The sequence below is a fragment of the Paractinoplanes lichenicola genome (assembly GCF_016785085.1).
Lineage (GTDB): Bacteria > Actinomycetota > Actinomycetes > Mycobacteriales > Micromonosporaceae > Actinoplanes > Actinoplanes lichenicola.
In genome coordinates this window covers 451,221-560,629 of sequence record NZ_JAENHO010000004.1, presented here as the reverse complement: position 1 = coordinate 560,629, position 109,409 = coordinate 451,221, and the positions used below count along the sequence as shown (strand labels likewise).

120 protein-coding genes and 1 pseudogene (2 of these 121 cut by a window edge) are annotated in these 109,409 nt (G+C 71.1%); 55 read left to right on the top strand and 66 right to left on the bottom strand.

The features are described 5' to 3' along the window. On the top strand, positions 1–847 hold the 3' portion of the coding sequence (locus JKJ07_RS16105) for an ATP-binding protein (protein ID WP_202992329.1). Its footprint begins 2,639 nt before the window's first position; only the last 847 of its 3,486 coding nucleotides appear in the window; its start codon lies off the left edge, out of view; the stop codon is at positions 845–847. A 39-nt stretch (positions 848–886) separates the two neighbouring features. Here JKJ07_RS16105 and JKJ07_RS16100 read toward each other — a convergent pair whose 3' ends face one another. Together JKJ07_RS16100 and JKJ07_RS16095 are read right to left on the bottom strand one after the other, a co-directional pair. Continuing rightward, positions 887–2,284, bottom strand: coding sequence for an amino acid permease (locus tag JKJ07_RS16100; RefSeq protein ID WP_202992328.1), 1,398 nt, complete (start codon positions 2,282–2,284; stop codon positions 887–889). An 81-nt stretch (positions 2,285–2,365) separates the two neighbouring features. Then, positions 2,366–3,991, bottom strand: coding sequence for a methyl-accepting chemotaxis protein (locus JKJ07_RS16095; RefSeq protein ID WP_202992327.1), 1,626 nt, complete (start codon positions 3,989–3,991; stop codon positions 2,366–2,368). 315 nt (positions 3,992–4,306) lie between these two features. On the opposite strand from JKJ07_RS16095, the gene JKJ07_RS16090 reads away from it, so the two are divergent. Genes JKJ07_RS16090 through JKJ07_RS16080 form a run of 3 tightly spaced genes read left to right on the top strand, consistent with a single transcriptional unit; the run spans position 4,307 to position 6,067 of the window. Continuing rightward, entirely contained in the window at positions 4,307–4,714 is a 408-nt protein-coding gene (locus JKJ07_RS16090; RefSeq protein ID WP_202992326.1) for a DUF6924 domain-containing protein, read from the top strand. 4 nt (positions 4,715–4,718) lie between these two features. Further along, positions 4,719–5,219, top strand: coding sequence for an adenylate kinase family protein (locus JKJ07_RS16085; protein ID WP_202992325.1), 501 nt, complete (start codon positions 4,719–4,721; stop codon positions 5,217–5,219). Between the two features lie 47 nt (positions 5,220–5,266). Continuing rightward, positions 5,267–6,067 (top strand): alpha/beta fold hydrolase, encoded by an 801-nt coding sequence (locus JKJ07_RS16080; RefSeq protein WP_236028998.1) that lies wholly within the window; start codon positions 5,267–5,269, stop codon positions 6,065–6,067. Here the strand turns inward: JKJ07_RS16080 and JKJ07_RS16075 are convergent. Next, the gene (locus JKJ07_RS16075; RefSeq protein WP_202992324.1) at positions 6,045–6,224 is read right to left on the bottom strand and encodes a hypothetical protein; all 180 of its coding nucleotides are present in this window, start codon (positions 6,222–6,224) and stop codon (positions 6,045–6,047) included. The two genes, JKJ07_RS16080 and JKJ07_RS16075, sit on opposite strands and share 23 nt — an antisense overlap. A 199-nt stretch (positions 6,225–6,423) precedes the next feature. On the opposite strand from JKJ07_RS16075, the gene JKJ07_RS49855 reads away from it, so the two are divergent. The 3 genes from JKJ07_RS49855 to JKJ07_RS16065 are packed head-to-tail and all read left to right on the top strand — an operon-like array spanning position 6,424 to position 7,088. Next, positions 6,424–6,576 (top strand): hypothetical protein, encoded by a 153-nt coding sequence (locus tag JKJ07_RS49855; protein WP_236029281.1) that lies wholly within the window; start codon positions 6,424–6,426, stop codon positions 6,574–6,576. Between the two features lie 38 nt (positions 6,577–6,614). Then, positions 6,615–6,716: a zinc-binding dehydrogenase gene (locus tag JKJ07_RS49850; RefSeq protein WP_307834283.1), complete on the top strand. Its 102-nt coding sequence runs from the start codon at positions 6,615–6,617 to the stop codon at positions 6,714–6,716. 39 nt (positions 6,717–6,755) lie between these two features. Beyond that, positions 6,756–7,088, top strand: a complete 333-nt coding sequence (locus JKJ07_RS16065; protein WP_202992322.1) for a hypothetical protein — start codon at positions 6,756–6,758, stop codon at positions 7,086–7,088. Here the strand turns inward: JKJ07_RS16065 and JKJ07_RS16060 are convergent. Further along, the gene (locus tag JKJ07_RS16060; RefSeq protein ID WP_202992321.1) at positions 7,061–7,312 is read right to left on the bottom strand and encodes a hypothetical protein; all 252 of its coding nucleotides are present in this window, start codon (positions 7,310–7,312) and stop codon (positions 7,061–7,063) included. The genes JKJ07_RS16065 and JKJ07_RS16060 overlap by 28 nt on opposite strands. Before the next feature lie 257 nt (positions 7,313–7,569). Between JKJ07_RS16060 and JKJ07_RS16055 the strand changes: the two genes are divergently transcribed. Then, on the top strand, positions 7,570–8,190 hold the full coding sequence (locus JKJ07_RS16055; protein WP_202992320.1) for a DNA-3-methyladenine glycosylase family protein: 621 nt from the start codon (positions 7,570–7,572) through the stop codon (positions 8,188–8,190). Between the two features lie 138 nt (positions 8,191–8,328). Here the strand turns inward: JKJ07_RS16055 and JKJ07_RS16050 are convergent, their stop codons facing one another. Then, entirely contained in the window at positions 8,329–9,672 is a 1,344-nt protein-coding gene (locus tag JKJ07_RS16050; RefSeq protein ID WP_202992319.1) for a DUF6461 domain-containing protein, read from the bottom strand. 11 nt (positions 9,673–9,683) lie between these two features. Between JKJ07_RS16050 and JKJ07_RS16045 the strand changes: the two genes are divergently transcribed. Beyond that, positions 9,684–10,487, top strand: coding sequence for an SAM-dependent methyltransferase (locus tag JKJ07_RS16045; RefSeq protein WP_202992318.1), 804 nt, complete (start codon positions 9,684–9,686; stop codon positions 10,485–10,487). Between the two features lie 9 nt (positions 10,488–10,496). Next, positions 10,497–10,904: a PPOX class F420-dependent oxidoreductase gene (locus JKJ07_RS16040; RefSeq protein ID WP_202992317.1), complete on the top strand. Its 408-nt coding sequence runs from the start codon at positions 10,497–10,499 to the stop codon at positions 10,902–10,904. A gap of 9 nt (positions 10,905–10,913) precedes the next feature. Here JKJ07_RS16040 and JKJ07_RS16035 read toward each other — a convergent pair whose 3' ends face one another. Beyond that, positions 10,914–11,201 (bottom strand): hypothetical protein, encoded by a 288-nt coding sequence (locus JKJ07_RS16035; RefSeq protein WP_307834282.1) that lies wholly within the window; start codon positions 11,199–11,201, stop codon positions 10,914–10,916. 60 nt (positions 11,202–11,261) lie between these two features. On the opposite strand from JKJ07_RS16035, the gene JKJ07_RS16030 reads away from it, so the two are divergent. Further along, positions 11,262–11,600 carry a DUF952 domain-containing protein gene (locus JKJ07_RS16030; protein ID WP_202992316.1) on the top strand — a complete coding sequence of 113 codons (339 nt, stop codon included), beginning with the start codon at positions 11,262–11,264 and terminating at the stop codon, positions 11,598–11,600. 1 nt (position 11,601) lies between these two features. Here JKJ07_RS16030 and JKJ07_RS16025 read toward each other — a convergent pair whose 3' ends face one another. The 3 genes and pseudogenes from JKJ07_RS16025 to JKJ07_RS49845 all read right to left on the bottom strand — a co-directional run. Then, positions 11,602–12,798: a YndJ family transporter gene (locus JKJ07_RS16025; protein WP_202992315.1), complete on the bottom strand. Its 1,197-nt coding sequence runs from the start codon at positions 12,796–12,798 to the stop codon at positions 11,602–11,604. Positions 12,799–12,849: 51 nt separating this feature from the next. Continuing rightward, positions 12,850–13,020, bottom strand: coding sequence for a hypothetical protein (locus JKJ07_RS16020; protein WP_202992314.1), 171 nt, complete (start codon positions 13,018–13,020; stop codon positions 12,850–12,852). After that, positions 13,000–13,240, bottom strand: a pseudogene (locus tag JKJ07_RS49845) (ArsR/SmtB family transcription factor); the annotation flags it as partial. The gene JKJ07_RS16020 and the pseudogene JKJ07_RS49845, both read right to left, overlap by 21 nt. 51 nt (positions 13,241–13,291) lie before the next feature. Between JKJ07_RS49845 and paaI the strand changes: the two are divergent. Beyond that, complete coding sequence (gene paaI / locus JKJ07_RS16015; RefSeq protein ID WP_236028997.1) at positions 13,292–13,705, top strand: hydroxyphenylacetyl-CoA thioesterase PaaI; 414 nt, start codon at positions 13,292–13,294, stop codon at positions 13,703–13,705. Here the strand turns inward: paaI and pdxR are convergent. After that, on the bottom strand, positions 13,682–15,064 hold the full coding sequence (gene pdxR / locus JKJ07_RS16010; RefSeq protein ID WP_202992313.1) for a MocR-like pyridoxine biosynthesis transcription factor PdxR: 1,383 nt from the start codon (positions 15,062–15,064) through the stop codon (positions 13,682–13,684). The two genes, paaI and pdxR, sit on opposite strands and share 24 nt — an antisense overlap. A gap of 65 nt (positions 15,065–15,129) precedes the next feature. On the opposite strand from pdxR, the gene JKJ07_RS16005 reads away from it, so the two are divergent. Continuing rightward, complete coding sequence (locus tag JKJ07_RS16005) at positions 15,130–16,305, top strand: MFS transporter (RefSeq protein ID WP_202992312.1); 1,176 nt, start codon at positions 15,130–15,132, stop codon at positions 16,303–16,305. Positions 16,306–16,438: 133 nt separating this feature from the next. Here the strand turns inward: JKJ07_RS16005 and JKJ07_RS16000 are convergent, their stop codons facing one another. Then, entirely contained in the window at positions 16,439–17,110 is a 672-nt protein-coding gene (locus JKJ07_RS16000) for a TIGR03086 family metal-binding protein (RefSeq protein WP_202992311.1), read from the bottom strand. A 56-nt stretch (positions 17,111–17,166) separates the two neighbouring features. Between JKJ07_RS16000 and JKJ07_RS15995 the strand changes: the two genes are divergently transcribed. Continuing rightward, positions 17,167–17,580, top strand: coding sequence for a MarR family winged helix-turn-helix transcriptional regulator (locus tag JKJ07_RS15995; RefSeq protein WP_307834281.1), 414 nt, complete (start codon positions 17,167–17,169; stop codon positions 17,578–17,580). Positions 17,581–18,198: 618 nt separating this feature from the next. On the opposite strand, the gene recD is transcribed toward JKJ07_RS15995, so the two are convergent. Genes recD through recC form a run of 3 tightly spaced genes read right to left on the bottom strand, consistent with a single transcriptional unit; the run spans position 18,199 to position 26,419 of the window. Further along, the gene (gene recD / locus JKJ07_RS15990) at positions 18,199–19,950 is read right to left on the bottom strand and encodes an exodeoxyribonuclease V subunit alpha (RefSeq protein WP_202992309.1); all 1,752 of its coding nucleotides are present in this window, start codon (positions 19,948–19,950) and stop codon (positions 18,199–18,201) included. Further along, positions 19,947–23,183, bottom strand: coding sequence for a UvrD-helicase domain-containing protein (locus tag JKJ07_RS15985; protein WP_202992308.1), 3,237 nt, complete (start codon positions 23,181–23,183; stop codon positions 19,947–19,949). Before JKJ07_RS15985 ends, recD begins: the two co-directional genes overlap by 4 nt. Then, a complete protein-coding gene (recC, locus tag JKJ07_RS15980) occupies positions 23,183–26,419 on the bottom strand; it encodes an exodeoxyribonuclease V subunit gamma (RefSeq protein ID WP_202992307.1) in 3,237 nt (1,078 codons plus the stop codon). The genes JKJ07_RS15985 and recC overlap by 1 nt, the downstream gene beginning before the upstream one ends. A gap of 75 nt (positions 26,420–26,494) precedes the next feature. On the opposite strand from recC, the gene JKJ07_RS15975 reads away from it, so the two are divergent. The 4 genes from JKJ07_RS15975 to JKJ07_RS15960 all read left to right on the top strand — a co-directional run bounded on the left by JKJ07_RS15975 (position 26,495) and on the right by JKJ07_RS15960 (position 30,469). Then, entirely contained in the window at positions 26,495–26,998 is a 504-nt protein-coding gene (locus JKJ07_RS15975; protein WP_202992306.1) for an NUDIX domain-containing protein, read from the top strand. A gap of 217 nt (positions 26,999–27,215) precedes the next feature. Continuing rightward, the gene (locus tag JKJ07_RS15970) at positions 27,216–28,256 is read left to right on the top strand and encodes a hypothetical protein (protein ID WP_202992305.1); all 1,041 of its coding nucleotides are present in this window, start codon (positions 27,216–27,218) and stop codon (positions 28,254–28,256) included. Then, entirely contained in the window at positions 28,240–29,973 is a 1,734-nt protein-coding gene (locus JKJ07_RS15965; RefSeq protein WP_202992304.1) for a vWA domain-containing protein, read from the top strand. Before JKJ07_RS15970 ends, JKJ07_RS15965 begins: the two co-directional genes overlap by 17 nt. Continuing rightward, positions 29,960–30,469, top strand: a complete 510-nt coding sequence (locus tag JKJ07_RS15960; RefSeq protein WP_202992303.1) for a hypothetical protein — start codon at positions 29,960–29,962, stop codon at positions 30,467–30,469. The genes JKJ07_RS15965 and JKJ07_RS15960 overlap by 14 nt, the downstream gene beginning before the upstream one ends. Before the next feature lie 9 nt (positions 30,470–30,478). Here JKJ07_RS15960 and JKJ07_RS15955 read toward each other — a convergent pair whose 3' ends face one another. Both JKJ07_RS15955 and JKJ07_RS15950 read right to left on the bottom strand, forming a co-directional pair. Beyond that, complete coding sequence (locus JKJ07_RS15955) at positions 30,479–30,688, bottom strand: dodecin (RefSeq protein ID WP_202992302.1); 210 nt, start codon at positions 30,686–30,688, stop codon at positions 30,479–30,481. 29 nt (positions 30,689–30,717) lie between these two features. Further along, positions 30,718–31,734 (bottom strand): LacI family DNA-binding transcriptional regulator, encoded by a 1,017-nt coding sequence (locus JKJ07_RS15950; RefSeq protein WP_202992301.1) that lies wholly within the window; start codon positions 31,732–31,734, stop codon positions 30,718–30,720. Between the two features lie 56 nt (positions 31,735–31,790). On the opposite strand from JKJ07_RS15950, the gene JKJ07_RS15945 reads away from it, so the two are divergent. Beyond that, complete coding sequence (locus JKJ07_RS15945; RefSeq protein ID WP_236028996.1) at positions 31,791–32,600, top strand: phytanoyl-CoA dioxygenase family protein; 810 nt, start codon at positions 31,791–31,793, stop codon at positions 32,598–32,600. Positions 32,601–33,041: 441 nt separating this feature from the next. Here JKJ07_RS15945 and JKJ07_RS51740 read toward each other — a convergent pair whose 3' ends face one another. The 3 genes from JKJ07_RS51740 to JKJ07_RS15930 form a co-directional block, all read right to left on the bottom strand. Beyond that, positions 33,042–33,590, bottom strand: a complete 549-nt coding sequence (locus tag JKJ07_RS51740; protein ID WP_307834280.1) for a GNAT family N-acetyltransferase — start codon at positions 33,588–33,590, stop codon at positions 33,042–33,044. Between the two features lie 431 nt (positions 33,591–34,021). After that, positions 34,022–34,765, bottom strand: a complete 744-nt coding sequence (locus JKJ07_RS15935) for a phosphotransferase family protein (RefSeq protein WP_202992299.1) — start codon at positions 34,763–34,765, stop codon at positions 34,022–34,024. A 6-nt stretch (positions 34,766–34,771) separates the two neighbouring features. Continuing rightward, positions 34,772–36,754 (bottom strand): S9 family peptidase, encoded by a 1,983-nt coding sequence (locus tag JKJ07_RS15930; RefSeq protein WP_202992298.1) that lies wholly within the window; start codon positions 36,752–36,754, stop codon positions 34,772–34,774. Between the two features lie 97 nt (positions 36,755–36,851). Here JKJ07_RS15930 and JKJ07_RS15925 point away from each other — a divergent pair, with 97 nt between their 5' ends. The 6 genes from JKJ07_RS15925 (at position 36,852) to JKJ07_RS15900 (ending at position 43,016) form a co-directional block, all read left to right on the top strand. Continuing rightward, on the top strand, positions 36,852–37,976 hold the full coding sequence (locus tag JKJ07_RS15925) for an ROK family protein (RefSeq protein WP_202992297.1): 1,125 nt from the start codon (positions 36,852–36,854) through the stop codon (positions 37,974–37,976). A 94-nt stretch (positions 37,977–38,070) separates the two neighbouring features. Next, complete coding sequence (locus tag JKJ07_RS15920) at positions 38,071–39,126, top strand: ABC transporter substrate-binding protein (protein ID WP_202992296.1); 1,056 nt, start codon at positions 38,071–38,073, stop codon at positions 39,124–39,126. Beyond that, positions 39,123–39,956 carry an ABC transporter permease gene (locus JKJ07_RS15915; RefSeq protein ID WP_202992295.1) on the top strand — a complete coding sequence of 278 codons (834 nt, stop codon included), beginning with the start codon at positions 39,123–39,125 and terminating at the stop codon, positions 39,954–39,956. Before JKJ07_RS15920 ends, JKJ07_RS15915 begins: the two co-directional genes overlap by 4 nt. Then, positions 39,932–40,651, top strand: a complete 720-nt coding sequence (locus JKJ07_RS15910) for an ABC transporter ATP-binding protein (protein ID WP_202992294.1) — start codon at positions 39,932–39,934, stop codon at positions 40,649–40,651. Before JKJ07_RS15915 ends, JKJ07_RS15910 begins: the two co-directional genes overlap by 25 nt. After that, positions 40,648–41,970: an LLM class flavin-dependent oxidoreductase gene (locus tag JKJ07_RS15905; RefSeq protein ID WP_202992293.1), complete on the top strand. Its 1,323-nt coding sequence runs from the start codon at positions 40,648–40,650 to the stop codon at positions 41,968–41,970. Before JKJ07_RS15910 ends, JKJ07_RS15905 begins: the two co-directional genes overlap by 4 nt. Beyond that, complete coding sequence (locus tag JKJ07_RS15900; protein ID WP_202992292.1) at positions 41,967–43,016, top strand: LLM class flavin-dependent oxidoreductase; 1,050 nt, start codon at positions 41,967–41,969, stop codon at positions 43,014–43,016. Before JKJ07_RS15905 ends, JKJ07_RS15900 begins: the two co-directional genes overlap by 4 nt. Here the strand turns inward: JKJ07_RS15900 and JKJ07_RS15895 are convergent. Further along, a complete protein-coding gene (locus JKJ07_RS15895) occupies positions 42,899–43,735 on the bottom strand; it encodes a helix-turn-helix domain-containing protein (protein WP_202992291.1) in 837 nt (278 codons plus the stop codon). The genes JKJ07_RS15900 and JKJ07_RS15895 overlap by 118 nt on opposite strands. Positions 43,736–43,816: 81 nt before the next feature. On the opposite strand from JKJ07_RS15895, the gene JKJ07_RS15890 reads away from it, so the two are divergent. Further along, entirely contained in the window at positions 43,817–44,200 is a 384-nt protein-coding gene (locus tag JKJ07_RS15890) for a nuclear transport factor 2 family protein (protein WP_236028995.1), read from the top strand. Here JKJ07_RS15890 and JKJ07_RS15885 read toward each other — a convergent pair. Beyond that, on the bottom strand, positions 44,189–45,085 hold the full coding sequence (locus JKJ07_RS15885) for a TetR/AcrR family transcriptional regulator (protein ID WP_202992290.1): 897 nt from the start codon (positions 45,083–45,085) through the stop codon (positions 44,189–44,191). The genes JKJ07_RS15890 and JKJ07_RS15885 overlap by 12 nt on opposite strands. A 100-nt stretch (positions 45,086–45,185) precedes the next feature. Between JKJ07_RS15885 and JKJ07_RS15880 the strand changes: the two genes are divergently transcribed. Beyond that, positions 45,186–46,292, top strand: coding sequence for a DUF418 domain-containing protein (locus JKJ07_RS15880; RefSeq protein WP_202992289.1), 1,107 nt, complete (start codon positions 45,186–45,188; stop codon positions 46,290–46,292). A 59-nt stretch (positions 46,293–46,351) separates the two neighbouring features. Here the strand turns inward: JKJ07_RS15880 and JKJ07_RS15875 are convergent, their stop codons facing one another. Beyond that, positions 46,352–46,651, bottom strand: a complete 300-nt coding sequence (locus tag JKJ07_RS15875; protein WP_202992288.1) for a helix-turn-helix domain-containing protein — start codon at positions 46,649–46,651, stop codon at positions 46,352–46,354. A 556-nt stretch (positions 46,652–47,207) separates the two neighbouring features. On the opposite strand from JKJ07_RS15875, the gene JKJ07_RS15870 reads away from it, so the two are divergent. The 3 genes from JKJ07_RS15870 (at position 47,208) to JKJ07_RS15860 (ending at position 49,530) form a co-directional block, all read left to right on the top strand. Beyond that, positions 47,208–47,891 carry a calcium-binding protein gene (locus tag JKJ07_RS15870; protein ID WP_202992287.1) on the top strand — a complete coding sequence of 228 codons (684 nt, stop codon included), beginning with the start codon at positions 47,208–47,210 and terminating at the stop codon, positions 47,889–47,891. 61 nt (positions 47,892–47,952) lie between these two features. Continuing rightward, on the top strand, positions 47,953–48,621 hold the full coding sequence (locus JKJ07_RS15865) for a 4a-hydroxytetrahydrobiopterin dehydratase (RefSeq protein ID WP_202992286.1): 669 nt from the start codon (positions 47,953–47,955) through the stop codon (positions 48,619–48,621). Between the two features lie 39 nt (positions 48,622–48,660). After that, the gene (locus JKJ07_RS15860; protein ID WP_202992285.1) at positions 48,661–49,530 is read left to right on the top strand and encodes a hypothetical protein; all 870 of its coding nucleotides are present in this window, start codon (positions 48,661–48,663) and stop codon (positions 49,528–49,530) included. Between the two features lie 3 nt (positions 49,531–49,533). On the opposite strand, the gene JKJ07_RS15855 is transcribed toward JKJ07_RS15860, so the two are convergent. From JKJ07_RS15855 to JKJ07_RS15800, 12 genes are all read right to left on the bottom strand, one after another. Further along, a complete protein-coding gene (locus tag JKJ07_RS15855) occupies positions 49,534–50,892 on the bottom strand; it encodes a S28 family serine protease (protein ID WP_202992284.1) in 1,359 nt (452 codons plus the stop codon). Between the two features lie 20 nt (positions 50,893–50,912). Beyond that, positions 50,913–51,404 carry a Dps family protein gene (locus JKJ07_RS15850; RefSeq protein WP_202992283.1) on the bottom strand — a complete coding sequence of 164 codons (492 nt, stop codon included), beginning with the start codon at positions 51,402–51,404 and terminating at the stop codon, positions 50,913–50,915. A 94-nt stretch (positions 51,405–51,498) separates the two neighbouring features. Continuing rightward, the gene (locus JKJ07_RS15845) at positions 51,499–52,125 is read right to left on the bottom strand and encodes a hypothetical protein (protein WP_202992282.1); all 627 of its coding nucleotides are present in this window, start codon (positions 52,123–52,125) and stop codon (positions 51,499–51,501) included. A gap of 57 nt (positions 52,126–52,182) precedes the next feature. Beyond that, positions 52,183–52,713, bottom strand: a complete 531-nt coding sequence (locus JKJ07_RS15840) for a pentapeptide repeat-containing protein (protein WP_202992281.1) — start codon at positions 52,711–52,713, stop codon at positions 52,183–52,185. 322 nt (positions 52,714–53,035) lie between these two features. Beyond that, positions 53,036–54,049 carry a 4-hydroxy-2-oxovalerate aldolase gene (dmpG, locus tag JKJ07_RS15835; protein WP_202992280.1) on the bottom strand — a complete coding sequence of 338 codons (1,014 nt, stop codon included), beginning with the start codon at positions 54,047–54,049 and terminating at the stop codon, positions 53,036–53,038. Beyond that, complete coding sequence (locus JKJ07_RS15830) at positions 54,046–54,966, bottom strand: acetaldehyde dehydrogenase (acetylating) (RefSeq protein ID WP_202992279.1); 921 nt, start codon at positions 54,964–54,966, stop codon at positions 54,046–54,048. The genes dmpG and JKJ07_RS15830 overlap by 4 nt, the downstream gene beginning before the upstream one ends. Beyond that, positions 54,966–55,736 carry a 2-keto-4-pentenoate hydratase gene (locus JKJ07_RS15825; protein WP_202992278.1) on the bottom strand — a complete coding sequence of 257 codons (771 nt, stop codon included), beginning with the start codon at positions 55,734–55,736 and terminating at the stop codon, positions 54,966–54,968. Before JKJ07_RS15825 ends, JKJ07_RS15830 begins: the two co-directional genes overlap by 1 nt. 50 nt (positions 55,737–55,786) lie before the next feature. Continuing rightward, positions 55,787–56,521 carry an IclR family transcriptional regulator gene (locus JKJ07_RS15820; protein WP_202992277.1) on the bottom strand — a complete coding sequence of 245 codons (735 nt, stop codon included), beginning with the start codon at positions 56,519–56,521 and terminating at the stop codon, positions 55,787–55,789. A 24-nt stretch (positions 56,522–56,545) separates the two neighbouring features. Beyond that, entirely contained in the window at positions 56,546–57,364 is an 819-nt protein-coding gene (locus tag JKJ07_RS15815; RefSeq protein WP_202992276.1) for a hypothetical protein, read from the bottom strand. Beyond that, positions 57,364–57,924 (bottom strand): RNA polymerase sigma factor, encoded by a 561-nt coding sequence (locus JKJ07_RS15810; protein ID WP_202992275.1) that lies wholly within the window; start codon positions 57,922–57,924, stop codon positions 57,364–57,366. The genes JKJ07_RS15815 and JKJ07_RS15810 overlap by 1 nt, the downstream gene beginning before the upstream one ends. A 131-nt stretch (positions 57,925–58,055) precedes the next feature. After that, the gene (locus JKJ07_RS15805; RefSeq protein ID WP_202992274.1) at positions 58,056–60,290 is read right to left on the bottom strand and encodes a hypothetical protein; all 2,235 of its coding nucleotides are present in this window, start codon (positions 60,288–60,290) and stop codon (positions 58,056–58,058) included. Positions 60,291–60,513: 223 nt separating this feature from the next. Further along, entirely contained in the window at positions 60,514–61,350 is an 837-nt protein-coding gene (locus JKJ07_RS15800; protein WP_202992273.1) for a helix-turn-helix domain-containing protein, read from the bottom strand. A 70-nt stretch (positions 61,351–61,420) separates the two neighbouring features. On the opposite strand from JKJ07_RS15800, the gene JKJ07_RS15795 reads away from it, so the two are divergent. Further along, a complete protein-coding gene (locus tag JKJ07_RS15795; protein ID WP_202992272.1) occupies positions 61,421–61,849 on the top strand; it encodes an ester cyclase in 429 nt (142 codons plus the stop codon). On the opposite strand, the gene JKJ07_RS15790 is transcribed toward JKJ07_RS15795, so the two are convergent. After that, positions 61,839–62,708 carry an alpha/beta fold hydrolase gene (locus tag JKJ07_RS15790; protein ID WP_202992271.1) on the bottom strand — a complete coding sequence of 290 codons (870 nt, stop codon included), beginning with the start codon at positions 62,706–62,708 and terminating at the stop codon, positions 61,839–61,841. The genes JKJ07_RS15795 and JKJ07_RS15790 overlap by 11 nt on opposite strands. 38 nt (positions 62,709–62,746) lie before the next feature. Between JKJ07_RS15790 and JKJ07_RS15785 the strand changes: the two genes are divergently transcribed. Together JKJ07_RS15785 and JKJ07_RS15780 are read left to right on the top strand one after the other, a co-directional pair. Then, on the top strand, positions 62,747–63,349 hold the full coding sequence (locus JKJ07_RS15785) for a TetR/AcrR family transcriptional regulator (protein WP_202992270.1): 603 nt from the start codon (positions 62,747–62,749) through the stop codon (positions 63,347–63,349). A 9-nt stretch (positions 63,350–63,358) separates the two neighbouring features. Next, entirely contained in the window at positions 63,359–64,024 is a 666-nt protein-coding gene (locus JKJ07_RS15780; protein WP_202992269.1) for a GNAT family N-acetyltransferase, read from the top strand. On the opposite strand, the gene JKJ07_RS15775 is transcribed toward JKJ07_RS15780, so the two are convergent. From JKJ07_RS15775 to JKJ07_RS15760, 4 genes are all read right to left on the bottom strand, one after another. Continuing rightward, complete coding sequence (locus JKJ07_RS15775; protein WP_202992268.1) at positions 63,996–65,291, bottom strand: VanW family protein; 1,296 nt, start codon at positions 65,289–65,291, stop codon at positions 63,996–63,998. The genes JKJ07_RS15780 and JKJ07_RS15775 overlap by 29 nt on opposite strands. Positions 65,292–65,298: 7 nt before the next feature. Beyond that, entirely contained in the window at positions 65,299–65,466 is a 168-nt protein-coding gene (locus tag JKJ07_RS15770; RefSeq protein ID WP_202992267.1) for a hypothetical protein, read from the bottom strand. A gap of 137 nt (positions 65,467–65,603) precedes the next feature. Beyond that, a complete protein-coding gene (yidC, locus tag JKJ07_RS15765) occupies positions 65,604–66,350 on the bottom strand; it encodes a membrane protein insertase YidC (RefSeq protein WP_202992266.1) in 747 nt (248 codons plus the stop codon). A gap of 57 nt (positions 66,351–66,407) precedes the next feature. After that, positions 66,408–66,674, bottom strand: coding sequence for a DUF6412 domain-containing protein (locus JKJ07_RS15760; RefSeq protein ID WP_202992265.1), 267 nt, complete (start codon positions 66,672–66,674; stop codon positions 66,408–66,410). A 111-nt stretch (positions 66,675–66,785) separates the two neighbouring features. Here JKJ07_RS15760 and JKJ07_RS15755 point away from each other — a divergent pair, with 111 nt between their 5' ends. From JKJ07_RS15755 to JKJ07_RS49835, 3 genes are read left to right on the top strand one after another with little or no spacing between them, the layout of a single operon-like run. Then, positions 66,786–67,334, top strand: coding sequence for a hypothetical protein (locus JKJ07_RS15755; protein ID WP_202992264.1), 549 nt, complete (start codon positions 66,786–66,788; stop codon positions 67,332–67,334). A 52-nt stretch (positions 67,335–67,386) separates the two neighbouring features. Next, positions 67,387–68,049, top strand: a complete 663-nt coding sequence (locus JKJ07_RS15750) for a DUF1345 domain-containing protein (RefSeq protein WP_202992263.1) — start codon at positions 67,387–67,389, stop codon at positions 68,047–68,049. Beyond that, the gene (locus JKJ07_RS49835) at positions 68,046–68,798 is read left to right on the top strand and encodes a phosphotransferase family protein (protein WP_202992262.1); all 753 of its coding nucleotides are present in this window, start codon (positions 68,046–68,048) and stop codon (positions 68,796–68,798) included. Before JKJ07_RS15750 ends, JKJ07_RS49835 begins: the two co-directional genes overlap by 4 nt. Here the strand turns inward: JKJ07_RS49835 and JKJ07_RS15740 are convergent. After that, on the bottom strand, positions 68,795–69,745 hold the full coding sequence (locus tag JKJ07_RS15740) for an SDR family NAD(P)-dependent oxidoreductase (RefSeq protein WP_202992261.1): 951 nt from the start codon (positions 69,743–69,745) through the stop codon (positions 68,795–68,797). The two genes, JKJ07_RS49835 and JKJ07_RS15740, sit on opposite strands and share 4 nt — an antisense overlap. Positions 69,746–69,806: 61 nt before the next feature. Between JKJ07_RS15740 and JKJ07_RS15735 the strand changes: the two genes are divergently transcribed. Next, positions 69,807–70,364, top strand: coding sequence for a TetR/AcrR family transcriptional regulator (locus tag JKJ07_RS15735; protein WP_202992260.1), 558 nt, complete (start codon positions 69,807–69,809; stop codon positions 70,362–70,364). Here the strand turns inward: JKJ07_RS15735 and JKJ07_RS15730 are convergent. Genes JKJ07_RS15730 through JKJ07_RS15720 form a run of 3 tightly spaced genes read right to left on the bottom strand, consistent with a single transcriptional unit; the run spans position 70,343 to position 72,839 of the window. Beyond that, positions 70,343–70,816 carry a hypothetical protein gene (locus tag JKJ07_RS15730; RefSeq protein WP_202992259.1) on the bottom strand — a complete coding sequence of 158 codons (474 nt, stop codon included), beginning with the start codon at positions 70,814–70,816 and terminating at the stop codon, positions 70,343–70,345. The two genes, JKJ07_RS15735 and JKJ07_RS15730, sit on opposite strands and share 22 nt — an antisense overlap. Before the next feature lie 35 nt (positions 70,817–70,851). Further along, a complete protein-coding gene (locus tag JKJ07_RS15725) occupies positions 70,852–72,363 on the bottom strand; it encodes a beta-N-acetylhexosaminidase (protein ID WP_202992258.1) in 1,512 nt (503 codons plus the stop codon). A gap of 17 nt (positions 72,364–72,380) precedes the next feature. Continuing rightward, on the bottom strand, positions 72,381–72,839 hold the full coding sequence (locus JKJ07_RS15720) for a hypothetical protein (protein WP_202992257.1): 459 nt from the start codon (positions 72,837–72,839) through the stop codon (positions 72,381–72,383). 284 nt (positions 72,840–73,123) lie between these two features. On the opposite strand from JKJ07_RS15720, the gene JKJ07_RS15715 reads away from it, so the two are divergent. From JKJ07_RS15715 to JKJ07_RS15700, 4 genes are read left to right on the top strand one after another with little or no spacing between them, the layout of a single operon-like run. Continuing rightward, positions 73,124–73,318: a hypothetical protein gene (locus JKJ07_RS15715; protein WP_202992256.1), complete on the top strand. Its 195-nt coding sequence runs from the start codon at positions 73,124–73,126 to the stop codon at positions 73,316–73,318. Then, on the top strand, positions 73,315–74,247 hold the full coding sequence (locus JKJ07_RS15710; RefSeq protein WP_202992255.1) for a hypothetical protein: 933 nt from the start codon (positions 73,315–73,317) through the stop codon (positions 74,245–74,247). Before JKJ07_RS15715 ends, JKJ07_RS15710 begins: the two co-directional genes overlap by 4 nt. Beyond that, positions 74,231–74,752: an RNA polymerase sigma factor gene (locus tag JKJ07_RS15705; RefSeq protein ID WP_202992254.1), complete on the top strand. Its 522-nt coding sequence runs from the start codon at positions 74,231–74,233 to the stop codon at positions 74,750–74,752. Before JKJ07_RS15710 ends, JKJ07_RS15705 begins: the two co-directional genes overlap by 17 nt. Next, positions 74,752–74,952, top strand: coding sequence for a hypothetical protein (locus JKJ07_RS15700; RefSeq protein ID WP_202992253.1), 201 nt, complete (start codon positions 74,752–74,754; stop codon positions 74,950–74,952). The genes JKJ07_RS15705 and JKJ07_RS15700 overlap by 1 nt, the downstream gene beginning before the upstream one ends. 18 nt (positions 74,953–74,970) lie before the next feature. Here the strand turns inward: JKJ07_RS15700 and JKJ07_RS15695 are convergent, their stop codons facing one another. Beyond that, positions 74,971–76,767 carry an immune inhibitor A domain-containing protein gene (locus tag JKJ07_RS15695; protein ID WP_202992252.1) on the bottom strand — a complete coding sequence of 599 codons (1,797 nt, stop codon included), beginning with the start codon at positions 76,765–76,767 and terminating at the stop codon, positions 74,971–74,973. Positions 76,768–76,869: 102 nt separating this feature from the next. Between JKJ07_RS15695 and JKJ07_RS15690 the strand changes: the two genes are divergently transcribed. The 9 genes from JKJ07_RS15690 (at position 76,870) to JKJ07_RS15655 (ending at position 85,337) form a co-directional block, all read left to right on the top strand. Then, the gene (locus JKJ07_RS15690) at positions 76,870–77,526 is read left to right on the top strand and encodes a DUF3632 domain-containing protein (RefSeq protein WP_202992251.1); all 657 of its coding nucleotides are present in this window, start codon (positions 76,870–76,872) and stop codon (positions 77,524–77,526) included. A 28-nt stretch (positions 77,527–77,554) separates the two neighbouring features. Next, positions 77,555–79,687 carry a hypothetical protein gene (locus tag JKJ07_RS15685; protein ID WP_202992250.1) on the top strand — a complete coding sequence of 711 codons (2,133 nt, stop codon included), beginning with the start codon at positions 77,555–77,557 and terminating at the stop codon, positions 79,685–79,687. 66 nt (positions 79,688–79,753) lie between these two features. After that, positions 79,754–80,395, top strand: coding sequence for a hypothetical protein (locus tag JKJ07_RS15680; protein ID WP_202992249.1), 642 nt, complete (start codon positions 79,754–79,756; stop codon positions 80,393–80,395). A 1-nt stretch (position 80,396) separates the two neighbouring features. After that, positions 80,397–80,552, top strand: coding sequence for a DUF4241 domain-containing protein (locus JKJ07_RS52520; protein ID WP_498370753.1), 156 nt, complete (start codon positions 80,397–80,399; stop codon positions 80,550–80,552). A 46-nt stretch (positions 80,553–80,598) separates the two neighbouring features. Beyond that, positions 80,599–81,273 (top strand): 2-phosphosulfolactate phosphatase, encoded by a 675-nt coding sequence (locus JKJ07_RS15675; RefSeq protein WP_202992248.1) that lies wholly within the window; start codon positions 80,599–80,601, stop codon positions 81,271–81,273. 9 nt (positions 81,274–81,282) lie between these two features. Next, the gene (locus JKJ07_RS15670; RefSeq protein ID WP_202992247.1) at positions 81,283–81,741 is read left to right on the top strand and encodes a hypothetical protein; all 459 of its coding nucleotides are present in this window, start codon (positions 81,283–81,285) and stop codon (positions 81,739–81,741) included. Positions 81,742–81,765: 24 nt separating this feature from the next. Next, complete coding sequence (locus JKJ07_RS51735; protein ID WP_202992246.1) at positions 81,766–84,063, top strand: CHAT domain-containing protein; 2,298 nt, start codon at positions 81,766–81,768, stop codon at positions 84,061–84,063. A gap of 130 nt (positions 84,064–84,193) precedes the next feature. Further along, positions 84,194–84,544, top strand: a complete 351-nt coding sequence (locus JKJ07_RS15660; RefSeq protein WP_236028993.1) for a hypothetical protein — start codon at positions 84,194–84,196, stop codon at positions 84,542–84,544. Positions 84,545–84,581: 37 nt separating this feature from the next. After that, positions 84,582–85,337, top strand: coding sequence for an SAM-dependent methyltransferase (locus JKJ07_RS15655; protein WP_202992244.1), 756 nt, complete (start codon positions 84,582–84,584; stop codon positions 85,335–85,337). Here JKJ07_RS15655 and JKJ07_RS15650 read toward each other — a convergent pair. From JKJ07_RS15650 to JKJ07_RS15630, 6 genes are all read right to left on the bottom strand, one after another. Next, a complete protein-coding gene (locus JKJ07_RS15650; RefSeq protein ID WP_202992243.1) occupies positions 85,334–86,080 on the bottom strand; it encodes an ATP-binding cassette domain-containing protein in 747 nt (248 codons plus the stop codon). The genes JKJ07_RS15655 and JKJ07_RS15650 overlap by 4 nt on opposite strands. Then, positions 86,077–87,087, bottom strand: coding sequence for an ABC transporter permease (locus JKJ07_RS15645; RefSeq protein ID WP_202992242.1), 1,011 nt, complete (start codon positions 87,085–87,087; stop codon positions 86,077–86,079). The genes JKJ07_RS15650 and JKJ07_RS15645 overlap by 4 nt, the downstream gene beginning before the upstream one ends. Further along, complete coding sequence (locus JKJ07_RS15640; protein WP_202992241.1) at positions 87,080–88,204, bottom strand: sugar ABC transporter substrate-binding protein; 1,125 nt, start codon at positions 88,202–88,204, stop codon at positions 87,080–87,082. Before JKJ07_RS15640 ends, JKJ07_RS15645 begins: the two co-directional genes overlap by 8 nt. Positions 88,205–88,217: 13 nt before the next feature. After that, a complete protein-coding gene (locus JKJ07_RS49825; RefSeq protein WP_307834279.1) occupies positions 88,218–88,655 on the bottom strand; it encodes an aldose epimerase family protein in 438 nt (145 codons plus the stop codon). After that, positions 88,640–89,197 (bottom strand): aldose epimerase family protein, encoded by a 558-nt coding sequence (locus JKJ07_RS49820; RefSeq protein ID WP_236028992.1) that lies wholly within the window; start codon positions 89,195–89,197, stop codon positions 88,640–88,642. The genes JKJ07_RS49825 and JKJ07_RS49820 overlap by 16 nt, the downstream gene beginning before the upstream one ends. Positions 89,198–89,423: 226 nt before the next feature. Further along, positions 89,424–90,338 (bottom strand): DUF5996 family protein, encoded by a 915-nt coding sequence (locus JKJ07_RS15630; RefSeq protein WP_202992240.1) that lies wholly within the window; start codon positions 90,336–90,338, stop codon positions 89,424–89,426. A 22-nt stretch (positions 90,339–90,360) separates the two neighbouring features. Here JKJ07_RS15630 and JKJ07_RS15625 point away from each other — a divergent pair, with 22 nt between their 5' ends. Then, positions 90,361–91,170, top strand: coding sequence for a class I SAM-dependent methyltransferase (locus tag JKJ07_RS15625; RefSeq protein ID WP_202992239.1), 810 nt, complete (start codon positions 90,361–90,363; stop codon positions 91,168–91,170). On the opposite strand, the gene JKJ07_RS15620 is transcribed toward JKJ07_RS15625, so the two are convergent. The 8 genes from JKJ07_RS15620 to JKJ07_RS15585 all read right to left on the bottom strand — a co-directional run bounded on the left by JKJ07_RS15620 (position 91,151) and on the right by JKJ07_RS15585 (position 100,120). Then, complete coding sequence (locus JKJ07_RS15620; protein WP_202992238.1) at positions 91,151–93,496, bottom strand: MMPL family transporter; 2,346 nt, start codon at positions 93,494–93,496, stop codon at positions 91,151–91,153. The two genes, JKJ07_RS15625 and JKJ07_RS15620, sit on opposite strands and share 20 nt — an antisense overlap. Positions 93,497–93,523: 27 nt before the next feature. Next, the gene (locus tag JKJ07_RS15615) at positions 93,524–94,150 is read right to left on the bottom strand and encodes a TetR/AcrR family transcriptional regulator (protein WP_202992237.1); all 627 of its coding nucleotides are present in this window, start codon (positions 94,148–94,150) and stop codon (positions 93,524–93,526) included. Positions 94,151–94,198: 48 nt separating this feature from the next. Then, positions 94,199–95,773 carry an AAA family ATPase gene (locus JKJ07_RS15610; protein WP_202992236.1) on the bottom strand — a complete coding sequence of 525 codons (1,575 nt, stop codon included), beginning with the start codon at positions 95,771–95,773 and terminating at the stop codon, positions 94,199–94,201. A 276-nt stretch (positions 95,774–96,049) separates the two neighbouring features. Further along, positions 96,050–96,691 carry an alpha/beta hydrolase gene (locus JKJ07_RS15605; protein WP_202992235.1) on the bottom strand — a complete coding sequence of 214 codons (642 nt, stop codon included), beginning with the start codon at positions 96,689–96,691 and terminating at the stop codon, positions 96,050–96,052. Next, positions 96,658–97,167: a VOC family protein gene (locus tag JKJ07_RS15600; protein ID WP_236028991.1), complete on the bottom strand. Its 510-nt coding sequence runs from the start codon at positions 97,165–97,167 to the stop codon at positions 96,658–96,660. The genes JKJ07_RS15605 and JKJ07_RS15600 overlap by 34 nt, the downstream gene beginning before the upstream one ends. Positions 97,168–97,215: 48 nt before the next feature. After that, positions 97,216–97,950, bottom strand: a complete 735-nt coding sequence (locus tag JKJ07_RS15595; RefSeq protein WP_202992234.1) for an ATP-binding protein — start codon at positions 97,948–97,950, stop codon at positions 97,216–97,218. 163 nt (positions 97,951–98,113) lie between these two features. After that, positions 98,114–99,157, bottom strand: a complete 1,044-nt coding sequence (locus JKJ07_RS15590; RefSeq protein ID WP_202992233.1) for a zinc-dependent alcohol dehydrogenase family protein — start codon at positions 99,155–99,157, stop codon at positions 98,114–98,116. A 252-nt stretch (positions 99,158–99,409) separates the two neighbouring features. Beyond that, complete coding sequence (locus tag JKJ07_RS15585) at positions 99,410–100,120, bottom strand: SDR family oxidoreductase (RefSeq protein ID WP_202992232.1); 711 nt, start codon at positions 100,118–100,120, stop codon at positions 99,410–99,412. Between the two features lie 401 nt (positions 100,121–100,521). On the opposite strand from JKJ07_RS15585, the gene JKJ07_RS15580 reads away from it, so the two are divergent. After that, complete coding sequence (locus tag JKJ07_RS15580; protein WP_202992231.1) at positions 100,522–101,340, top strand: helix-turn-helix transcriptional regulator; 819 nt, start codon at positions 100,522–100,524, stop codon at positions 101,338–101,340. A 128-nt stretch (positions 101,341–101,468) separates the two neighbouring features. On the opposite strand, the gene JKJ07_RS15575 is transcribed toward JKJ07_RS15580, so the two are convergent. After that, entirely contained in the window at positions 101,469–102,041 is a 573-nt protein-coding gene (locus JKJ07_RS15575; RefSeq protein ID WP_202992230.1) for a hypothetical protein, read from the bottom strand. A gap of 67 nt (positions 102,042–102,108) precedes the next feature. On the opposite strand from JKJ07_RS15575, the gene JKJ07_RS15570 reads away from it, so the two are divergent. Continuing rightward, positions 102,109–102,960: a phosphatidylinositol-specific phospholipase C/glycerophosphodiester phosphodiesterase family protein gene (locus tag JKJ07_RS15570; protein ID WP_202992229.1), complete on the top strand. Its 852-nt coding sequence runs from the start codon at positions 102,109–102,111 to the stop codon at positions 102,958–102,960. Between the two features lie 332 nt (positions 102,961–103,292). On the opposite strand, the gene JKJ07_RS15565 is transcribed toward JKJ07_RS15570, so the two are convergent. The 6 genes from JKJ07_RS15565 to JKJ07_RS15540 form a co-directional block, all read right to left on the bottom strand. Further along, the gene (locus JKJ07_RS15565) at positions 103,293–103,952 is read right to left on the bottom strand and encodes a maleylpyruvate isomerase family mycothiol-dependent enzyme (protein ID WP_236028990.1); all 660 of its coding nucleotides are present in this window, start codon (positions 103,950–103,952) and stop codon (positions 103,293–103,295) included. A gap of 301 nt (positions 103,953–104,253) precedes the next feature. Beyond that, positions 104,254–104,511 (bottom strand): carboxypeptidase regulatory-like domain-containing protein, encoded by a 258-nt coding sequence (locus JKJ07_RS15560; RefSeq protein ID WP_202992228.1) that lies wholly within the window; start codon positions 104,509–104,511, stop codon positions 104,254–104,256. Further along, entirely contained in the window at positions 104,496–106,316 is a 1,821-nt protein-coding gene (locus tag JKJ07_RS15555; RefSeq protein ID WP_202992227.1) for a trypsin-like serine peptidase, read from the bottom strand. The genes JKJ07_RS15560 and JKJ07_RS15555 overlap by 16 nt, the downstream gene beginning before the upstream one ends. 86 nt (positions 106,317–106,402) lie before the next feature. Further along, entirely contained in the window at positions 106,403–106,576 is a 174-nt protein-coding gene (locus tag JKJ07_RS15550; protein ID WP_202992226.1) for an SDR family oxidoreductase, read from the bottom strand. Positions 106,577–106,649: 73 nt separating this feature from the next. Beyond that, positions 106,650–106,955, bottom strand: coding sequence for an SDR family NAD(P)-dependent oxidoreductase (locus JKJ07_RS15545; RefSeq protein ID WP_202992225.1), 306 nt, complete (start codon positions 106,953–106,955; stop codon positions 106,650–106,652). A 3-nt stretch (positions 106,956–106,958) separates the two neighbouring features. After that, positions 106,959–107,708, bottom strand: a complete 750-nt coding sequence (locus JKJ07_RS15540; RefSeq protein ID WP_202992224.1) for an SAM-dependent methyltransferase — start codon at positions 107,706–107,708, stop codon at positions 106,959–106,961. Positions 107,709–107,763: 55 nt separating this feature from the next. On the opposite strand from JKJ07_RS15540, the gene JKJ07_RS15535 reads away from it, so the two are divergent. Next, positions 107,764–108,576: an SAM-dependent methyltransferase gene (locus tag JKJ07_RS15535; RefSeq protein WP_307834278.1), complete on the top strand. Its 813-nt coding sequence runs from the start codon at positions 107,764–107,766 to the stop codon at positions 108,574–108,576. A gap of 3 nt (positions 108,577–108,579) precedes the next feature. Here the strand turns inward: JKJ07_RS15535 and JKJ07_RS15530 are convergent, their stop codons facing one another. Then, positions 108,580–109,302, bottom strand: coding sequence for an SDR family oxidoreductase (locus JKJ07_RS15530; protein ID WP_202992222.1), 723 nt, complete (start codon positions 109,300–109,302; stop codon positions 108,580–108,582). Between the two features lie 69 nt (positions 109,303–109,371). Between JKJ07_RS15530 and JKJ07_RS15525 the strand changes: the two genes are divergently transcribed. After that, a protein-coding gene (locus JKJ07_RS15525; RefSeq protein WP_202992221.1) for a LysR family transcriptional regulator crosses the window boundary here: on the top strand, positions 109,372–109,409 show its 5' end (the start). The gene runs 790 nt beyond the window's last position; only the first 38 of its 828 coding nucleotides appear in the window; it begins with the start codon at positions 109,372–109,374; its stop codon lies off the right edge, out of view.

Genomic DNA, 109,409 nt, shown 5'->3' with positions numbered 1-109,409 from the left:
CCGCGGCCTGCTGGCCCGCCGCATGCACGAACGCGGCCGCGACTCGGGCGACCCGGCGGCGCGGGCCTACGCCCGGCAGGCGTGGGGCCTGCACCAGTGGGACATCGGCAACATCGGCGAGGCGTACCGGTCGCTGACCGGACCGGACATCGTCCCGACGTCCCCGTCGGAGGAGCCGCCGATGTCGACGCCGTTGCGACGCGACGGCAGCATCCCGGGTGAAGGGCCGGGCTGGCGGGCCGTGATGACCGGGCTGCACGGCGATCCGGGCGCGGCGCTGGCTTTCGTCGACACCTGGGACGACCCCACCGACCCGTACGCGTTCTCGATCTGGGTCTACTACACGACCATGATCGCGTCGATGGCCGGTGACGCCGCCGTGGCCCGCGGGGCCGGCGAGCGCTGGGTCGTGACCGACCTCGACCACCTGCGTACCCAACTCGACGTCTACATCCGGCAGAACTGGTGCTGGGCCCGGGCGATGACCGGCGACGACCCGGCCGCCGCGGCCCGGGAGGCGGAAGTGGGGCTGGCCGCCGACCTGCTCGACCCGCCGCAGTGGGGGCTGGCCTACCACTACGCGCTGATCGCCGAGATGTGGCTGGCCGCGGACGATCCCGAGCGGGCCGGCGGCGCCCTCGACCGCGCCGAACGGGCCATCCGCGTGCACGGCCAGCGCTACGCCGAGGGGCTGATCCTGCTGCTGCGCGCGCGTCTGCTGCAGGCCCGGGGCGAGCCCGTCGCCGCCGTGCGCGCTGCCGCCGAGCGGGCCCGCGACCGGTCGGCCGACCGCGGCGCTCACTTGTTCGCCCGTCGCGCTCAGAAGTTGCTGGCCACGCTGATCTGAACCAGCTCGAACGCCGTACGGGGATGGCGTTGTGCCGGGTCAGCGCCGCGCTGGGGCGCCGTCGCGTCGTAGTCGGCGCGTCACCGCGTACGCGAGCAGGATCGCCACCAGGCAGGGGGCGCCGACCGTCCAGGCGATCCGGAACATGTCGACGAACAGCATGCTGATCAGCAGGCCCGCCATCGCGACCGCCGCCGCCGCGCTGGTCCGGGCGCCACCGGGCAGCCGCACCGGCGACCGGCGCACCTGTTCGGCCGTGCGACCGCGGCGGAAGGCCACGTGCGTCACGAAGATCAGCAGCCAGGTCGTCACCACGCCGAACATGACGAGCCCGACCAGCTTCGCGAAGGCCTCGTCGGGCGACACCACCGACAGCGTCACCGCGAAGGGCACGCCGATCGCCGACGCGAGGACCGCGCGCACCGGCACGCCCCGGCGGTCGACCCGCGTCGTCCAGGCCGGCGCCTGGCCGTCGACGCCGAGCGAGTGCAGCGTACGGGTGGCCACGTAGAAGACCGTGTTCAGCGCGGACAACGCGGCCGTGAGGACCACGAAGTTCATCACCGCGGCGGCGACCGGCAGCCCGGCCCAGTCGAAGATGCGGACGAACGGGCTCGCGGTCAGGCCGCCGTCGGGGGCCGCGCCGACCACGTGCGACACCGACACCACGACCACCATGCCGAGCAGGTAGAACAGGCAGATCCGCAGCAGCGTCCAGCGGGCCGCGCGGGGCAGGTCCCGCCCGGGGTCGCTCGACTCGGCGGCGGTCAGGGCCAGCGCCTCGGTGCCGCCGAAGCTGAAACTGGCCACGATCAGCGCGACGGCCAGCCCGGCCAGCCCGTGCGGCAGGTACGACGACGCGTCGGTGAACGCCGAGAGGCCGGCCGCGGGGCGATCGGGCAGCCCGACGGTCAGGAACACGCCGCCCAGCACCAGGAACACCACGATCGCGGAGACCTTGACGGCGGCGAACCAGTATTCGACCGCGCCGAACGCCCGTACGAGGAAGAGGTTGATCACGATGAACACGCTCGCCGAGAGCAGCACCGGAACCCACAACGGCACGTGCGGCCACCAGTAGCGGATGTAGATCGCCACGGCGACGGTCTCGGTGCCCGTGCTGATCGCGACGACACCCCAGTAGAGCCAGCGCTGGGTGAACCCGGCCAGCGGCCCGAGGTGGCGGAAGGCGAACGCGCCGAACCCGTGCAGCCCGGGCTCGGCCGCCGCCATCTCGACCGCGGCGTAGGTCAGCGCGGCCGCGAGCACCGCGCCGGCGAGGTAGGCGACGAGCACGGCCGGGCCCGCCATCGACACCGCGAGGCCCGAGCCGAGGAACAGCCCGGTGCCGATCACGCCGCCGATCGTCAGCATCCCGATCTGCGCCGAGGTGAGCCCCCGGTGCAGGGCCGTGCCCGCCTTCTGCGAGGTCGTCATGCCCGTACGGTAGGAAGCCGGACTTGACGCATACGGAACGAGGCGGCCCGGTGGGCCGCCTCGTCCGGTCAGAACCTGAGGTCAGACGCGGTAGACCGAAATCGTCTGGTTGAGCTCCTCGGCCATCCGGGCCAGCTCCTGCGCGGTCGTCTGGGTCTCGGTGGCGCCGGTGGCGGTGGCGTCGGCGGCCTGGGCCACCCCGCTGATGTTGCCGGCGATGTCGTTGGCGCTGGAGGCGGCCTCGGCGACGCTGCGCGCCATCTCGTTGGTGGTGGCGGTCTGCTCCTCGACCGCGGCCGCGATGGTGGCGGCGTGGTCGTTGATCCGGGCGGTGACCTCGGTGATCTCGCCGATCGCGACGACGGCCTGCTCGGTCTCGCTCTGGATGGCGCCGATCCGGCGGGAGATGTCGTCGGTGGCCCGGGCGGTCTCCTGGGCCAGATCCTTGACCTCGGAGGCGACCACGGCGAAGCCCTTGCCCATCTCGCCGGCGCGGGCCGCCTCGATGGTGGCGTTGAGGGCGAGCAGGTTGGTCTGCTCGGCGATGGCGGTGATGGTCTTGATGACGTTGCCGATCTCGGCCGACGACTCGCCCAGCTTGGCGACGATGCTGTTGGTCCGCTCGGCGGTCGCCGCGGCCTGGGCCGAGACGGAGGCGGCCTCGGTGGCGCTGGTCGCGATCTCCCGGATCGCCACGCCCATCTCGTCGGCCCCGGCCGCCACGGTCTGCACGTTCAGCGACACCGTGCCGGCGGCGTCGGACACCGTGCCGGCCTGGGCCGAGGTCTCCTCGGCGGCCGAGGACATCTGCACCGACACGGCGGACAGCTCCTCGGAGGCCGCGGCCACATGGTGGGCGTTGTCGGCGACCTGGCGCACCATCGAGGCCACCGAGTCGGTCGAGGCGTCGAGCGACTTGGCCAGCTCGGCGACCTCGTCCTTGCCGGTCAGGCCCGTACGGGCGGTCAGGTCGCCGTCCTTGATCCGGTTCAGCACCTCGACGCAGCGGGCCAGCGGCTTGGTGATCAGCCGGGCGATGCCGACCGCGGCGGCCACCCCGAGCAGCAGCCCGGCGATGATCAGGCCGATGACGAGGTTACGGGCGCTGGCGTACGCGGCCGCGGCCTCCGACTTCTCCTTCTCGGCGGCCGTGACGGTCTCCTTGGCCAGGGTGTCCATGGCGGCCCGCGAGGTGGCGATCAGCGGATCCATCTCGTTCTTGCGGACGGCGGCGACCTGGGCGCTCTTGTTGGCCCGGCTCAGCGGCAGCAGCTTGTCGTTGAGGATCGCGACGTACTGCGCCCACGCCTTGTCGAAGTCGGCCAGCGCCGCCGTGCGGGTCGCCCCGAGGTCGTACGTCTTGTAGGTCGCCTCCGCCTTGGCCAGCGCCTCGAGGTCGTCGGTGATCGCCTTCTCGGCCTCGGCCTGGGTGGCTTTGTCGGGGGCGAAGAAGTGGTTGAGCGAGTCGATGCGGACCCGGTTGAACGCGTTGCGCACCTCGGCCATCGTGTTCAACTGCTGGGTGCCGACATAAACCTCGTTCGTGCTGTTGTTGAGGCTGGTCATCTGCGTCACCGCGAACGAGGCCACCCCCGTACCGGTGGCCGCGACCACCATGACCGCCGACAGGATCTTCGTGCTCACCCGACGGTCCTGCACCCAGCCGATCACACCTCGCCGATGCACCGGCGCCTCAACCGAACTCATCCCACGCTCCCGCGAATGGGCAGCCCCGAAGATGGTGAGGCCGCGTCTGGAGCCTCATTTCGTCTCCCGGCGCCCGGATCGGAGGAATCGGCCGCCGCGCACCTGTTTGCAACCGCTTGGCATCCGGGCCACTCTCAGCGGCGTGGATGACGCGCGTTCGGTTGCGGTGACGGGGAGTTCGGGGCTGGTCGGGGAGGCCGTGGCCCGGGGGCTGGCCGGCGACGGGTGGCGGATTCGGGGCGGGGATCGGGCGGCGGGCGGTCCCGAGCTGGTGGCCGCGGCTGACCCCGTGGCGCGGCGGGGATACTTGAGGTCGTGAACGGATCGCTGCCGGAACCGGAAGACCTGACCTCGCTGGTCCTGCGAACCGACTTCGCCGACGACAGGGCCTGGGCCGCCTTGCGGGAGGCCGTGGGCGACGACGACGCGACGTTCGTCGACGATCGCCGCTATGAGGGCGTGACCGTCGCCGAACTGGTCGAGGCCGACCGCGCCGCGCCGGACGTCGAGAAGGTGGTGTACGTGTTCCTGGCCGACGGCACGACGATGACCGACGCCGAACGGCCGCTGCTGGCTGTAGATCTGCACGACGGCCGGACGTTGCGCTTGCCGCCCCGCTGGTTCGAGGACATGTCGGCCAACCTGTGCCTCGGCAACGTGGACTTCGACGAGTTCGCCGGCTCCGCCGACGAGAGCGGGACCTATCGGGGCGTGGGCGGGTGAGCGCGTGCGGGCTTTTCTGATCACCGGGAACCCCGGCTCGGGCAAGTCGACGCTGGCCGCCGAGCTGGTCCGGCGCGGTCACCGGGCGGTCGACGCCGACGACCTTGCGAGCTGGGCGGACAGCTCCGGGGCGGCTGTCGACGCCCCCGCGACCGTCGACGAGGCCTGGCAGCTCACCCACCGCTGGGTCTGGACCCGGGAGCGGCTCGAGGCGGCCCTGACCGACATGACTTTCGTCTGCGGCATCGCGGTCAACCAGGAAGAACTGCTGGATCTCTTCGAGCGGGTGTTCCTGCTGACCCTCGAGGCCGACGAGCAGGACGCCCGGCTCGCGCGGGCCACCTCCGCGGCGCGCACCGAAGGGGTCAAGCAGCAGATCCGCGACGGCCGCCCGGTCTTGCAGGCGCGGATGCTCGCGGCCGGGGCGATACCCCTGGATGCCACGGCGTCGCCGGCCGCGCTCGCCGACACGGTGCTGGCCCTGGTGCGCGCGGATCGGTCGTAAAGCGATCGTGCAGTCGCTGTTCAGCGGCCGTCTCTAGCGTCCGGGCCATGCAGATGTGGGGCAAGCTGACCGTGGCGCTGGCCGCGGTGTCGACATTGACCATGGTGACCATGACCTCGGCCGCGGCGCATTCGGGCGGCGGGCCGGCCAAGAAGAAGCCGACGATCGTGCTCGTGCACGGCGCGTTCGCGGACGGCAGCGGGTTCACCGACGTGGCCGGGCGGCTGCTCGACGACGGCTATCCGGTGATCGCGGCGGCCAACCCGCTGCGCGGGCTCACGTCGGACGCGGCGGCGGTGCGGGCCCTGCTGGCGAGCATCGACGGGCCGATCGTGCTGGTCGGGCACTCGTACGGGGGTCAGGTGATCTCGACGGCGGCCACCGGCAACGCCAACGTGAAGGCGCTGGTCTACCTGGCGGCGTTCGTGCCCGAGACCGGGGAGAGCGCCGAGGCGCTGAGCGGCAAGTTCCCGGGCAGCACGGTCGGCGAGTCGCTCAAGCCGGTGCCGCTGCCGGACGGCGGGGTCGACCTCTACATCAACCCGGCGCTGTTCCACCAGAATTTCGCCGGTGACCTCCCGGCGGAGCGAGCGGCCCTGTACGCGGTGACGCAGCGCCCGGCGGCCGGGGCGGCGCTGGGCGAGCCCGCGTCGACGCCGCAGGCATGGCACACCATCCCGAGCCACTACCTGATCGCGGGGGCCGACCGGATCATCCCGCCGGCCGCGCAGCGCTTCATGGCCGAACGCGCACATTCGCGCACTCAAGTCGTCCGCGGAGCGTCGCACATGGTGTTCGCTTCCCAACCCCGTACGACGGTGGAGTTCATCGAAAAGGCGGCGCGCTGAGCCCGCTCAAGATGACGCGGGCCGGCTTGCCGATCACCGTCGCGCTGGTCGCCGGGGGCAGCCGGCGCAGCGAGGCGATGGCGAGCAGGCCCGCGCGCACGTCGCCGGCGTCCACGTCCGCGCGCAAACGACCGGCCGCGTACGCACGAACGACCAACTCGTTCAGCGCCTCGGCGTGTTCCTGACGCTCCCGCGGGCGGCCGCCAGCGCGCGTTCCCGGTTGTCGCGGGCGTCGGCGCGCCGCATCTGAGTCATCGGCGGCCCGGACCTTCCCACTTCTCCGGCGTGCGCATCGGCGACGAGGTCTTCGGCCTGGTCGACGTGGCCCGGCTCGGGGCGCGAGCGCGGAGTTCGCGGTGCTGCAGATGTGGGCGCGCAAGCCGGCCGCGATGCCGTGGGCGCAGGCCAGGGCGGCGGGCTCCGGGGTCGAGACGGCCACCCGGGCCCTCGACCTGCTCGACCTGCGGCCAGGCATGACGTTGCTGGTGCACGGCGCGGGCACGGGCTGAGCACCGCCGCCGAGCTGGTCACCGCGGGCCGGTTCCGGGTGCCGATCGAGGCCGTTTTCCCCGTACGCGAGGCAGCCCGGGCGCACCAGGCCGTGACGAGCGGTTCCCGGCGCGGCAAGATCGTCCTCGACCTGGACTGATCCGGTTAAGTCCCGGCAGAAACGGGCAAGCATCAAATCATGTCTATCGATCGCCAGGATGTGATGACTTGCCCGGCCCGGGTCACCCTCGACGCGGCTCAGCTGACCTTCCTCGACGGGCTCCCCACCCAGGCGCCCAGCGTGCAGTCCGAGCTGGGCTGCGAGCTCGAACGCGGGCACGAGGGGTCGCATGCCGCGCTCGGGCAGCAGGTGGAGGAGACGATGTGGTGGGTGCAGTGGACGCTGAGCGCTTCCGAGATCAACCCCTACACGTGGTGCCCGGGATGCCCGCTCTTTGACGGCCATCCCGGGCACCACACTACAGTTAACCGGTTCAGCGATGATCAGCGCGGCGCGACGTCGAGCAGGTGATCCTCGCGGATCTGCGCCACCACGGCCAGGGCCATCTGCCGCCCCCAGTCCTCGGAGGCGTAATCGCGCAGCACGACGTGCACACCGACCCCGAGGCGCTCCGCGATGTCGGCCAGCCGTTCGCCCACTTCCGCCTCCACCGCCTGCCGATCGATCTCCACCCCGTTGCGGCGCAGGGTCGCCACAAAGCCGTCGACGAGATCGATGATGCTGGTTCCTGCCATCTTCGCCACCCCGTAGTCATGATCAGTGATCAGAGTGTGCGGCGCAGAACCCACATTCCCGCGACGACGCGTACCCAAGATCAGTTTCTCCGCCTCAGGGGGTCGCCCACCCGGCCACCCCACACTCCCCCAGACGGCCTGTCGCGCGGCTGCACCCGCGTTTCCGCCGTGCCCACCGCGGCTCCCCCGCGCGGTCGGACCAGCGTTTCCGCCATGCCCACCGCCGCACCCGCGCGCGGTCGTCCTAGCGTGTAGACATGCTGACCGAGGCTTCCCTGCACGCCGGCGTGGCTGAGCTCTCGCGGCGCGAACCGGTCTTCGCCGACGTGGTGCGCCGCCATGGGATGCCCGTGCTGTGGAATCGCGAGCCCGGCTTCCCGTCGCTGCTGCACATCATGCTCGAGCAGCAGGTGTCGCTCGCTTCCGCGCGAGCCGTCTTCGACCGATTGAGCGTGCTGGCCGACCCGCTGACGCCGGAGAGCCTGCTCGCCCTCGACGACCAGCAGCTGCGCACGGCCGGGTTCAGCCGCCAGAAGACCCGGTACGCACGGGCCGCCGCCACCGCCATCGTCGAAGGCACCCTCGACCTCGGCAAGCTGGCCGGCCTCGACGACGCCGAGGTCGACCGGGAATTGCAGGCCTTGCCGGGCATCGGGCCCTGGACATCGACGATCTATCGGCTCTCGGTGCTGGGCCGGCCCGACGCGTGGCCGGCGAGCGACCTGGCCGTCATCGCGGCCATCGCCCAACTGTGGGAGCTGCCGGCCCTCCCGTCCCCCGCCGAGGCCACCCTGCGCGCCGAACCGTGGCGGCCGTGGCGCGCGGTCGCCGCCCGCATCCTCTGGCAGCACTATCTGGGCCGCCTCAAACCCGCCTGACCACGGCGCCGAAATGAGCGCCGGCCGAACATGTTCGACCGGCGCATGATGAGCGCAACGAGCATCTTCGGCCAGCGCAGGATGAGCGCAACGAACACGTTCGGTCAGCGGATAATGAGCGCGGCCGACAGGGCCGGCTCACCCCAGGCTGAATGCGGCACGAAAGGCGGCCAGCACAGCAGCCGGTTCGTCGAGCATGAGCGCGGTGCGCAAGGGTTCGAGAGCGGCGACCAGCGGATTGTCATGACGCGCGGCCACCACCGCATGCAGCGCCAGCACGGTCGGCTCGATCTGTGGCGGCGAGCCGGGATCCGGGTTCAACGACATCGTGGTCGTGAAGACCAGGCTCTCCGCAGGCACGTCTCGCCACCGGGCATAGGCGGCCTCGAAGTCGGCGAACCACGCCGGCGGCGGATCCCCCTGTTCGAGCGCGGTCACCCCCGCCACGACCCAGTCCGCACCGATCAGCCCGGCGCGGGTGCAGCAGAACCGGGCACCCCAGGCGGCCATCGCACGCCACGACTCCGGCCCGGCCTGGACGATCCGATCGATCAGATCACGGTCGTACGGGACCAGCCCGACGGCGTACGTCTGCACCTCGGGATCAAGCAACCGTTCGTCGGCGGGAACCCGGCCACCCCACGACCGTTCCAGCTCCTCGCGACGCCGCTGCGCCTCTCGTCGCTCCCCGGCCTCCCGCATGCGGCGCTCGGGAGGCCGGGGCGCCGGCTCGCCATCACGGTCGTGCAGTGTCGTCCCGACCCGCCGACCAGCGACACCACGGCCCCGGCGCCGGAGGTTGTTGTCGAACCACTCGTCCCGATCGAGCGCGTAGGCCTCGAGCTCCTCCCGCACTTCGCCATACCAGGGCCGGGCCGCGGCACCTGCTCCGACTCCGGCGCAGTGGAACGTCGCGTTCTCGAGGAACTCCGCGTCCCAGTGCACGCCGGTGATCCGCTCCATCAGCGCGAGCGCCCGCGCCAGATACGCCCGGTCGTCCGCCGCCCCGAACTCGAGCCCCGCCAGCAGCCCGTCGAGGCGTACGGGGGCATCGCCGGAGCGGTGCGACGGATGTCCAGGATCGAAAGTGACGATGAAACGGCCGTCGATCGCCCACGAGAACTGGGGCGAAGTGTTCTCGTTGAAGTAGAGCGACACCATCTCGACGGACAACGCCCGCACGACCTCGTCACGGATGCACAGAGACCCGGTGGGCTCGATGACCATCGTCCAGTCGCCGGCCTGCGTCGCGGCCGCGTAATCCAGCCTGGTGTCGTGTTCCGCGCCTTCTTCGTCGACCCACTTCCGCACCGCTTCGCTTCCGCCCAGGGCCAGTCCGGCCGACGTCATCGGCACCGCGCCCGTTCCGCCAAGCTGCTCGATCACGTCGTCCGGTTCCAGCCCCCGTACGAAGGTCAGGCAGTAGTTCTGCCCCAGCGCGTACGTCTCGATCGCCCACGTGTAATCCCCCGCCACCGCCATCCGTTCAATCTATGCTTGTCCATGCTGGATCGCCGCCGGGAGGGTCGCTCGTGAACATCGACGTGCCGCACACGGCGAGGATCTGGAACTACTGGCTGGGCGGGACTGACAACTACGCCGCCGACCGGGCCGTGGGTGATCAGGTGCGGCAGTTCCTGCCCGACATCGTGGCCTCCGCCCGCGCCGATCGGGCGTTCCTGCAACGAGCCGTACGCTTCCTGGCCGCCGACGCCGGCATCCGCCAGTTCCTCGACATCGGGGCGGGGCTGCCCACCGTGAACAACACGCACCAGGTCGCGCGGTCGATCGCGCCGGAGAGCCGGGTCGTCTACGTGGACAACGACCCGCTTGTGCTCACTCATGCGCGCGCGTTGTTGCACGGTGACGCCGAATATGTCGACGCCGATGTGCGCGACACCGGCGGGATCCTGGAGACCGCGCGGCAAACGCTCAACTTCGAGCAGCCGATCGCCGTGCTCCTGCTCGGAGTGCTCAACTTCGTCGGGAGCGACCAGGAGACGTACGGGATCGTGGGTCGTCTCCTGGAGGCCGTGCCGCCCGGCAGCTATCTGGCCGTCGCGCACCCCACGCTCGAGGTGCGGCCCGAGGAGTCGGCGGCGGCCGCCAGGCAGTGGAACGCGACGGCCACCCCGCCGATCACGCTGCGGCGCAAGGAGCAGATGCTGCGCTGGTTCGAGGGGCTTGAACTGCTCGAACCCGGGGTAGTCACGTGCACGCAGTGGCGGCCCGAGCCCGGCGATCCCGCGGCCGGCACTGAGGTCTATCAGTTCGGCGGGGTCGCCCGGAAACCCTAGGCTTTGATCATGTCTACCGAACCTCTGCCCGACAACGTCGCCGCCATGCTGCGGCAGCCCAACCCGGCCGTGATGGCCACCCTGGCCAAGGACGGGCGTCCCGTCAGCGTGGCCACGTGGTATCTCTTCGAGGACGACGGGCGGGTGCTGCTCAACCTCGACGGCGGGCGGGCGCGGCTGAAGCACCTGCAGAACGACCCGCGGGTGTCACTGACCGTGCTCGACAAGGACAACTGGTACACCCACGTGAGCCTGCAGGGGCGGGTCGAGGAGCTAACCCACGACATCGGGCTGCAGGACATCGACGCGCTGTCCCGGCACTACGGCGGCAACCCTTATCCGAACCGGGAGCGGCCCCGGGTCAGCGGCCGGCTGGTGATCGAGCGCTGGCACGTGTGGGGCGATCTCGCCTCGTAAAAGCGCGCTTTAGGAGCCCATCCGGAGCAGGGCGTTGCCGCCCAGCAGCACCAGGTCGGCGCCGGCCACCAGGGCCATGCTCAGGTGCAGCCGGCGCGCGGCCTGCTCCGGGTCCTTCTCGACCAGACCCCGTACGAGGAAAACGGCCGCCGCGCCCACCAGCGGGATGCCGACGAGCAGCAGGTAACCCACCGACGACGGGGTGCGACCCGCGTTGACCAGCAGCGCGATCATCACCGTGGGCAGGATGCCGAAGATCACCAGGGCCAATCCGCCGTACCATCGCAGCGCTGTCACGGGCTGAATGGTAGCCGTTGCCGAGTTGGCGCCGATGGGGCCGTCTGCGAAGGTGGACGGGTGCTGATCTACAAGATCCTGTTGCCCGCGGAGTGGGCCGCGTTCGAGGCCGCGGGACGTTTCGACGGCTCCCCGTTCGACCACAGCAGCGGGTTCATCCATTGCTCCAGCCGCGAGCAGACCGGGGTGACCGCCGAGCTGTTCTTCGGGTCGGAGCCGGCGCTCGTGGTGCTGGCCATCGAGGCCGACGCCCTCGGCCCGGCGGTGCGGTGGGAGGAGGCACCCGACCGGGGCGAGCTGTTCCCGCACATTTACGGGTCGCTGCCGAGGTCGGCCGTGTCCGGGGTCTACGAGGCGGCCGGCGCGGCAGACGTGGAACGGGCCCTGCCCCCGGCTTGAGTCACGGCTGCCGCGCGGCGGCCCGCTGGTCGAATCCCGCCAGCGTACGGGCGCACCGGGCGATGAAGAGCCACTGCGCGACCGGCACGAGCGGCCCGGCCAGGCGGCTGATCAGGCGGGCCGGCTTGGCCGTGACGTGGACTTGGAAGAACACGGCGCCCGCCCCGTCGATGAGAACCGTGAAGCGCTCCTCGCCCTCGAAGGTGTGGCCCGGCAGCGCGAGGTAGTGCAGCGAGGTCCGGTCGTCCTCCCGTACGACCTCGAGCACCTCGCACGGCTCCGGCACCCGCAAGCGCCCGAAGCCCAGCTCGGACCGCATGTGCTGCCCCACGAAGGCCGGCGGCGTCCCCGGCTCGACCCAGGCCCACGAGCGGCGGTGCATCTCCCAGGTCAGCAGGGCCCGCGAGGCCAGCTCGAAGCGTTCCCGCCCGGCGCCGATCCGGTGCGTCCAGGTGTGCGTCTGCGCGCGTCCGGCGTACGCGACGATCAGGGCGGTCAGCACCGCGGCCGCGTTGAGCACGCCGTGGGTCAGCACCATCCACGTCAGGTTGAGGTGCGGCACGTCGACCACCTGCCCCGACGCGTACAGCAGCGCGAGCCCCATCGTGAGGATGCTCAGCGCCAGCAAGAATCGAAAAGCCTTCCCCGTACGGGCGGCGATCGCCAGCCACAACCCCGCGCTCAGCAGCCCGGCCCCGAGCAGTTCGATCAGGTCGCCGGTCTGCCCACCCACCAGAAACCCGATTCCCACGAGGGCCACCCCGCCCGGCGCCAGGATCTTGCGTTCATTCGTGAGCGCGAGCAGCAACATCGCGCCGAACCCGGCCACGTGGAAGTGCGCGGCGGTGAGCCCGAGAATCCCCGGCGGGAACCCGAGCAGCGCGTATCCCGCCCGCTCGGCCGCCAGCCCCGCCGCCGCCACGGGCAGACAGGCCGCCGCGAAGGCGACCAGCCGCTCCCGCCGCAACACCACCGGCACGACGCAGCAGGCCAGCAGGTAGGGCACGCAGAGCAGCCCGGCGACCCAGCCCCTCGGCAGCGCCATCGCCACCACGGCCGGGGCCGCCACGGCCGGCCACCAGCGCACGATCTTGGCCCCGCGGTCGAGCGCCCCCAGGCCGAGCGGCACAAACAGCAGCACACACACCGCAACCACGACGTAGAGCCCGACCCACCCGGACCCACTCAGCCGGTCCATGGCGCCTCCCGTTCTTGAACACGTTCAACTGAACATGTTCAAGCTACCACTTCATCGCGCATCCGCTACAGGCACGTAAAACGCGGTGGTGGCCTCGACCGCGGCCGCGACGTGGCCCGGTTCGCCGCCGCCGGCCAGGTGGGCCTCGCCCCAGGCGGCGGCGCTGCGCCGGCTGAACTCGCGTCCGGCGGGCGACACCTTCCAGGCGTCGACCTCGCTCAACGCCCGGCCTGCGCGGCGTAGAACCGGCGCACCCCGTCGGCCCGGACCGACGCGAACCCGTGCTCACGCAGAACGCGCAAATGCTGGGAGACGGCCGCCGTAACAGGGTGAACTCGGCCCGCACCACGTCCGTGATCGTGCCGGAGGTCTGCTCACCGTCGGCGAGCAGCTCCAGAATGCGCCGGCGCACCGGGTCGCCGAGGACGTCGAAGGTGTTCACGCGACCCGCCAGCGCACCATGGGGCTGCTGCCTGGGTGTTAGGTTCCACGGATGTCGTCGGATGCCCGCCGGTTCGCGGAGATCATGCTGAGTCGCGACGCGGCCAGCCGAGGCCTCGGCATCGAGCTCGACGATGTCGGGCCGGGGTGGGCGGTGCTGACGATGCGCGTGCGCGACGACATGGTCAACGGCTACGCATTGCTGCACGGCGGGCTGCTCGCCTCGCTCGCCGACAGCGCGTTCGCGGTCGCCTGCAACACGTACGGCGAGGTGACCGTCGCCGCCGGCTTCGACATCACGTTCCTGGAATCCGGAAAGGCCGGCGACCTGCTGCGAGCCCACGCGGCCGAACGAGCCCGGCGCGGCCGCTCGGGCCTCTACGACGTGACCGTCGCTCGCGAGGACGGCACCGTGCTGGCCGAGTTCCGGGGACGCAGCCGCTCACTCGGCCGCCCCATCGAGTGAGCGGCTGATCAGCTGGGCCAGCTCGCGTACGCCCTCGCGCAGGCGGTCCTCGGTCGTCTGTGCGTAGCCGAGGATGAGCGTCGGTGGCCGTTCGCCGGCGGCTGTCGCGTAGTCGCTCATCGTGGCCAGGGCGATCCCGTTCGCACGGGCCGCGGCGGCGATCGACGAGATGTTTACCGACGGCGGCAGTTCGACGGTCACGTGCAGTCCGGCCGCGATGCCCCGGACGGTCGCCTGCGGCAGGTGTTCGGCCAGCGCGCGAACCATGGCGTCGCGGCGACGGCGATATCGCGTACGCATTCGCCGCAGGTGCCGGTCGAGGTCGCCGCGCCGGAGGAAGTGGGCGAACGCCAGCTGCTCGATGCGCGACACGCCCTGGTTCTCCTCGCGCACGCCGTCGACCAGCGAGGGCGGCAGGACCATCCAGCCCAGGCGCAACGCGGGCGCGAGGACTTTGCTCACCGTGCCCGCATAGACGACATGCTCCTGGTCGAGCCCCTGCAGCGCGCCCACCGCCGGCCGGTCGTAGCGGTATTCGGCGTCGTAGTCGTCCTCGATCGCGATCGCGCCGGTTTCGCGCAACCAGGCGATCAGCGCCGTTCGCCGCTCCGGCGCGAGCACCACGCCCGTCGGGTGCTGATGGGCCGGCGTGAGGATCACCGCGTCGGCCCCGGCGGCCGCGAGCTCGTCGGTCCGCAGACCAAGACCGTCCACCCGTACGCGTACCGGCTCGAGCCCGGCCCGGGCGGCGATCTCGGCCTCCTCACCGTTGCACGGGTCCTCGCACGCGATCCGTCGGGCACCCCGGGCCCGCAACAGCCGGCAGATCATGCCCAGGCCCTGCAGATATCCGGTGGTCACGGCGATGTGCCGGCGGTCGGCGACCACCCCGCGGACCCGGCCCAGGTAGTCGGCGAGGGCGTCGCGCAGGGCGTCGGTGCCGAGCGGGTCGCCGTAGCCGAGATCCTCGACGGTGATCTCGTTGACGGCGTCGCGCAGGCAGCGCGCCCAGGCCGCGCGCGGGAAGCCGGAGACGTCGGGCCGGGCCGGTCGGAGGTCCAGCCGGACGACCACCTGCTCGTTGATGGCCGCAGTTGCGCGAGTGTGCACGAATGCGCCGGAAGCGATGCGCGGCTGCACACCCTGCCGGAGCGCCAGATAGCCCTCGGCGGCCAGCTGCGCATACGCGTCGACGGCCACCTTGCGCGAAACGCCGAGCTGCCGGGCCAGCTCGCGCGTGGACGGCACCGGCGTGCCCGGGTGCAGCGTCCCCCCGCGTACGGCATCGCGCATCTGGGTTTGAATCTGCGCGCTCAACGTGCCCGCCCGGTCGCGCGAGACGGTCAGCAGCAGCTCCACTGGTCCCCTCTTTCGCCACTCCACTGGATCTGTTGTTTGTACCAGTCCGGCGCGAGAGTCAGAACATGCTCTTTTCGACGTCGGTTGTTGCTCGTTTGCCGCTCGCCACGCTCAGCATCGGACTGCTCGTCCACGTCGAGCGGCTGACCGGTTCGTACGCCGCCGCCGGTCTGGCCGCCGGCGCGCTCGCGATCGCTCAGGGGGTGGGCGGCCCGCTGCTGGGCCGCCTCGTCGACCGCCACGGCCAGACGCTCGTGCTGATCCTGCCGGCCCTCGTGTCCGGCACCGCGCTCGCGGTCGTGGCGTTCCTTCCCGCCCGTACGCCGTTGCTCGCGCTGCTGGCCCTGGCCGCGCTGATCGGTTTCGCCACTCCCCCGGTCGGCGCGTGCATGCGCACCCTGATCCCGCTGCTGAACCCCGGCACCGAACCCCGCGCCTACGCGATCGACGCCGCCGCGACCGAACTCACCTGGATCGCCGGCCCGCCCCTGGCCCTCACCGTCGGTTCGCTAGCCGGCACCGGCACCGCATTGGCCCTGGCCGGCGCCGTCCTGCTCGCGGCCACACTCGCCTTCGTGCTCTCCCCCACGTCCCGCTCATGGAGATCAAAAGCCGTTTCCCGTACGCGTTCAAGCGCGCTCGCTTCCCCGCAAATGCGCACTTTGGTGCTCGTCATGGCGTGCGTAGGTGTCGTCTTCGGCGCGACCGAGGTGGCGGTGACTGCGTCGGCCCCCTCCGCCGCAGGCTGGCTGCTGGGCTTGTGGGGCCTGGGCTCACTGGCCGGCGGCGTAGTGGCCGCCCGCTCCGGCGGCGGCGCCCGCGACGGCCGCTCGTTCGCCCTGCTGCTCACATTCCTGGCCGCGGGCCACCTGTCGCTGGCCGTGGCCCCACCAGCACTGATCGTCCTGGCCGGAACCGTGATCGCCCCCATCCTGGCCAGCGCCTACGCCATGGTCGACAAGGCGGCCCCCACCGGCACCGCCACCGAAGCCTTCACCTGGCTCGCCACCGCCACCGCCACCGGCACCGCAGCCGGCGCCGCAGCCGCAGGCACCCTGGCCGACTTCACCACCCCCACCACCGGCTTCCTCCTGGCCGGCACAGCCGCCCTCACCGCAGCCCTGATCGCCGCCACCCGCATCCCCTCCCCCCACCATGCCGCCACCCACACCACCCGTCGTACCAACGCCGCCGCACTCATCCCCACCACCCGCCGTGCACCGGCCGGCGAGACTCCATGAACGTCGCTCGTCCTCATGCATCGACAAGCGGGTCCCGGCGCGGGTGCGCAATCGGGTGCATCCGTTCGCCAGCCGCGGCCGCCGGCGTTTGACTGCGCGAAGTGGAGCCCAGGCGCCCGCCGATCTGGGCAGGTCACTTCACCGGGCTGGAGGGGTCCCGGCCGAGCAGCAGCAGGGTTTCGGTCAGCGGGTCCGCGTCGGCCGGGGTCGGGAGCGCGGGGGCGAAAGGCGAGCCCGGCGCCAGCCGCTCGGGGCCGTCGGGGACGGCTCGGGCCACCGCCAGGGCGAGGGCCAGCGCGTCGGGGTCGGGCGCATAGGCAATGTCGAGCGTGCGGGCCACATCCCAGCCGTGCACCACGTAGTCGACCAGGTGGAACCCGACCGCCAGCCGGCCGGGGACGGAACGGCCGAACTCCGGGATCCAGAACGGCGTGTCCAGGTCGTCGACGGCCGCGAAGGCGGCGATCACGGCTCGCGCGGACTCCTCGTAGCGCCGAATCAGCTCGCGCGACAGCCCGAGAGCGTAAAGGGACGCGGACCCGGCGGTAGGACCCGAAGTGGCATGGGCGGTTGACGCAGGGGCGGCCGAAGCAGGGGCGTGTGACGCGGCGGCGGGTGAGGCTCCGGCGGCCGTGGCGAAGACGTAGTGCTGGTCGGTCATGTGGGTCAGGAGCGCGGCCAGGTCCCAGCCCTCGCAAGGGGTAGGCGAGGTCAGGTCGGCGTCGGTGATCCGGGAGACCAGGTCGGTAGTGGTATGGACTGCGGCGGCATCGAGTGGGCGCGCGTCGATCTCAATCGTAAGCATGCGCCTATCATGTGCGTGCGCTTATGATTAGTCAACGGGTGGTAGGAGTAGATCTCGTGGAGGAGCGCGAGGATCTGGGCGCCATGGTGTTCCGGCTGGGGCGGCGGCTGTTGGTGATGGAGCAGCCGATCCTGGACCGGCATGGCGTGTCCATGTGGGCGTACGCGGTGCTGACCGCGCTGCGCGAGAGCCCGATGCGCACCCAGACAGCACTGGCCGCAGGCATCGGCGCCGACAAGACGCGACTGATCCCCGTGCTCGACGAGCTGCAAAAACGCGGCCTGATCGAACGCGAGCCCGACCCGTCCGACCGCCGCGTCCGCCTGCTCGACCTAACCGCGGACGGGCGCCGCCTCCACGAAACGATCCAGTCCGAGATCCGCGCGGGCGAGGCCGACCTGCTGTCCGACTTCCCACCCACCGACCGCGACGGCTTCCTCCGCGCCCTGATTGCCCTGACCCGGCGCTAACCCCCGCACCGGACGAGCCCCAGACCGCCGGCTAGTCGCTAACATTTCAGCCAAACGCTGGCCCGCGCTGACCAAGCGCCAAACCCGCCAGCTAGTCGCTAACATTTCAGCCAGACGCTAGCCCGCCCTGATCGAATTAGTGCCGTTGCCGTTTGCCCGGAAGCGCTGACCCCGCCAGCCAAGCGCCAACCCCGCCAGCTTGGCGCTAACATTTCAGCTAGACGCCAGCCCTCGCTGACCAAGTGCTGACCCCGCCAGCTAACCGCCAAACCGCCAGCTTGGCGCTAACATTTCAGCCGGACGCTAGCCATAGGCCAGGCGCCGGCCCACGGCTACAGCGCTAACTCAGCAGCCAGTCGCCGGGCAGCGCCTCGCGCACCGCGGCCATGTGGTGGAGGCGGGCCCGGCCACAAAGGCTGGGGCAGGGCCCGGCCACAAAACGCCAGAAACGCTGAAGCAGGGCCCGGCCACAAACGCCACAAACGCTGAGGCAGGGCCCGGCCAAAAACGCTGAGGGCGGGGCAGGGCCACAGACGCTGAGGGCGGGGCCCGGCCACAAACGCTAAGGGCGGGCAGGGCCAAAAACGCTGAGGGCGAGGCGGGGCCGAAAAACAGGCGCTAAACGGCGGGCACTCCCAGGCTCTCGCGTAGCCCGCTGGCTCGCGCGATCGGGCGTGTCACCGCAGCTCGTACGGCGTCCTCCGAGCCGACGATGCGCAAGCCGGACTGGGCCCGGGTGACGGCCGTATAGAACAGCTCGCGGGTGAGCAGCGGCGACGTGGCCGGCGGCAGCACCAGCGAGACCCGGTCGAACTGGCTGCCCTGGCTGCGGTGCACGGTCATCGCGTACAGGGGCTGGGCCTCGGACAGGCGCGAGGGCGGGATCAGCACCGTCTCGCCGCCCCGGGCGAACGCCGCGCGCAGCCCCTGCGGGGTCTGGATGACCACGCCCGTGTCGCCGTTGTAGAGGTGGTTGTCGTAGTCGTTGGCGGTGATCAGAAGCGGTCGCAGGTCGGCCGGGTGATCGGCGGGCAGCCACTGTTCGATCTCGTTCGTCCAGCGAGCGACCCCGTACGGGCCGTGGCGGTGCGCGCAGAGCAGACGGTGCGCCTCGAGCGCCTTCAGGGCGGCGGGGGCGTCACCGGCGGCGGCCGCCGACGCGACCTGGGCGAGGGCGGCCAGCACCTCGGCCCGCAGCTCGGGGCAGTCGGCCGATTCGACGAACTCGACCTGTGAGCTGCCGGAACGCAGCAACGAGACGACGGCGTCGGCGTCACCGGCCCGTACGGCGGTGGCCAGCCGGGCGATGTCGCCGCCGAACCGCCACGTGCGGTCGAGCGTGACCACCCCGTTGACGACGTCCGCGGGCGAGCCCAGCGACTCCAGCGCGGCCGCCAGCGCGGGCTCGGGACAGCCGTCGGCGGCCACGATGTCGCCCAGCACGGCGCCCGCCTCGACCGACGCGAGCTGGTCGGGGTCGCCGACCAGAATCAGTCGGGCGTCCGGTCGTACGGCCTCGATCAGGCGGGCCGTCATCGTCAGCGACACCATCGACGTCTCGTCGACCACCACGACGTCGTACGGGAGGCGGTGGGCGCGATGGTGTTTGAAGCGGGTGCGTGATCCGGGGCGCCGGCCGAGCAGACGGTGCAGGGTGGACGCCTCGAGCGGGGGCAGGCCGAGACCGGTCACCGACCGTACGGCTTCCTCCAGCCGCGCGGCCGCCTTGCCGGTGGGGGCGGCGAGCGCGATGCGCGGCGGAGCGGACGATTGTGCGCACAACACGGCCAGCATGCGCGCGATAGTGGTCGTCTTGCCCGTTCCGGGGCCGCCGGCGAGCACTGTGACCCGTCGTAACGCGCAGACCGCGGCGGCCAGTCGCTGCTTGCCGGCGCCCGACTCGAACAGCCGATCCAGGTCGTTCTCGAGCGCCGGCAGCGACACCGGCAAGGGCGGCGCGGCGGCCCGGGACTGGAGCTGGCGGCGGACGAGCTCCTCCTCGCGCCAGTAGCGGTCGAGGTAGAGCAGTCCGTTGACCAGGCGCAACGGCCGTCCGGGCACGCCGACGACCGGGCTGCGGGCGCACGCGTCGTGCCAGGCCTCCGGCGACGGCCAGGGCAGGGTGCTGACGTCGACACCCTCGTCGGCCGCCGTGGTGCTGCGCGCGGTGGCGAGCTCGACGCAGACCGAACCCATGCGCAAAGCGCGCACAGTCAGGGCGATCGCCAGGTGCACGTTCTCGTCCGTTTCGCCGCCGAGAACGGCCACCCGCTGAGCGATGTGCACATCGGCCAGGGTGAGCACACCGGCCGCGTTGAAGACGGCGAGCAATCCGGTGGCGTGCAACGCTCGTTCGACAGTGACCGTCATGTGCGCACCCCGTCCAGCAGCTCGGACAGCTCGGTGACCAGTTCGTGCGGCGGGTGCCAGCTGAAGACCCCGTACGGGATGCCGCCCGGCGCCGGGGTCGGCGGGCCGCACATGCCGCGCAGGAACAGGTAGAGCACCCCGCCGAGATGCTGAGCGGGGTCGTAGCCGGGCTGCCGCCAGCGCAGGTAACGGTGCAGGGCCGCGGAGTAGAGCAGCGCCTGCAACGGGTAGTGCGCCGCCATCATCGCCTGGTGCAGGGCGTCGGGCCGGTAGTGATAGGCGGTGAGCGAGCCGTCGAAGGGGCCGAGCCAGTTCGACTTGTAGTCGGCCACCACGTAGCGCGGGCCGGGCAGGCGCAGCACCAGGTCGATGCTGCCGGTGAGGTAGCCACGCAACGGCTCCGGACCGAGCGACCGCAAGCGATCGGCGTAAACGAACAACGGATGCGCAGGTTCGAGATGCCGCTCGAGGAGGTCGGCGAGCGCGCTCAAACGGACGGCTTCGGACACCTTCGGCCGGTCGCCGCCCTGCAGCGGCAGCTCGAACTCCAGCTCGTCGAGCCGATCCGTACGCGCGAAGTCGATCAGGCGCCGGCCGTCGGCCAGCGGGCCGAGCGAAGTGTGCAACGCGGGGATGAGCGCGGTGGCCAGTTCTTGCGCGTTTGCGGACGGTCCGAGCGTCGCGCGCGCACTCGAAGTGAGCGACTCGTGCAGATCCGGCGCGGCGAAGTCACAACGCTCCAACACCGTGTGCAACATCGTGCCGAACGCGGCCCCCGTCGGCAGCCCGGCCATCGGCGACAACAGCCCGACACCATCCGCGGCGGCAAGCGTGGACGGGACCGGCACTGCGGGTTCATCGTTCTCGGCGGTGCCGGGTTCGCTGGCCACTCCCGGCTCGTCGTGCTGGCCGGCCGTGAGGCGCGAATAGGACGTGCGCCGCCAACCCAAGTCGAGCCGGCGGCGGAAAGGGGCGGCGGCCAAAGCCGGGCTTTCGGTGGGCGCGGGAGACCACGACACGGGCGTTGAGGGGACCAGAGTTTCGACCGCGAACGATTCGGACGACAAAGCGCCGAGCCGGGCCAGCGCGTCGTCGTCGGACGGCACGTCGTATTCGGCCGACGGGTTTTCGGCCTCGGCCGGGCGGCCGAACAGGAATCGGTGCAGCGCCGAGGCTTTGGTGTTGGCCGTCGGCGCCCACCACGCCACCACCTGGCTCGCCGCGCGGGTCAAAGCGACATACATGAGCCGCAGATCCTCGCCGTCCTCCTCCGCACGATGCCGGCGCAATGCGGCGCGATAGCCCGGCGCTTTCGACCCGCCGACGTCGATGACGCGCGAGCCCGCTTCGTCGTGCAGTCGCAGCAATTCCGGCTTTCCGACATGCCGGTCCCACCCGAACGGCAGGAACACCACCGGATATTCGAGTCCTTTACTACTGTGGACGGTCACGATCTGCACGGCATCGGCGTCGGATTCCAGGCGGCGGCTTCGTTCCACGCCGACGTCGTGCGGGGCGTCCTCGATGCGCCGGCGCAGCCATTCAGTGACGGCCGTCAGGCCCAGGCCGCCCTCGACCGCCGCCGCGTGCAGCGCCATCCCGACGTGCCGCAGGTCGGTCAGGTGCCGCTCGCCGGAGCGGCGGGCCAGCAGCCGGGCCGGCATCCCGGTGGCGGTCACGGCCTCCAGCAGCGCCGCCACCCCGCGGGTCGTCACCAGCCGCTGCCACTGCCGCAGCGTCGTGCCCAGCTCGTCGAGCTCTTCCTCGGTCGCGGCGGCCAGGCGCGACGCGGACCAGCCGACGATGCCCGTCAGCGCGGCGGCCGCGACCCGCGTGCCCCGGTGCGGCTGCTCCAGCCCTTCGAGCAGGGCCAGCCAATCGGCTCCGGCCGGAGTGCCGAACACGCTTGTCGTCCCCGCCTGCACCGCGGGCAATCCCAGCGCGGACAACGCCGTTTGAATCTGCGCGCTCTGCCGGTGAGTGCGCACCAGCACCGCCACATCGCCGGGCGCGACCGAACCGTCGGCCAGCCGGTTCATGACCTGGGCGGCCAGATCCTCGGTAATCGTGGTCCGGGCGTCGGGGGCTGACACGAGTCCCCATTTGTTCAGCGCGAATCCGTCCCGGCGCAGCACCCGCAGGCGGAACGGCGGCCCCGAAAGACGCGACTTCTCCCAGGCCGCGGCCACCGGTCGTACGGCAATGCGTTTGTCGCCCAATGCTGCGGTGCCGAAAACGGTCTCGAACGCCGAGAGCACGCCGCGGTCGCTGCGCCAATTGGTGCCCAGCGTGGCGTGCGCCGGGGCGTCGCCGGAAGCGGACAGATAGCTGATCACGTCGGCGCCGCGGAACGCGTAAATGGCCTGCTTGGGATCCCCGATCAGCACGAGCGTCGTGTGGCCGTGAAAGGCAGTCCGCACGATGTTCCACTGCACCGGATCCGTGTCCTGGAACTCGTCGACCAGCACCACGGAATAGCGCTCGCGCAGACGGCGACAAGCGGTCTCACCCCGTACGGGATCGGTCAGTGCCCGATCGAGGCCGGTGAGCATGTCGTCGAAACCGAACAGCCGCCGCTGCCTCTTGCGCCGCTCGACTTCGTGCCGCACCGCCGCGGCGAACCGGAATCGCGTGCTGCCGTCCGGTTCGAGCCGCGCCTGACTGTCCGTCACCGCGTGCCGCGCGATGTCGAGCGCCATGGCCCGCGTGAACTCGGGCGCCTCAGCGTCCGGAGTTGCGTACTTGCGCACATAGAGGTCGTCGACCACCTCGGTGATCAGGTCCTCGAGGTCGTCGACGAACACGCCGTCCGGGTCGGTGTCGGCGGCGATGCCCAGCCCGGCCAGCACCTGGTGGCAGAACTGGTGCGTGGTGGCGATGGTGGCCGCGTCGAAGTCGGCGACCGCGGCGGCGAGCCGGCGGCGGCGTTGCGCGATCTCGTCCGGTTGCGCGTCGGCGAGCAGGGTCAGCACCACGTCGCCCGGGTCGATGACGCCCGACGCGAGCCCCCGTTCGGCGCTGACCAGCCTTTCCCGTACGCGTTGGCGCAGCTCGGCGGTCGCCGCCCGGCCGAACGTGACGAGCAGCAGATCGCGCAACTTCGCGCGGCCCTCGGCGACGTACCGGGTCGCCAGCGCCGCGATCGTGAACGTCTTGCCCGTGCCCGCGCTGGCCTCCAGCACCGTCGTGCCGGTGGGCAGCGGACCCCGTACGTCAAAAGCGGCCACCGCCATCAGAGCTGCTCCGACGTCTCGGCCCGGCACAACGGCTCCCAAACGCGCATCGCGAGCGTGTCGAAACGCGCAGGATCGCTCAACAACCGGTCGAACGCGGCATCCGGCCCCCACACCAGGCGATGCTCGGCGTCCTCGTTCTCGCCACCGCCGTCGAACTTGGCCCATTCCTGACGAGCCTTCCCGTACGCCGTCTCGGCCGGCCCGCCGCTCAACCGGCACTTCGCGTACGCGTGCGAGGTCTTGGTGGCCAGCGGAACCGGCTCGCACAGCCCCTCGTCGGCCAGCGCCACCAGGTCGCCGAGCAGCCGGCGCGCGATGCCCGCGTCGATCGGGCCGAACGACGACCGCGACGGCCCGCCGAACCCGCGCCCGATCGTGACCGAGCGCCACGGCACGTCCGGGCGGCCCGCGGTCAGGGCGAGCAGCTGCAGCCAGGCCTTGAGCCGGTGCTTGGGCGAGACGCGCGAGTAGTTGACCGCCGCGACCGTGTCGCCGTAGACGTCGCCGACCGTGCCGACCAGCAGCCGCCCGTCCGGCAGCGCGACGGTGATGTCCACAGCCTCCGGTACGCCGTCCACATGCGTCTTCGCCGCGGTGGCGAGGGGCATGGCCTCCCCCGCGATGGCGTCGAGCAGCCGCGAGCCCAGCGGGCCGGGCGGAACCGTGCCGCGCCGCCATTCCGCCTGGACGCACCGGTTGAGATCGGTGCCGTCGAGCAGGGAGCGCAGCAGCCGGTCGCCGACCGACCACTTCTCCAGGTTGTCGAGCTCGACGGGCAGCCCGTCGGCGGGTTCGCCGTCGTCGCCGAAGAGGCCGACCCCGAGCCGGCGGCGCAGGAAAGCGCGCACCGGATGCGCGAAGAACGCGTGCAGATCGCTCAACTCGACCACGTCCGCGACCGGCGGCGGCAGCGGCGCGGACAGGAACGGCGGCTGATCCGTACGCTCCCCCGCGGCGGCGACCGCTCCGGCCAGCGCGGTGGGATCGAAGCTGAACGGCGTGTCGGCCCGGAAGTTGCGGGCATCGAACGGCTGCAACGGATGACGGGTCAGGACGAACTCGCGCATCGAACGGCCATCCCTCGTGCGACCTGTGCGATCGAGCGCGTCGAGCACCTCGTCCAGCGGCACCGACGGCGGCCGCGGCGCGTTCGTCCGCTCGTCCGCGCCGGAATAGACGAGCACCAGCGCATCGGTCGCTGCCATGACCGCGTCGAGCAGCAACTGCCGGTCCTCGCCGCGCGGATCCCGCTCCCCCACGTACGGAACCCGCCCCAGCACGTCGTCCCCGTCCAGCCCGGCACCGCGCGGGAACACGCCGTCGTCGAGCCCGAGCACGCAGATCACCCGGTGCGGCACCGACCGCATCGGCACCATTGTGCACATGGTCAGGTCCCCGGTCCGGAAGTTGGCCCGCGTCGGGCTGCCCCGCAACCGCCCGCCCAGCAACGACCGCACATCGGCCAGGCACAGCGGCGCGGCCGAATCGCCGATCTCGGCCAGTTCCGCGTCGAGCTGGATGCGCTGCCAGGCATCGGCGTCTGACACGGCGGTGAACTCGTCGACGGCCGCCGCGATCGCTCTCAGCCACTCGTCCAGCGAGCGTTCCCCGGAGAAGCCGGTCAGGATCGCGCCCAGCCGGTCGACCAGTTCGGCCAGCCGGCCCGCGAGGTCGACGTCGCTGGAGTCCATGTCGTCCAGCGGCAGCGCGGTGCCCAGCCAGTTCGGCTCCTCCTCGCTCATGGCCGCGCCGAGCAGGATCCGGTCGAGGCCGGCCGCCCACGTGTTGGAGCGGGCGGTCACCTGGAACCGCTGCCGATGCTCGGAGTCGAAGCCCCACCGCACCCCCGACTCGACGACCAGCTCGCGCAGCCGGTCGAGATCGTCGTCGTCGAACCGGAACCGCCGCCGGACCGGGGCCGTGGCCGCCAGGTCGAGCACCTGCGCCGCCGTCACGCGCGCATCGGCCAGCTCGAGCAGGTGCGCGATCACGCCGAACAGCGGGTTGAGCTGACGCAGCGCCCGGTCGGCCAGCCGGACGCGCAACTTGTGCGCCGGATGCGCGGCCTCGGCCCCCAGACCGAACGACGCCGAGATGAGCGGCGCGAACGACTCGATGTCCGGGCACATGACCAGGATGTCCCGCGGCTCCAGGGTCGGATCGGCGCTGAGCAGCCCCAGGATGATCTCTCGCAGCACCTCGACCTGCCGGTCGTGCCCGTGACAGGCATGAACCTGCACGCTGCGATCACTTTCGTCGATCACCTGTTGCGCGTTTGTGAGCGAATCGGCGGCGATGGCGCGTTGCAGATGACCGAGCAGGGTCGGCGGGAAGGCCGGGCCGGGGTGGTGGCGGTCCTCGGCCGGGGCGAGCAGCAGCTGCAGCTCACGGGCGTCGCGGCCGAGCGAGGCCAGCAGCGGGTGCCGGGGCAGCTCGCGCGTCGGGTCGGCCTCGCGGGCCAGGGGCAGCTGTGATTGACCGTACGGGGTCAGGCTCTCCCACAACGCCGGGGAGGGATGCGGCAACCACAGGTGCACGTCGCGACCCGCGGCCAGGGCATCGAGCAGGGCGGCGTGGGCCGCGGGCAGCCGGGTGAGGCCGAAGACCGAGAGGCGGCCGGGCAGCGGGGAACTGCCGGGATCCCGCCGGAGGGCCGCGCACACGCCGGGCAGGCGTTCGGCCGGGCTGGGCACGGGCATCCGCGAGATCAGCCGGCGCCACAGCTCGGCTTGCCAGGTCAGATCGCCCGGCACGCCGGAATCCTGACCGGCCGACCAGGCGCGCAGCATCGCGGGGCGGTGCCGGCCGTACGAGTCGAACAGCTCGGCCAGGTGCCGGGCCGTCGCGTACCGGCGGCCGCGGCGGATCGGGTCGTCCTCGAGGGCGCCCAGGTAGGCCGCCAGGGGCCGGCACCAGCGTTCCGACACGCTCCGGTCGATCACTTCGAGCAGCGGCCAGACCAGGCGGTCCGGCCGCCACGGGTCGTCGCCGGGCAGGCCGACCTGCCCGAGCAGATCGGCCAGCGACGGAAACTGCACATTCGCGCATACTCCGTCGTCGCCGGTGCTCACGCCCAGCCGGTGCGACAGGCGCTGGGCGAGCCAGCGTTCGACACCCTTGGACGGCACGCTGACGATCTCGGGCGCGAACGGGTCGCCGAGCGGTTCGCACACCACGTCGGCCAGGGCATCCGCCAGCCGGTCGGTCCGCTCGGCACGATGAACAAGCAACATGTCAGCACCCAGCATTGGCGATCTTGGGTGCAGCACGGCCGGAATCCCCAATTCGGGTGGCATTAGGGTCCTGCCATGTCGCTGAGTTTCAGGGCCGCCGTCCGCGCGATCATCCTTGACCAGGACGACCGCGTGCTGCTGTGCCGGTTCGTCGTCCCCCACCCGGCGGTCCCGGCCGGGGCGCCGGCCGTCTGGGCCGCTCCGGGCGGCGGCATCGACCCCGGCGAGGACAGGCTGACCGCGCTGCGCCGTGAGCTGCGGGAGGAGACCGGCCTGGTCACCGCCGTCGACCCGCCGCACGTCTGGCACCAGGTGATCGCCGCGGCTGATCTTCCGCCGGGGCTCGGCGGTCTCGTCAACGACTACTTCCTGGTCCGCACCGCCCACTTCGAGCCGCGCGGCGAGTTCACGGACGGCCAGCTCGCCGCCGAGCACATCGGCGCCTTCCGCTGGTGGCCGCTCGCCGAGATCACCGACTACGCCGGCCCCGACCTGTTCTCACCCCGCGACCTGGCCACGCCGCTGCACGACCTGCTCACGTCCGGACCGCCCGCCGCCCCGGTAGCCCTCGGCTTATAAGCGGCAGGCCGAGCGCCGCCGGGAATGCGTGCATGCGGGTTCTATCCTGAATGGGCAGACGTCCGTCTACGGCAGGGTGGGCATGAAGTCCCAGCGCAACAGGGCGATTCTCGGCAGTGTTCTGGTTTTGCTGGTGATCCTCGGTGGATTGTCGGTCGGCACGGATCACCGCCGGAAAGCGTGCGAGATCCAAATCCCCTATCTGTTGACCTGTGATTTGTTTCCCGTTCACGGTCTGGTCGGTTCCGAGAAACTGTCGTTCTTCGAGGACCCGGCCGTACGCGACGCGTTCAAGAAACACGGCCTGGCGGTGACGGTCGAGACGGCCGGCTCCCGCACGATGGCCTGCGACAGCGACCTGCCGGCGTACGACTTCGCCTTCCCCGGCAGCGAGGGCGCGGCCGCGGAAGTGCTGGCCAAGCAGGGAATTGTCGGCAAACCGACCCCGGTCTTCTCGTCCCCGCTGGTGGTGGCGACCTATCGCGAGGTCGCCCGGGCCCTGCCCGCCGGGGTGGTCTCGGCCGACCTGCGCACCTTCGACGTCGCCCGCTATCTGCAGGATGTCGAAGGGGCCGGGAAACGCTGGCGCGACCTCGGGCTGTCGGCCCCCTATCCGGTTTTTCAGCGCGCCGTCCTGCTCAGCACGCGGCTCGACACCTCCAATTCGGCGGAACTGCTGCTCGCGCTGGGCAGCTACGCCGCCAACGGCGGCAAACCCATTCAGTCAGCCGATCCGGGCGAGGTCACCGAACGCATGAAAAGCCTTTTCCGCGCGCAGGGCAGCACGGGCCTGACAAGCGAGGAACCGTTCGACCAATACTTCTCCGCCGAGGGTTATCAGCTGCCCATGCAGGTCGTCTACGAGGCGCAGTTTCTCGACGCGATCCGGGCCGACGCCGACGGCCTGGTCACCCGGGTCACCGCGATCGACGGCACCGAGGTCACGCTGGAACGGATCATGCTGTATCCGCGGCAGAGCGTCTCCAGCACCCACGCCGTGGCCGCCCTCAAGCCGCGCGGCGCCGACGTCGCCACCCTCCTGGCCACCGATCCGGAGCTGCGCAAGATCGCCGCCGAGCACGGGTTCCGGCCGGTCGGCGACACCAAGGCGTTCGCCGCCGCCAACGGGGAGAAGGCCGCGGTCGAGCTGCCCGGCCCGCCGGTCCCGCTGCCGCCGACCGCGCTGTGGACCTCGTTCCTCAACACCGTGGTCGCGGGCGTCTACGGAAAGGACCGGGCCGGTGCCACGTGCGCGTAAGGCCCTGAGCTTCCTGCTGGCCGCCGTGCTGGGATGCACGCTGGCCGCCTGCGACGACGGCGACCCGGTCGACCCGCCCGTGCTGCGGATCCTGGCCGGCAGCGAGCTGGAGGACATGAGCGACATCCTCCGCGACGCCGAGAAGGCCCTCAACATCAAGATCGAGCTTTCCCGTACGGGCTCCGTCGAGGGCGCCAAGCAGCTGGCCGACCCGAACGTGGCCGCCCAGTACGACGCGGTCTGGTTCGGCGCCGACCAGTTCTTCGGCATGTGGCCGGACAGCCGCCGCGCGCTGCTGCGCCAGTCCCCGCCGCTGATGCGCTCGCCCGTCGTGTTCGGCGTGCGGGCCTCGCTGGCCGATTCCCTCAGGTGGAGCGGCGGCCGCTCGGCGAGCTGGTCCGCGATCGTCTCGGCCATCGCCAACGGCCGTTTCCGGTACGGGATGACCCGCCCCGACCATTCCAACTCGGGGCTCGCCGGGCTGGTGGCGGTGGCGACCGCGGCCGCCGACACCGGCCTCCCGGTCACCGCGGACGACCTGCCGCGCCTGCAGCCGTACCTGCGCCGGTTCTTCACCGGTCACCACCTGGCCGCCGACACCTCGCGGGTGCTCTCCGACAGCTATGTCACCCAGGTCGGCACGGGCGGCGACGAGTGCGGCCGCAAGGCCAGCCCCGAGGGCGTGGACGGGCTGGTCATCTACGAGTCCGAGGTGCGGCGCATGTCGCAGACGCTGCCCGAGGCGTGCCGGCTGACCGCGATCTACCCGAGCGAGGGCACGATCATCGCGGAGTACCGGCTGAGCCTGCTGCGCGGCGCGACCGCCCGCGACCAGGACACGTTCGACCGGTTGTGGCGCTGGCTGTTCACGCCGGCCACGCAGGAGCGGATCCGCGAGTCGACGTCCCGCCGGCCCGGCAACCCGGAGGTGACGGCGGATCCGGCCACGCCGCCGGTGCCGCAGCTGCGCTACCCGACCGACCCGGAGGTGCTGCGCAGCCTGGTCGACCGCTACCGCGAGCAGGTGCGGCCGCCGGCCCGGATGGTGTTCGTGCTCGACGTGTCGGGGTCGATGGATACCAACATGCCGTTGCTGCGGCAGGCGCTGATCGGGCTGACCGGCAGCGACCCCGACGACCCGACGACGTATTTCAGCTTCCTGGCGGGCGAGCGGGTCGATTTCGTGCCGTTCAACAGCAAGGCCCAGCCGGCGAAACGTTTCGTGCTGCCGGCCGACGAGAGCACGACCCCCACGTTGAAGGCCATCCAGGCGTACGCGCGAACCGACCTGCGCGCCCAGGGCAACACGGCCATGTATGACGCCCTGGAACGCGCGCACGAGCTGGTGCGGCCGGGGCTGAAGGCGCAGAGCACGTCGATCGTCTTGTTCTCGGACGGGCAGAACAACTGCGGCGCCAACTACGGCGACTACGTCAAGTTCCGGCAGAAGCTGTCACCCGCGGAACGGTCCGTACGGATCTACACGATCGCCTTCGACTCGGGCGAGCAGAACTCGAGCTCGTGCGCGGGCTACACCCCCGACCAGGGTCCCGCCCCCGGCCCGGCCGGCCTCAACGGCAGCACCAACAACGCCAACGAGTCGCAGTGGGAGCGGGAGCTGCGGGTGATCGCCGAGCAGACCCGCGGGCAGCTGTTCGTGCCCGGCCGGGACACACCCCTCTACAGCATCTTCTGGAGCATCCGTGGGTATCAGTAGATACGGGGCGCGCTGGCTGGGCTCGCGGCCGCATCTGGTCGGCGCGGCGGTCGCGCTCGTGCTGGTCGTGGCCGCCCTGCTCGGTGTGCTGGAGACGTTTCTGCGGCCGAACTTCGGGCTCTGGCCGTCCGTGGTGATCGCGGGCTACCTCGCCGGGTGGTTACTGACCGGGCTCGTGCTGTGGCTGCCCGGGCGGGGTTTCCGCAAAGGTGTGACGCCACGGTCCTGGCTCGGCATCGTGCTGCCCGAGCTCGACCAGGTGCCGGCGTCGCGGCGGACCGGCGTACGGGAAAAGAAGACCGCTTTCACCATCGGCATGGTCGTGTTTGTGGCCGCCGTGCTGTTCTTCGTGCTGCTGCTGATGAGCCCGGAGCGCGCCGACGCGGCGAACACGGCCCTCAGCGGTGTCGCCGCCCTCGCCGGCCTCTACACGGCGTGGCAGTCGAACGCGCGGCCGAGCGGTGAGCGGAAGAAGGATCCGCCCACCGGCCCGTGAGGCGCGGCCTCAGTCCTCGACCCGGAAGCCGATCTTCACGCGCACCTGGAAGTAGGCGACGTCACCGTCGACCACCTGGCCGCGGATCTCCTGGGACTCGAACCACTCGATGTTGCGTACGGTCTGGGCCGCCTTGCGGATCGCCGTGCGGATGGCATCGTCGACGCTCTCCTGGCTGCTCCCGACGACCTCGGTGAGCCGGTACACGTGATTGCCCATGACAGCCTCCTCGGTTTGGATCTCCCCACTCAACCACGAACGGGAGCGCTCCTGCGCACTTCGAGGCGGTGCGGCACGATGATGCGGCGGGCGGGCGGCGGATCGTCGCGGCGGCCCACGCGCTCGGCCAGGCAGGCGAGGGCGGCCTCGGCCAGCGCGGCCTTGTCGGGCGCGACGGTCGTGAGCGCGGGATTGGCGTATCGCCCGTCCTCGATGTCGTCGAAACCGGCCACGGCCAGATCCGCCGGCACGCGCAGCCCTCGCTCGATCGCGACGTGCATGGCCCCCAGGGCGAGCTGGTCGGTGAAGCAGAACACCGCATCCACCTCGGCCCCGCTGTCGAGCAGCCGGGTCATCGCCGCGGCGCCGTCGGCCCGGTGCAGGCTCTCCACGTCAAGTTCAAGTTCCTTCCCGTACGGGAGGCCGGCCGCACTCAGCGCCTGCCGGTAGCCCCGCGCACGCCGCGCCGCGGTGCCGTTCTCGAGGTGCGGCTGGAGCCCGATGGCGGCTATCCGGGTGCGGCCGCTCTCGATCAGATGCCGGGTCAGGGCGGCCGCCGCGGCCACGTTGTCGATCGCGACGTGATCGAGCAGCCCGTCGGCGTCCTGCTCGCCCAGCAGCACGAGCGGGGCGCTGTCGGGCCGCCGGGTCAGCTCGCCCGGCGACAGGGCCCACGGGCTCATGATCAAACCATCGACGGCCTGACCCCGTACGCCATCAAGCAGTTCTCTCTCGCGGGCGGCGTCACCGCCGGTCTGCTGCACCAGCAACGTCCACGCGTACGCCTCGGCGCCGTCGGCCAGATGCCCCGCCAGCTCGCCGAAATAGGGCGACGCGATCTCGGGCAGCACCAGCGCGACCAGCCCCGACCGCCCGCCGCGCAGATGCCGGGCGGCGGCGTTCGGCTTGTACTGCAGTTCGTCGATCACCCGCTGCACCCGCTCGCGCGTCTGCGGCGCGACCAGCGGAAACCCGGAAACCACGTTGGACACCGTGCGGACGGAGACACCGGCGCGCTCGGCGACCTGCCTCAGATTGGCTCCCACGCGGACATCCTACTCAGCACTTGCAACGTGGCATGCCACGTTGCAATATGAGAGGCATGAATATTGCTGAAGGAGCCCGCGAGGCGATCTACACCGACGGCATCACCGCCCGGCGCGGCGCGTTCAGCGTGGCCTGGGCCGACACGATGCGCGAAGACATCGAGACCGCGTTCGCCGAAGCCATCAACCGCGACGGCGGCGCGGTGGGCCGCGGCCCGAAGCGCTACTACGTGGAAATTCACCCGGAACAGCTACGCGGCTTCGTCGACCTGGTCACCCACCCGTGGGTCACCGCGGTCTGCACCGACGTGCTCGGCCCCGACTACGAAATCGTCGAACTCGGCTTCGACATCCCCTTCGCCGGCGCCGTCAACCAGCCGTGGCACCGCGACTTCCCCATGCCCTCGGTGACCCGCGAGGAGGGCCGGCTCAACTCGCTGGCCTTCAACCTGACCGGCGTCGACACCACCGAAGACATGGGCCCGTTCGAGATCGCCCCCGGCACCCAGTTCGACGACAGCCCCGAATTCGGCCACGACATGTTCCCGCCGAAGCCGCACTACGAGCGCTACAACTCACTGGCCGTCCGCAAATACCCCCAGCGCGGCGACATCTCGGCCCGCTCGGCGCTCACCATCCACCGCGGGACGGCCAACCACTCGCAACTGTCGCGCCCGGTGCTGGTGCTCGGCGTGGACGCCCCCGACGCCACGAACGGCGACAAGCATGCGATGGCCGTGACCAAGCCTTACTGGGACGCGCTGCCCCAACAGGTTCGCGACCACCTGCACTGCCCGATCGTCGACGAACTCACCCCCATCACCCAGAAACACACGATCGAGGGCCTGGTGATGGGCGAGGCGTAGCCCATCGCCCCCGCCGACTCAGATGTGAGTACTCACTTACACATCTCGCCGCCCCGCTCTGATGTGAGCACTCACTTACGTTCCACGGCACCCCACCCCGAAGTGAGTACTCACTTACATTCTTCGCCGGCTCGGGACGCGGCTGGTGTCCGCCGACAGCGGCGACCCGGCAGCAGCCGGCCGACCTAGCGATACGGCTACGGCAGGCGCACGATCCACGCCAACCCGCCCGATGATGTGAGTGCTTACTTACTGCCCGCGGCTCGCCCTGGATGTGAGCACTCACTTACCTCCCATCGCCGGCCCGGATGTGAGCACTCACTTACCACCCACGGCTCGCCCCGGAAGTGAGCACTCACTTACCACCCACGGCTCGCCCCGGAAGTGAGCACTCACTTACCACCCACACCCACCCCAAGAAGTGAGTGCTCACTTACCGGGTCAGGCGGAGCGGCGGATCCAGTCGTGGTTTTCGCGGAGTTGGGTGAAGCCCGCCGAGCGGTAAAGTGCGACCGCCGCCGTATTAGAGGCCGGGGTCACGACAGCGACCGCGCTCGCACCTCGAGCGGCGAGACTCGCGCACGCGCCCCACACGGCCTCCCGCCCGTAGCCATGCCCGCGATGATCGACGTGGGTGCCCACCGGCTCGAGCAATCCGCAGCGCCCCGCACCGGCGAACCAGCCGGTTGCGGCGGCCGCCGGCTCGCCCGAGGGTGTGCGTACGAGGACGTCCGTGACCAGCTCGGCGGCCGGTGATTGCAGCATCGTCTGCCGCTTCTCGAGCGTGAACGTCGAATTCTTGAAGGCCGACCGCTGCACCAGCACCCGGTCGGCCGCCGTGGCCGCGGAGACCGGCTCGGCGCGGGTCGTGACCGGCCGCGGGGTCCAGGACAGCACGGCCCAGGCGTCCGGATCGCGGTCCCACCCGGGCATCGGGAGGCCGTCGACCGAGCCCGCGCCGCCGTCGAACAGCTCTTCGACGTCGGCCACCAAAGCCGCGGAAGCTGCCGAAGCCCCGGAAGCTGCCGAAGCCGCTAAAGCTGAAGCCGCCAAAGCCGAAGCCCCCGAAACCGAAGCTGCCGAAGCCGAAGCCGAAACCCCCAAAGCCGAAGCTGAAGCCGAACCTGAACCTGCCGAAGCCGCCAAAGGCGAAAGGCCGACGCCAGGCGCGGTAGTAACCCGCAGCACTCCGTCATCGAGGTAGCCGACCGCCACCGGCACCCCGCCCTCGGTCCACATAAGCGCCTCCGCGTCGTCGAAGCGCAGGTGCCAGCCCAGGTCGCCGGGATGAAGCCCGCCGCTCGGCGCGTCGGCCGGGGTCCATTCGGCCAGGGCCCGCAGGGCCGGACCGGTCTCGGCGGAGCTCAGGCGATGCCGCATGAGCGGGACCCTAGCCAGCCCGGCCGGCGAAAGGCGACCGTTTAATCGCGCATGCGGGCCCGGAGCACGTCGAATTCGCAGCCCGGCGTGTCCGGGTCGAAGCCGTGTTCGATCAGCCAGCGCGACGCTGTCAGGCTGCGCACCGACCACCACCCCCGGATCACCTCGACGTCGATGTCGGACCCGTAGCCGAGGAGCAGGTCGCCCAGGCGGTCCTCCTGCCCCAGGGTCATCACGGCCAGGTCGAGCAGCGGGTCACCTTGGGCCGCCTCCGACCAGTCGATCACGCCGTTCAGGTTGTCGCCGGAGACGAAGAAGTGCATCGTTTGCAGGTCGCCGTGGACGAAGGCCGGATTCCAGGGCCGGAGCGCGGCCTGGGCGACCTCCCGGTTGCGCCGCACCAGGTCGGCCGGGAGCACCCCGTTGGCCACGAGCCATTCGCACTCGGTGTCGACCTCCGCCACCATGTCGTCGAGGCTGGGCCCGTTCCAGGGCGGCAGCGGCGCCTCGTGCAGCCTGCGCACGGCGGCCCCGGCCGCGGCCCACGCCCCCGCCGAGGCGGTCGACGGCACCCCGAGCCGGCCGAGGGCCTGACCGGGCACGGCCGCGATGGCGAGCACGTTCGGCTTGCGCCACAACACCTCCGGCGTCGGCACCGGGGCCAGTTCCATGGCCTCGACCTCGACGTCGAGCCGCCCCGGGTTGCCGTCGACCTTCAGAAAGACGTCACCGACTCGCAGCGTGGTGCGCTCGCTGTGGGCCACGACGACTTCGACCGTGTCCACGCCGGATCAGCCGAACAGGTCGGGGCGCTGCCACTCCGCACCGCGCACGTGGTGGTCGAGGAAGGCCAGGACGGTGGCGTACCAGGCCTTGGCGTTGCCCGGGGTCAAGATCCAGTGGTTCTCGTCGGGGTAGTAGAGGAACTTGTGCGGCACGCCGTCGGCCTCGGAACGCGACACCAGGTCCCACCACAGGCGCAGCCCCTCGCCGATGGGCACGCGGTAGTCCTTGTCGCCGTGGATCACCAGCATCGGGGTGGTGATGGCGTCGGCGAAGCGGTGCGGCGAGTTCTCCCGCTGCCGCTCGGGGTTCATCTCGCGCGACCAGTAGAACGAGAAGTCGGTCGTGCCGGCGAACTGGTCGAGCGCCCACAGGCCGGCGTGGGTGACGATGGCGTCGAACCGGTCGGTGTGCCCGGCGACCCAGTTGGCCATGTAGCCGCCGAACGAGCCGCCGGCCGCCGCCGTACGGGTCTCGTCGATGTCGGGCCGGGCCACGACCGCGTCGGTGATCGCCATCAGGTCGGTGTAGGGCTTGTCGCCCCAGGCGCCCCAGCCGCGCTTGATGAACTCGTAGCCGTAGCCGGTGGACAGGGCCGGGTCGGGCATCAGCACCGCGTAGCCCCGGGCCACCCAGACCCACGGGTTCCACCGCCACGACCAGGCGTTCCACGAGCTGATCGGCCCGCCGTGGATCTTCAGCACCAGCGGGAAGGGCGCGCCGTCACCCTCGGGCAGAGCCAGCCATCCCCGTACGCGGGTGCCGTCGGCCGCCGTCGTCTCGACCTCCTCGAGCCGTCCGGGCAGTTCCAGCGTCGGGGCCGGGCCCGGCAGGAACTCGACCTTCGCGTCGCCCGTGAGGCTCACCCGTACGGGCGCGGGCGCGCTGTCGATGGCGCTGCGCAACGCGTACGCCCATTGGCCGTCGGGCGCCACACGGATGTCGTGGTAGGAGCCGTTGTCGGGGGTCAGCCGGGTCACCGCACCGGTCTCGGCGTCGACCCGCCACAGCGGCGAACGCCCGTCATCGTCGGCCGCCACGATCAGCGCGCTGCCGTCCGGCGTCCAGCGGCCGAGCTCGGGCCAGCGGTCCCAGCCGGCGGTCAGGGCCCGTACGGCTCCGCCCGCGAGCGGCACGAGCGCCAGCCAGGCGTCGCCGGGCGCGTCGGGCGTGGACACCTCGCGCACCGTGAACGCCACCGTGGCGCCGTCGGGTGAGATGCGGGGCGCGGCGTGCTCGTGGGCGGGGCCGGCGGCCAGGTCGCGCCGCTCGCCGGTGGCCACGTCGATCGCGACCAGCGTGATGCGCTGCGACCCCGCCTGCTCGGCGACCGTCCAGGTGGTCACGACCGTACGCCCGTCGGGGGTGATGTCCCAGTCGGCGTCGGCGTCCAGCGCGGCCCCGGCGTGCCCGGTCAGGTCGCGCAGCTCGAGCTCGTCGGCCAGGGCAGCCGTGACCAGCCGGGGCCGGGCCGGGCCGAGGTCGTGATCCCAGAACCGGATCGGGTAGCCCTCGTGCAGGATCGCCGAGACCCCGGACTCCTTGCGCCGCTTGCGCACGTCCTGGTCGTCGCCGACGCCGGTCGAGGAGGGCAGCAGGGCCGAGCCGGCCACCAGCGTGCCGTTCGCGCTGACCTGGACGCCGTGCACTCCCCCGGGCAGCTTCGCCAGCACGTAAGCGTCGCCCCCGGCCGCGGGCTGGCGCCACAGCGCGGAGCCCTCGTCGTCCTCGTCGAGCTCGCGCGCGGACGTGAAGAGCAGATCTCCCTCCGGCGTGAACGCGGCCGCCGCCTCGCCCTTGAGGCTGCGGGTGAGGCGCCGGGCGGGGCGTTCACCGAGCGGGTCGACCTCCCACAGCGCCGTGGTGTAGCGGTCGTTCTCCTTGTTCGGCGTGCCCACACCGACCACCAGGCGGCCGCCGTCGGGCGCGAGCCACAGCCCGTCGACGTGGGGCAGGCGAACGTACGCATCGAGATCCGCGAAGTCACTCACCTGACCGTTTCTATCATCGCGGGCCCGGTGTTACCGACCCTGAAACGTCCTATGACGACCGGCCGTCCCCCGCCCGCGGGCGCGTTAACGTGCTCGAATGGACTCGGCCGGGGCGGTGCTGCGCGCCGTTCTCGACCATGGCCCGGTCGCCCGCAGCTCGGTGGCCCGCGCGACCCGGTTGTCGGCCGCCTCGATCAGCGGCGTCGCGACCTCGCTGCTGAGCCGCGGCCTGATCCGGGAGGCGCCGGAGGCGGCCGGGCGCCCGGGCATCGGCCGCCCGACCGTGCCGCTGGAGATCGACGCCGAGGCGGTGGCGGTGATCGGGGTGCACATCGCGGTCCCGCACGCCACGGTGGCCCTGCTCGACCTGCGGGGCCGGGTGATCGAGCAGCAGCGCGAGCCGCATGCCGGGCGGGATCCGGCGAGCGTCCTCGACCGGCTCGCCGAGCGGATCGGCCGGTTGCGGCGCCGCCGTCGCGTGCTGGGGGTCGGCGTGGCCACCGGCGGGTGGGTGGACGCGGTGACGGGCACGGTCGTGGAGCATCCCGCCCTCGGCTGGCGCGCCGTGCCGGTCGCGGCCACGCTGTCCAAGGCCACCAGGCTTCCCGTACGGGTGGACAGCAACTCGCGGGCCCTGCTGCGCGCCGAGCAGTTGTTCGGTGCGGTCGCCGGGCGGGCCCGGCAGAGCGCGGTCCACCTGTTCGTCGGCAACGTGGTCGACGTGGCCTTCGCGACCGGCGGCGTGGTGCACCAGGGGCCGCGCTCGGCCGCCGGCGCGGTCGCGCACCTGGGCGTCGAGGGCTGCACCGAGCGCTGCTCCTGCGGCCGTACGGGCTGCTTGCAGGCGGCCGTCTCGGAGCAGACCCTCGTCCGCCGCTCGGGCGCGCCCGACCTGCTCGCCCTGGTGGCGGCGGCCCAGGGCGGCGACGCGCGGGCTCTGAGTCTCTTCCACGAGCGGGCGCGGCTCGTCGGGCGGGCCGCGGCGCTGCTGCTCGACCTGTTCGACCCCGAGGTGCTGGTGGTGGCCGAGGCCGGGGCCAACCGGATCCCGGCCTGCCTGGCCACGCTGCGGGCCGAGATCACGGCCTGGTCGACCGCGGGCGCCGACGTCGCGCAGGTGGTCCGGCCGACGAGCTTCCCCACCACCGTGCTCGCCGTCGCGGGTGGTGCGGTGGCCCTCGACCACGTCTACGCGCAACCCCTTTCACCTGCGGATACTTAATTCAGCCGGGCACATAGTTGCCTTCTTCTCCTAGCTGCTTAGTATGAATTGCAGCGCGCGCTCCCCACTCTCTGCACCGTGAACGGAGCCCCTCGTGAGGAGACTGTTATCCCTGTCGGCCGTCGTCCTGCTGGCCGCCGCCCTGACCGCCTGCGCGGGTGACGACGGCGCCGCCACCCTGGAGCTGTCGGCCGCACTGCCCGAGCAGGTGCCCAGCGGCACCGAGATCCGGATCGGCGACCCGGCCATCCAGGCCATCCTGGGCGCCTCGGGCCTGGACCAGGAGCTGACCAAGGCCGGCGTCGCGGTCGAGTGGGCCAACATCAGCGGCGGCCCGCAGAGCATCCAGGCGTTCCGCGCCGACAAGCTCGACTGCAGCGCGGTGGCCGACATCCCGTCGCTGTTCGCGGCGTGGACCGGCACCTCCACCAAGATCGTGTTCCAGTCGGTGATCGTCGACCCGCTCACCCATCCGATCTATCAGCTCGGCGTGGCCCCCGGCGTGAACGTGACGTCGCTGGCCGACCTGCGGGGCAAGAAGATCGCCTACAGCGCCGGGCAGGCCCAGGGCGCGCTCGTGCTGCGGGTGCTGCAGAAGGCCGGCCTGACCCAGCAGGACGTCACGCTGGTCGAGCTGACCAGCACCGGCGACTCGTACGTGACCGCGCTGGGCAGCAAGGCCGTCGACGTGGCGCCGATCGGGGCGGCCCACGTGAAGATCTACAAGGGCAAGTATCCGGGGGCGACGGCGATCCTGACCGGCATCCGCGACGACGCGTCGACGCTCTACTGCCTGACCTCCGCCGTGCAGGACGCCGAGAAGGCCGCGGCGCTCAAGGTCTACGTCGGGTTGCGGGCCAAGGCGCTGCTCTGGCAGAACGACAACCCCGAGGGCTACTCGAAGGCGTACCTGCAGGCCGTCCAGGGTTTGAGCCCCGAGGACGCGAGGGATGTCATCGCCACCGACGGCGTCAAGGGCATCCCGGCCACCTGGGACAACGCCATCGCCCGGCTGCAGGCGACCGCCGACCTGCTGGCGGCCGAGCAGAAGCACGACAAGCTCGACGTGACCACGCTCGTCGACCGGCGCTTCGAGCAGGTTCAGGCCGAGGCGGTCGGGTCCAAGGTCGTCACCGGTGATGCCGCATGACCGTCATCGACAAAGCACCCCCGGCCTCGTACGAGGGTGACGTGCGGGTCGTGCGACGCCGGCTCGGCCCGGGACGGCGGTTCCGCGGCGCGTTCTGGGTCGGCCCCGCCGTCGTGCTAGTGATCTGGTCGGCCGGTTCCGCGACCGGGCTGATCAAGCCGGCCATCCTCACCTCGCCGTGGGACGTGGTCGTCGCGTTCGGCGTGCAGTGGACCGACCACGACCTACTCGGCGACATCCTGTCGTCGCTGGCCCGGGCCGCCTCGGGACTGGCCATCGGGGTAATCACCGGCGCCGTGCTGGCGGTGCTGTCCGGGCTCTCCCGGGCCGGCGAGTCGCTGATCGACGGGCCGATCCAGATCAAGCGGTCGATCCCCACGCTGGCGCTGATCCCGCTGTTCATCGCCTGGTTCGGCATCGGCCAGGAGATGAAGATCGTGACCATCGCGCTGATCAGCCTGGTGCCGATCTACGTGCACACCCACAACGGGCTGCGCGGCATCGACGGCCGCTACGCCGAGCTGGCCGAGACCCTCGACCTGCGCCGGGGCGAGTTCGTGCGGCACGTGGTGCTGCCCGGCGCGCTGCCCGGGTTCCTGCTCGGCATGCGCTTCGCGGTCACCTCGTCGCTGCTCGGCCTGGTCGTGGTCGAGCAGTACAACGCGACCGCGGGCATCGGTCACATGATCACGCTGGCCGAGCAGTACGGGCAGACCGACGTGATCGTGGTCGGCCTGGTCATCTACGGCATCTTCGGCTACTGCGCCGACACCGCTGTCCGGCTCACCGCAAGGAGGGTGCTCGCATGGCGACAGACACTCGAGGGCTGACCACGGCGCCGGCCGTCAGCGTGCGCAACCTGCACCGCAGCTTCACCGCGAACGGCGGTGTGCTCAACGGCCTCGACCTGGACATCGGGGCGGGCGAGTTCGTGGCGCTGATCGGGCGCTCCGGCACCGGCAAGAGCACGCTGCTGCGGGCCCTGGCCGGGCTGGACCGCGACGTCGCCGGCCGCGGCCACATCAGCGTCCCCGCGTCGGTCTCGGTCGTCTTCCAGGACTCGCGGCTGCTGCCCTGGAAGCGTGTGCTCGACAACGTGGTCTTCGGGCTGCGCGGCAGCGACGCGAACGCCCGCGGGCGGCAGGCCCTGGCCGAGGTCGGGCTGGCCGGCCGGGAACGGGCCTGGCCGTTCGAGCTGTCCGGCGGCGAGCAGCAACGGGCGTCGCTCGCACGCTCCCTCGTACGGGAACCGCAGTTGCTCTTGGCGGACGAGCCGTTCGGCGCGTTGGACGCGTTGACGCGCATCCGGATGCACGCGTTGCTGCGCAAGTTGTGCGAGGCCCACCGGCCCGCAGTGCTGCTGGTGACGCACGACGTCGACGAGGCCGTCGTGCTGGCCGACCGCGTGATCGTGCTCGACGGCGGGGTGGTGCGCACCGACGTACGGGTGGAACCGGACCGCCCTGAAGCGGAGCTGCGCGCGTTTCTGCTGACTGAGCTGGGTGTCGAAGGGGAGGGCCGATGAGCCGCCAACTGCACTTCAACCTGTTCCTGCACGACACCGGGCACCACGAGGCGTCCTGGCGGCTGCCCGTCTCGGACCCGTACGCGAATCTCTCGCTCGCCGCCCATCAGCACCTCGCCCGGGTGGCCGAGGAGGCCAAGTTCGACTCGGTGTTCCTGGCCGACAGCCCGGTGCTGTGGAGCGACCCCGGACGCCGCCCGGCCGGCAAGCTGGAACCGACGCTGCTGCTGGCCGCGCTGGCCGTCAGCACCAGCCGGATCGGCCTGATCGCGACCGCGTCGACGTCCTACAACGAGCCCTACAACCTGGCCCGCCGGTTCGCCTCGCTCGACCACCTCTCCGGCGGCCGGGCCGGCTGGAACATCGTGACCACGGCCGGGGACGCCGCCGCACGCAACTTCGGGCTGGCCGACCAGCCGCTGCACAAGACCCGCTACGAGCGCGCCGACGAATTCCTCGACGTGTCGACGAAGCTGTGGGACAGCTGGGCCGACGACGCGATCGTGGCCGACAAGACGGCCGGAGTGCACGCCCTCGACGAGCGGGTGCGCGCGATCGCGCATGCGGGCGACTTCTTCCGGGTCGACGGCGCGCTCAACGTGCCCCGCTCCCCGCAGGCCTATCCCCTGCTCGTGCAGGCCGGCTCGTCGGAGGACGGTAAGGACTTCGCCGCGCGCTGGGCCGAGGCCGTCTTCACCGCGCAACCCACGCTGGCCGAGAGCCAGGCCTTCTACGCCGACCTGAAACGCCGGGTGGCCGCGGCCGGGCGCGACCCCGGCCACGTCGTCATCCTGCCCGGCATCGTGCCGGTCATCGGGGCCACCGAGGCCGAGGCGCGCGAGCTCGACGCGGAACTCGACCGGCTGATCGCGCCGCAATACGCCCTGGGCACGCTCGCGCACACGTTGCGGGTCGACCCCGCGCGGCTGCGGCTGGACGAGCCGCTGCCCGCCGACCTGCCGAGCGAGGACGAGATCGAGGGCGCGAAGAGCCGCCGCACGCTGATCGTGGACTGGGCGCGCCGCGACAACCTGACCGTACGCCAGCTGATCGGCAAGCTGGGCGGCGGGCGCGGGCACCGCACGTTCGCCGGCACCCCCGTACAGGTCGCCGACACGATCCAGCACTACTTCGAGAACGGCGCCGCCGACGGGTTCAACATCATGCCCGCCGTGCTGCCCTCGGGCCTCGAGGCGTTCGCCACCGAAGTCGTCCCCATCCTGCAGGAGCGAGGGCTTTTCCGTACGGAGTACTCCGGCGCGACGCTGCGCGAGCACTACGGACTCCCCCGTCCGGCCAACCGATTGGTGCTGCGATGACGTTCCTCTGGTACATCCCCAACACCGTCGAGCCCGGGCATCGCGGGGACGACGCCGTCGCCGGGTACGGCACGCTCGAGCACAGCGTCGATCTGGCCCGTACGGCGGAGGAACACGGCTGGGAAGGCGCGCTGATCGGCACCGGCTGGGGGCGGCCCGACACGTTCACCGTGGCCACCGCGATCGCCGCCCGCACGACCACGTTCCGCCCGCTGGCGGCGATCCGGCCCGGCTACTGGCAGCCGGCCCACTTCGCCAGCGCGGCCGCCACCCTCGACCACCTCAGCGGCGGGCGCCTGCTGGTCAACATCGTCAGCGGGCAGGACAACCTGGCCGCGTACGGGGATCGGGAAGCCGACTCGGCCCAGCGGTACGCCCGCACTCGCGAGTTCATGCAGCTCGTGCGGCGGCTGTGGACCGAGGAGAACGTGACCTATCGCGGCGAGCACTTCCAGGTCAACGGCTCGACCGTGGTTCCCCGGCCGGCGGGTGGCGGGCCCCGGCTCTATTTCGGCGGCGCGTCCGAGGCGGCGGAACGGGTCTCGGCGGCGGAAGCGGACGTGCAGCTGTTCTGGGGCGAACCGCTCGAGGGCATCGCGGAACGCATCGACCGGCTGCGCAAGCTGTCTGTGGACCGGGAGCTGCCGCCACTCGAGTTCGGGCTGCGGATCACCACGCTCATCCGCGACACGACGGCCGAGGCGTGGCGCGACGCGGAGGCCCGGGTCGCCGCCATGGGCGACCGCGACGACCGCCATCTCGACCGCCACGGCCCCGCGGTCGGCCAGCAACGCCTGCTCGACCTGGCCGCGCGCGGAGACGTCCTCGACACCTGCCTCTACACGGCCCCCGGCCGGCACGGAGGCGGCGGCGCGGGCACCACGTGGCTGGTCGGGACGGCCGACGAGGTCGCCCTGGCGCTACGCCGCTACCGCGACTTGGGCGTCACCCACTTCATCCTGTCGGACACCCCGTACAAGGAGGAAACGGCCCGCGTGGGCGACGCACTCTTGAAGAAGGCGGCGCTCTCCTCATCGGCCGGGTAATACGACTCGATCGCGATCTCGTCGACCGTGACGTCCATCGGTGTGCCGAACGTGGTGATGGTCGAGAACAGCCGCAGCTCCCGGCCGTCGACGCGCAGGACCATCGGGATGACGACGTCGGCGTCGACCCGCGGCCCGGCCTCACCGCCCGGCTGCAGGAGCTCCTCGTACAGGGCGGTCAGCTCCGGGTCGGGGGCGGCGGCGAGCTGGCGGGCGAGCCGGGAGCGGAACACCGCCCGTACGTCGTCCAGGTTGACCACCAGCCGGGCCAGCCCGCGCGGGTCCAGGCCCAGCCGCACCAGGTTGACCGGCGGCCGCAGCAGCTCGGGATCCACCCGGGCGAAGAACTGGTCGACGGCCCGGTTGGTCAGCACGATGTTCCACCGGCGGTCGAAAACCAGCGCCGGATAGGGCTCGTGCGCCCGCAGCACCCGGCCGATCGCGTCGTGGACGGCCGACAGCGCGTCGTCGCCGAGCGGGCGCTCCGCGTACCGGGGGGCGAAACCGCCGGCCAGCAGCAGCCGGTTGCGCTCACGCAGCGGCACGTGCAGCTGATCGGCGAGCCGCAGGATCATGGCCGGGCTGGGCCGGGACTTGCCCGTCTCGACCAGGCTGACGTGCCGGGCCGAGACGTCGGCGGCGATCGCCAGGTCGAGCTGGCTCAGCCCCCGGCGTTGCCGCCACTGGCGCAGGAGTTCCCCGACGGTGTGCACGGTCATCGAGCGTACGCAGAATTGGTGTGCCCGCCATGAAATGCGAGTTCATCGACAACCGGCGCGGCCGCCGCAAGCATTGTGCCCATGACTGCTGCCAATAAAGACCTCATCCAACGTGCGCTGACCGTGCTGCTCGAAACGCGGGACACCGGCGCGCTCGCCCCGTTCCTCAGCAACGATTTCGTCCACCATCGGCCGGGCGGTTTCCGGCACTCGAAGGCGGAATGGCTCGATGCCGTCGGAGCCGCACTCGAGCCACTGGCCGACATGCAGGTCGAGATCCGCCACCTGCTGGCCGACGACGATCGGGTCGTCATGTACTCGCGCCGCACGCTGCCTGCCGCCGAGATCGAGGTCGTCGACATCTGGCGCATCGACGACGGCCTGATCGCCGAGGGCTGGGAGGTCCTCGAGCCGGCGGCCCAGGTGGCGGCCAATCAGACCTGGTGGGAGCCCTCAGCTGCCTGATTCGATCAGCGGAGCGAGCCCGTCGAGCAGGTGTCTCAGGCCCAGCTCGAAGATGATCCGGACGTCGGGCGGGCCCGTGATGCTGAAGGTGACGGGATAGCGGCCCGACTCGGCGATCCGGCGGAACTCCTGCGCGCGGGACTTCCACCAATGCTCGACGTCGAGCCCGTAGTCGTACTGCTCGATGACCGCCCGCGTGCCCTGCAGGGCCATGCCGGAGGTGTAGGACGAGACGAAGGTCAGGATCGCCGCGGCCTTGTCGGGGGAATTGCCCTCGGCGGTGAGCACCCGCATCATCCACTCGCCGTTGTCCATCAGCGCCGGGGCGTGCACCGGGCCGGCGAGCGGGGTCAGCCGGATCGCCCAGGGATGCCGCCGATAGATCTCCCACTCGGTCCGCAGCGCCAGCTCGAGGGCCGGTCGCCAGGCGGCCGGCGGCGGCTCGGGCAGGGAGTGCTCCGCGTAGATGTGGTCGATCATCGCCGTCGCCAGGGCCTCCTTGTTGGCCACGTGCCGATAGAGGGCCATGGTGCTCACGTTCAGGCTCGTGGCGACCCGGCGCATCGACAGCGCGTCGGTGCCCTCGGCGTCGGCGATGGCGATCGCCGTCTCCACGACGGCGAGCCGGGTCAGGCCGGTCGGTCTCGGTTCCTTCCTGGGCTTCGGCGCCGGTCCACTGACCACAGTCCCAATTCCCCGTACGGCTTCGACCAGGCCCTCCTGGCGCAGGGCGGCCAGCGCCTTGGTCGCCGTCGCCATGGCCACGCCCCACTCCCGGATGATCTCGCGGGCGCTCGGCACCCGATCACCCGGGCCCAGCTCCCCGTCGTCGATGCGAGCCCGGATGTCGGCCACGATCCGGGCGTACGGCGGCAGCTCCTCCATGGCCCAAGTGTACTAGCGCACCACCTAGGTGCACTAGCGCCGTATGCCAAGTTTTTTCTGCTAGTTCTCGCCTCCCGATCGCCGTGTTTATTGTGTACGCATGGCGAACCGATCACTCACGCTCGACCGCCGCACCCTGGCCCCCGATCTGGCCCGCGGCGTCATGCTCCTCGTCATCGCGCTCGCCCACACCCACCTGTTCACCGTCCTCATCGGTGGCCCCGACCGCAGCGGCTCGACGGCCGACCGCCTCGCCACCGCGGGCACGGTCATGCTCGTCGACCTGCGCGGCTACCCCATGTTCGCGGCCCTGTTCGGCTACGGCCTGGCCCAGATCCATCGCCGCCTGGGCGACCCGTGGCCCCGGGCCCGAGGCATGATCCGCCGCCGGGGCCTCTGGCTGATCGCCTTCGGGCTGGCCCACGTGGTGCTGCTCTTCCCGGCCGACATCCTGACCGTGTACGGCCTGACCGCGGTGCTCCTGGCCGGCGCGCTCCGGCTGCGCGACCGCACCCTGATCGTCTGGGCCGCGCTCTGGCTTCCCGTCACCACGGCCGTGCACGCGCTGGTCGCCGCCGACGACGCCATGACCGGGGACGGCCTGCCGCGGCTGTCCGACGGTCTCGGCTTCCGGCTGAGCCTGTTCTCCGCGATCGCCGTCATGATGCTGATCAGCACCGTCGTGCCGTTCCTGGCCGGCATCCTGGCGTCCCGCCACCGCCTGCTCGGCAAACCCCGGCCGCTGCGCGCCATCGCCGCCGTCGGCATCCCGCTCTCCGTGCTCGGTGGCCTGCCCCTGGCCCTCGACAAGGCCGGCGTCTGGACCGGCGTCACCCCCGCCGACGTCATGCTCGCCACGGCCCTGCACCAGGCCACCGGCTACGCGGGCGGCCTGGGCTACGCCGCGTTGATCGCCCTGCTCGCCCTCCGCCTCGACCACCGCCGCGGCCCGGTCGTCGACGCCCTGGCCGCCCTGGGCGAACGCTCCCTGACCTTCTATCTGGCCCAGTCGCTGGCGTGGGCCCTGCTCTTTTCCTCGTACGCGCTGCACCTGCGGCTGACCTCACCGGCCGTGGCCGTGCTCGTCGCGCTGGCGGTGTGGCTGGCGACCGTCCTGCTCGCCGACCTGATGCGCCGCCGAGACATCCGCGGCCCGGCCGAGACCGCCCTGCGCCACCTCACCTACGCTCACGCACGTGACAGATGAGCGGCGTGCCCTCCGAATCATCATTACCGGCGAGGGTCAAGTCAGCCGCCCGCAACAGTTCAAGCAGCCTCTCCGCGCGGCTCAAAACCAACCTTCAAGCTCACGTCCAGGGCCAGAGCCAAACGCTCCAGCACCGTCAGGGTCGGGACCGTCCCACCAGCCTCGAAACGGGCCACCGCAGATTGCGTCATTCCCGCCGCCTTGGCCAATTGCGTCTGGCTCCAGCCGCGACGTTCCCGAAGCTCCCGGACCGAACGGCCGAGCTCGAAGGCCAGTCCTGCGGCCTCATACGCCTCGGTAGCCCCCGGCTCCGCCAGCCGCCTCTCCCGCATCGCGGCCCAACCGTCACCCTCGCTCATGGCCCAGCCCCCTCCTCGCCGACGACCTCGTGCGCCTCGTCGACACGAGCAGCGGCCCCTCCTCCGCCAGTAAATCGATGTAGAACGCAGCGTGCGCAAACTGAGCGGTCGGCAAGCCATCCAGCCACTTCTCGACCTCCGGCTCGAGTTCGACAGTACCCCAGGTCATAGCAACGATGCTATAAGTGGCCACCGACAGTATGCGGCACCGTTTCACCCGTTCGTGGCCGAAGACTTCAGGGAAGGGCGGACGGCGCCGGGGCGGGGAACGGGTCGCGGAGGGTGAAGGCTTCGGGCGGGGCCATTGCGGCCCACCCCGACGGCGTCGGCGACCTCGTTGCGGCCGACCGGCTCGGCCCGCCCGGCGACGAACTCGTACGCCGCGCGGCGCGACGGCTCCAGCAACGCCCCAGGCATCCCAGCCACCCGCGCGGGAGCGGGCATTTTTACCTGCTCCAGGGCTTACTTCTTCCTGTGGCGCGACCACCGGTTCCTGCGACGGTTCTCGTACACCCGGGCAACGGCGTCCGGGGAACCATCGGAAGGGATCACAGTGATGAACCTCAGCTCAGGACGCCTCTTCGTCGGTTGTTTCACCGCGGCGGCCACGGTCGTGCTGGCCGTGCCGGTCGGCGCCGCCCAGGCCGCGCCGCCCCGCTGCTACGGCGCGTACGCCACGCGTTGGGGCGGCCCCGGCAACGACGTCATCCACGGGACGCCCGGCAATGACGTGATCGTCGGCCTCGGCGGCTCCGACCGGCTGTACGGCGGGGGCGGCAACGACATCATCTGCGGCGACGCCGGCAACGACTACCTCAACGGCGGAGCGGGCAACGACCTGATCGCCGGTGAGAACGGCGCCGACTATCTCTACGGGGGCAGCGGCGACGACCGGCTACGCGGGTTCGCCGGCAACGACACCCTCTACGGCGAGGGCGGCAAGGACTCGCTGGAAGGCGGGGACGGCCACAACTGGGCGCGGAACTGGGGCAACGACACCCTGGTGGCCGGCCCCGGCAACGACACTCTGCGCGGCAGCGGCGGCTCCGACCGGCTCTACGCATGGCAGGGCGGCGGCCGGGACATGCTCTACGGCTACGGCGGCCGCGATTACCTCTACGCCAACGACAAACGAACCGACGACTCGATGTACGGCGGCGGCGGCAACGCGGACTGGTGCGTCGGCGACCGCTACCAGGGCCGCACGGTGGAGGCCAAATCCGGCTGCGAAGTGAAGTAACAACGCCCCCACCACGGTAGCCGGTCGTGGATCGTCCGGAATGGGGGTTAGCGTGCGCGGCATGGAGATGTTGACTCGTGAGCAGATCTTGGCGGCCGATCTCATGGACTGGCGGAAGCTGGGCCAGGGCCTGCACGCCCGGTTCGTGACCAAGGACTTCCAGGACGCCGTACGGTTTCTCGGGGCGATCGGGGAGCCCGCGCGGGTGACGGTGGGGAACGGGTACGTCGATCTGAAGCTGATCAGCGAGGATGCGATCTACCGGGATGACCAGGGCCGCGAGCACCAAGTCGAGTGGGTGACCGAGCGCGACGTCGAGCTGGCCCGGCAGATCAGTGCCACGGCGGCGGAGCAAGGGCTCGCGGCCGACCCGGGGTCGATCACGATCATTGAGCTGGCGCTCGACACGGCGCAGGCCAAGACGATCGCGCCGATGTGGGCGGCCCTGCTGACCGGGGACACCGGGGCGCACGGGCGCGGCACGATCGGCGACGACGTGCGGGACGCGCTGGGGCGGGTGCCGATCCTGTGGTTCCAGGACACCGAAGAGCACGAGACGCCGCGGCAACGTTTCCACCTCGACGTGTGGGTGGCGCCGGAGGTGGCCGAGCAGCGGATCGCGGCGGCCGTGGCGGCGGGCGGCACCATTGTGGACGACAGCAACGCGCCGTCGTTCACGGTGATCGCGGACCAGGACGGCAACCGGGCCTGCGTCTGCACGGCTGAGTAAAGTCAGCCGCCGTTCAGCTCGGGGTCCTAGTGTGCACCGATGCAGGACGAGCGGCTCGACGCCGTACGGGCCCGGGTCAACCGGTACGGCAACAGCGGGGACACCGAGGACCTTCTGCACCCCGCCGCCGTACGGGATGTGGAAGCTCTGTTGCGGGCGCACGAGCCGCCACCGATCGCCGTGCGGCACGCGGCCGGGATAAACTTCTACGTGCGGCACGTCGCCGCTCCGGGCAACGGCGACCTGGAGCGGGCCGAGTCGCTGCTGCGGCCCGTGTACGACCACGTGCCCGACCTCGTCGAGCGGATGGCGGTGCTGGCCGAGGTGCCGTCGAAGCCGCTGCGCCTCAACCCGCAGCCGGTCGCCGTCTTCACCTTCGCCGGGCAGCCGCTCGACGTGCTCGACGAGGTCATCGCGATGACCCGGCACGCCGTGCGGTCCGCCGGGGACGAGGCCGAGGCGACGTCGTTGCGGATGAGCCTGGCCGAGGCGATCGAGCTGCGCTTCGCCCGCACCGAGGACCTGGCCGACCTGGACGACGCCATCGCCGCGGCCCAGGAGTCGGTGGCGGCGACCCCGCCCGGCGAGCTCGGCCGTGGCACCCGCCTGTTCGCGCTGCACGAGGCGTACCGGCTGCGCTACACCGCCACCAACGAGCCGGCCGACCTGGAGGCGGCGCTGCGGACCGTACGGGAAGCGGTGGAACAGACCTCGCCCGAGCACATGGACTACGTCGAGATGGTCTATTACCTCGGCGAGACGCACCTGGCCCGCTATCAGCGCACCGGCCGCCGGGAGGACGCCGCTGTGGCCAAGGACGTCGCCAAACAGCTCATGCGGGCCGCGCCCAAAGACCATCCCCTGTACGCGATGGCCCGCGACCTGCGTGACCGGGCCCGCCGCCGCTGAGCGTCACCGCCGCCACGGTTCGAGCATGTCCTCCTCGGGCAGGTCGGCCACCGGCCCCCGGCTGCGGGCCGCCGCGGCCGAGACGCCACCCCAGCGCAGCAGCATCGCCGTGGCCTTCGCCGACTCCTCGGGGGCCAGGCGCGCGATGTTGGCACCGTGGTTCCAGCCCGCCGCCACGAAAAGGGCCGAGTCGCGCCGGCTGGGAGTGAAGCGCTCGCCGCCCCACGGGTCATTCTGGCCGTAGACGAACAGCATCCGCTGCGAGGCCGTACGCACCCACAGGTCGACGTCGATCATCGGGAACGGGTTGTGCCGCGACCGCAGCTCGGCCGGCAGCGACGAGTTGGCCGTGTAGAGCCCCGGATAGCGCCGCAGATCACGCAGGTGCGCGAACTTGAGCGAGGGCCAGCCGAGCTGGGTGGCGGCCTGGTAGTAATACGGCCAGTACGGTTCGAGGCCCTGGTCGGTGTAGAACGACCAGCCGGCCACGTCGTCGATCCAGTTGTAGAGCTCGTCGTCGGTGGCGGTCGTCGCGGGCACGGTCGCGCAGTCGGCCGCGAGCCGGGTCTGCCAGAACGCCCACACGGTGTCGAGCACAGTCATCTCGTACGCGCGGTCGGCGGTCCCGAGCGTACGGGAAAATGTGTAGCCGGAGGCTTCGAGCCGGGGCACCAGCCGATCGCGCCTTTTCAGAGCTTCCCGCTGTACGTTGTCGAGCGCGCTGCGGCAGGCCGCGTCCCCGACCGTGGCGAAGAACCGGTCGTACGCGCCGTCGAGGTCGTTGAGCGAGTCGTTCGGCGCCACGTACGCCACCACGCCGTCGACGTCGTTCGGGTAGAACCGCCGGTGATAGACCGAGGTCATGCCGCCCTTGCTGCCACCGGTCTGGATCCACTTGGCCGAATAGATCGTCTTGAGGGCCGTGACGATCCGGTGCTCGTCGGTGGCCTCCTGCCAGATGGTCAGGTCGTCCCAGTCGGCCGGGGCGGGCCGCGACGGGGTGAAGAACCGGTGCTCGACCGACACCTGGTTGGCGTCGAGCAGGCGGGTCGGCTCGGTGCGCCCCGGCTGCGGGTTCGCGGCCAGCCCGTAGCCGTTGGTCGACAGCACGGTCGGGGCGTCCGCCGAGCGGTGCAGGAGGGTCAACCGCTGCTCGTACGTGCCCCGGCCGGGATGCCGATGGTCGGCCGGCTGGCGGTAGGTCAGCACGAAGAACCGGTAGCCCGTGGGCTGGGTCTCCGAGACGACGGTCAGCCCCGGGATTGCCTTGAGCCGGTCGAGCAGGTCGTCGGCCGCGGTGGCCGGCACCGCGGGCAGGAGCAGAGCCAGGACGGAGCCGAGAACCACCAGCAGTCGACGCATTGATGCAGATTAATCGAAGATCACGATCGGCGGGGCATCGCGTTCTCGGCAGTGAGCATCCAGGCCTGCTTCTCGAGGTCGTGGACGATGCCGTGCAGGATGTCGGCGCTGGTCGGATCCTCGGCGTCGACCGCGTCGTGCACCTCGCGGATCGTGGCGACGGCCTGGCCGATCAGCCCGGCGACCCGGTTGGCGGCGTCCCCGGTGGCGATCTCGCCGGGCCCGAGGTCGTCGAGGGCGGTGTGCGCGGCCACCACGGCCGGCCGCCCGTCGGGCACGGCGCCGAGGGCCCGCATCCGCTCGGCGATGGTGTCACCGGCCTCGCGGGCGATGTCGACCAGCTCGTCCAGCTGCAGGTGCAGGTCGCGGAAGTTCGGGCCCACGATGTTCCAGTGGGCCTGCTTGCCGTGCAGGTGCAGGGCGACGAGGTCGACCAGCACCCGCTGCAGCCGGTCGGCCTGGGCGGGCGTGGCACGGGTGTACGAAGTCGGGATGCCCTGAGTGACGGTCATCTTCGGTCCTCCCTTGTGTGGATCTCGCCCTGAACACTAGCCCTAAACTTGAATGATTCAAGAAAAGGACCGGGTAATGACCACCACAGCCCGATCAGAACGGGTCGTACCACTCCCAAACGACCGCGGTCACCCGCACCAGCACAGCCGCCGCGAGGACCCACCACACCCACCGCTCAGTCGTCTCGCGGCTGTCCGTGACGTCGGCCGGCAGCGGGGCCACCCGGCCCTCGGGGTCATAGTCGACGTCGAGGCGTTCTCCGGCGCCGGCCAGCCGGGTCCCCGTGGTGATGCCGGTGACCTTCGGGTCCTCGCACCGCAACGCGTGGACGTAGGAGGTCTCCGTCCAGGTGGATTGCCCGCCGCCCGGCGAGTCGTATGTGGTGTGGGTCTGCGTGTGCTTGTCCACGGCCGTGACCACACACGCCGTACGCACCCCGCGCTCGGCCATCACACCGGCCTGACCCACGGTGAGGACGCCGCCGCCCACGAACACCAGCAAGATGCAGGCCACGAAGTTGAGGCCCATCTTGGCGTGCAGGACGATCGTGCCCATCCAGAGCAGCGCGGCCGCGACAAAGCCGGCCACGACCAGCCAGTGCGGCTCGAACCCACTGGTCGCCCCGGACATGCTGGCCTCGAGCACCCAAGCCAGCAACAACGGCTGCCCCACGGCGACCACCAGGTTGCCGGCCCCCCACCACCATTCATCGGGGAACATGTCAGCAATCCCGGACACTGCGGTCCATCCTGGAATCGTGACACAGCGGCTCCAGGGCTAGTCGTGAATGAGTCGCGCCCGTTCCGAGCCGTCGATCTCGAGGCGCCAGCCGACGGGCCAGACGTCCGCCCGGTCCCCATGCTCCGGTGCACGGGCTCCCTCGAAGGTCGGGGGATCACTGAACCGCGTCTCGTCGAAATGGGCATCACCGTGGAAGGTCGCGCCGTCGAAGTCGGCCGCACCCTCGAATGTCGCCCGCTCGAATCGGGCCTCCCCGTCGAAGATCGTCCCCGGGAACCCGGTCTTCCCGATGAACACGGCCTCGACGGCGTGCTGGGCGGCTCGCTCGAGCGCGTAAAGGCCACCGAGCCGCACCGCAGCGTCATCCGATCCGAGTTGTTCGACCGCCTTGGTGTAGAGATCAGTAAAACGGCGTTCGGAGGCGTCGAGCTCGGTGTGGGTCTGGGCAGACTCCAGGTGCCGCTGACGACGCAGGGCCAGCAAGAGCGCGGCCACGGCCCCACTGGCCGCGAAGAGCCCCAGACCGTACTTGATGGCTTCGATCTTCAGCCCGGGTCGATCGGCCAAGGGGCCTGACCGGCGACGGTCATCATCCACACCAGCGCCGCCACTCCGATGAGGGCGACGCCCGCCGCCATGATTCCCACTCCGGGATAGCTGAGCAGCCACGGCCCTCCCGCATCCGGATAGGGCCCGCAGGTCCAGAAGGATGCCGACAGCGAGCAGACAGGCTGCGGTCCAAGGCCGTGGAGCCAGTTTGCCCATGCGACCAGGATCGGCCCCGATTCTCACTGGGCCAAGCGGAACGAGCGACGATCGCTCGCCAAGGTGACGTGGCGAGCACGCCGGAGCCGGCCCGCGCGGTGCGAGCCGGCCGGTCGGCGACTGTTTACGCGCGCCCGGCGGTGAGGTCCAGGGCGATGTCGACGATCAGGTCTTCCTGGCCGCCGACCAGGCCGCGCTTGCCGACCTCGACCAGGATCGTGCGGACGTCGACGTTGTAGCGCGAAGCGGCCAGCTCGGCGTGCCGCAGGAAAGAGCTGTACACGCCGGCGTAGCCCAGGGTCAGCGTCTCGCGGTCGACCCGCACCGGGCGGTCCTGCAGGGGGCGTACGAGATCCTCGGCCGCATCCTGGAGGGCGAACAGGTCGCAGCGGTGTTCCCAGCCCTTGAGGTTGGCCACGGCCACGAACGGCTCGATCGGGCAGTTGCCGGCGCCCGCACCCTGACCGGCCAGGGAGGCGTCGACGCGGTAGACGCCCTCCTCGACGGCGATCATCGAGTTGGCCACCGACAGCGACAGGTTCTCGTGGGCGTGGATGCCGATCTCGGTCGCCGGGTCGAGCACCTCGCGGTAGGCACGGATGCGGTCGCGGACGCCGTCCATCATCAGCCGGCCGCCCGAGTCGGTGACGTAGACGCAGTGCGCGCCGTACGACTCCATGAGCTTGGCCTGAGAAGCGAGCACAGAGGGCGGGGCCATGTGGCTCATCATCAGGAAGCCGGAGACGTCCATGCCCAGCTCGCGGGCCGTCGCGATGTGCTGCGCGGAGACGTCGGCCTCGGTGCAGTGGGTGGCGATGCGCACCGAGCGCACCCCGAGCGCGTACGCCTGCTTGAGCTCGGCGATCGTGCCGATGCCGGGCAGCAGCAGCGTGGTCAGGCGAGCGTTGTTGATGTTGGCCGCCGCGACCTCGAGCCACTGCCAGTCGGTGTGCGAGCCGGGGCCGTAGTTGAGGCTGCCGCCCGCGAGCCCGTCGCCGTGCGAGACCTCGATGCCGTCGACGCCCGCCGCGTCGAGCGCGCCCACGATCTTCGCGACCGAGTCGAGCTCCATCCGGTGCCGTACGGCGTGCATGCCGTCCCGGAGGGTCACATCTTGAATGAACAGCTTCGTCGTCACGCCGCGATCCTTTCCGCCGCGGCAATGGCGGCCGAGGTCATGATGTCGAGATTTCCCGCGTACGCGGGCAGGTAGTGCGCGGCCCCCTCGACCTCGAGGAACACCGACACCTGATGGGTCACCGGCGCGTCACCGGCCAGCGTGTGCACCGGCTGGTCGCCGGGGATCGGCGTGATCTGCACCTGCTGCTTGAGCCGATAGCCCGGCACGTACCCGGCGACGGTTTTGACCATGGCCTCGATCGACGCCTTGATCTCCTCGCGCTCGACCGCGGACGGCGCGTTGACCAGGCACAGCACCGTGTCCCGCATGATCAGCGGCGGGTCGGCCGGGTTGAGCACGATGATCGCCTTGCCGTGGGTGGCCCCGCCGACCTTCTCGATGGCGTGCGCGGTCGTCTCGGTGAACTCGTCGATGTTGGCCCGCGTCCCCGGCCCGGCCGACTTGGACGCGATCGAGGCGACGATCTCCGCGTACGGCACCGGCGCGACACGCGACACGGCGGCCACGATCGGAATGGTCGCCTGTCCCCCGCAGGTCACCATGTTGATGTTGCGCGCGCTCTCGTGGATGTCGAGGTTGACCGCGGGCACCACGAACGGGCCGATCGCCGCGGGCGTCAGATCGATCAAGACCTTCCCGTACGGCTCCAGCTTCTTGGCATTGGCGAGGTGCGCGCCGGCCGAGGTCGCATCAAAGATGATCTCGATGTCCTCGAAGCCGTCCATGGCGATCAGGCCGTCGACCCCCTCGGCGGTCGTCGCCACCCCGAGCCGACCGGCCCGGGCCAGCCCGTCGGAGGCGGGGTCGATGCCGACCATGGCCGCGATCTCCAACGTCTCCGAGAGCCGCAGAATCTTGATCATCAGGTCGGTGCCGATGTTGCCCGAGCCGATGACGGCAACTTTCGTACCCATCAGGCCTCTCCGAAGTTCGTCGAAACCGACCCGAGGCCGGTGAGGGTGGCGTGCACACGCATGCCCGGCTTGACCGGGACCATCGGGCCGAGCGCGCCCGAGAGCACGACCTGCCCGGCCCGCAGCGGGTCGCCGTAGTCGCGGGCGGCGGTGGCCAGCCAGGCCAGCGCGGTCAGCGGGTCGCCCAGGCAGGCCGCGCCGGAGCCCTTGGAGACGACCTCGCCGTCGACCGTCATCTCCATCTGGATGTCGACCGGGCTGACCTCGTCCAGCGTCTTGCGGGCCGGGCCCAGCACGAACAGCCCGCTGGAGGCGTTGTCGGCGACCGTGTCGGCGATGCTGATGTCCCAGCCCGCGACCCGGCTGTCGACGATCTCGAGCGCCGGGGCGACCAGGTCAACCGCGGCCCGTACGTCGTCGGCCGTGAACTCGCCGGTCAGGTCGGCCTTGAGCAGGAACGCGACCTCGGCCTCGATGCGCGGCTGCAGCAGCCCGGCCACCGGCACCACCTCGAGCGCGCTGACGTCCATGTCGGCGAACAGCACCCCGAAGTCGGGCTGGTCGACGCCGAGCTGCTGCTGCACGGCCGGGTTGGTCAGCCCGATCTTGTGCCCGACGATCGGCGCGCTCTTCTCGCGGAGCAGCGTCTGCTCCCGCTGCACGGCGTAGGCGGCCGCGATGTCGTCGGCCCCGATCAGGTCACGGACCGGCGCACACGGGGTTCCCGTGCGGGCCGCGTCGAGCAGGCGCTGGGCCGCTGGCGATGTCATGGGGTTGACGATGCCTGGCGGGGGCCGGTTTGTCCTAGCAAAAAGTTCCGTTATGCGGAACGCCGCGCCAACGTGATCGCGATTTCGGCCGCTGCCGCCTTCACCGCCGCGCCGTGTTTCTGCGGCTGGAAGCGGGTCGACGGCCCGGCCACGCTGATCGCCGCCACGGCCACGTCGTCCGCGTCGAGCACGGGGGCGCCGACGCAGACGATCCCGACCGCCGACTCCTCCGCCTCGTACGTCAATCCCGTCTCGGCCGCCTCGTCGAGCTGGCGCCGCAGCAGCGCAGCCGACGTCACGGTCCTCGGGGCCAGCCGCTCCAACGGTTTCGCGAACACTTCCGCCCGTACGGGGTCAGGCGCGAACGCGAGCAGGGCCTTGCCGATCGCCGTGGCGTGCAGCGGCAACCTGCCACCGAGCCGGGAGGGTGCCCGCGCCTGCCGGTGACCGCCGATCTTGGCCACGTAGACGACCTCGGTGCCCTCGCGCCGGCCCAGGTGCACGGTCTCGTGCGTACGCTCGTAAAGGTCTTCCAGGAACGGCGTGGCCACCTCGATCAGGCTGCGCTCGACCGAGGCCCGCATGCCCAGCGCGAACAGGTGCCCGCTGAGGTGATATCTGCCGTCGACCCGGTCGAGCAGCCGCGCGTCGACCATCTCGCCGGTCAGCCGGTGCAGGGTCGCCTTCGCGAGACCGGTCCGCCGCTGCAACTCGGCGAATCCGATCCCGCGATCCTCGGCGGTGAAGGCGTCCAGGATCAGCGACACCTTCCCGACGACCGACATGGGGTCAGCCTATGACCAGGGCGATCACTGGTTGACGTCGTAGTCCTTGATCCGCGTCTCGATCGTCTGCCCGTTCCTCAGCGTGATCGTGACCTCGGGGTTGGGCGAGCCGTTGTAGCCGGAGTAGTCGATCAGCCGGCCGGCGATCGTGTCGGGCTTGCGCTTGGGCCACCAGGCCGTGAAGTAGCCGTCCTTGACAGTGGCCTTGACCTGCATGTCCTGCGTGCTGAAGGTGATCGCGGTGACCTGCGAGCCGGCCTTGCCCGAGACCATGAACTGGGTGCCCGAGGAGACCCCGCCCGAGGTCATGTGCACGCCGCTCGTGGCCAGCGCGTTCGCGGCCGGCACGGGCAGCAGCGGGCCGGAGGACGCCTCGCCCTCCCCGTCCGGATATTCGGCCGTCTTGACCGTCGAGCTCAGGCACTGGGCCTCGCCCGTCGCGGTCGTCACGTAGGTCATCACCCAGGCCCCGCGCATCTCGACCATCCGCGGGGTGGCGCCCGGGCCGAGGCGGGTCCATTCCGCGCACTCCCGCCCGTTCTCCGCCAGCTCCTGGGGCGTGGCCGGGCGGGCGACGGCCTCCCAGGTCGCGGTGGCCGCGTGGTCGGTGCCCAGGATCGGGGCGGCGGCGAGCCCCACGGTCGCGACGACCCCGGCCAGGGCGAACTGGGCCACGCGCCGGGCCCGGCGGGCCGGGCGGGCGGACACGGCAGGGGTGCCGGTGCCGGGTTCGGTCGCCATGATCCGGGTCAGCGTGGCCGCTGCGTGCGGCGCACGGACCAGATGATCGGGAATGTGGCGGGCCGGGTCGTGGGGCCGGAGCTGTTCATCGGTCGTCGTCATCACACGTATCCCTTTTCGCTGCTGGCGGGCATGTGGGAGCTCTCGGCGGCGCTGCTTTCTGCGGCGCTGCCGAGGTGGTTCTTGAGGAGCCGCCGGGCGCGGCTGAGGCGGATCCGGAAGGCCACGGACGAGATGCCCAGCACCTGGGCCGCCTGGGCGCCGGTCAGCCCGTCCCAGACCGACAGGCTCAGTGCTTCCTGGTGGATCGCGCTCAGCCGGGTCCACGCCTGCGCCAGGTCGACCGAGGTGGCGACCAGGTCGTCGTGCTCCAGCGTGCGGCCGTCGGTGGCGGCCGCCCCGGCGATCCGTACGGACAACGCCTGGCCTCTGTTGTCGGCCCGCTGCTTCGCCAGTAACAGCCGGCGCGTGATGCCGAAGAGCCAGGCGCGGGCCTCGCCGAGGTCGCCGGGCAGATCCTTGAGGCGCTGCCACGCGACGACGAAGGCCTCGGCCACCACGTCCTCGGCCTGGTCGGCGGGGTGCCCGCGCCGGACGACGAACCGGACGAGGTCGACGTACGTGCGCTGGTACACCTCCTCGTACCGCTGCCGTTCTCGCATCTCTGTCACACCTCAACATGTCCGCGGCGCGGCAAGTGTTTCCGGTCTTTCCCGCGAGCCGGCGGCAGGCACCGTAACGCAGAACGGCCGGGCGCCTCCCGCGAATGGCGGGCCCGGCCGTTCTGCGACGGTCAGCCGCGGGTGAGCCGGAACTCGCCTCCCGCGAGCGGGCCCTCCAGCACCACGGTCAGCGGGCCGGCGGGCGTCGTGCACGTGACCGTACGCTCCGGGGCGTCCCCGGTGCGGCAATACCGCACACCCTCGCCGGTGAAGACCGAGAGCCGAGCCGTACCCGCGCCCGAGATGCGCTGGTACGTGAATTTCTCGGTCGCGCCGTGCTGGTCAGCCGGGATAGTGAAGCACGCGGTGAACCGGTCCTCACCCGTCTGCACCGTCGTGCCGTCGGCGGGCAGCACCGGGCAGTCGGTCGCGCCGTCGACCCGGGTGAACGCGGTCGCGAACGCGCCCGGGGCCACGCCCTGCCGCTGCTCGAGCACGGCCGTGTACGGGCCGGGCTCACCCAGCGGGCAGCTGTACTGGTTGAGCGTGGCCGAGTCGCACACGTAGTTTCCGGCCCCGTCGAGCAGGCGGGCCTCGGGCAGCACCCCGTCGGTCGGCCGGAACTGGGCCAGCCGCGCCCCCTGCGGCACGTCGAGCGAGCGGCAGAAGACCTGCCCGGGCTGGGTGTACTCGGCCTGCCAGGCGGCACCGGCGGTCACCGCGGGGCAGCCGGACGGCTTGGCGGGCAGGACCGAGGTCACGTACGTGACGTTGTTGTCGATCACGTCGGGCGCGCCGCCGCCGACCACCCAGGTGAACCGGCCGGCCGGCAGGTTGTAGGCGCGCACCTTGAGCCCGCTGCCGTCGTACAGCTGGCCGTACTTCGGGTAGTTCTCGTCGTCGAAGCCGCGGACGGTGTACGCGCCGGGCTCGGTGACGACCAGCGTCCGGCACCGGATCGGGCCGAGCGCCCCGGACGGCGGCGCGTTGTAGGCCCCGGGCCGCACGACCGGGCAGCCGGCGGGCTGGGACAACCGGCGGACCTGCAGCTCGTAGGTCTCGTCGGTGGCATCCGGGCCCCACATGGTCAGGTAGGAGACGACCCGGTACGTGCCGGTGGCGGGCAGGACGCAGCCGTCCTCCTCGCTGAACCCGGTGCAGACCGCCGCGCCGGTGCTGTCGACGATCGTCTTGCGGACCTCGTTGTAGGACGTCGAGGACGCGTACGCGATGACCCGGTCACCGGCGGTGCCCCGGAACGGGTGGCAGTTCGTCTGCACGGGCGAACTCTGGTGCACGACGAGCGCGTCGGCCGCCCACGACAACCCGGTCGCGGCCGCGCAACCGGTGGTACGAGCCAGGGCGTTGACCGCGATCCGGTAGTCGATCGGCTCCCAGTGCCCGCTCTCGGCGATGACCGTGTAGTCACCGGCCGCGGGCAACGCGCACGGCTCCTGGCCCCCCTTCGAGCAGATCGCCTGACCCGCGTCGTCGTAGACCGTCCACGAGATGCTCTGCACGTCGAAGATGCGCACCCCGAGCGTGCCGGGGGCGGTCACCCGCGTCTTGTGACAGGCGATGTCCTCCTGCTGCGGCAAACTTCCGGTGCCCTCGTACGCGCTGGGGTCGCCGAACGGCGCGGTCCGGAGCACCTGGCATCCGGCCGCGTTCGAGATGCGGGACATGCGCAGCGTGTACGGGGTCGGGTTGCCGTACGCCTCGGCCAGGTTGAGCCGGTAGGGCCCGGAGCCGGTGAGCGTGCAGTTCTGGGCGTACCGGATCTGGCAGACGTACTGCAGATCGGCGTCGAGGATGTCGCCCTGGATGTCGCCGTTGCCCTTGGGCGACCACAGCCGCAGCACGCTGCCGGTGGGCTGGTTGAACCGGAAGCAGTCGCCGGGAGCGCCGGCGGGCAGCGAGCCCGCCTGCCCGGTCGAGGCGAACGAGAAGAACGAGGCGGGCAGTGTCGTGCAGGCCGACGGCGACTTGAGCGACTGCACCCCCAGCGTGTAGTCGCCGGTTCCCTCGAAGTAGAGCGACACGACGATCTTGTAAGTGCCGGCGCTCTTGAGCTCGCAGCGCCCGGCGTCGGACAGGATGGTGCAGACGGCGGCGCCGGTCGGCCCGGTCACGGCGGCCCGCGGCGACTCGCCGCTGCCGCGGGTCAGCATCGTGTAGAGAACGTCGTTGGCCTTGGGCACGCTGACGAAGTAGACCTGCTCCTGGGTGCCGCTGATCGACGCGCAGGTGGCGACCTCACCGATGGCGAGCGGGCCGCCGCAATCCGCGGCCGCGGCGGCCGGCGCACCGGCCAGAGTGGAGGCGGCGAGCACGGCCGCGCAGATGGACAAAAACCACTTCTTCATGGGACTCCCCGTACCGGCCCGCGAGATCGGGCGGCCAGATCATAGACAGCCCCCGATCTAGGGTCCGTTTCAGAACTGGGGTGGGTGCGAGGCCGGGTCCAGATTTCGTCTGGTGGTGGCCCGTGGAAGCCTGGCTCCCGGTGTTGGAACCTGGCTTTTCGCGGGACGCCGCCAGGCGGGATCTGGGCCCTGCCGCAGCCCCGCCACAGTTATGAAACGGACCCTAGTTGGCAGCCCGGTATTCGGTGGGGGCGACGCCCGTCGCGCGGCGGAAGACCCGGGCGAAGTGAGCCTGGTCGGAGAAGCCGCACCGGCGGGCGATCACGCCGACGGGCAGGGTGGTCGACGTCAGCAACCGGCGGCCCCGCTCGACCCGCAGGCGCATCAGGTAGCGATACGGGGTGATGCCCTCGGCCGCGGTGAAGACCCGGATCAGGTGGTAGCGGCTCATCCGGGCCTCACGGGCCATGTCGGCCAGCGAGACGTCCCGCTCCAGCGCGGCGTGCAGGTAGTCCTTGAGCAGTCGCACCCGGGCGTCCTCGTGGCGCGGCGGCGCGGGCACGGTCCGGGTCAGCAGGTGCACGGCGAGGAACTCGGCCGCCGACGCCGCGTAGAGGTCGGGCGCGCCGTCGCGGGCCGCGCGCTCCAGCGTACGGATGGTTTCGGCCACCAGGGGATCGGCCGCGCGCAACGCATCGGGCCGGTGCACCGCGCCCAGCTCGGCGGCCAGCCGCTCCGTGATCTCGCTCGGCAGGTGCAGTTGCAGCATGGCCGAGGGTTCCGGCCCCTCGGTGCGCCAGCTGAGCCGGGAGGACTGACCGGGCGGGGTCATGCTGACGTCGCCCGCGCTCAGCACGGCCGTCCGGGCGCCGATCCGCACCCGGCGGCGGCCCGACACCATCACCGCGACCATCTGCTCGCCGGTCGCGGGCACGGTGACGTCGTCGGCCTCGGCGGCGTGGGTCCACCGGCGCAGCAGCAGCGACCGCCAGCCGCGCTCCCACGAGTCGAAGGTGCTGGTCGCATAGGGCTGCCCGGCGTGCAGGGTCGTGCTCAACACCGCACTATTGTGCTCCCACCCCGCACTTTCGTCCGCGCCGCCGCACCCGGGCCCGGCCTAGCGTCGGGGCATGACTTTCACCAGGGACGAACTCGTGGCGCGACTCGTGCGGGCCGGCGAGCTGGAGGTGTCGGGCGACCACCCCGAGACCCCGTCGTACTTCGACACCGAGAAGTTCCGCTTCCACGGCCCGGACGGCTTCGACACCGACTACGCCGGGCTGGCCGACTACTTCACGTCGATCCGCGCCGCCTTCGACGACCGTACGATCCGGCGCGGCATCATCGTCGTCGAGGGCGACTACATCGCCTGCCAGACCTACATCGAGGGCACGTTCGCCCACGAGTTCACCCAATCCCCCGACGGCCCGCTGCCGCCCAACGGCAAACGTGTCGTCTGGGATCTCAGCAACATCTTCCGGATGGACGACCAGGGCCGCATCGCCGAGGAATGGGTGCGCTTCGACAACCGCGCCCTGCTCAATCAGCTCAAAGCTTGAGGGGGACCGCGGCGATGCGGCCGGCGAACTCCTCGGGGTGCCACAGCACCACGTCGTGGCCGGCCTCGGGGATGATCTCGGCGACGGCGTGCGGCATGTGGGCGGTGACCCGGGCCGCGACCTCGCGGGCGTCGTAGAGCTGGCTGTGCCCGCCGAGCAGCACCAGGGTCGGCGCCGCGATGCGGGCCAGCTCCTCGTCGGTGAGCGGGGCGGGCAGGACGTGCCGGCGCCGGAAGCCGAAGGACGCCTTGACCAGCTCCATGGCGTCGTCCTCGCGCAGGGTCACGTTGCGCAGGGGGCGGGCCAGCGCGTGCCGGACCGGCCGGGGCGCGAACCCGGCCAGCCCGCACGCGATCACCCAGGCGATGAAGCGCGGGCTGACCCGGCCGAAGCCGCCGGGGTCGAGCAGCGCGAGGCTGGCCACGGCCTGCGGCGAGCGCAGGGCGTGCCGCAGGGCGATCCAGCCCCCGTACGAGGTGCCGACCAGGTGAGCGCGGCCGACGCCCAGCGCCGTGAGCACCTCGCCGAGCCACTGGGACCACTCGTCGCCGCTGTCGATCGCGCGGGTCTGCACCGACGGGCCGGGCTCGCCGACGGGGTCGATCGCGATCACCGGCCGCGACTCGGCGAGGCGCCGGACGTACGCGTGCCACATCAGCGACGGGCCGCCGGAGCCCGGCAGCAGCACGAACGGCTCCTGGCCGCCGCCGGAGCCGAGCCGGTGCACACGGGTCGCCCCGAAGCTGGTGTCCACATCGGAGTCGACCGACGCGGCCGGCCAGAGGCGGTCGGCCGCGTCTTGGTAGGCGGTGAGGAAACGCTCGCGGGCTCGATCGTTGCGGAACTCGCCGATGGGCATCGCTACCTCCTATTTTGATACAACGGTATCATAAAACGATGCCGAAACGGGTGGACCACGAGCAGCGGCGGCGGCAGATCGGCGAGGCCCTGCTGCGGATCGCGAGCACGCGCGGGCTGCAGTCGGCCACCATGCGCGAGGTGGCGGCCGAGGCCGGCGTCTCGCTGCGGCTCGTGCAGTACTACTTCCACACCAAGGAGCAGTTGCTGGTGGCCGCCCTGGCTTATCTGGGCGAGCAGCTCACCGAGCGGGTGGCGGCGAGCATCCGGGCGCTCGGCCCGGTCACCCCGCGCACGGTCGTCTACGGCACGCTCACCGCCGTGCTGCCGACCGACGAGGAGAGCGTGCGGCTGACGCGGGCCTACACCGGCTTCTACACCCTGGTTTTCAGCGACCCCGAGCTGGCCCGGCGGCACGGCGCCACCTATCCCGACAAGCTGGAGTCGTTGCTGGCCAGGCAGATCGCCGCGGCTCAGGAGGCGGGCCAGGTGGCGGCCGAGGTGGACCCGGCACTGGGCGCGGCCGCGCTGCTGGCGCTGACCAACGGGCTGGGTTCGAGCGTGCTGGGCGGCCAGCGGGACGGCGCCGCGGCCCGGCTGATCCTCGAGGATCAGCTCGGGCGGTTGTTCCGGCCGGGTTAACTTCCGGGCATGGCCCACACCTATCCCCCGCTCAACGTCGAGGTCCGTACGCCCCGGCTCACGCTGGCCGGTGCATCCGACAAGCTGTTGGAAAGGCTCGTGCCGGTCGTGCGGGCCGGTGTCGCCGATGTCGAACCGTGGCCGTTCGACGATCCGATCTCGTTCTACGCCGACAATCCGGAACGCGAATGGAAGTGGCTGCAAGGCATCTGGCGCGGCCGGGGGCGGGTGACGCCGGAGCTGTGGCGGCTCTACTTCGTGGTGCTCGTCGACGGCGAGGCGGTGGGCATGCAGGATCTCGTCGGCCGCAAGTTCACCCAGTTCGGCACGGTCACCAGCTTCTCGTGGCTGGCCCCGGGCCGGCGCGGGCAAGGGCTGGGCAAGGAGATGCGTACGGCGATCCTGCACCTGGCCTTCGCCGGGCTGGGCGCGCGGGAGGCCAGCAGCGACGCCTTCGCCGACAACGCGGCCTCGAACGCCATCTCGCGCGGGCTGGGCTACGAGCCGAACGGCACCGACTGGGACACCCGCCGCGGCGAGCCCGGCCTGATCCAGCAGTGGCGGCTCACCCGCGAGGCGTGGGAGCGGACCCGCCGCGACGACGTCGAGCTGACCGGCGTCGCGGCATGCCTGCCCGTGCTGGGCGTCAGTCCAGGCCCTGATACGTCCAGCTGAACGACTTGGTGCCGGTCTCCTGGCCGCCCTGCAGCACGGTCCGGGTGACGGTGACCCGGAAGCCGCCGTTGTCGCGGGGGCGGCGCGGGCCGGTCACCGAACGCACCTCACGGTCGCCGGTGTGCCCGTACAGGCCGACCGTGACGGACGTGTCGGTGCTGCGGACCCGGATGACGAAGGGGGCGTCCGTGTCGTTGCGGATGACGTTGTCGATCGAGCGCCAGTCCAGGGTCGCCTCGCGGCCGGGCGGGTAGCGGCTGATGTAGAGCGAGTGCGGCTGGTGCTTGACGACGTCGAGCCCGGCGAACCAGGCCGCGTTGAACAGCGTGGTCGAGAACTGCGAGACGCCGCCGCCCAGCTGGTCCTCGAGCTCGCCGTCGACGATGGCCGGGGCGGGCACGAAGCCGTTGGCCCGGGTGCGCTCGCCGGCGGTGTCGTTGAGCGAGAACGTCGCCCCGGCCGGGACCACGGTGCCGTCGACCAGCTCGGCGATCCGGTGGATGTTGCTGACCCGGGGCGCGCAGCACGGGTGATAGGTGGTGAACGTGCCGATCAGCTGGTCGACCCCGGCCAGCTTGGGGTCGGCGTCGCCGGGCGGGAGCGCGCGCACGGCCACGGCCACCGCGGTCGCGCCCTCACGGACGGCGCCGGTCAGCAGCCGTACGGCGTCGGTGGTGTCCACGCCGCGGCCGGGCTCCCCCGCCTGCACCGTCACCCCACGAGCCGAGGCCTCGTACGCGAGATCACCCTTGCCGTCGAGCACGGTGCCCGGCTTGGCCAGCACGACCGAGGCACGCCGGGCGGGCTTGCCGACCGGTGCCAGCAACGTGTCGAGCCCCTTCGTGGCCGCGGCCTCGTCGACGCTGAGCACGGGCGTGATGTCGTGCCGGCCGCCGCCGGGCAGCCGCAGCCGGGTCACGCCCACCGCCCGCCGGGTCGCGTCGGCGTCGAGCCGCACGCCGAGCTCACCCGGCCGGGCCGTGAACCGCTGATCGCCCGCCTCGATCTCGACCGGCTGCTCGACCTTGGCCCGCACCGGCCCGTCGAGCGCGTCGCGCAACTGCTGGTCGTTCAGCCCGCCGACGGCCACACCCGCGATGAAGGTCTTGGCCGGAACCACGGTCGACGGCCGCACGAGCAGCGCGCCGATGCCGACGAGCAGCACCAGCACGCCGACGCCGACCCCCAGCACCCACCGCCGCTTGCCTCTGCCCGGGGCGGCCGGGGGCGGAACCGCCGCGCTCGCGGTCCAACGCTCGTCTGTCACGTAAAGATCATGCCCGGACATGACGGCCCCGCCATCCGCACAACGACTGCTCCTGCAGGGCCGCGCGCGTCCGGGTGATGCCCCAACGGTCGCCCGGATCGGCCCTGAGCAGGCCTTCCATGACCGTACGGCGTGGGCCGGCCAGCCGGAACGAGGCCGGGGTGGCCTCGCTCACGGCCGGGACGGTAGCGGACAAATCGCCCGCTCGTCCGTCCTCGTTCAGCGTCTCGCCGTCGCCGCGCTTGCCCCCTCATGCCTGATCACTTCGGCGGTCGGGGCGGCTCGTGTCGTCACGGCGAGCACCCAACCCGGCTACCGGCTAGCCGGAATCTCCACCGGATAGCGGCGCAGCAGCCAGGCCTGCTGGCCGAGGGCGAACACGTTCTGCGTCGTCCAGTAGAGCAGCACGCCGACCGGGAAGATGACGCCGCTGACGAGCAGGGAGAGCGGGATCCCGTACGTCATCACGCGCTGGATGGTGCGCTGCATCGGGTCCTCGACCGGCGCGTTGCGGACCGCCGACAACCGCATGGTGAGGAACGTCGTCGTGACCATGGCGGCGATCAGGACCGCGGCTACCAGGGCGCCCCCGCTGCTGAACGTCGAGGCGAGCGGGGCGCCGAGCAGGGTGGCGTGCGACGCGTCGTGGAATTGCGCGGTGGTCCACCCGTACAGGGTCTGCGTGGCCGGGTCGGTGATCGTCGGGCGCAGGTGACGCAACACGTGGAACAGGCCGAACAGGATCGGCGCCTGCACGAGCAGGGGCACGAAGCTCGCGTACGGGCTGACGTTGTTCTTTCGGTAGAGCTCGGTCATCGCGGTGCCGAGCGCCATCGGGTCGCCCTTGTGCTTGGTCTGCAGCTCGCGCAACTCCGGTTGGAGGCGCTGCATCGCCCGCTGGGAGCGCATCTGCCGGACGAAAAGCGGCAGCAACGCGACGCGAACGGTGAGGACGACGAAAACGATGGCGGCGACCCAGGACCAGTTCGGGCCCAGGAAGCCCCAGACGGATTGCCACAACTGGATGATTTCGGAAATGACGGTATAGACGATGGACACGGCTGATCTCCTCAGGAGGCTGGCGGACAGGCGTCACCAGCGGCCGCGCGTCAAACGTCAGGCGGCCGCCAGGGGCCGCGCAGTGGGTCCTCTCGGGCGGGTGCGTCCGGGGGCGTCGGGGTCTCTATAGCGCGGGACGCCCGTCTTGCCGGCCCGGGCGCGCAAGGCCAGCCCGGCTCCGGTCGTGCGGTCGCCGGGGATCTGCCGAACGACGAGCAGCACCACCGCGGCGAGGGCCGCCACCACGAGAACGCCGGCCAGAGCGGACGGGCCGGCGTCGGTCAGCACACTGACCAACCACCAGATCGCACCCAGCCACGTCACGCCCACAAACGTAGCAACCCGATGCGAGCGGATGCCGTTGTCACGTTTCGGCGGGCTCGCCGGTCAGGTGGCGACCTGAACGCCGCCGGGCTGATCTGTGATCATGAGGTCGTGATCAACGATCGGGCCACGAGCCTGCGCGACCGGGTCGTCCGCTACCGGGCCGATGAGAACATCTCCGGTGAGCGGGCGGCCGCCCGGATCTCGGCCTACCTGTACGGCAACATCATCGTCTTCGCGACGCTCGTGCCGCTGCGCGAGGAGGACGCGGTGCACGGGCATTCGCTCACGCTCGTCCTCGGGGTGGCGCTGTCGACCTATCTGGCCCACGTGTTCGCCGAGATCGTCGGGCACAACGCCCGCGCCGGGGAGCCGATGAGCCGCGCCGCCATCTGGCACGAGCTGCGCGACTCCCAGCCGATCGCCTCGTCCGCGATCGTGCCCTGCCTGCTGCTGGCGGCGGCCTGGGCCGGCTGGATCGACGGCGGCCGGGCGACCTGGATCTCGGAGATCTATCTGCTGGTCCGCATGGCGCTGGTCGGCCTGCTGATCGAGCGCCTCCGCTCGGAAAAGCCTTCCTTCCGTACGCTCCTGGCCGGCATCGCGCTGGCGGTCGTGGCGGCGGGCATCTCGCTGCTCAAGGCGCTGCTGGGCCACTGAGCCGGCGATCTCCGGGCTGCGCCGATCTTGAGCGTGCGGCATAGTCTCCGGCATGCCCGGAACTCACCCGTTGCGCTGGTGGACCCGCGAGTCGTCCCGGCAGTTCCTGTCCCTGCCCTTCTTCCTGTTCGGCCTGCTGCTCCCCGGCGACTACCTGGTGAAATGGATCGCCGGCTGGGACTTCTACGCGACCGCCTACCTGACGCTGACCTGGCTGACCTACCGGCGGCGCGACCCGGCCGTCGTCCGGGCGATCGCGCTGGCCTCGCGGCGGCAGACCACGACCGACCGCCTGCTGGCCACCGCACCCGAGCAGTTCTCCCAGGCGGCGGCCTCGGTGGCGATGGTCACCACGGTGGTGGCGATGCCGCAGGCGCGCGACCTGGGCACGTCGCCGGGGCTGGTGCTCCTGGTCAGCATCGTCGCGGTTGTGACGTGCTGGCTGGTGCTGCAGACGGGGTTCGCCATCGCCTACCTGGGGATGTACGCGCAGCGCGGCGGGCTGAGCTTCCCGGGGGACGCCGAGCCCGGCATCGTCGACTTCGCGTATTTCTCGGTCGCGGTGGGCACGAGCTTCGGCACCACCGACGTCGAGGTCACCCAGACCCGGATCCGCCGTCAGGTGCTCGTGCACGGGGTGTCGGCCTTCCTGTTCAACACGCTGATCCTGGCGGTGGCCGTGACCATCCTGACCACGTACATCTCCAAGCCGTGAACACCGCCGAGGCCATGGCGGCAATGCGGGTCTCGTCCCGCGACGGGTCGGGACGGCTGGAATCGCGCTCGGGCGCCGGAGTCCACCCGGTCACCACCGCCGACGGCGGCCCCGCGTTCCTCAAGGTCGGCACGAATCGAGCCGAGCTGGATTTCTATCGTTCGCTGACCGTCCCCGTACGCACCCCGCGCCTGCTGGACCACCGAGACAGCACTTTGCTCCTATCGGCGGCCGGCACCACGGTCGACGTGACACAGTGGACGACGCCGATGTGGGCCGACCTGCTCGGCGCGCTGGCGGCCCTGCACGCGACACCGCCGCCGCCGTGGGACGCCCCCGACCCGCTGGCCGAGGCGATGGCACAGCCGGACATCGCCCTGATCCGCGACTTCTGGGGCACACCGCCCGAGGTCGAGCCGCTCCAAGCCGCCAGGCGGGTCTTCATCCACGGCGACTGCCACACCGAGAACATCACCGTCGACGATGGCACCCTGGTCTTCTGCGACTGGCAGTCGACCGGCGCCGGGCGCGCGTCCTCAGATCTGGCCCTGCTGAGCGTGCGAGCCACCCCGGCCGGCGTACGGGTTCCGCTCGAGCTCTATCCCGCCGACGACGCGCTGCGACGCGCGATCCGGGCCGAGGAGCTGGCGATGCTCGTGTTCCTGTGGCCGCAGTACGCCCGCTACAACACCCCCGAGGGCAACGACCGCATCCGCGCGCGGGGCCGCCTGCTCGCCGCCGATGCCTAACGACCGATCATCTCCAGCGACACCGTCCACAGCCTCGCCGCGGCGCCGGGATCGAGCGCCCACCGCTTGACGCCATGGCTGTGGCCGAACAGGTCGGCGTCGTCGGCGACCGTGTACGCCTCACGCCCGTCGTCGAGGTAGTGGCCGCCGGTGCGGGCGAACTCCGGGGCGACCGCCGCGACGAGCGTCGTGGCCGCCCCCTGCTGGACGGTCTTGTAAGTGAACGCTCCCGCCGCCTCGGCCGCGGCCAGATAGGCCTTCTGCTCGGGCGTGAAGTCTCGTTGCAGCCCCGTCGACACGCCACCCGGATTGACGGCGTTAGCGACGATCCCGTCCCCGGCCCACCGGCGCGACGCCTCGACGACGAACAGCGAGGTGGCCGTCTTGGACTGCGCGTAGGCGGCCTGCGGATCGTACGGGCGCCGTTCGAAGTGAATGTCGTCGAAGACCACCGGCGAGTTCATGTGGGCGGTCGAGCTGACCGCGACGATCCGGGCCCCGCCGCGCTCACTCGCCCCCGCCGCGAGCGACCCGCGCAGGCCCAGGCTAAGGGCGAAGTGCCCGAGATGGTTGACCGCGAACTGCTGTTCCCAGCCCTCCGGGGTCCGGTGCAGGTGGCTGAGGAAGACGCCGGCGTTGTTGATCAGCAGGTGCAGCGGCCCCGACCAGCCGTCGACGAACGCCGCGATCGAGGACCGGTCGAGCAGGTCGAGCGCCCGCACCTGAACGGCCCCCGCCGCGACCCTGGCCCCGGCGGTCACGTCACGAACGGCCAGCGTGACCTCGGCGCCCGCCCGGGCGAGAGAGCGGGCGGTCTCCACCCCGATCCCGGACGAGGCGCCGGTGACGACGGCCCGGACGCCCGTGAGGTCGACGCCGGCCACCACGTCGTCGGCGGTGCTGCTCGCGTCGAAGCGAGTGGTGATCAATTCCCGCGGTGTGCCCATGGCGGCAACTATACAAACTAAGCTAGAACTGTCTAGTAAACATAGTTGTTACAGTAGCGGCATGACGGTCGGGGAGCAGGGTGACAGCGCCCGCCGGAAGCACGTCCTGTCGGTCGCCCTCACCACGTTCGCGCGCTACGGATACCGGAAGACGTCGATGGACGATGTCGCCCGAGCCGCCGAGATCTCCCGGCCCGGCCTGTATTTCCTGTTCTCGTCGAAGGAAAATCTGTTCCGGGCGGCCGCCGTCGACGCCCTGGAGAGCGACCTGGCCACGGCGGCCGGCGTCCTGGAGGATGCCGGGCGTCCGCTGCGCGACCGGCTGATCGAGGCCTTCGACCTGTGGACCGGCCGCTATGTCGGGGCGATGGCGAGCGAGGTCGCCGTGCTGATCGAGACCAATCCAGGTTTGCTGGGGCCGATGGTCACCGACTATCCCGAGCGCTTCCTGGCCATGGTCACGAGCGCGCTGCCCGGGGCCCGGGCCGACGACCTGGCCCGCACCCTGCGGAGCACCGCCGGCGGCATCAAGCACGAGGTGGCCACGCGGGCCGAGTTCAAGGCGCGGATGACGATCGCCGTCGACCTGCTCCTTTATTACGACGTGGGCACGCCGTAGGTCAGGTCCATCGTGTCGGTGTGGCCGGGCCAGGTCAGCGTGACGTGCCAGCAGCCGGGCTGGGGCAGGTCGACGATCGACGGGCCGGGGCCGCCGCTGACTTTCTGCTCGGCCCGTGCGGTGCCGCCGGCCAGCTCGGCCGTGATCGTCAGGTCGCCGTGCTCGTACTGGTCGCGGGCCACCCAGAGGATCTTGTTGCCGCGGTCGGGACCGGGCGGGCTGCTCAGTGGATAGCCGAAGAGCACGGCAAGGATCTCACCCTTGGCGCCGTAGACGTGCTTGATGCCGCTGCCGTCCCAGTTGAAACCGGCGCGGGCCCACTCGGGCAGAGCTGTGGTGCGTACGGTCTCGCCGCACTTCGCAGCAGCGGTCGACGGGGTTTCAGCCGGTTGGGTCGTGGCTGTGCAGCCGGCCAGCGTCAGGACGGCAGCGGCGACGGCAAGTGTCCTCATATCCTGCAGACACCGCCGCCGCCACTAGGGTTCCGTCAGCTCGCCCAATCGATCTGCGGTGACCGGTAGAAGTCGACGCCCCGAGCCGCCCACCGCGGCCCATAGGCGCCCAGCCGCGTCCGGAACGACTCCCAGTCCCGGGCCGGCGACCACCCGAGCTCGGCGATCCCGGCCAGCCGCGGCCACGCCATGTATTCGATGTCGTCCAGGCTGCGCAGCGTCTCCGACCAAAGGGGGGCCTCGACACCGAGCACAGCGCTTTCCGGTACGCCCGTGACATGCGTGCCCGGGTCCCAGTCGTACGCCTTGCGCACCTCGATGTAGCCCGCCCAGCTCAGCCCGAGCCGGGTTGTCGGGTCGTACTTCTGGTCGATGTACGCCAGGTTGGCCGGCGACATGATCACCTTGGTGCCGTTGGCCACCGCCGCCGCCACGGCCGGGTTCTGCGTGGCCGAACTCCAAAACTGGGCCACCGCCACGTTCGCCTCCGGCGCCGCCGCGATCTCGTTCCACCCGTACGCGGTCTTGCCGTACTTCGTGACCAGCGGCAGCACCCGCTTCTGGAACGTCAGGTAGTCGGCCTGCGTGGTCGCGTGGGCCTCGTCGCCGCCGATGTGGATGAACGGGCCGGGCGTCATCTCGGCCAGCTCGCGCACCACGTCCTCGACGAACCGGTACGTCGTCTCGCTGCCGATGCAGAGCGAGCTGTAGCCGACCGCGGTGTCCGTACGCGGCGGCGGCGCGACCCCGTCGCAGGTCAGCTCGGGGTAGGCCACCTGCGCCGCGTTCACGTGCCCCGGCATGTCGATCTCGGGCACGATCGTCACGTGCCGGCTCGCCGCGTAGCGCACCAGGTCGCGGTAGTCGGCTTTGGTCAGAAAGCCGCCGCCCACCCCGTCGACCCCGGTGCCGGCCGCCCCGCCGACAGTCGTGAGCCTCGGCCGCGAGTCGATCTGGATGCGCCAGCCCTGATCGTCCGACAGGTGCAGATGCAGATAGTTGACCTTGAACTTGCTGATCTCGTCGATGTGCCGCTTGATCTCACCAGGCGTGTGGAAGTGCCGCGCGATGTCAAGCATCGTCCCCCGATACCCGAACCGCGGGTAGTCAATGATCTCCCCACCGGCGATGGTCCGCGGCCCGCTCACCGGCACGAGCTGCTGCAACGTCTGCACGCCGTTGAACAGCCCCGCCGTAGTGGCCGAACGCAGCGTGACACCGCGCTTGTCGACGGTCAGCCGATAGCTCTCCGGCTTCCCGTTCACCTTCCCCAGTTCAAGAGCGATCTTCCCCGTACGGGGTGGAGCGTGACCCACCACCCGCAGACGCAACGCCTCCCCCAGCTGCTCGGCAACACCCCGCGCGGCGGCCGGCGCCTCAATCACGGTGCGCGCCGTGATCCGAAACCCACCACCACTCGGCCGCACGTCGACCGGCGCCGGAATGACACTGCCGAGCGCCACCGTGGGCGGGGCAGCCTGAGCCGGAGCCGCCACCACAGTCAACGGCAGAACACCTGCGAGAAACACAGCCAGACGAGTCCGCATCCTCCGACCGTACATAGTCACTCTTCGATCTGTGAAGACTCCTGCCGGTCACCCGCGAGACCGTCGCGGGGCTCACCCCGCAGGCCGATGTCGCGATGCAGGATCAGCTCGGGCCGCTCTGCGGCACCCGCCAGCTCCGCCCGCAGCTCGGCGGCATCCTCCCCGAGCAGCAAGTAGCTGATCACGACCTCGATCAGCACGCAGTCGTACCGATCGCCGCTCCGGCGGTAGCGCGACGGATCGGACTCCACCGTCACCGCCGAGATCCGCCGCCCACCCGCAACGGGCTCGAACGTCACCTCGAAGATCCGATTGCCGGTCCAGCTCCGATGCAGATGCGCGACCGCCCCCTCGACGGCCACATCCCACTTCTCATCCATGTCCCGCGCCGTGTAACCCCGCGCGATCCGCCGCCACTCATCCTCGGTCCAGACACGCCTAGGCAACTCGGCCAACGACACGGGCGCTTCAATCATCCGCGGATCGTAATCAGGTTGTCCCTAGTGGTCGCACGACTATAGTCATGCGCGTGCACCTCGAGAATCCGTCGGCTGTGCCGGTTGTCGTGGAGCGGGACGAGGACGGCGTTTGGTGTGCTCACGCGCGACTGCGGCCCGGCGTCGGGGCGCACGGTGAGGGCAGCACTGAGAAAGCGGCTCTCGACGACCTTCGGGAGGCGCTCGTCGGCTTGATCGAGGAATTCGGACCCAACACTTCTCGCGCTCGTCCGTAGTACTGGGTGAGAGGGGTGAGACGGATGATGGATGTTTATCTGCTCGCGACGGTGCGGATGAAGGAGTTGCAGCGGGAGGCCGAGCTCAGGCAGCGGAGCCCGCAGAGCGATGACAAACCAGCGGTGGGCCGGCATCGGATCGTGCTGGCACAGTGGCTGATGGCCGGGGCGGAGCGCCTGTGGCCGGAGGCCGGACGTGGCGTGGCGGGAGTGGCACGATGACCGACGAGCGAGGCGTGATCGAGGGCCAGGGTGTGCTCGATCTGAGCCACCTGACCAGCCCGGAGCAGTTGGCCGCGATCACCCGGATCAGCGGGGTCGGCGCGGTCGTGCTGCCCGAGGCGCTGGCCGGGGCGTACGCGGGAATTTCGGTCTCGGACGTCGGGGCCACGATCTATGTGCCGGAGGGGCTGAAGGCCAGGGTGCACGTCGGGCCGCTGGTGGTGGGTGGGGACGGCATCGGGGCGCCGGGCGAGATGCTGGTCGTGGTCGGCGTACTGGTGGTCACCGGGCTGGTCACGGGCGAGCTGCCGAGCCGGATCAGCGTGGTCGGGTCGGTGTTCGCGCCGCGGGGCAGTGAGGCGGCGCTCGGGCGGGTGCTCGGAGGCGGGGCCGGGACGGTCACCTACTACCGCTATCAGGAGGGGCAGTCCGGGCCGCACGTCAAGATGCTCAGCGGGCAGGTGCGGCTGACCGGGGGCGCGCTGGCCAACCACAGCGGCGAGCCGGGCGACATCCTGATCGCGGCCGGACAGGTGATCATCACCGGTGCCGTGGGGGCGATCGGTTACGGCCAGATCTTCGTGGCCGGGCAGGTGATCGCGCCCGAGGCGGCGCAGGGCGAGCTCGAGACGCGGATGGACATCCAGGGCCAGACGATCTGGTATCGCTCCGGCGACCCCCGGGTGCTGTTCGACGACATCGAGCTCGGTCCGGATTACTTCCGCCTGCTCGACCACCCGGTCAGCCTGATCTCCCTGGGTGACCTGACGATCGGGCCCGGGGTCACGGCCGACCTGCTGCGCGAGCACGTGACCGACATCGTCGTGCTCGGTGATGTGCTGGCGCCGGCCGCGGCCGTGCCCGCCGTTCAGGTGCTGGCCACAGACATCTACGGGCAGATCCAGGTCGATGATGGATCGCGGGGCTGAGTTCCGTGAGCTCTACGACGCGCATCGGACGGCGGTCCACGCCTACTTCACCGGGCGCACCGGCGACCGCTGGCTGGCCGCCGACCTGATGCAGGAGACGTTCCTGCGGGCGTGGCGGCGGTTCCCCGAGCTGTCGGGGCTTGCGGACGACGGGCAGCGGGCGTGGCTTTTCACGGTCGCCCGCAACCTGTCGATCGACGAGCACAGGCATTCCCGTACGAGGGCCGCGGCCGACGCCGTCCTGCGCGCCGAGCCGGTCGAGGTGGCCGCGCCCGCGAGCGCCTCCGTGCTCGCCGCGGAACGGGTCGCCGTCGTGGCCGAGACGATCAAACGGCTGCCCGAGCCGCAACGGGTCGCCCTCACCCTGGCCGCCGCGGGCGGGCTGACCAGCGCCGAGATAGCCACCGCGCTCGGCGTCCCGGCCGGCACCGTCCGCTACCGGCTCTCCCTGGCCCGCCGCACGCTGGCCGAAGCCCTCAGCACCTACGACGACGTGGAGCAGTGATGGATCTCGACGACACCCTCCGGGCCTGGGCCGCCCAGGAGGTCACCCTGCCCACCCCGATCGTCGACGACGTCTTCCGCCAGGTCGTCGCCTCCTCGCCCGGCCTGGACACCCGCTGGTGGACCCGCTTCTCGGGCCGGCTGGCGGCCAACGTCGTCGCCAGCACCCGGCCGCGCATCCCCGTCACCGGGGTCCGGTGACGGGGATGCCGGTCCAGGTCACGCCTTGGGCGGGGTGACCTTCAGGGTCATCAGCGGGATCAGGCCGGTGATCTGGGTCTTGACCTCGAGCTTGACGCCCGCGCCGGCCACCTTGACCGAGTTCTGCGGGTTGGCGGCGTTCCAATAGCGCAGCGGGTCCGAGTCGTCGAAGGCGGGGATCGCCGGCTGGCGGGGCACCGAGACCGCGGCGCCGTTGCGGTGGAACGTCACCGGGTCGGTCTTCTGCAGGCCGAACGACGCGTCGAAGGGCTGGCGGCGGTTGCCCAGGTTGACCCCGTCCGGGAAGACGATCGGGGTGGGGCGCGCGTCGACCGGCAGGGCCAGGCCCGTACCGGGGTGGCGGCTCGTGTTGTTGTTGCCGACGGCCGGGTTCACATACCAGACGACCAGGCCGTCCTGATAGGGGAAGCGCTCCGCCCAGTCGGGCCGGGTGTCCTGCCAGCCCCAGTTGTACGGGCCGGTCTTGAGCACCTCGTCGTAGCCGGTGTACGTCCGGTACTCCGCCGCGTAGTACGAGCCGTCGGCCAGCGGCACCACCACGGCCTGGGGCAGCACGCCCTCGCCGTTGGCGGCCGTGCCCAGGGTGACGTATTTGGCCTTGCCGGGCTTGACGGTCACGAAGTTGGACCAGCCGAGCCAGATCTTCTCCCAGGCGCCCATGTAGCCGGGGGTCGAGCCGATCGTCGGGGCGCCGCGGCCCAGCCACGAGCCGGCCGACATCAGGGTCCAGAAGCCGGTGCCGTTGTCGCCGCCGGCCGTGTCGTACAGGTCGGGCAGGCCCAGGTCGTGGGCGTACTCGTGGGCGAAGACGCCGAGGCCGCCGTTCTCCGGCTCGGTCGTGTAGTCGCCGATCCAGAAGCCGCTGTCGCCGATCTGCACGCCGCCGGCCAGGTTGTTCGCCGGGCCCGCGGTGCCCTCCAGGTCGGAGTACGCGTACCACCGGTGCGACCAGATCGCGTCGGTGCCCTGCGCGCCGCCGCCGGCCTCCTCACCCTCGCCGGAGTGGATGGCCTGGAAGTGGTCGATGTAGCCGTCCGGCTCGTTGAAGTCGCCGTCGTTGTCGAAGTCGTCGCGGTCCCACACGTCGAAGGTCTTCAGGTACGCCTTGATCTGCGCCGGCGTCTTCCCGGCGGCGACCTGCGACTCGTACCAGGAGGTGGCGCTGTCCTTGACGAAGTTCCAGTAGCCGTCGTCCTCGCCGATCTCGTTGCTGCCGTAGCGGGCCGCGTTGTAGGGCAGCTTGACCCACTCCGAGACGTCCCCGCCGACCGTGTAGCGCCCGCCCGACTGCTTCGAGTAGAACGTCGTCATCGACTCCTGCTTCTTGTCGAACAGGAGTTTCTTGTAGTACGAGGGGCTGAAGTCCGGCGCCCAGATCGTCGAGTTGTCGTTGGCCCGGTCGGGCTGGGCGATCTGGTTGTGCAGCGGTCCGGCGGTGCCACCGGCGGCCGGATAGACCTGGTCGCCGAACTCGACGAGGAACGTCAGGATCGGGTCGGTCTTCGTCTCCTTCTTGCGATATTCGACAAAGCGCCCCTGACCGAGCTTGATCACTTCGGAGCCCGTACGGCTCTCGCTCTTGACCTCGCCCGCGATGAGCTTCTCGAGGGCTTCGGCCCGGGCGGCCTCGCGCTCCTCGCCCAGCGGGTGCGGGAGGTTGTCCTCACCCAGCGAGGCTTCGACGGCGGCCGGGGCGGCGTCGGCGCCGGGTGCGGCGGACGCCGGGGCAGCCGTGAGGCCGGCGGTCACCGCGATGGCGGAGACGGCGGCCAGCACAGCGGTACGTTGTTTCAAGGAACACTCCTCAAACGTTCAGAGGTCAGCCGGACAGTGAGCACGCTTGCGGAACTCCGTTTCCGACTCGGGTCGGGATCATAAAATCTCATGCATCTCAATATGTCGATACATGGCATCGTGGAGGCGGCCGCGGCGGGTGCTACCGAGCGGACGCTCGAGGGCCTGCTCTGGGAGCTGTGGCAGGGAGTCACCGACGCCGCCGCCGAGGCCGACGAGCAGCGCCTCGACGAACTGGTCGCGCTGGTCACCGGCGTACGGGAAACCGCGGTGGAGGGTGTGAAGATCGGTGGGCGGCGGCTTTTCGGTGATTTGCCGGTGTTCGGCGCGCAGATGCGGGAGGAGTGGAATCTGGTGCCGCCGGACGACCGCAGCGTCGAGTCGTGGACGCGGCTGAACAGCTTCGCGGCCCGCCTGACCGCCGCCGGCGTCGACTTCTCGCTGTTCGGGCTGTGGTCGATCGGCACGGCGCTGGAGACGTTCGCCAAACCGTCGGAGCACCTGCCCGCGGCCGTCGAGTGGTTCGAGCAGTGCGGCGCCGAGCTGGCCACCGCGACCCGGCATCGGCGCACCTTCGGGCCCGGGCCCGGCCGGCTGCACGAGCTGGCCGAGCGCGAGGGCCTCTCCGAGGGTGGCTACAACCTGCCGCGCTGGACGTTCTGGCTGAGCCGGCTCGAGGGGCTGGCCGGCGGCGGCGACCCAGTGGCCGTACGGGGTCTGCGGGCCGCGCGAAAGGCTGGCAAGCTCCTCCTACCCTGAGTGTCCATTCAGTAGCTCAGGGAGGCCGATGCGGTATCTGCGTGCGCTTCTCACCGGGGACACCCTGCTGCGCCTGGCCGCCGTCGTCCTGGCCGTCCTGATCCTGGCCCGCGCCCTGTTCTCCGGCTCGTCCGGCTGGTGGGCGGTGGTCGTGGTGGTGGCCGGCACGGTCGCGCTGTGGGGTGTCCTGTGGCTGGTCGGGTGGGTCAAACCGCTGCTGACCTCGGGCCCGGCGGAGGACAAGGCCGGCTGGCTGGGTCGCTCCCGTTCCCGCCAGGCCGCCGTGCTGGCCCTGCTGGTGCTGATCGTGCACGCGGCGATCACCGGCTACGTCGGCGTCGGCACGATCCTGATCGCCGTCGTGCTGGCCGTCGTAGCCACCCTGCTCACCGCCGACCTCAAGCTGGTCGCCCTGCTCGGCGGCATCGCCGTCATCTTCGCGCTGGCCACCGTGCTCGTGGCCGACATCTTCGCGGGCAGCACCGAGGCCCGGGCCCTGGGCGTCTCGGTGGCCGCCATCGTGCTGCCGATCGTCATCTCCGACAAGCTCGTCGCGCTGGTCCGCCAGCCCGCGCTGACCACCACCCACCACGCCGTGCTGGCCGTGCTGACCCTGCTGATCAGCTTCCTGGGCTGGACCCGCGCCGAGTGGCTGCCCGGCGTCGTGCACAACTGCTACACGCTGCCCACCTCGACCGGCATCACGGTGCTGCGGGCGACCACGGACGGCGACCGCTGCTACGGCCTGCTCGACACGGCCGACGCGGGCGTGTTCGCCGCCGACGCCTTCGGCCGCGACCCGGTCACCAGCACGCTGCAGCGCAAGATCCTCGAGCAGAACGAGCCGCTGAGCCGGGGCGACCTGACCGTCGTGTGGCTGGGCGCGCTCTCCTGCGAGCCGCTCAAGGGTGACCCGGCCCGCTGCGCCGACGGCCGCGACTACCCGTCCGAGCGCGACCAGCTGCGGGCCCTGCTCTACGCCCAGTCGCACATCGACGACACCACCGAGCACAAGCTGCACGTGGTCATCGCCGACGCCACCCAGGACGTCACGCACGCCGACGACGTGGCCAAGCTGATCATCGACCGCCGGCCCGCCCTGGGCGAGCGGGTGGTCGTGGTGGGCGGCGGGGACAGCCGCGACGTCACCCAGCAGGCGATCAACCGGCTGCTCGACGCTCAGATCCCGGTCATCGCGCCCAACCTGCTGGCCGACCTGGGTGGGCCGGGCGAGCCGTTCGTCAACCGGCCCGGCTATCTGCAGCTCGCCCCGTCGAACCTGCGCTACGCCCAGGACGCGGTCGAGCGGCTGGCCCACGCGTACCCGAAGGGCTTCCGGCTCGACGTCTACCAGCAGCCCAACCCCACCGACCAGTACACGACGTCGCTGGTCAACGACCTTCTTTCCGCCGTACGGGAGCAGGCCCCGGCCACCGCCCGGCACGTGCCCGCCCTGGACCGCCTCGACGACTCGGTCTGCCTGTCGGACAAGACCGCTCCCCCGGCCGTGCTCTACTTCGCCGACCGCTGGACCCGCTTCGCCGAGTTCGTGCAGCGCGTCAACGAGCTGTGCGGCCACTCCCGGCCCCGGCTGGTGATCGCGGACGTGTCGGTGAGCCGCTTCATGGCCAACTACCAGCTGCGCGCGGTCAGCACCGCCGACTGGCCGGTCAACTACAACGTCGGCGGGCCCGGATGCGCCGATCTCACCCCCGACGCGTACGGGGTCCTGGGTGCTCAGATCGAGAAGCACAGTTCCCTCGTACGGCTTGAGGGCCGCCCCTTCGCCTGCGCCGACCGCGCCAGCGGGATCGTCGACGGCCAGCTGCCCGACGCCTGCCCGCTGGACGCCTCGGTCAAGCTGACCAGCCGCCCGTGCCGCGCCAACGACCTGGGCACGTACCTGATCCCGGCGTGGGACGCGGTGCTGCTGGCCGACGCCCTGCTGCCCGCCAAGCCCCCGCCCGGCAACTCCCTGACCGCGCTCAACCTGCGCGGCTTCAGCCTGGCCACCGGAACCGTGGCCACTGTGGAGAACGGCGTGCTGCGTGACCCGACCATCGAGGTGCAGATGTGGCACGGCGCTCAGCTGAACGACCCCAGCGTGATCTGGGAGCGGCCCAGCCAGGAGCTGATGCTGCCCGCCGCCGGCAGCAGGTAGGGAGATCGTGTGGAGGTTGTGTGTGCTGCCTTCCGCCCGCGCCGGCCGTGAGCGCACGATGCGACCATGACATTCCTGTGGGAGACGGCCGACCAGCCGGAGGCTCCCGCCGTGGCGCGACTCCGGTTGTGGAGCCGTCGCGGCCTGCTCCGGGTCGTCCTCGGCGCCTCCGGCTGGCTGCTGCTGTTCCCCGTGTGGTGGCTCGGCCGCACGCCCGCGCTCGGCGGCCCTTATCTCGGCCTGGCCGTCTTCATGGCCGCCTTCCTGCTCGCCACGCTGGTGTCGACCGCGGTCATCCTGATCGCCGTGGCGCGCGGCTCGTGGGGTGTCGCCGCGGTCAGCCTGCTCCTGGCCGTCGCGGCCGGGATCGCCGCCGTCCCGCGCGACTTCGAGGCCAACTACGTCGACCACCAATACCGGACCCACCGCGCCGCGCTGGCCGGCCTGGCCGCGGACTACCGGGCCGGCCGCCTGCACGACATCGTGGCCCTGCCGGCCGACGTCCGCTCCCTCTCCCCGTCCGGCTACGCCTACGCCGGCGACAAGGTGCTCTTCGTCCAGCTCTGGCAGAACTGGCGAGCCGAATCAGGAACCGGCCTCGCCTACCTCACCGAGCCGCCCACCCCCGACACCCAAATCACCACCGCCTCAGGCGACTTCGGCCACGCCCAACGCGAAGTAGGCGACGGCTGGTGGTGGGTGGCTTAGCATGCCGCCGCGAGCCGGGCGGGTGGATGGGAGGGGCCGAACCGGTTATGGCGACGGCGGTTATCCGGTGTGGATCGGGCGCACGGCGAGCGGAGACGTCGGCTGCTTCATGGTCGACATGGCGATGCTCGCGGAGCCGGAGCCCGGCTCGTCCTGACGCGAAGGCGTTGCGGGGCGGCGGCGGGTGGCGAAGCATCGGAGTCGTGTCGATCGTGGGTATGGACGCCGTGGTTCCGGCCGGGCGGGTTGTTGTCGTCATCGATGTCATCCGGGCCTTCACCACGGCCGCGGTCGCCTTCGAGCGGGGTGCCACGGAAATCGCCTGTGCGGCGTCGGCTGATGCGGGGCGGGAGCTGCGGCGTAAGCACCCGGATCGGTTGCTGATGGGTGAGGTCGGTGGGCTCAAGCCGGCGGACTTCGACCTCGGGAACTCGCCGGCCGAGATGTCAGCGGCGCTGGTCGACGGTCGCCGGCTCATCCAGACGACCTCGAACGGCACCCGGGGGCTGGCCAAAAGCCCGGACGCGGCGGCGCTGCTGGCGATGTCGGCGGTCAACGTCGGCGCCACCGCGCGCTGGATCACGGCGAACCATCCCGGCCGGCCCTGGACCCTGATCTGCACCGGGCGGACGCGCGAGGACCGGGCCTGCGCGGAGTATCTGGACGGCCTGCTCCGCGGGGCCGCGCCGGGCCGGGACGACCTGGTCGCGGGAGTGCGGGCGGGCGCCGCCGAGCACGCGCGCGCCTCGGCTCGGTTTCCGGTGGCCGAGCGCGTCGACCTCGCCTGGGACCTGCCGTTCTGCTGCGACGTGGACCGGTGCGGTTTCGCGATGGTCGGTGCGGTCAGGGCGGATCACGTAGTGGTGCGGGCTGCCTAGACTCCGGTTGTGCGAATCGGTCGACGGCGCCTGGTCGCCGCTGGTGCGGGGCTTCTGCTGGTCGTCGTCCTCGCGGTTGCCGCGATTGCCCTCGTACGGTGGCGGGCCGCCGGCGAGTCGCGGGCGATCGCTCCGCCCGCGGGGGCGACCACGCCGCCGGGGTACGAGCGCGACGTCGCCGATCGGGCCACCCTCATCGCCCGCGGCCTGCGCAACGAGCGCGGCGAGGCCACCGTCCGCACGTACGCGATGCCGGCCGGCTCGCCGTGGCTGCAGTCGCGGCAGCTCGTCGCCACGCAGCTCGACCACTGGGAACAGGTCGGCGACTGCGCCGACAACCCCGCGGCCACGATCGTCGAGTGCGCCTGGCGCGAGCCGACCCGCTGGTGGCCGCGCGAGGTCAGGCTGACCATGATGCGCCTGGATCCGGGCACCTTCGTGATCGTCGGCTCCGGCGTGGGGGACTAGCTCGGCGGTCCGTCAGTAGAGGGTGTGAGTCTTGAGGAGGCGCTGGCCGAGTTTCAGCGGGTGTTCGGCGCGATCGTTCAGGGGCATACCGGAGTCGGTGCCGAGGACCTGGCCAAGGCCCTCGACGGGATGGCCGCCTACCTGGAGCCGGAGGAGTTCGCGGCGCTGCGGGTGCTGGGCGAGCTGTTGACCGCCTATCAGCATCGGGACGTCGCGACGCTGATGGGCTTGCCGGCCCGGCTGGCGGAGCTGCGGGCCCGGCTTCCTGAGGGCTCGCTGGTGCACGAGGAACTCGACGCCATCGGCAAGCTGGCCGACTACATGGCGCAGCACGTCACCCGGAAGCGGGGAGCTCGGTTCCTCCCGCCGCCGGAGGTCGGGGCGTCGGCGCCGATCGAGCTGGCGGCGCGGCTGCTCACGGCACGCGAAACGGTGGATCCCAAGGTGATCAACAAGCTACGCCGGGACGCCATACGGGAGAAGCTGTCGCCCATCGAGCGTGCCTTCCTGTTGGCGCAGATCGGGTTGCTCAGCAGTGCCCAGGACAACCCCGCTCAGGACTGGCTCGCGATCCGTGACTTCCGGATGGCCGTCCGGTTCGCCGCCGAGGGTGACCCGCAGCGGCCGCACTACCTGCTGATGCTGGCCGACGCCCTGCTCAACCGGGCCTGGGCGACGAGCCAGGCGCCGCGCGGGGTGGCCCGGCTGGTGACCCGGATGTCGCTGCGGCCGATGTCCGGCGCGCTGCGCGACGCGGCCGAGGGTATTGCGCTGCTGGAGGAGGCGCGGGAACTGGCGGGCTGGCCGGGGCAGCCGCATTGGGCGCTGATCTGCTTGCGGCTGGGTCTGGGCTATCGGCTGGCCGGGCGCAACGACGAGGCCCGCGCGGTCGGCGTCGAGGGTCTGCGCGGGCACATGTGGCAGGTGCTGATGCAGGCGCACACCGCCGCCGCCGCGGCCGTGGTGACCTGGGCGGCCACCGATGCGCTGGAGGTCGCCGGGTGGCACAGCGACGACGGGGACGCGGAGGGCGCGGCGGCGGCGCTGGAGGCGGGCCGGGCGTTGATCCTGAACGCGACGACCGAGACCCGGGACGTGCCGCGGCAGCTGGCCGAGGCGGGCTTCGACGACCTGGCCGGGCAGTGGGCCGCGCTGCCCGAGGGGCTCGAGGCCAAGCCGGCCGCGCTGCGCCGGGCGGTCTTCGAGCGGCTGGTCGAACCGCGCCGGCTGCTCGACCCACCGACCGGCGAGGAGGTGCGGGCGGCGCTGACCGCGGTGGGGGCCGACGCGCTGGTCTATCTCGTGCCGGAGGACGAGCAGGTGGGGCACGCGGTCATCGTCCCGGCGCAGGGCCCGGCGACGATCCTCGAACTGCCGGGGCTGACCGACCCGCCGGACAAGGCGACCGCGAGCCCGGCCGACCGCGAGCCGGAGCCGCAGCCCCAGCCAAAGCCGCAGCCGCTGGGGATCCGTGAGCTGGGACCGGCCGAGACGCCGGACGACGCCGACTGGGCCTGGACCGCCGCGATCGGGCCGCTGCTCGACGGGCCGTTCGCCGGGCGGGAGCCGCGGCTGGTGCTGATCCCGATGGGCGAGCTCGGCCGGGTGGCGTGGCATGCCGCGCGTTCGGCCGACGGATGGGCGATCGAGCGGGCCACCATCTCGTACGCGCCGTCGGCCCGGATGCTCTGCCGGGCGGCCTCGGCCGAGCCCAAGACGAGCGGCCCGGCCCTGATCGTGGGCGACCCCGACACCGGCGACGCCGCCCCCGACCTGCCCGGCGCCCGCGTCGAGGCGCAGACGATCCACGAACGCTTCTTCCCGCACGCCCGTTACGTCGGACGTCCCGCCGAGGGTGCCGACGGCCGGGGCAGCGCCGCCGAGGTCGAGGAGTGGCTGGCCGGGGACGACGCGGCGGCCGGCGGCGTGCTGCATCTCGCCTGCCACGGCGGGGTCCGCGACGACCAGGCCTATCTGCTGCTGGACGGCGGCGAGCAGCTCAGCGCCGACCGCCTGGCCACGGCGACCCGCAACGGACGGCGGCCCGGCCTGGTCGTGCTGGCCGCCTGTCGCACCGCCGTCTCCGGGCGCGGCTGGGACGAGGCGTTCAGCCTGGCCGCCACGTTCCTCGCGGCGGGGGCGGGCGCGGTCGTGGCGGCGCAGTGGAGCCTGCCCGACCGGGCGGTGTCCGAGCTGATGCTGCTCTTCCACGAGCACATCGCGGCCGGGGAGCGGCCGGTCGACGCGCTGCGCAAGGCCCAGCTGGCCTCGCTGCACCGGCCGGTGGCCGACTGGGCGGGGCTGATCCACTTCGGCCGCTGAGAACCGCCACCGGAAGCGATGCAGCGGGCGAGCCGGCCGCTGAGAACCGCCACCGGAAGCGATACACCAGGCGAGCCGGTCTAGCAGGTTTCCCGTGGGAGCGCTCCCGGGTATATCGAGCGGCGTGATCATGGCTTTGCTTCTCGACCTCGCCAACATCGTGGGCGGGTTCCTGCTCGCCATCTCGCTGCTGCGCCGGGTGCCACGCGCGGGCGACTCCCTGGGCCGCGCCGCCGACCGGGTGGCGCCGTTCGGCTGGATCGTCGGCATCGTGGCCCTCGTGGCGGGCGGCTTCTATCTGCTCGTGCACATCTTCGACGGGCCGCGCGTCTTCCACTTCGAGGTGGTCGGCATCCTCGTCGGTGTGGCGCTGCTGTGGGACCGCCTGACCAAACGCCGTACGCCGCCGGCGCTGCTGCTCGCGATCTTCGGCCTGATCGCCATTGTGGTCGGCCTGCAGGGCCTGGTCACCCCGGACTAGACACAGTCGATTGGCAGCCGGGTTTAAGATCCCGCGCATGAGCGCCTTCGACACGAGCGTGCCGCACCCCGCCCGCCGCTACGACTACTGGCTCGGCGGCAAGGACAACTTCGCGGCCGACCGGGAGTCGGGCGACGCGATCGCGGCCCAGTTCCCGGGCATCCGCACGGCCGTGGTCGAGAACCGGCGTTTCCTGCGCCGGGCGGTCACGTTCCTGGCCGAGTCCGAGGGCGTACGCCAGTTCCTCGACGTCGGCACCGGGCTGCCCACGGCCGGCAACACGCACGAGGTGGCCCAGCACATCGCGCCCGAGGCCCGCGTCGTCTACGTCGACAACGACCCGCTCGTGCTGGCCCACGCCCGGGCCCTGCTGACCGGGGCCACCTCCTACGTGGACGCCGACCTGCGCGACCCCGCCACGATCCTGGCCGAGGCCCGCAAGACGCTCGACTTCGACCGCCCGATCGCCCTGATGCTGCTGGCCGTGCTGCACTTCATCACCGACGACGACAACCCGTACGGGCTGGTCCGCTCTTTCGTCGAGGCCCTGCCGCCCGGCAGTTACGTCGCCGTCTCGCACGCCTCGGGCGACTGGCTGCCGCCCGAGGTCGTCGCGTCGATCACGTCCGGCCGTCACGGCGCGGGCCGGCTGCGCTCGCAGGCCGAGGTCGCGAAGTTCTTCGACGGCCTCGACGTGCTGCCGCCCGGCGTCGTCCCCCTCCCCCAGTGGCGCGACGAGGGCCCCGACGCCGCCGAGGTCTCCATGTACGCCGGGATCGCCCGGCGGCCCTAAGCTCGGCGGCGCCGGTATTCGGCCACCACCAGGTCGGTCAGCTCCTCCAGGGACGTGTCGGCGGCCCGCTTGTCGAAGGCGATCCGCCCGTGTTGCAGCAGGTTGACGCGGTCGCAGACGTCGAGCACCTGTGCGTAGTTGTGGGCGATGATGATCACCGAGACCCGGCCGCGCTCCTTGAGGTCGCGGATCAGGTCGAGGATCATCGCGCCCTCCTTGGCTCCCATTGCCGCCAGCGGCTCGTCGAGCAGCAGCACCCGGGCGTCGGAGTAGACCGAGCGGGCGACCGCGATGGCCTGCCGCTGCCCGCCCGACAGCTTGGCCACCTCGACCCGTACGTCGGGCAGGTCGACACCCATGTCCCGCAGGTGTTCCTCGGCCCGGCGGCGCATCTTGCGGTTGTTGAGCAGCGGCCACCGCACGAGCTCGCGGTTGAGGAACATGTTGTGATAGACGGACAGCTCGTTGACCAGCGCCAGGTCCTGATAGACGGCGTCGATGCCGAGCGAGCGGGCGTGGTCGACGCTGCGCAGCGTGACCTCGTCGCCGTTGACCAGGATCTGGCCCGTGTCCGGCCGGTGGAAGCCGCACAAGATCTTGATCAGGGTGGACTTGCCGGCGCCGTTGTCGCCGATCAGGCCGAGCACCTCGCCCGGGTCGACGTGCAGGGTGACGTCACGCAAAGCGGTCAGCGCACCGAAGCGCTTGGCCACCGCGCGCACCTCGAGAGCGGCCGTGCTCATGATCGCCCCGCCCTGCGCAGCCGGGACAGATACTGGTTGGCGATCATCGAGACCAGGATGGCCAGGCCCAGGATCAGGAAGATCGTGTTGGCGCTGTAGCCGATCAGGTTGAAGCCGTTCTGCAGTTCGGCCAGCACGAGCGCGCCGAGCAGGGCCCCGATGATCGTGCCGGAGCCGCCGGCCAGCGCGGTGCCGCCGATGACCGCGGCCGAGATGGCGGCGAAGGTCAGCGTCGTGCCGCCGCCGATGTTGGGGTCGATCGTGTTGATCCGGAACGCTTCCATGATCCCGGCCAGGCCGCCGAGCGTACTGGTGATCATGAAGTTGCCGATTTTGATGCGGGAGGCGCGGATCCCGGCCTCGGTGGCGCCGACCGGGTTGCCGCCGACCGAGATCGTGTGCAGCCCCCACCGCGTGTTCGTCAGGATGATGTGGAACACCGCGACGATGAGGATCGCCCACGTGATGCTGGCCCAGGGACCGGCCCCGAGCCACGTCTGGAATGTGCCCTTGGCCGCCTCGGGGATCGGCACCGGATAGGCGTGCGAGGTGATCAGCAGCAGGCCCTGCACGGCGAAGAACGTGCCCAGTGTGACCACGAACGACGGCACCTTGAGCTGGGTCACGATGAAGCCGTTGATCAGGCCGATGCCCGCGGCCAGGGCCAGCGCCAGCAGGAAGGCGAGCAGCACCGGCACGCCGTAGAAGTCGATCGCGAAGTGCAGCAGGAACGGCGCGAACGCGGCCACGATCCCCACCGACAGGTCGATCTCGCCGCTGACCAGCAGCAGCACGATGCCCACGGCCACGATCGCGGTGGGCGCCGTGGCCTGGGCGATGTTGACCAGGTTGTCGCGGCTGAGGAAGACGTCGCTGGTCGCCCTGAAGTAGAACATCAACCCCAGGGCGACCAGCAGCACGCTCGCCTCGCGCCGGCGGACGAAGCCGTCGAACAGGGCCCGGCCGACGACCGGGAGCCCACGCGCGGGGGCGGCGGTCTCACTCATGCGCGATCGGCCCGTTCCGGGGCACGAGAACCTTGTCGGTCGTCGAGCCCTCGTACCGCGTCTTGGTGTTCTGATAAGGCGTGACGTTGTCTTTGGTGACGAACAGCAGGCCCGTGTTCGTCTCGCTGGGCGCGATCAGCCCGCCCGACAACTTGTAGAAATAGAGGAACAGCACCGGCAGGAAGCCCTGCATGTAAGGCTGCTGGTCGATCGTGTAGTCGAGGCTGCCCTCCTTGATGCCGGTCAGCGACTCCGGGATCAGGTCGAAGCCGCCGGCCACCTTGAGGCTCTTCGAGCGCATGTTGTACTTCTTCGCGACCTGCCCGATCGAGGCGGTCGAGCCCGCGTCCACGGCGAGCATCCCGCTCAGGTTCGCGTGACCCAGCGCGTACGCGTCGATGATCGAGAGTCCCTTGGTGACGTCCGCGTTGGTCGCCACCGGGGTGAACGTCACCGGCTTGCCCGACTCCTTGAAGGCCGCCTGGGCGCCGTCGATGCGGGGCTGGATGTTGAGCGCCCCGGGCGTGGCGATGAAGCCGGCCACGTCGCCCGAGCTGACGGTCTGCAGCGCCCGCTGGCCCAGGGCGTAGCCGGACTCGTACAGGCCCTGCCCGATGTAGGCCAGCCGGTTGGTGCCGGGGTCGCCGCGGGCGCCGTCGGCGTTGTAGGACACCACCGGGATGCCCGCGTCGAGCGCCTGGTCGACCGGGGCCCGGAAGGCGTCCTTGTCGACGACGGCCACGGCCAGCCCGTCCGACTTGGCGCTGATGGCGGTGTTGAGCGCGTTGACCATCTCGCCCACGATCGAGTTCTGCGAGCCCGTCCACTGCGGCTTCTCGAGGCCGAGCAGCGTGGCCGCGTCCTCCATCCCGTACTGGGTCGGGGTGAAGAAGGGGTTGGTGGTGACGTGGTTGACGAAGGTGAACTTCCATTTCGGGGTCTCGGGGAAGTTGCCGAACGCGCCCGCCGCGCTGGCCTGCTTGTCCGGGCTGCACGCGCTGAGCAGGGTGCCCGCGGCCAGCGAGGCGCTGAACAGGCCGGCCCCGGTCAGCAAGCGCCGCCGCGAAGCAGCTGGGAGATCCAATGTGGATACTGCCTCTTCGACTTTCTCGTTCATCTCAGCCTTTCGCTTACGCGGTGCCGAATTGGTAGACGGTGGTCGACGTGAGGACCTGCCCCGGGCGGAGCACGGTCGAGGGGAAGTTCGCGTGGTTGGGCGAGTCCGGGAAGTGCTGGGTCTCCAGGGCCAGGCCGTCACCCTGGCGGTAGGCGTGACCGCCGGTGCCGTACAGGGTGCCGTCGAGGAAGTTGCCGCCGTAGAACTGGATTCCCGGCTCGGTCGTCGCCACGGTCAGGGTGCGCCCGCTGCCCGGATCCGAGACCCGCGCGGCGACCTGCAGCCCGCTGCCCCGGCGGTCGAGCACCCAGTTGTGGTCGTAGCCCCGCCCGAACACGATCTGCTGGAACGTGCTCCGGTTGCGGGCGCCGATCGCCGTGGGCTTGCGGAAGTCCATCGGCGTGCCCGCCACCGCGGCGAGCGTGCCGGTCGGGATCAGCGTGGCGTCCACGCATCGCCTTCCTCGCCGTCCTTGCTGACGTAGGTCAACCGCAGCCCGTCCGGCACCGGCGCGGCCGTCCACACCCGCTTGTCGAAGCCGGTGGTGCCGCCGTGCAGGCTGTTGGGGTCGTTGTTGATCGGCAGTTGGTAGGTCCGGCCGTCCAGCGTGAACTTGCCCTTGGCGATCCGGTTGCCGTAACGGCCGATCAGCGCGCCGAAGTAGGCCGGGTTCTTGGACGTGACGTAGCCGTCGAGGGTGGCGAAGCCCAGCGTGATGTTGGCGAGCTTGCCGTGCCGGTCGGGCGTCTCGACGGTCTGCAGAATCCCGCCGTACGTCAGGATCCGTACGCGGAACTTGCCGTTGGTCAGCGTCCAGCGGTCGACGGCCCGGCCCCCGACACTGCCGTACGGCTCCTTGGTGATGCTCGGTTTGCCGCCCGCCTGCGACGACGATGCTCCGGCCAGGCCGAGGCCCAGCGCGAGCAGCAGGACGATTCCGGCACGGACGAGCGCCGTCGGGGCCGGGCGGGAGGTGCGATGTGAAGTTGGCATGTCGCCTCGTCTCATGGGACAGGACGCCACACCGCCACGGTGTGGCGGGAGCAGCCTGCGCCGGTTCCGGAGAGGACGACCGGATGCCGGCTCAGACGAGACCGGCTCGGGGAAGGAGCACGGTCGAAGACAACGAGTTCGATCCGGACCGTAAGCACGATGGTCGATCGGGGCCTATCCCCCGATCGACCATCGCTTCTCACCAAAAGGTGAACGTGAACATGTGTTATTCGGCGTCGCTCCGCAAGGTCTCGAGCGCGGGCCGATCCCAGTCGGCCAGGTCGGCGGCGGCCAGATAGGTCGAGCGCAGGAACGTCAGCAAGGTTTGCTCCGGATCGGCGGAGCCGGCCACGGTCTCGTACGGCAGCACGCATTCGCGCAGGTCGTGGTCGTAGAAGGCGGCGTTGCGCTCGGCATAGCCCGGGGGCTCGGGATAGGCGTACGCGTAGAAGGCGCCCTCGTCGCCCCCGCCGGGCCAGAAGCCGAAGCTGGCCAGCTCGTGCGAGTAGCCCTCCTGCATCACCCACGGCGGGCAGTTGGGCGCGCCACCCGGATGCGGCGGCGCCTGCCGGCCGGAGAAGCGGGTGTACGCCAGGTCCATCGCGCCCCAGAAGAAGTGGACGGGACTGGCCTTGCCCACGAACTCGCTCCGGAAGCGCTCGAACACCCGCTGGGCCTGCAGCAGTTGCCGCCAGAACAGCTGCGCGGCCACACCGTCGTACGAGCAATGGGTCTCGTCCTCGGCGAAGGGGATCGCGGACTCGACCTCGTTGGGCACGGCGTGGATGCTCGGCTCGATCCCCAGCGAGGCCAGGGCCCCCATCGTCTCGGCGTAGAAGGCGGCCACCGATTTGGGTTCGAGCTTGACCCCGGCGGCCCGGCCGTCACTCGCACGGATCCGCAATTGATGCTCGACGAGGTCGAACTCGACGTCGAAAATTCCCTCCCCGTACGGGATCCCCGACGTGCTCAGGCCGCGCGCGGTCGGGTAGAGCGTGACGTGCCACCAGTGGTTCACCGGCGGCGCGTACGCCATCCGCACCTTGCCGACGATCTGCGTCCACATGTGCAGCGTGTCTTTGGTGCCGGTCCAGTCGGCCACCCGCAGCCGGGGCCACTTCGCGTTGATCTCGTCGCTCACCGCTCAAGAGTAGGTTGACGCCATGGGTGAACGGGTCGAGCTGGGACCGGCGCAGGAGACGATGCTGATTCCGCTCTACGGGCGGGCCGTCGAGACCCGCAAGGCCCACCCCCTCGTACGGGATCCGCGCGCGGTCGACCTGGTCGAGTCGATCGACTACGACTTCGCCAAGTTCGACGGCGGCCGCAGCCTGGCCGGCTCGGTGCTGCGCGGCATGGTGTTCGACCACTGGGTCGCCGACTTCCTGCACGACCACCCCCACGGCACCGTGGTCGAGATCGGCGCGGGTCTCAACACCCGGTTCGAGCGGCTCGACAACGGCTCCTGCCACTGGGTCGACCTCGACCTGCCCGATTCGATGGCCCTGCGGCGCAAGTTCTTCACCGAGACCGACCGGCGGGTGATGGTCAGCGGCTCGGTCGTCGACGGCGACTGGCTGGAAGTCGTCCGCCGGCAACCCGGGCCGTACTTCTTCGTGGCCGAGGCCGTGCTGATCTATCTCAGCGAGGCCGACGCGCGCACCTCGGTGGCCCGGATCGCCGCCGAGTTCCCCGGCGCCCTGATCGCCTTCGACACGTGGGGCGAGTGGATCATCCGCAACCAGAAGCGGCACGACGCGCTGCGCAAGATGTCGGCCTCGCTGGAGTGGGCCTGTGACGACCCGCGGGCACTGAAGGCTTGGCACCCGGGCCTGCGGCTCGTCGAGACCGCCACTGTCGGCGCGCAACCCGACGTGCTGCGGCAGCTGCCCCGGGCATACCGGATGATCATGAGGTTGATCAAGCTGCTGCCGCAGACCCGCGCCTACCGCCTCAACCTTTATCGGACGTGACAGTCGGGTGACGGCGCTCCAGAGCCGCCCCCTCGACGTCGACGTTGGGCAGCAGCCGGTCCAGCCAGCGCGGGATCCACCACGCCGAACGGCCGAGCAGGTGCATGACGGCCGGGATCAGCAGCATGCGGACGAGGAAAGCGTCGGTCAGCACGCCGAAGGCCAGGCCGAAGCCGAGCGAGCGGATGATGGCCGTGTTGGAGAAGATGAACCCGCCGAAGACCGCGATCATGATGATGGCCGCCGCGACCACGACCGTACGGCCGGCGTGCACACCCTGCCGCACGGCGAGCCGAGCCGAGGCGCCGTGGGCGTAGGCCTCGCGCATGCCCGACACCAGGAACAGCTGGTAGTCCATGGCCAGCCCGAACAGGATGCCGATCAGGATCGTGGGCAGGAAGCTGAGCACCGGGTTGGGGTCGTGCACGCCGAAGACGCCGCCCAGCCAGCCCCACTGGAAGATCGCGGTGAGGCCGCCGAACGTGGCGAACAGCGACAGGATGAAGCCCAGCGTGGCGGTCAGCGGCACCAGGATCGACCGGAACACGAAGATCAGGATGATCAGCGACAGGCCCAGCACGAGCCCGAGATAGCCGGGCAGGGCGTCGGCCAGCTGCTCCGAGATGTCGATGTTGCCGCTGGCGCTGCCGGCCACCCCCAGCCGTACGTCGGTGGGCAGCGGCGACAAGTCACGCAGGTCACGGACGAGCTGCTCGGTCGACGAGCTGGACGGGCCGTCCTCGGGGATCACCTGGAAGGCGAACAGCGTCTTGTCCTCGGACTGCCCGATCGGCGCGACCGCGACCACGCCCTTCTGCGCGAGCAGCACGTCGGCGATGCGCACCTGCTCGCCGACCACGCGGGCCTGCTCGGTGACCGGCTGCGGGTTGTCGGCCACCACGAGCAGCGGCCCGTTGACGCCGGCGCCGAACTTCTCCTCGATCACCTTGTACGCCTGGTACTGCGTCGAATCCTCGGCCTCGGAGCTGCCGTCGGGCAGGCCGAGCCGCATCGACAGGGCGGGCACGGCGATCACGAGCAGGACGGCCAGGCCGCCGATCACGGTCAGCACCGCACGGCCGGTGCTCATCGGGGTGCTCGGCCCCTGGCGGTGGTGCGTGTGGCCGATGGTGGCGCGGGCCTTGCGGCTGAGGATCCGGGTGCCCAGCAGCGACAGCAGGGCCGGGGTGAAGCTGACGGCCAGCAGCACCGAGACGGCGACGCAGATCGCGCCGACCGTGCCCATCATGCCCAGGAAGCCGATGCCGGTGACGTTCAGCGCGAGCAGGGCCACGAGCACGGTCGAGCCGGCGAAGACGACCGCGTTGCCCGAGGTGCCGTTGGCCAGCCCGATCGACTCGTGCAGGTCCACGCCGTCGAGCAGCTGCCGCCGGTGCCGGTTGAGGATGAACAGGCAGTAGTCGATGCCGACGGCCAGCCCGAGCATGACGCCGAGCACCGGGGTGATCGAGAGCATCTCCACGACGCCGCTCAGCGACAGCGCCGCGGTGACGCCGATGCCCACGCCGACCAGGGCGCTGACGATCGGCAGGGCGGCCGCGACGATCGCCCCCAGCATGATCATCAGGGTGATGGCGGCGATCACCACGCCGGCCACCTCGCCCACGCCGAGGATCTCGGGCACACCCTGCGTGAGGTCGTTGGAGAACTCGGCCTCGACCCCGTCGGGCACGCCCGCGCCGACGTGGTCGACGACGCTCTCCTTGGTCTCGGGCGTGACGTCGAGCCGGGCCTCGGTGAAGACGACCTGCGCGACGGCGGCCGTGTTGTCCTCCGAGACCGTACGGACCTTGGCCGACATGTCGATGAGCTGCTGCGACTGGTCGAGGGTCGTGGCCTGCGCCTCGAGCTGCTGCTCGGCCACCTCGCGCTGCGCGGCCGGAAGGGCGGCGACCTGTTCGCGGCCGGCGTCGAGCTTCTTGCGGCCGTCGTCGATCTGCGCCCGCTGCTCGGCCAGCTGCCCCGCGGTGGCGAACGGGTCGACCGTGTTCGCCACCCCGTCCAGGTCACGCGTGCTGACGAGCAGGTCGGTGATGCCCGTACGCTGCGCGTCCGTGAACGCGGACCCGTCGGCGGTGTGGAACACGATCGCGCCGTTGCCGCCGCTCGCGCTCGGGAACCGCTCGGCCAGCTTGCCCGAGACCTCCTCGGTGGCCGTGCCCGGAATGTTCACCTGCGACGACAGCACCCCGCCGAACGCGAAGTAGCCGGTGACGGAGAGGGCCAGGATGACGAGCCAGACAGTCAGGACGGTCCAGGCGCGGCGGGCGCAGAAGCGGCCCAGGCGGTACAGCAGTTCAGCCATTGATCCGGTTTTCTCGTTGGGGGGCGTTCAGTAACCGGTACGGATGTGATCGATCAGTCGGTCGAGCAGATGGTGCCAGTGAGCGCGGGATCTCTCGTCGGTGGTGGCGCCGGTGTCGGCGATCCAGTGGTGGGCGATCACCTCGGTGCCGTGCATCAGCGAGCTGACCAGCAACTCGGCCTCAAGCGGATCGCGATCGGCGTGACGCTCGGCGAGTTCCCGGGCGAGTTCCTCCGTCGTACGGGAGAAGGTCGCCTGGAAGATCTGCTGCGGCCGGGGGTCGTCGGCGCTGAACCCGCCGAGGGCCTGCCACAGGAACGCGATGATGCCCGGCACGTCGGTCGCCCGCAAAGCAGCGGAAACGACCTCGAACATCTCGGCCCGGCTGCCCGCCCCGGCCGCGCTCTCGCTGACCTGCCGCCGGAACGTGTCGATGACCACCCCGAGCACCTCGGTGCAGGCGGTGGTCACCACGTCGTCGATCGAGGCGAAGTGGTTGAAGATCGTCCGTCGTGACACGTCGGCCCGCTCGGCCAGCTGATCCACACTGAACCGCGCGGCGCCGCCCTCGTCGATGAGGGCCTTGGCCGCGTCGAGGATCGCCCGCCGGTGCCGGGCCTTGAGCGCCGCCCGTCGATCCGCGTTGACCACCACGATCGTTACACTAAATGCAGCGTTGCACTCCGTGCAAATTGGTCGCCGTCACGTCACATCGAGTGACGGCCACCGGGCCTGGGCCCAGCCCGGCGGGGGCTCGGGCAGTTCCCCGCGCAGTTCGGCGGCGTCGGGGACCTCGAACAGCGTGCGCCACAGGTCGAGGTCGGCTTCGACTATGGGAAACGTGGTGTGCGGCGCTGTGTCCTGCCGGTGGGCGACCCGGGCAAGCTGGGTTTCCCGGTCCACGGGCAGGTAAACCACTTCGCACGATGCGCCGGCTTGCTGGGCCAGCCAGTGCAGGGCCGAACGTTCGTCGCGCGACCACAACCCGAAGTCGAGCACGACGTTGGTGCCCAGCCGCAGCGCCTGCAGGGCCACCGTGATGAGCCGGCCCTCCACCAAGAACCGCTTACCGTCCGGCTGCACCCCGTCGAACAACGAGATCATCCACTCGTCCGGGGTCAGGCGCAGCGCTCGGCGGGTCGCCGCTAGTTCCTTGGCCCGGGTCGTCTTCCCGGCACCGGGCAGCCCCACCATGAGGAAGAGCCGGGGCGGGGTCGGTGCTTCGTGACGCGCCGGCACGGGAAGCGCCACAGAGCCGCTCCTGGACGCGGACGCCCGCTCGGGCTCGGTCGCCGCGGCTAGCTTGTCGGCGACCGTGAGGAAAGCCCGCGCTTCGTTATGATCGCCGAGGCTCAGGACGTGCAGGCCGGTGGAGACGATCTCGGTGCAGGCCCACTGCCGGACAGCCTCCGGGTCAGCTCCGGCGATCCGGCCCAACTCCCGGCAGCTGTCAGTCATCGCTTGCCATGCCTGCCGAGGGTCGCCGGCCGCGAGTCCGTCCCGCCATTCCTGCACGCCGCGCGCCAGGATTACGCCGAGGTCGTGCGCGGGTTCGGAGACGAGCCCCGACGGGTCGACCAGCCGGAAATCCGTGCCCGACTTCCGCAGGGTGTTGAGGGCGTGCACATCCCCGTGCACGAGCACCGCCCGGCCGGGCTCGAAGGCGGCCCCCCGCAGGGCGGCGCAGCGAACAGCCAGCTCGACGGCCGCCTCCGAACAGGGCCGGCCCAGCGTCTCCCACATCGACGGGATGAACGCCGCATGCCAGCGAGCCGCTTCGATCCAGGTCGGCAGTCGGCCGTGGTCCTCCACAGGCCGCCAGCCCCGGGCGGCGGTGCGAGCCAGCAGCTCCAACTGACGGGACGCAGGCCGGCCCAGCGCAGCCAACGGCGGCCCAAGACGTTCCAGCAGCAGCGCCCGGCGCGCGACATCGTGCCGAAGCAGCCCCACATACGGGTCACCCCCGCCGAGCTGCAGGGCGACTAGTTGCCGGTCGTCCCCCGGCGGAATCGTCACTTTGAGAACGGCCGGCTTGCCGTCACGGGTTGCCGCCTCGGCGACGTAGGCGGCCCGTCCGCCATCGAGCCGGGCGCCGATGGTGATCGACCAGTCGGCGGCCAGGCTGTCGAGCAGGGCGGGCAGCCCGGTCAGCCACTCCTGTCCGGCCGGCCCGGCCGCCCGAAGCGACAGCGCGAGTCGCGCGGAAACAGGAACGCCTCGCCCAGAAAGAGAAACGTCTTGCCCGGAGACGGACCCGTCTCGTTCGGGATCAGGCACTGCCCGGTCGAGGCCGGACGGGTGCGTTCGATGGGTTGGCAGGTGTTGCTGCGACACAGATCGCTCCCCGGATCACACAGGATGACCCGGCAGCCGCGCACTCGGGCTGCCGGCGGACACCGATCCGGCGGTGAGAGGCCGCGGTCACGACGACCGCGGGACCGCCGCTAAGCGGTGAAGCGAATCTGCATGCAGGCGAAGCAACCCATGCGCTCACGATAGCCGATCCGGCGGACAGCGATCCCGACCGGCCGACCAGGCCCAAACGCGAACGGCTCAGAGCGCGGCGAGCCAGTCGTTGACGGCCTGGAGCACAGGCGCGGTCAGTCCATGCCCGGCCGAGTCGCGGCGGGCGGTCACGAGAGCGCCGGATTCGTCGCGCACGTAGTCCCACGTACGGTCGAGAAGTTCGCGCGGGATGACCGTGTCCTGCGTGCCTTGGGCGACCAGCACCGGCACCCCGGCCAGCCGCTCGCCGGTCACCGGAACGCCGGCGTCGAACGGCAGCGTCCCGTACAGAATGGCCGCCCCCGCATAGCGAGTGGGATCGTCCAGCAGCAGCCCGCCCGCGAAGGCCGCCCCGCCGCTGAAGCCGACCAGGATCACCGGGCGCCCCACGGCAGCGTAGGAGTCGAGCCAGGCGCGGAACCAGTCCATCGTGGCGCGCAGCGAGGAGGCCACGGGACGGCCGATGCCGCGGTTGGCGAACCAGGCGTAGCCCCCGCCCTCGGCGATCGGGGCGCGGACCGCCGCGTACGCGAAAGCGGGCGGGAGGTGCTCGCTCAGGGTGAGAATCTCCTGCTCGTGGGAGCCGCGGCCGTGCAGCAGGACGACGAGCGGGGCGGCCGGATCGGTGGAGCCCGCGAGGGCGACGACGGGCGGGGTCACAGCGAACCCGCCGTGCGCACGCCGCTCCACTTGCTGACCTCGGCGGCCAGGTCGAGACGGTCGACGGGGGCGGCGTTCTCGTACGAGCCCCAGTCGGAGCGCGGGAGCATCCACATGATCTCGAACTCGTTGCCGTCCGGGTCGGCGCCGTAGACGCTCTTGGTCGCGCCGTGACTGGACTCGCCGCTGTAGGCGCCCGCCTCGGCCAGGGTCCGGCGGGCCTGCTCGAGCTCGTCGATCGTGTCGACCTGCCAGGCCAGGTGATAGAGGCCGATGCCGCCGCGCTGCTTGGGCGGTGCGGCCGGGCCGACGCCGAACAGGCCGAGGTCGTGGTGGTTGCCCGAGCGCGGCAGGCGCAGGAAGACGGCGTTGGCCTGCGGCTCGCGGGCGGCGACGACCATGCCGAACACCTCGGTGTAGAACCGCTCGGCGCGGGCCAGGTCGGCCACGAAGAGCACGGCGTGGTTGAGCCGCACCGGTCCGATACCCATGACGATCCCTCTCATTGGTTGAAGCTACAACTATCACATGAAGCAGCGAGTTGTAGCAACAACCTATGAGCGGATCAACGCCCACACGACCTTGCCGTCGGCCAGCGGGGTCGCACCCCAATGAGTGGCCGCCGCGGCGACGATCCGCAGCCCGCGCCCCGAGCCCGGCCGCATCAGCGTGCTCGTGACGATCGGCTCCTCGGGCGGCCGGGGCATCGCCTTGGCGTTGTCCTGCACCCCGATCCGCAGGTAGCGCCCGGTGTAGACGACGGTCAGGTCGAACTCGCAGGCGGCGTGCACGATCGCGTTGGCCGCCAGCTCGTTGGCGACCAGCCGGGCCGGGCTCCGCAGTTGCGGCAGGCCCCAGGTCAGGCAGGCCTCGCCGGTGACGTTGCGGGCGGCGGCGGCACTGGCCGGCTCGGGCGGCAGATGCCGGCGCACCCAGCGGGGCACGTTGGCGTTCACCGCGAGCGCCGCCTGCGCGCTGTCCTCGTAGAGCGCCACATACGTACGAAAGGCGCCAAGACCTTCCCGTACGCCGGGAGCCGCCTCGCACAGCAGCACGGGCACTCCCCAGTGGAGCTGGGCGTCGTGGGTCATCGTGGCGAACACGCTGAGCAGCGCGTCGGAGTCGTGACAGAGGGCCGCCAGGTCGACGATCACGGCCGACGGGCATTCCGCGGCGACCTTGGCTATCGCGGTGCCGACCTCGGGAACCGTGGCCACCGACAGCGCGCCGCCCAGGCGTACCGTCGTGATCCCGGTGTCGAGGTTCCGGTCGATCACTGTCTTCAACATCCGCAGCCTTCTGCTCGCACCTCCGGTGCCCGTAGCGCCCTTCACGTAACGCCCGACGCCCGTCCCCGCGCAATCCCTGGTCGCGCGCCTATCGCCCGATGGGCGGAAGAACGCTACCGCAAAGAACGGCGGAGACGTGGCAATTTGTCGGACTATACCCCTTTTAGGACCGGGTCAGGAGGACCTTGAGCGCGCCCGAGTGCGCCGGGTCCGCGAAGACGTCGTACGCGTGCATGAACTCCTCGAGCCCGAACCGGTGCGTGATCATGTGGCCCAGGTCGAACTGCCCGGCGATCAGCATGTCGAGCAGCCGCGGCGTCGAGAACGTGTCGACCAGCCCGGTGGTCAGCGTGATGTCCCGGATCCACAGGTCTTCCAGGTGCAGCGTGGCCGGTTTGCCGTGCACACCGATGTTCGCGATCCGCCCGCCCGGCCGCACGAGCGTCGTACACAGCTCGAACGTCGCCGGAATGCCGACCGCCTCGATCACCACGTGCGCGCCCAGCCCGCCGGTCATCTCCCGCACGGTCTCGAGCACGTCCTGCTCCCCCGCCACGATCGTGGTGTCCGCCCCGAACATCTTGGCCGCCTGCAACCGGCTCTCGGCCTTGTCGACCACGACGATGTGCGCCGGCGAGAACAGCCGCGCGGTCACCACGGCGGCCAGCCCGATCGGCCCCGCCCCCACGACGACCACGGTGTCGCCCGGCCGCACCTGCCCGTTGAGCACCCCCACCTCGTACGCGGTGGGCAGAATGTCGGCCACGAGCACCGCCGCCTCGTCGCTCACCCGCTCCGGCAGCTTGTAGGTCGACAAATCGGCGTACGGGATCCGCGCGTGTTCGCTCTGCACCCCGTCGACCAGATGGCCGAGGATCCAGCCCCCGCCACCCAGGCACTGCCCGTACGTGCCCTGACGGCAGTATTCGCAGATGCCGCAGGCCGAGATGCACGAGGCCAGCACCCGATCGCCGGCCGCCAGACCCGACACCCCGCTCCCGGTCTCGACCACCGTGCCCACCGCCTCGTGCCCCAGCACCCGCCCCCGCTCGACGGTCGGCACGTCACCGCCGAGAATATGCAGGTCGGTCCCGCAGATGGTGACCGCGTCGACCCGGATGATCGCGTCCCGCGGATCCCTGACCTCGGGATCCGGGATGTCCTTCCAGGCCCGCTGACCCGGCCCACCATAGACAAGCCCCTTCATCGTCTCCTCTTCCTGACGTAGATTTCGCTCCTCTTCCCCGCATCGACGCTGCGGTGCGAATCCGCCCTACGAGGTCGCACTTTGAGACGCAAGATCAAGATCCAGATGTCCCAGCGGGGTGGTGGGTGACGGACCGTCGCTCCCGCGGGGGCCGCGGCGGCCTTCGCTGGCCGCTACGCGTCCAGAACGCGAAGCCCACCACGGCGACGTGAGTGAGTGGTTGCGCCCACGAACGCCAGCCCTGCGGGCTGATCAAGCGGCCGGGCGCTGCCGGGCCGGGCGGACGATGATCTCGTTGACGTCGACGTCGGCCGGCTGATCGATCGCGAACTGGATGGCGCGGGCGATCGCGTCGGCCGGGATGGTGTCGCGGCGATACTCGACCATGGCGTCACGGGCGTACGGGTCGCTGATCTGGCCGGCCAGCTCGGACTCGGTGACGCCCGGGGTGATCGTGGTGACCCGGATGCCAGGATCGGACTCCTGGCGCAGGCCCTCGGTGATCGCCCACGCGGCGAACTTGGTGCCGGAGTAGACGGCCGACGTGGGCACAACCTCATGCGCGCCGACCGAGGCCGTCGTGATCAGGTGGCCGCCGCCCTGGCGTTGAAAGACGGGCAGGGCCGCGGCGATGCCGTGCAGCAGGCCCCGCACGTTGACGTCGATCATGCGGTCCCACTCGTCGACGAGCAACGCATCCAACCGGGACAGCGGCATGACGCCCGCATTGGCCACCAGCACATCGACGCGGCCGTGCCGGTCAACGGCCCCCTGAACAAAAGCGGTCATCGAGTCGCGGTCGGTGACGTCGAGCTCGGCCGGTTCGAGCCGCTCGGCGGCCTGGATCGGGCGCCGGGCCCCCGCCACGACGACATGGCCCGCGGCGGCCAGGCGCTGAGCGGTGGCCGCGCCGATGCCGCTGCTGGCACCGGTAACCAGAATGATCTTCTGCGTGTCAGTCATGCCTTCGACCCTGCGACGGCCAACCCCGACCGGGAAGGGTGCCGTGCTCCCACCCAGCGCCAGGTCCGCCGCGCGGCCGCTCCGGGACCTGCCATCGCCGTCACCTCTTCCACGTCGCCGTCGCCTCCTCCTCCGCGACACCGCCGCCCTCTCCACGTCCCCGTCCCTTCCTCCGCGACGCCGTCGCCTGCGCGGCAGTCGAGGCGCGGCCGCTCTGGGGCCTGGCACAGCGGCGGGGCAGAGACGGCTGCTAAGGGCAGCCGGACCGTGATCAGTGACCCGCCACCCACGACGGCGTTGACAGTGCCCGGCTCCGACAGACATAGCGGGTCGGTCGCAAGGGTTCTGGGTGGGCACAGCAGGACCAGGCAGGTTCGTCGCGGGCGGCCTACCGTGGACGCATGCCCACCACTGAGCTCGGAGACTTCCTCCGCAAGCGCCGCGCCGCCGTCCGGCCCGGTCAGGTCGGGCTGCCCGAGCACGGCGATCGGCGGGTGGCCGGGCTGCGCCGCGAAGAGGTGGCGCAGCTGGCCGGCGTCAGCGTCGACTATTACGTGCGCCTCGAGCAGGGCCGCGAGCGCAACCCGTCGGCCCAGGTGGCCGAGACCCTGGCCGTGGCCCTGCGGCTCGACGACGACGGCCGGGCCCACCTGTTCCGGCTGGCCGGCCTGGCCCCGACGGCCCGCGCGGCCTACGGCACCGATCGGGTCGACCCGGCGCTGGTCCAGCTCATGCAGGCCTGGCCGGCGACGCCCGCGCTGGTCTACAACCGGGCCTACGACATCCTGGCGGCCAACCCGCTGGGCGAGGCCCTGTTCGCAGGCCTCCCGCGCAACCTGATGCTGGCCGTCTTCACCGACCCCCGCGCGCGCGACTTCTACGCCGACTGGCCGTCCGTTGCCGCGAATTCGGTGGCCGGCTTCCGCATGCAGCTGGGCAAGGCGCCCGACCATCCACGCATCCGGGCCGTCCTGTCCGAGCTGCTGGAACGCAGCGACGAGTTCGCCGACCTCTGGCGCCGCCACGACGCGCGGGGCAAAAGCCTCGACGTCAAGACGTTCCACCACCCCGAGGTGGGCCGCTTCACGCTGCGGGTGCAGACGTTCTCCGTCCGCGGCACCGACGGCCAGGAGCTAGCGGTCTACTCCCCCGAGCCCGCCTCCCCCAGCGCCGACGCCGTAGCCCTGCTCGGCATGCTCACCCCCTCAGGAAACGCTTGACGCCAGCCGCCCGCCCCTCATTCGCCCAGGAACTGCTCGACAACAATCACCCAGCCCGCATACCGCCCAGGGAACGCCCGCCAGCGCTCATCCCACCCGCACCCCGCCCCCGAGCCGCTCGACAACGCTCACTCAGCCTGCGCGCCGCCCAGGAAGCGTTCGACGGCGCCCGCCCAGCCGTCGCGTGCCTGGTCGTTGAGTTCCGGGGTTTGCAGGCCCAGTTGGGCGGCGACGATCGAGGCTGTGCCGTTGGCCTTGGGCTCGCTGGTCACGATGATCTGGGAGTCGTCGGCCGCCTTGATCCGCCACGTGATCCGGCGGTCGGTGCCGCTGATTTTGGGTGAGGCGCCCTCGGCGAGCAGGCCCGTGACGAACTCGTCGGTAGGGGCGAAGGCGGCCCAGGCGTTCATCAGCTCCTGCATGCCCATCGTGGTCGACCGGCTGACGCTCATCTGGAACGTGCCGTCGGGCCGCTGGCCGGGGATGCGCCGCCCGATGAACTGCTCGTAGGCGACCGTCACGGCCTGCGTCCACCAGCCCAGCGGCTCGACGCCCGTGCCCTCGAGCTCGTAGTAGACCTTGAGCGCGATCTGCTTGTGGTCGAGATCCTTCGCACCGATGCCGTCCATGAACGTCAGCCACTCGTCCCACGTACGGTTCGTGGCCTTTTCGACGGGCTTGATGCGCGAGTTCGCCGCCATGACCGGCCAGCCTAGCGTTCCGGCGAGATTCATTGACGATTTACGATCCGCTTCTAGGGTCGGGCGCATGACTAGACGAGCCCTCGCTCTGTTCGCCGCCGTGTGCGCGACGCTGGTTCTCGCGCCGTCGGCCGCGCAGGCCGGTGACCGCCACGGGGTGCGCCCGCTGGCCCGCGCGCACGCCCACAACGACTACGAGCACGAGCGTCCCCTGGCCGACGCGCTGTCGCACGGCTTCACCAGCGTCGAGGCCGACATCTATCTGGTCGACGGCGAACTGCTGGTGGCGCACGACCTCGAGGACGTCGTGCCGGGCCGCACGCTGCAGAGCCTGTATCTCGACCCGCTGGTCAAGCGGGTGCGGGCCAACCACGGCCGGGTCTACCGGGGCAGCGACATCTCCCTGCAGCTGCTCGTCGACATCAAGAACACCGGCGCCGCCACCTACACCGAGCTGGACCGGGTGCTCCGCCGTTACAAGAGCATTCTTTCCACGTACGCCCGGGGCAAGGTCGCCAAGGACGCGGTCACGGTGGTCGTCAGCGGTGACCGTCCGCGCGAGCTGATGCAGGCGCAGACCCGCCGGTACGCGTTCTACGACGGCCGCGCGGCCGACCTCAACTCGGGCGCCCCGGCGTCGTTCATCCCGCTGATCAGCGACAACTGGACGAACCTGTTCACCTGGCAGGGCGTCGGCGAGTTCCCGGCCGCCGAACGCGCGAAGCTGCGCGCCTTCGTCCGCGACGCCCACGCCAACCGGCAGCGCGTCCGTTTCTGGGCGACCCCCGACGTGGCCGGCCCCGCCCGCGACGCCCTCTGGCGCGAACTGGTCGCGGCCGACGTCGACCACATCAACACCGACGACCTGGCCGGCCTGGAGTCCTTCCTGCGCACCCGCCCCCACCGGGCCGCCGCGTAAAGCCCCGCCACCACGCACACCCGCTCACGCGGCGGCCGCGTAGACCCAGTCGCGCGGCCGCCGCGCAAGCCAACCGCCGCGCAAGCCAACCGCCGCGCAAGCCAACCACCGCACAAGCCGAACCGAGGCGGCCGCTGGGCAGGTCGGCCACCCGGCGGTCGCGCGGGCCGGGCGACAGCCGCCGCACAAAGCCGGCCACGCAACGATCACGTGGGTCGGTGACCGGCCACCACGCAGAGTCGGCCACGCGGGCTCGGTGACCGACCTCCACCCAGAGCCGGCCACGCAACCGACCAGGCGGGCTCGGTGACTGGCCGCCACGTAAGGGCTGCTCAGGCGATGCGCGACCGCAGGGTTTCGGCGCCGGGGCCGGTGAGGTCGTCGGCGTAGGGCGCGCGGCCGGCCATCGCCATGGTCAGGGCCAGGGTGGTGCCGGTGACCAGCGGCCCGTCGCCCGCCGTGAACGGGCCGTCGGTTGCTTCCAGGCGCAGGCCGGTGGCGGCCGTCTTGCTGTTCACGGCGAAGTCACGGCTCGCGTAGAACCGGGCGACCCGTTCGACGACTTCGACGGCCGGGGTCCGGGTCAGCCCGAGCGGACGCCGGATGTCCTGGCCGTGCGCCACGACCTCCCCCAGCCACGCGTCGACGTGCCCGCTTGGCCCCTTGGCCCGCGCCCCGGCCGCCCGGAATCGGGCCAGGGTCTCGGCCGGCGTCGCCCCGCGGAACTCGGCCACCCGGCGCCGGTTGTGCTCGTCGGCGTCGAAGCGGGCGCCGATCATGCTGCCCAGCCAGCGCGGCATGCTCAGGCTGGAGGCGGCGGTCAGGTGCGCGGTCACCTCCTCGACGCTCCATTCGCCGCACAGCGATCGTTTGGCCCACTGCCCCTCGTCGAGGCCGGCCAGATCGTCGGCCAGGGCGGCGTATTCGGCGCGCAACGGCGCCCATTTGTCGGTGCGGCTCATCTCGTACGGCTCCCGGGTTGTGCTCGGCAAACACGGCTCGGCGAACACGGCTCGGCAAACACGGCTCGGCAAACACGGCTCGGTGGATATGACGGCCGGGCCCGGCCAGAATCGTCGCTGTGCCGCACAAAATCTCCGACGACCCCGAGGTGCGCCGAGGAGTTTGCCACCACACTGGCCGTCGGCTGACCCGCGACGTCACGTGGGCGATGCCGCCGCCCGAGCCGGCAGTGGCGGCTGCTGCCGGCCCACGGCGTACCGGCCGTCGCGGTTCATGTGGGTGAACACGCCGAGGCGGCGGATGACTCGGCTGGAGCCGCGATGCCGGCGGTCAGCCGACCCGGATGACGATCTCGGCGCCGAGTGCGGTGGTGTCGACGGTCGTCTCGCCGCGGCCGGGGTCGCCGTGCGCGCGCAGAGTGAAACGGCCCGGCGGCAGGCGTAGCGTGAACCGCCCGTCGGGGCCGCTGAGCAGGGCCAGCTCCGGAATCGGCACCGATCCCGCGACCACGACCACCGCGGCGTCGGCCACGGGCGCGCCGCCGTTGTCGACGACGCGCCCGGTCCATTCCGTCACGTTTGCGGCCATCCGCCGTCCTGTTGCACCCATTCGGTCACGATCTCCAGCACCTCGGGGGTGATCCGCGGCGCCGAGTTCGCGGTGATGTCGAAGTCCGCGGGTGTCCCTCCCGTACCGTACGCGTGCACACCGATCGCCCGCGGCGGCGCGTTCTCGTCCTCGTGGATCCAGACCGGCGCCCCGCTCTGCCCGCCGAACGTGTCGACCTCGTAGAACACCCGGCGCTCGGTGACCCGCAGCACCCGGTTGCGGGCGAAATACTGCTCCTGGCCGGCGCCGCGGTCACCCGGGTAGCCGGAGATGTTGAGCAGGAACCCGGCCAGGTCCTCGGCGGGCGGGGCGGCCAGCGAGAACCAGCCGACCGTGTTGCCCAGGTCCTGATCCTCGGCCAGGTGGATGCAGCCGATGTCGTAGTCGGCGTTCTCCCCCGCGACCCACCGGTCGATCGCCGAGAAGCGGGTGCTGGTGACCCGGCCGAACGGGGTGGACACCGCGGAGTCGCCGGGGCCGTTGCGGCCGGGCACGACCTGGATCTGGCTGGCCCAGCCGCCGAAGAAGTGGCTGCTGAAGACGCAGTGCCCGGCGGTGAGCACGGTGCGCGGGCCGATGAACCAGCCGGTGCCGATCGCGCCGGCGCCGGTGGGCCCGGTCAGCCGCAGCGAGCAGATCATCCGCCACGGCGACAGGTGTGTGTCGAAGATGCGGACGCGTTCGTCGGGGCCGATGACCGATTCCGTGGTGACCGCGGCCCGCCGGATCGGGGCGCTCTTGCCCTTGCCGACCAGCACCGCCGCCGACCGGGATCGCTCGTCGGGCTCGCTGCCGGTGCTGCCCGCGGTGGGTTCCGGTGCCACGACGGCCGCTTCCTCGGCCACGACCGGCGTCTCCGGCTTGCTGACCGAGCGCAGCCCACCGGCGGTCACCAACGGCGCCGCCTCCCCGGTGAAAAGGGGCCGGAGCACGTCGCGGATCGGCGCGGTGGCCAGATATTCGCCGATGCCGTGGTGGTTGTCGCTGCCGTTACTCACGATGAAGTCGGTGCACCGATCGGCCGGCGCGTATTCCGGGCGGATTCGGTGATCGAGGGCGACCAGATCGCGCGCGTCATTCACGTTCCGCCATTCCCGTACGCCGTCGGGGACGCGCAGCGGCTTGTCCAAAAGGTCTTGCACTTCCAGGACGCCGAGCGGCGAACCGGCTGTTACGAACAAGTCGACATTGGCCTGGGCGCCGATTCTCCGCAGGGCCTCGTACGCGATGATCGTGCCGAGGCTGTGGCCGACCACGACGAGCGGCCCGCCCGCGCCGGCCAGCGTCGTCTCGACGACCTGACGCATGGGGTCGCGCATGCCGCCGAAGAAGTACGCGTAGACGTCGTGGAACGTCCGCTTGACCAGCGCCCGGAACGCGGCGATGCGCAGTTTGCGGGGCAGCGGCAGGGCCTCGGCCGGGCCGCCCGCCTCGCCGTTGGCCAGCGCGTCGGCGTCGTAGACCATCCTGAGCAGCCATTTCTGGAGCCGCTCGTCGTCGGCGGCCGCCTCCGTGGCGACCCCCGATTCCTGCCGGGCCTCGCGCAGCACGTCGGCGGCGAAGGCCTCGGGGCCGACGAGCCGCTGCGCCGGGTCGGCCTCGGCGACGGCCTCGAGCTCGGCCGCCTCACCGCGCGGTTTGGCGTAGCGGAGCCGGGCCCAGTAGGCCATGCGGGAGGCCGCGCCGAGATCACGGCCGAAAAGCGCGTGGTCCCATTCCGAGCGCAGTCGCTCCATTGCGATCTGATTGCCGTTGCCATGGACGTAAATGATGGTGGGTGCCATGAGGACCTCCTCGGGGGTCATCACAGCACCGCGAACAAGACCGATATAGCGTCGCGTCGGAAAGGCGATAAGCGGGCGGAATGAATTCAGTAGACGGCCCGGCCGCCGCTGATGTCATAGACGGCGCCGGTCGAGAAACTGACCTTGTCGGAGGCGAGCCAGGCGATCAGTTCGGCGACCTCCTCGGCCCGGCCGACCCGGCGCATCGGGATCAGGCCGGTGATGTGCTCGAGGGCGGCCGGGTCGGTGTCGGCGTTCATCTCCGGTGGCGATGACGGCCGGGGCGATCGCGTTGGCCAGCACGCCGGTGGTGGGAAACATCATGGCGGGCACCTACGCCTGGCACGTGTTGAACGTTCCGGTCACGTTGACCGCGAACGTGCGGGCCCAGCCGTCGGCCGGCACCTGCCAGAGCGGGGCGTTGGGGCCGACGATCCCGGCCGAGTTGACCAGGATGTCGATCGGCCCAGTCGCGGCCGCCGCCGCCCGTACGGCCTCGGGGTCGGCAACGTCGGCGTGCAGGTCGGCGCCTTCGGCGAGGTCGAGGGTGAGCACCCGTACGCCGTCGGCGGCCAGGCGTGCGGCCGCGGCAGCACCCAGCCCGCTCATGCCACCGGTGATGACGGCCGTTCGTGTCATGCCCTATTTGATCGCGACCGCGCACACCACGTCGAGGTGCTTGGGGTCCTGCTGATCGGGGCGCCACAGCGGGGCCGAGGTCACGCCGGGCTCGATCAGGGTCAGCCCGTCGAAGAAGCGGGCGAACTGGGCGTGGGAGCGCAGCACGTACGGCGGGTTGGCTTGTTCGTTCCAGATCTTCTCGGCCGCGCCGTGCTCGAGGCTGTGCGAGCCGTCGAGCGCGACGAAGTAGCTGCCCGGGGCGAGCGCGGCCAGGTAGGCGCGGACCGTCGCGAGGGCCTCGTCGTCGTCGGTGACGTGCCCGAGCAGGCCCGACATGATCAGCGCGACCGGCTGGGTGAAGTCGAGCGTCTCGGCCGCCCCGCCCAGCACCCGCCCGGTGTCGCGGCCGTCGGCGTCGATGTATGCCGTACGGCCCTCGGGGGTGCTGGTCAGCAGGGCGCGCGCCTGGGTCAGCACGAGCGGGTCGAAGTCGACGTACACGATGCGGGACTCGGGGGCGACCCGCTGCGCGACCTCGTGGGTGTTGTCGGCCGTGGGCAGGCCCGTGCCCACGTCGAGGAACTGCCGGACGCCCTGGCCGGCGACGAAGCTGACCGCCCGTACGAGGAAGGCTCTCGAGGCCCGGGCGTTGTCGACGATGTCGGGGAACGCGGCGCGGATCTGATCACCGACCGCCCGGTCGACGGCGAAGTTGTCCGTGCCGCCGAGCCAATAGTTCCAGATGCGCGCCGTCTGCGGCTGCTCGTCCATCGCTCTACTATGGACGAGCGTGACGACGCTGGGTAGGCGGCGGTATTGTTCCGCTGTGGATCACAGCAGCGCCGCCCCCGCCGGCCTCGACCCGAACGTGCCGCACCCCGCGCGGCGTTACAACTACTGGCTCGGCGGCAAGGATCATTTCGCCGCCGACCGGGCCTCGGGTGACGCCCTCGAGAAGCTGTTCCCCAAGGTCCGCGACGGCGCGCTGGCCAACCGCGCGCAGCTGCAGCGGGCCACCCGGTTCCTGGCCGAGGCCGGCATCCGCCAGTTCCTCGACATCGGCACGGGCCTGCCCACGGCCGACAACACCCACGAGGTCGCGCAGCGGATCATTCCCGACGCGCGGATCGTCTACGTCGACAACGACCCGCTGGTCATGGTGCACGCGCGCGCCCTGCTCAACAGCAGCCCCGAGGGCCGCACGGCGTACATCGAAGCCGATCTGAACACCCCGCGGGCAATCCTGCAGAACCCGGCGCTGCGCGAGACCCTCGACCTCGGCCAGCCGGTCGGGCTGATGCTGATCGCGGTGCTGCACTTCATCCACGGCGACGGCGCGGCCCGGCCGATCGTGCGCGAGCTGCTCGACGCCCTGCCCGCGGGCAGCTATCTGGTGGCCACCCACGCCACCTCCGATTTCGGCACCCCCGAGCAGCAGGTGCTCTATCGCCAGCTCGTCGAGCAGGGCAAGTCCGACGTGTGGACCCGCCCCAAGGAGGAGTTCACCGCCCTGTTCGACGGTCTCGAGCTGGTCGAGCCCGGGGTGGTGCCGGCCAGCGAGTGGCGGCCCGAGCCCGGCGCGGTCATCCCCGAGCGCTCCGACATCAACATCTGGACGGCGGTCGGCCGCAAGCCCTGACGCTCACCAGGCGATCGGGCCGTTGTCGTCGAAGTAGCCGCCGGTCGGGCCGCCGTCGGGCAGGGTGGCCAGGTGGATCGCGATCTGCGCGCCCTGTGCCGGCGTGCGGTAGCCGCGGAAGCCGTTGAGGTCGGTCGCCACGAAACCCGGGCAGCCGGCGTTGACCAGGATGTTCGTGTCGCCCAGCTCCTTGGCGTACTGGATCGTGATCGCGTTCAGGAACGACTTCGAGGGCGCGTACGCCGCCGAGATGGGCCCGGTGGCGTCGGTGTTCGCGGCCTGCAGGCTCAGCGAGCCGACGGTGCTCGACATGTTGACCACGCGCGGGGATGCCGAGCACTGGAGCAGCGGCAGCATGGCGTTGGTGACCCGCACGACGCCGATCACGTTGGTCTCCACGACCGTACGGATGGTGGCCGGGTCGACGACGGTCGGCTCCTGCTGCCAGCCCCCGGTGATGCCCGCGTTGTTGACCAGCACGTCGAGGCCACCCCGCTGCTCGAGCTGCTCGGCCGCCGCGGCCACGCTCGCGTCGTCGGTGACGTCCAGCGGCACCCCGAACGCGTCGACGCCGGCCGCGCGCAGCTTTTCCACGGCCGTTTCCCGCCGTACGTCGTCCCGCGCCCCCACGCCGACGGCCCAGCCGAGCGCGCCCAGGCCCGCCGCGATCTCGTACCCGATGCCCTTGTTCGCGCCGGTGACCAGCGCGGTCGTCTTGTTCGTCATGCCTGAATCGTTCGCCCGCACGGGGTTCACGGCCAACACCGTTTGGGTCGGCAGCGATACCGTGGGGGTATGGAAACGCGGGAGCTGCGCTACTTCGTCGCCGTGGC

Coding starts and splice junctions, on each gene's coding strand:
- JKJ07_RS15910 (WP_202992294.1), top strand. CDS start 39,932: ATGGCGACAGACACTCGAGGGCTGACCACGGCGCCGGCCGTCAGCGTG.
- JKJ07_RS15650 (WP_202992243.1), bottom strand. CDS start 86,080: ATGAGCACGGCCGCTCTCGAGGTGCGCGCGGTGGCCAAGCGCTTCGGT.
- JKJ07_RS15620 (WP_202992238.1), bottom strand. CDS start 93,496: ATGGCTGAACTGCTGTACCGCCTGGGCCGCTTCTGCGCCCGCCGCGCC.
- JKJ07_RS15705 (WP_202992254.1), top strand. CDS start 74,231: ATGGATCGCGGGGCTGAGTTCCGTGAGCTCTACGACGCGCATCGGACG.
- JKJ07_RS15575 (WP_202992230.1), bottom strand. CDS start 102,041: ATGGCGGCGAACTCGCGCATCAAGCCCGTCGAAAAGGCCACGAACCGT.
- JKJ07_RS15845 (WP_202992282.1), bottom strand. CDS start 52,125: ATGTTCCCCGATGAATGGTGGTGGGGGGCCGGCAACCTGGTGGTCGCC.
- JKJ07_RS16045 (WP_202992318.1), top strand. CDS start 9,684: ATGCTTGTCCATGCTGGATCGCCGCCGGGAGGGTCGCTCGTGAACATC.
- JKJ07_RS16095 (WP_202992327.1), bottom strand. CDS start 3,991: ATGAGTTCGGTTGAGGCGCCGGTGCATCGGCGAGGTGTGATCGGCTGG.
- JKJ07_RS15820 (WP_202992277.1), bottom strand. CDS start 56,521: ATGTCGGTCGTCGGGAAGGTGTCGCTGATCCTGGACGCCTTCACCGCC.
- JKJ07_RS15915 (WP_202992295.1), top strand. CDS start 39,123: ATGACCGTCATCGACAAAGCACCCCCGGCCTCGTACGAGGGTGACGTG.
- JKJ07_RS15590 (WP_202992233.1), bottom strand. CDS start 99,157: ATGAAGGGGCTTGTCTATGGTGGGCCGGGTCAGCGGGCCTGGAAGGAC.
- JKJ07_RS16055 (WP_202992320.1), top strand. CDS start 7,570: ATGCTGACCGAGGCTTCCCTGCACGCCGGCGTGGCTGAGCTCTCGCGG.
- JKJ07_RS15585 (WP_202992232.1), bottom strand. CDS start 100,120: ATGACTGACACGCAGAAGATCATTCTGGTTACCGGTGCCAGCAGCGGC.
- JKJ07_RS15830 (WP_202992279.1), bottom strand. CDS start 54,966: ATGGGTACGAAAGTTGCCGTCATCGGCTCGGGCAACATCGGCACCGAC.
- JKJ07_RS16005 (WP_202992312.1), top strand. CDS start 15,130: ATGCTCTTTTCGACGTCGGTTGTTGCTCGTTTGCCGCTCGCCACGCTC.
- JKJ07_RS16050 (WP_202992319.1), bottom strand. CDS start 9,672: ATGGCGGTGGCGGGGGATTACACGTGGGCGATCGAGACGTACGCGCTG.
- JKJ07_RS15655 (WP_202992244.1), top strand. CDS start 84,582: ATGAGCGCCTTCGACACGAGCGTGCCGCACCCCGCCCGCCGCTACGAC.
- JKJ07_RS15905 (WP_202992293.1), top strand. CDS start 40,648: ATGAGCCGCCAACTGCACTTCAACCTGTTCCTGCACGACACCGGGCAC.
- JKJ07_RS16025 (WP_202992315.1), bottom strand. CDS start 12,798: ATGGACCGGCTGAGTGGGTCCGGGTGGGTCGGGCTCTACGTCGTGGTT.
- JKJ07_RS15690 (WP_202992251.1), top strand. CDS start 76,870: ATGTCGATACATGGCATCGTGGAGGCGGCCGCGGCGGGTGCTACCGAG.
- JKJ07_RS15530 (WP_202992222.1), bottom strand. CDS start 109,302: ATGACGAACAAGACGACCGCGCTGGTCACCGGCGCGAACAAGGGCATC.
- JKJ07_RS15660 (WP_236028993.1), top strand. CDS start 84,194: ATGGCTTTGCTTCTCGACCTCGCCAACATCGTGGGCGGGTTCCTGCTC.
- recD (WP_202992309.1), bottom strand. CDS start 19,950: ATGACGGTCACTGTCGAACGAGCGTTGCACGCCACCGGATTGCTCGCC.
- JKJ07_RS15560 (WP_202992228.1), bottom strand. CDS start 104,511: ATGGCCGCAAACGTGACGGAATGGACCGGGCGCGTCGTCGACAACGGC.
- JKJ07_RS15685 (WP_202992250.1), top strand. CDS start 77,555: ATGCGGTATCTGCGTGCGCTTCTCACCGGGGACACCCTGCTGCGCCTG.
- JKJ07_RS15815 (WP_202992276.1), bottom strand. CDS start 57,364: ATGACGACGACCGATGAACAGCTCCGGCCCCACGACCCGGCCCGCCAC.
- JKJ07_RS15580 (WP_202992231.1), top strand. CDS start 100,522: ATGCCCACCACTGAGCTCGGAGACTTCCTCCGCAAGCGCCGCGCCGCC.
- JKJ07_RS15810 (WP_202992275.1), bottom strand. CDS start 57,924: ATGCGAGAACGGCAGCGGTACGAGGAGGTGTACCAGCGCACGTACGTC.
- JKJ07_RS15790 (WP_202992271.1), bottom strand. CDS start 62,708: ATGCCCATCGGCGAGTTCCGCAACGATCGAGCCCGCGAGCGTTTCCTC.
- JKJ07_RS15740 (WP_202992261.1), bottom strand. CDS start 69,745: ATGGGCACACCGCGGGAATTGATCACCACTCGCTTCGACGCGAGCAGC.
- JKJ07_RS15570 (WP_202992229.1), top strand. CDS start 102,109: ATGACTAGACGAGCCCTCGCTCTGTTCGCCGCCGTGTGCGCGACGCTG.
- JKJ07_RS15555 (WP_202992227.1), bottom strand. CDS start 106,316: ATGGCACCCACCATCATTTACGTCCATGGCAACGGCAATCAGATCGCA.
- JKJ07_RS15890 (WP_236028995.1), top strand. CDS start 43,817: ATGACTGCTGCCAATAAAGACCTCATCCAACGTGCGCTGACCGTGCTG.
- JKJ07_RS15720 (WP_202992257.1), bottom strand. CDS start 72,839: ATGATTGAAGCGCCCGTGTCGTTGGCCGAGTTGCCTAGGCGTGTCTGG.
- JKJ07_RS16040 (WP_202992317.1), top strand. CDS start 10,497: ATGTCTACCGAACCTCTGCCCGACAACGTCGCCGCCATGCTGCGGCAG.
- JKJ07_RS16000 (WP_202992311.1), bottom strand. CDS start 17,110: ATGCTTACGATTGAGATCGACGCGCGCCCACTCGATGCCGCCGCAGTC.
- recC (WP_202992307.1), bottom strand. CDS start 26,419: ATGTTGCTTGTTCATCGTGCCGAGCGGACCGACCGGCTGGCGGATGCC.
- JKJ07_RS15875 (WP_202992288.1), bottom strand. CDS start 46,651: ATGAGCGAGGGTGACGGTTGGGCCGCGATGCGGGAGAGGCGGCTGGCG.
- JKJ07_RS15880 (WP_202992289.1), top strand. CDS start 45,186: ATGGCGAACCGATCACTCACGCTCGACCGCCGCACCCTGGCCCCCGAT.
- JKJ07_RS52520 (WP_498370753.1), top strand. CDS start 80,397: ATGCCGCCGCGAGCCGGGCGGGTGGATGGGAGGGGCCGAACCGGTTAT.
- JKJ07_RS15550 (WP_202992226.1), bottom strand. CDS start 106,576: ATGAACGCCGACACCGACCCGGCCGCCCTCGAGCACATCACCGGCCTG.
- JKJ07_RS16100 (WP_202992328.1), bottom strand. CDS start 2,284: ATGACGACCTCGCAGAAGGCGGGCACGGCCCTGCACCGGGGGCTCACC.
- JKJ07_RS15985 (WP_202992308.1), bottom strand. CDS start 23,183: ATGGCGGTGGCCGCTTTTGACGTACGGGGTCCGCTGCCCACCGGCACG.
- JKJ07_RS15850 (WP_202992283.1), bottom strand. CDS start 51,404: ATGACCGTCACTCAGGGCATCCCGACTTCGTACACCCGTGCCACGCCC.
- JKJ07_RS15680 (WP_202992249.1), top strand. CDS start 79,754: ATGACATTCCTGTGGGAGACGGCCGACCAGCCGGAGGCTCCCGCCGTG.
- JKJ07_RS15540 (WP_202992224.1), bottom strand. CDS start 107,708: ATGGACGAGCAGCCGCAGACGGCGCGCATCTGGAACTATTGGCTCGGC.
- JKJ07_RS15975 (WP_202992306.1), top strand. CDS start 26,495: ATGTCGCTGAGTTTCAGGGCCGCCGTCCGCGCGATCATCCTTGACCAG.
- JKJ07_RS16080 (WP_236028998.1), top strand. CDS start 5,267: ATGCAGATGTGGGGCAAGCTGACCGTGGCGCTGGCCGCGGTGTCGACA.
- JKJ07_RS15895 (WP_202992291.1), bottom strand. CDS start 43,735: ATGACCGTGCACACCGTCGGGGAACTCCTGCGCCAGTGGCGGCAACGC.
- JKJ07_RS15725 (WP_202992258.1), bottom strand. CDS start 72,363: ATGCGGACTCGTCTGGCTGTGTTTCTCGCAGGTGTTCTGCCGTTGACT.
- JKJ07_RS15945 (WP_236028996.1), top strand. CDS start 31,791: ATGAATATTGCTGAAGGAGCCCGCGAGGCGATCTACACCGACGGCATC.
- JKJ07_RS15925 (WP_202992297.1), top strand. CDS start 36,852: ATGGACTCGGCCGGGGCGGTGCTGCGCGCCGTTCTCGACCATGGCCCG.
- JKJ07_RS15715 (WP_202992256.1), top strand. CDS start 73,124: ATGGATGTTTATCTGCTCGCGACGGTGCGGATGAAGGAGTTGCAGCGG.
- JKJ07_RS15640 (WP_202992241.1), bottom strand. CDS start 88,204: ATGAACGAGAAAGTCGAAGAGGCAGTATCCACATTGGATCTCCCAGCT.
- JKJ07_RS15750 (WP_202992263.1), top strand. CDS start 67,387: ATGCCCGGAACTCACCCGTTGCGCTGGTGGACCCGCGAGTCGTCCCGG.
- JKJ07_RS15860 (WP_202992285.1), top strand. CDS start 48,661: ATGCAGGACGAGCGGCTCGACGCCGTACGGGCCCGGGTCAACCGGTAC.
- JKJ07_RS15785 (WP_202992270.1), top strand. CDS start 62,747: ATGCCGAAACGGGTGGACCACGAGCAGCGGCGGCGGCAGATCGGCGAG.
- JKJ07_RS15780 (WP_202992269.1), top strand. CDS start 63,359: ATGGCCCACACCTATCCCCCGCTCAACGTCGAGGTCCGTACGCCCCGG.
- JKJ07_RS15700 (WP_202992253.1), top strand. CDS start 74,752: ATGGATCTCGACGACACCCTCCGGGCCTGGGCCGCCCAGGAGGTCACC.
- JKJ07_RS15805 (WP_202992274.1), bottom strand. CDS start 60,290: ATGAAGAAGTGGTTTTTGTCCATCTGCGCGGCCGTGCTCGCCGCCTCC.
- JKJ07_RS15855 (WP_202992284.1), bottom strand. CDS start 50,892: ATGCGTCGACTGCTGGTGGTTCTCGGCTCCGTCCTGGCTCTGCTCCTG.
- JKJ07_RS15955 (WP_202992302.1), bottom strand. CDS start 30,688: ATGGGCAATCACGTGTACCGGCTCACCGAGGTCGTCGGGAGCAGCCAG.
- JKJ07_RS49820 (WP_236028992.1), bottom strand. CDS start 89,197: ATGCCAACTTCACATCGCACCTCCCGCCCGGCCCCGACGGCGCTCGTC.
- paaI (WP_236028997.1), top strand. CDS start 13,292: ATGTCGTCGGATGCCCGCCGGTTCGCGGAGATCATGCTGAGTCGCGAC.
- JKJ07_RS15600 (WP_236028991.1), bottom strand. CDS start 97,167: ATGAGAGGGATCGTCATGGGTATCGGACCGGTGCGGCTCAACCACGCC.
- JKJ07_RS16060 (WP_202992321.1), bottom strand. CDS start 7,312: ATGGCAGGAACCAGCATCATCGATCTCGTCGACGGCTTTGTGGCGACC.
- JKJ07_RS15625 (WP_202992239.1), top strand. CDS start 90,361: ATGGGTGAACGGGTCGAGCTGGGACCGGCGCAGGAGACGATGCTGATT.
- JKJ07_RS15825 (WP_202992278.1), bottom strand. CDS start 55,736: ATGACATCGCCAGCGGCCCAGCGCCTGCTCGACGCGGCCCGCACGGGA.
- JKJ07_RS15865 (WP_202992286.1), top strand. CDS start 47,953: ATGGAGATGTTGACTCGTGAGCAGATCTTGGCGGCCGATCTCATGGAC.
- JKJ07_RS15710 (WP_202992255.1), top strand. CDS start 73,315: ATGACCGACGAGCGAGGCGTGATCGAGGGCCAGGGTGTGCTCGATCTG.
- JKJ07_RS15595 (WP_202992234.1), bottom strand. CDS start 97,950: ATGTTGAAGACAGTGATCGACCGGAACCTCGACACCGGGATCACGACG.
- JKJ07_RS15870 (WP_202992287.1), top strand. CDS start 47,208: ATGAACCTCAGCTCAGGACGCCTCTTCGTCGGTTGTTTCACCGCGGCG.
- JKJ07_RS15545 (WP_202992225.1), bottom strand. CDS start 106,955: ATGACACGAACGGCCGTCATCACCGGTGGCATGAGCGGGCTGGGTGCT.
- JKJ07_RS15730 (WP_202992259.1), bottom strand. CDS start 70,816: ATGAGGACACTTGCCGTCGCCGCTGCCGTCCTGACGCTGGCCGGCTGC.
- JKJ07_RS15795 (WP_202992272.1), top strand. CDS start 61,421: ATGACTTTCACCAGGGACGAACTCGTGGCGCGACTCGTGCGGGCCGGC.
- JKJ07_RS15900 (WP_202992292.1), top strand. CDS start 41,967: ATGACGTTCCTCTGGTACATCCCCAACACCGTCGAGCCCGGGCATCGC.
- JKJ07_RS15645 (WP_202992242.1), bottom strand. CDS start 87,087: ATGAGTGAGACCGCCGCCCCCGCGCGTGGGCTCCCGGTCGTCGGCCGG.
- JKJ07_RS15885 (WP_202992290.1), bottom strand. CDS start 45,085: ATGGAGGAGCTGCCGCCGTACGCCCGGATCGTGGCCGACATCCGGGCT.
- JKJ07_RS16065 (WP_202992322.1), top strand. CDS start 6,756: ATGTCTATCGATCGCCAGGATGTGATGACTTGCCCGGCCCGGGTCACC.
- JKJ07_RS15735 (WP_202992260.1), top strand. CDS start 69,807: ATGACGGTCGGGGAGCAGGGTGACAGCGCCCGCCGGAAGCACGTCCTG.